Below are 110,788 nucleotides of genomic sequence, written 5' to 3'. Positions count from 1 at the left end.
GCGCGCCATGGGGATGAAGAACAAGCTCTCACTCGGATCCTGGATCAACCCCGGATTCCGGACCCTGCACCGCATGCGCAAGATCCGCGGTACCAAGCTCGATGTGTTCGGCTACCACCACATCCGGAAGATGGAACGCGAGCTGATCACCGAATACCGCGAAACCATCGAGCGACTCCTCCACCTACTCAACCCGCACAGCCTGACCGCCGCGGTGGAGATCGCCGGACTGCCCGACCTCATCCGTGGGTACGAACAGATCAAGGTCGCCAACGTGGAGTCGTACCACCAGGAACTGGACAAGCTCGTCGAGGCATACCCGCTGACCGCCCGAGCCGAGAAGCAGGTCGTGTAGGGCCCGGCCCGAGTCGCAGCCGACCTGATCAGCGGGATCCTTCGACGTACGATGCCAGGTTCGCCAGCGAGGAGGCGATCCCGGCCTCGTGTGCCGCTTGGTCTATGCCGGGTGGCACGTCCGTGGCGGTGACGGTCACCTCGGTCCCGTCACCGGCGGCAGCGAGGTGCCAGGTCATCGTCATGGTGCCCGCGTACGACGGGTCGTCAGCTTCGAACACCGCCAGCTGCACCACGCGTTCCGGTGGCACCAGGTCGGCGAATCCGACATCGACGACATCCGTCGTATCCGAAGTCTTGCCGGGACTGTCGGCAGGGTCGAGGTAGGTGAGGACCATCCGAAATCCACCACCGGGCCGAGGATCCCACCGTTCGACCCGCCCGCGCATGCCGTCCGGCGGCAACCAGGCCTCGAGGGACTCCCGGTCGAGGAGGGCGCCGTAGACAGTCGCCGGTGATGCCGCGATCACCCGGCTGGCGCGGTCGGTTCTGTCCATCGCTCGATTCTAGGGCCGAGGAGCACCAGGAGATCTCTGTTCGCCGAGTGCCACTCGTTCGTTCTCACACGCCACTCGACTTGTGTGCGGCGGTTCACGACATCTGCATCCGATGAAATGCGGAGCACGCTACCGGTAGCCGCTGTAGAACCACGTCGGTAGTCGGACCACCGGGGGAGTGCCTGGCGGGCGGGCCGGCGGGGCAGGCCGAATCGTTCAGGCCGCACTCCCACCTGACGCGGCTGTAGTTCACACCCGTGTAGCCGCCGTCACACAGAGGTCGAGGGTTCCGCGCTCGGATCGGCGGGTCATCCGCGTGCCTCGACCAAGTTAAGTATCTTGAGCTAGGTCACTATATTTACACGAAGGGACAGGCCCACATGACCCGCACCATCGCAGTGGTCAACCATAAAGGTGGTTCCACCAAAACCACGAGCGCGGTCAACCTCGCCCAAGCCCTCGTCGAAGCCGGCTACACCGTCCGCGTCGTCGACCTCGACCCACAATGCAACGCCACCACCTGGCTCGGCGCCACGCCCGAAGCCGTCGACAACGATGTCCTGTCGGTACTCATGCTGGTGGCGAGCATCGAAGATGCCACCACCATCACCGCGTCCGGGATCCACCTCGTTCCCGCCACCAAGGAACTCGATTCCGTCGGGCCCTATTTCCTCAAGAAGCCCGGTGCACACGGCGTCCTGCGCAAAGCCCTCGCCGGCGCCCCCGACGTCGACTTCAACCTCCTCGACTGCCCCGGAGACTTCGACCACCTGACCATCAGCGCACTCGTCGCCTGCACCGAAGTGCTTGCCGCTGTCATGACGGGAGCCATGGAACTCGAAGCGCTCATGCGGATCGAGAACTACATCACCGAGCAGGTCGAGTTGCTCAATCCCACTGCACGGCTCAATCACATTCTGTGCGGCCGCGTCGAACTCGGCCAGGTCATCGACCAGCAGGTCCTCGCCGCGCTCCGCGAGACCTACCCCGATCAGACGATGCACACCATCATCCCGAAGTCCGTCCGCGTCAGCGAAAGTTACAGCGCCGAAGAACCCGTCGTCAGGTGGGCACCGTCCTCCTCCGCAGCGCGCGCCTACCGCGACGCCGCCCAAGAACTCGTCGAAAGGGACCCCCGATGAGCGTGACACGTAAGCCGGGACTCGCCAACAACCCCCTCGCACGCCGCCCCCAGCCCCGCACAGGCGCCCACCAGGACGGGACGTACTCGACAACCGGTCACAAGGACCTCCTGACGAGCGTGACACGTAAACCCGGACTCGCCAACAACCCCCTCGAACGCCGCAAGCCACGACTGCCGAACCTCGTCGAACAGGGCGTGGACGTCGCAGGACTCGCAAGCAACCCCTTCGAACGCCGCAAGCGACGACTGCCGAACCTCGTCGAACAGGGCGTGGACGTCGCACAAGAAGCAGCCACCACAGCCGAACCGGTGGCCCTCGGCGAGGAAAAGAAGACCACCAGACGGGTCCCCGCAGACAAGAAGCAGGAATCCGTCCTCATCAACCGCGCCAAGGTCGAAAACGGCAAGAATGCCGTCGCCGCCATCGGCCACATCGCCGGCGCCCCCAACAGCTGGTCCAGCCTCGTCGACGAAGCCCTCGCCCACTACCTCACCGTCCTCGAACGCGAATACAACAATGGCGAACCCTTCCCGCCGCGCAACGCCGAACGCGTCCGGAGGCCACGCATCAACTAGCCCGCCCCGAAGCTGGTGCGACGCCGGTGCAATGACGGTCCCGGTTAACGACGGAAACCGCCGTCGTACTGGCTATTGAGGTCCGTCCGGAGGCGGTTTACCGTGGAGGGTGCGGGCCGTATCCCGTCGGGTCGAGATCAGGCAGTCCGGGATACGACTCGCCGGGGGGTTTTCAGCCAGAATGCGTGGGCCTTCCCCACACCGTCGGAGGTTCGGGATCGGTGGTGGGCGCGCTCAGTGTCGCAACAACTTTCCAGCACGTCCGATGTCCGCGTCGACCCTCAATCGCGATACGTGGCCGGGGGTGGGCCCGCGATCGGCCCGAGTGGTGTGGCCAGCCACCGGTCGTACACGCGCATCCACGTTCCGTCGGCGCGTATGCGTTCGAGGGTGCCGTTGACGAACCGCACCAGGTCCTCCTTGTACTTGTTGACACCGATCGCCCAGTGCTCTTCTGTCTCCAGCCGTGGCCCCACGATCTGAAAATTCGGGTCCTGGGAGGCGAGCCCGGCGAGGAGCGAGTCGGAGGTGCTGGTCGCGTCGGCCTGCCGTTTCTGCATGGTGACGAGGCAGTCGTCCCAGTTGGGGACCGCGATGATCGTGGCGTCCGGCGCGACTCGTTGGACGGTGCCGAGCGAGGTGGTGTCGAGGAAGGTGCAGACCCGTTTTCCGGCCAGGTCCGCCGGTCCGGCGATGTCGGAACCGCGAGGGACCAGAATACGCTGGAAGGCGCGGACGTACTCGGTGGAGAAACCGACGCGTTGGGCGCGTTCGCACGTGATCGAGAATCCATGTGCGACGACGTCGACGTCGTTGTTCTCGAGTGCGGAGAACCGGCCGGCGGTGGTGAGTAGCCGGAACTCGACTTTCGTCGGATCGCCGAAGATGTCGCGGGCGATCTCCTTCGCCACATCGATCTCGAACCCCTGCAGGGTGCCGGTGGTCGGATCTCGGAAGCTGAACAGATTGGTGTTCTGGTCGACGCCGACGATCAACCGGCCCCGCCCTGCGATCTCGGCAAGTGATCCACCGGGCGGCATCTGCCCGGGCGGGGGTTGCGGGCCGGGGCGCAGGCTCGCGAGCGCCCCACACGACTCGGGGAGCGGTGGCTCCGGCGGCGGACTGTCCGTGGGCGGGATGATCTGCGCACCGTCCGTCATCGGTCGTGCGGTGTACGTGGCCGCGACGGTCGGGGTGAGAGGGTCGGGTGCGGCGCAGCCGGCGAGCACGGCGACGGCGAGTACGCCGACGAGGTGCCGGGCACGCGGTCTCGCCCCCGGTCTCGGAAGCCTCACCTGTGTCATCAGTGGTACTCGTTCAGTCGCGGCCAGATCCCCCCGCCGACGGCGAATCCGCAGGACACGCCAATAATCATGCTACCGACTGCCAGTGCCGACATCGACCGGTAGACGTCCGTCACCGCGTTGGCCTCGTCGTCGCGGAGTCGGTCGATCGCGTTCCGGAGGGACTCGTCCAGGGCGGCGAACTGCGTCGACGACGTGCCCGAGCCGGATCCGGCGGCGATCGCCGCGGCGGTCGGGTAGTCACCGCGCTCGAGGGCGATCTCGATGTCCCGGTGCGCGGCCAGCCAGCCGTCGCGGGCCGTCACGGCGTCGCGAAGGTGTTGCTCGGCGGCGCGACCATGCGAGCTCTCCAGCTGCCGGGTGAGTTCGTCGGACAAGGCCTGGGAGTGCCGCGCGTAGTCGACTTCCGACTGGGTGTCGGAACCGCGTTGCAGGATGGCGAGGGTTTCGTCGGCGCGGGCCTGCTGCGCCAGGATGCGAGCGCGGGCAACCGCGTTGATCGGTTGTGTTCCTTCGGTTCTCGCGTGTTCGCTCGCCGACGTCGACACCAGGCTTCCGCCGATCAGCCACAGCAGAAGCACGGCCATGAGCAGGGTGGCGACAGCGAGGCCGGGGTTGAACCGGCGCTTGCTCTTCCGGACGAGGTACAGCTGGGCGAGGACGAGGGCGACGAGGGCGGCCGCGGTCACCGTGAAGGCGGTCGCGGGCAGCTGGGCGGTGTGCGTCTGGATCTCGGCGACCGCCTCGGCCTGATGGACGTAGAGTCGCTCCGCCAACGGGAGGATGGTGGCCTGCATGAGCGCGGACGCATCGGCCAGATACGCCACCCCGACCGGGTTACCGGCCCGGTCGTTCGCCTGAGCCGTGGCGACGAGGTTGAAGTACTCGGCGAGGTCGCGCACCACGTCCGACAGCAGTGCCAGCGATTCGGCGTCCTGCGACGACACCCCATTGGTCGCCGTGACCAGCGCGTTCGACGCGTCCCCGATCGCCTGGGTGAACTGCTCCGCGCCAGCAGTCGACTCGGCACCACCCCCACCCGAGACGAACGACGTGGTCGCGGCGGCGTCGGCGATCGACAGCGAGCTGTAGAGCGCCTGGGCCGCGTTTGCGAGGGGCTCGGTGTGGGTGCGCAGTGTCTCGACTCGCTGTTGGCGCGCGCCGACCGCCCCCGAGGTGATGGCGCCCGCGGCGATGACCGCGGCGATGAGCGCGATCCCCAGCACGGTCAGCCGCCCGGGCGTCGACGTGAAGAATTCGACCCACGGGCGGCGGCGGACCACGGGCTCGACGAGCAGGTCCTCGTCGAGCGTGTGGGCTTCGGTGACGGCGTGCTCGCCGCGGTGGAACATCCGGTCCTCCTGCACCGCCACCGCGGTTCCGGTAAGAGCACCGATCCGGGCCGCGGGGCTGAGTTCAGTGTGCACCGACGGTGCCGAGCGGCGCACCGACTCGGGAAACAGGCACCGCGCGGACCCGGCACAGTTCTGCGTAGGGGTGGCGACCAGCCGCGACGCGTGGCGATGAACCGGACACTGCTCCGAGGACCGCGCTGAAAGTCAGGCCCGCCGCGAGAAACGGCAGTCCGCGCGGCCTTCGCAGAAGGAACAGATCTTCTTCGCATCGCGCTCCCGGCGGGCCCGTTCGCCACCGGTCTCGTCGTCCGGAGCGAAGAAAGTTGTCGCTCCCAACCTCCGGCAGCGTGCATGGAGCTGCCACTCCCAGTAATCGGTATGTGCGGCAAGGCGATCGTGCTGCGCGGAACGGAAGGTGTGGGCCGGCATAGGCCTCTCTCCTACGTGGTGCGCCGCTCATCGCCGCGGTCATCGCCCTGTGCGCGATAGCCAACATGGTCGCCTGGCAGGGGCTGAACGTCTGGGCCACGCAGGCCATGGTCGATCTCGGGTACTCGTTGGGAACAGCGTTGCTGTTCACGTTCACCCTGACCGGAGCAGCAGTAGCAGGCTCGTTCCTCAGCGCCTGGGCAGCCGACCGGCGCGGCTGTGCCCTCGTCGCCGTCCTCACGGCGGCCTGCACCCTCGCCGGATTACTCGGAATGCTCGCGCTTCCCCCGTCGATCGTGACAACGGCATCGTGCATCGCACTTATGGGAATCGGCGGGCACTCCACCATGAACCTCATCCACACCACCACAGCCGACATCTACCCACTCCCGGTCCGCGCCACCGCCCTCGGATGGTCGAACGGCACCGCGTTCATCGGTGCCTTCCTCGGCCCCGTGATCGGCGGTGCGGCGGTGGCCTCCGGGGGAGCGCAGGGTCTGTTCACCGCGTTCGACGCGGCGGCCGCAATCTGCCTGGTGGCGGTGTTCGTCCTCTACCTCACCGATCGCGCGTCGAACTCGAAGGCGGCCGACGCCATCTCCGATGGCACCCCGGCCGGCGAGCCTTCGGCCGGAGTGAAAGCGTCTGCCTGAGGCGGACCGGCGCACTACCCGGTCACCTAGCACACATGCTCTACGGGACAGGGAAGGTGCCGAGCCCCGGGTGGACCAGAATCTGGTACCCGTCGACCGGGGGGTGTGCGCCTACGTCGGCGACCGCGGCGATCGTGCCGCTGCCGGTGACGACCGTCGCGGGGGCGTATCGGCACCGATCCTCCGGTGCGGTGGGCCGACTGTGGTCGGGCTCCACGAGTCGGAGGGCGGTAGAGCCGGCGACGCCGGTTGTCAGGTTCCGCCAGTTCACCGACACGTCGACGCAGTATCTCGCGGTCGTCGCTGAACGCTCCGCCGCAAAGGTCACCACGCCGGATGCACCCGTCGTTGCTGACGGTGTCACGGTCGACAGCGGCGGCGGGTAGTCACAGGCCAACGTGGTCAGCAACAGGCATCCTGCGACGAACCGCACCGGGACCTGGAACGCCGTGGTCGTCGCTGCCGGGACCGGCGGCGGGTCCGCCATCGCGGTGGCGGACGAAAAGAGCGGGATCGCGAGGACCGCTACGGATCCCGCGGCCCAGGCTACGAACGAACGGCGAATTGCTGCACGACGCACGGCGTCAGCCTCTCGTGTTGGATTTATCCCGACCCTGGTGCAGTGTCAGGCTACTCGCTTGGTGGCAGCGCGGAACTGGCAAATGGCGAGCGGGACAGGCCCCGGGTACCTGCTGCGCGGCGCTCGTCATTTACCCGAGGACTCGCTCTAGTCGCCGCCGGCATCCTCGGAGGCTCGCTGGCTCACCCGGAGTTAACCACGAGCAAGGCTGGGCTGAACAAGTCGGTTGGCCAGCTGCAGACTGTCAATTGCCATGTGCGCCTTCTCCTTGAATCGACGGGTCGGCATCACCACGGCGATTGCCTGGACTGCGCCTGTCGGCCCGGTCATGCCGGTAGCGATGGCACAGATTCCGACGTCGTGCTCTTCGATGTCGACTGCAATATGAGAGCGTCGCACCTCGGCCAGCCGATCGGTCAACGCCTGATGATCGGTGATGGTATTCGCAGTGAACCGCTGCAGGTGTTGCGGCAGGAGTTCAGCCACTCGGTCATCGGGGAGGTGCGCCAGCAGTGCCGCACCGATACAACTCGCGTGCAGCGAGAAGCTCTTCCCGACCTTGGTGACACCTTTCAGGCGCTCCGGCGCAGCGATCTGGTCCACCACGACCGCCTCCCGGCCACTGAATACCGCCACCTCGACGTTCTCGTTGACCGACCGCGCCAGAGACACCAGAGAGCCACGATTGGCGGCCAGCAGCCGCAAGTGCGCGTTCATCCCGAACAACCCCGGCCCCAGAACGTATCCAGGGCGTTCGGGCACTCGAACCACGTACAGCTTTTGCTCGAACGCCTGGATCAATCGATGGACCGTCGACCGCGGAAGCCCCGTCTTCGCCGCAAGTTCCGTAAGCGTCAGCGGCCGGTTGCTCTCGGCGATGGCGTCGAGCCCATGATCAGGCAGAGTCCGAATCGAGGCCGGGAGCATTGGCAGATTTCCGGTGATCGGGCGGCTGAGCCCGGGTGGAACCGGGTACTCGCACGTTATGAAGAGGTGGGCGTGCCGCGCCGCGCTGTCACTGTTGGTGGCCGGGCTCGTCGCGTCCGCGTCCGGAGTGACGGCCCATTCGGCTCCGGCGCCCGACAGGATCGACGAGGTGCCGGGGCGGACGGCGCTGTCGTTCATGCACACCCCGAGCGGAACCCGCGTCGGGACGGCGAATCAGGGGGAAGCCCGGCCGGGTTTGTCGATCGTGAAGCTGTATGTAGCCGACTACATGCTCCGGCACGGCGACGGCTCTCCCGAGGACCTCGCGCTCGGGCAGCGGATGATCCGCGACAGCGACGACTCCGCCGCCTCGCAGGCGTACGCCAAGTACCCGCAGTCGATCGATGCGATCGCCGCCGAGTATGGGCTGACCAGTACCCGTGGCTCCGGATTCTGGGGCGATGCGGTTACCAGCACCGCCGACACCGTGACGTTCCTCGAGGCGAAGAAGACCACCGATCCGGACAGCCGCATTCTGGAGTGGATGGCCACCGCGGCCCCCGTCGCCGCCGACGGAACCCATCAGAACTGGGGTACCGGGCGGCTGCCGTCGGTGACCGGAACCAAGTGGGGGTGGTCGGACCTGGGGCCCAGTGTTGTCGCTTCCGCGTCGTTCGGGCCCGATTTCTCGGTAGCGGCCAACACGTACGGCACTGCCGACCAGCACACCGGTGACGTTCTCGGTGCCTTCGCGGAGGATCCGGCGTCACCACCACCGCCGGTGGCGCAGGATCCCATCCAGGAGTTGATCGACCGGTTCGTGCCCCTGTTGATCACACCGCGATGATCGACATCCCGACGTGCCGGAGGGAACAGCCCTGACCCGGTTGGTGGGGTGACGGCCTGGGTAATCGGGTTCCATGTTGCCCCCAACGGACGAAACACCGAACGCCGGACCGCACCTGCCGGCAGGACAGACGCCGGGCGGTGGGGTGCCTCCTTCCGACCCGCACGCCCATGACGCGGGTTCCGGGATACCGCCGGATGTGGCGAGAGGTAAGGGGATCAAGCACACCCGTACCGGGGCGACGTGGACTGGTCTGGTCATCGGCATTCTCGTTCTGGTCCTGCTTCTCGTGTTCATCCTGCAGAACCTCGACAGCGTCGTCCTGGAACTGTTCGTCTGGGAGTTCACGGTCCCGCTCGGTGTCACTCTGCTGTTCGCCGCCATCGCCGGTGCAGTGGTCATGGCGCTCGTCGGCGGTGTCCGGATCCTTCAGATCCGGCGGGCAGCGAACCGGCAACGGAAACTGACCACCTGACCGTTGCTCATTTTCCGTGTTCGCATCGATCGATGCGTCGACCGGTCAGGCCCTCGGCCGAGAGATTCGAGTAGTCGACTACTCGGTTCAACTGGCGAGGGTCCTCGTACGGTCGGTCCTGTATCGCATCGACGAAAGGACACCGAAATGGCTTGGTCGACAACCCCTCAGGGGCTTTTTCTCGCCGCTGGGCAGGCGAATCAATTCTCCTTCTCGTTTGGAGACATCTGGAAGGGCCCGCAGTTGGCGACTGCGAGACTCGACGCCAGCCAGGGCGGTGGTGGCACGAAGATCCTGATGACGCAGTGGCAGGGCACCGCGAACGCACCGGTATTCGGCGGCCCCAGCAAGCAGTACTACGTGCTCGGCATTCACAACAGCTCCACGTCGGGCGTGTGGTTCCATCTGGAAGGAGGCGTCCTCGCATGACGACACAGGAAACACCACGGGTTTCCCAGATGCAGGTCCTGACGGACGAACAGGGCAGCATTCTCGCCGCTGTCCTGCGGACTGCGGACGTGGCGGCGGGCACGGCATCGGGTGAGGACGTCCCGCCTCAGGTTTCGCTGGTTCCTTCGGAAGGCCAAGCGTTGCATGAACTCTCTGTTCCCGGTGGACCGTCGGGGGACGAGATGTTCGAGTCGCTGGATCAGTGGATGGTTCGGGTCGACGCCGGCGTACCGGCGTTGGTGCGACGCGCGGGCGCGTAGTCGCTGGTGGAGGTGCGCCGGGTCGGCACCTGCTGCGGAAGGGGAACGCTGGTCCGCGCGATCAGCGGTCCCTCCGCGCGATGGCGGTGCGAGGCCCGGAAAAGCCATCAAAATCACCTCGAGAGCCAGTTTGTCAGAACAAATGATTGACTTCGCTCGTGGCGCGCAGCACTGTCGTAGAGACACACGCCGCACCGATCAGTCCCGGAGTCGATCTTGACCAACGTCAACCCCACCGAAATCGCAGTAGCCGTCGCCGGATTCGGCTGGATGGGCCGCGTGCACACGAACGCGTATCTGCGTCAGCGCCACCACTTTCCGGAAGCGCCGTCCATCCGTCTGGGGGCCGTCGCCGACGAGGTACCCGGCCGCGCCGAGGAGGCTGCCGCCCAGTTCGGGTTCGGCGCAGCGCTGACCGACTGGCGCGACGTCGCCGCCGACGAGAACATCGACGCGGTCAGCATCACCGCACCCAACTTCCTGCACCGCGAGATCGGCGTCGCGATGGCGGAGGCGGGCAAGCACATCTGGATCGAGAAGCCGGTCGGGCTGTCGTCCGAGGACGCGAAGGCAGTCGCCGCCGCTGTGGAGAAGGCCGGCGTCCAGTCGACCGTCGGATTCAACTACCGAAACGCACCGGCCGTTGCGATGGCGCACGACCTCATCGCGGCGGGCGAGCTGGGCACCATCACGCACTCACGCTTCCGCTTCCTCAGCGACTACGCCGCGCATCCGGACGGCGCGCTGAGCTGGCGTTACGAGAACGCGCGCGGTGGGTCGGGCGTTCTGGGTGACCTTGCCTCGCACGGTGTCGACCTGGTCCGGTACCTGCTCGGCGACATCGACGCAGTCGTGGCCGACACCGCGATCTTCATCCCCCAGCGCGCCATCCCGACGGGTGCCACCAGCGGGCATGCGCGCGCGACGGGCGGCAAGTTGGGGCCGGTGGAGAACGACGACTTCGTCAGCGCGCTGGTTCGCCTGTCGTCCGGCGGACGGGTCACGCTGGACGCGAGTCGCGTGGCCGTCGGCGAGCAGAACAACTACGGGTTCGAAATCCACGGCACCAAGGGTGCGGTGTACTGGGACTTCCGCCGGATGAACGAACTCGGAACGAGCCTCGGGAGCAAATACCAGGACCAGTCGATCACTACGGTGTGGGTGGGCCCCGACGCCGGAGCGTATGCCCGTTTCCAGCCGGGTTCCGCGTCCTCGATGAGCTACGACGACCTCAAGGTCATCGAGGGAAACAACTTCATCGCCTCGATCGTCGACGGAAAGCCCCGGGGCGCAACGATCGCCGACGCCGTGGCCGCGGCCGAAACTCTCGACGCCATCACGGCATCGGTCGCATCTCGTGCGTGGGTCGACGTGCGCTGATCCGATCCGCAGAGCCAGGCCCCGGAGTTACGCTTTATCGGTTAGCGGGTCAATTCCGGTAGGCGCCTTTCTCCGCGGAGGTTGGTATGAATACCACACCGTTCGGCTCGGGCTTCGCGATTCTCGCGTTGGCGATTTCGGCGGTCGCCTGTTCCTCGGGCAGATCCTCTGACTCCGAAGACAATTGCGTGCGCGCGACCGACAGTGAACTGGATGCGCTCTTCACGGGTTGGAATGACGCACTGGAAAGCGGTGACGCGAGGAGGGTCGCCGCGTTGTACCGGCCGGATGCGGTGCTGCTGCCGGCCCTGTCGGTGCCTATGGCGGACACTCCGGAGGAGATAACGGAGTATTTCGTCAACCTGATCAAGGCCGATCCCATTGCCCGTATGGAAGAAAGTGTCAAGTATTCGGATTGCAACCTCGCCTACAACGTGGGCCGTTGGGTCATCAACGCCAACGGTCTAGATGTGGCGGCCAGGGTGACGTGGGTCTATCGGTACGAAGACGGAAGGTGGCTGATCGCCAACCACCATTCGTCGGTGAACCCCTAGCCGTGACCGCCGGTCGACCGTGAGGTCGTCCGGCGGTCACGGGGAACCACCCGTCTAGGACGCCTTGGCTTTCCGGCCTGCGACGTAGACCTCGGAGATGGACGTGTCGCGTATCCCCATCAGCAACGCGAACAGGGTTTGATCGCGGGCCAGATCGGGATCGGCGGCGCGAACGGCGTTGCGCAGCAGCCCGTCGAGCGCAGGCGTGCCGGACGGGTCGACGACGACGAAGTCGGCTTCCTTCCCGAGATCGAAATTGCCGAACCGGTTCTCCATGTCCAGTGCCCGGGCACCGCCGAGGGTGCCGACGAACAGCATCTCGGCCGGATGCATCGACACCCCGTCGTCACCGGCCTCGGTGATGTGCACCTTGAACGCGTCGCCGAGCACCCGGGGAATCAGCCATTCGTCGCCGCCGCCGAAATCGGTTCCCACCGAGATGTTGACGCCCGAAGCGACGGTGCGCTTCCACGGCATCGTTCCGGATCCCAGGAACAGCTGCGAGATCGGGCAGTGCGAGACGGACGTACCGGTCTCGGCCATCCGTTCGAGCTCGACATCCTGACAGTGCACGCAGTGCGCGAGGATGGTGCGTCGGCCCAGCAGGCTCTTCCCGCCCACTTCCGAACCGGGCAGGAACTTCCCGTCGTAGGTGTCCAGGTATGAATTCACCTGATAGGTCTCTTTGGTCGAGTCGACCTCGCCGGTGCCGGGACGATTGTTCTCGTTGAGGTGCGAGTGCACGTACACCCCGCGGTCGCGGACCTCTTCGTAGAGTTCTCCGAGATTTTTCAGGGTCTCGGGGGTCACCGACAGCGAGAACCGCGGGATGATCGCCACGTGCAGCAACGCCGTGGCGACATCGCCGGTGTCGGCGCCGTGCCACTTCTCGATCTCCTCGCGGGTGAGCCGGATCGCGTCCTCTTCGGAGGTCATCAGCGGCTGAGCGGTTTCGCCGCCGACGGTCTGAATTCCGCGGCCGCTGACGATCCGCAGACCGGCCTTCTGCGTCTCGGTGAACAACGCGTCCTGCGCATGTGGGAACGCCGACCCGAACACCATGGCGGCCGTGGTGCCCGCCGAGATGCGCCGGTTGGTGAACTCGACGGCCGCCTGTTGCGCGAACTCCGGGTCGGCGAACTTCGTCTCCGACGGGAACATGCACAGGGTCAGCCATTCCAGCAGCTGACCGCCGCCGTAGGAGTCGCCGGCGTACGTCTGCGGGAAGTGGATGTGGGTGTCGACGAACCCCGGCAGCAGAAAGCCGGGCCTGTGGTCGTGCACGGTGCCGGACTCGTAATCCGACGGGATCTCGGCTCGGTCACCGCAGAACACGATTCGCCCGCCGTCGTCCAGCACCAGGGCGCCGTCGGGAATCGATACCAGGGCGGCCGCGGCTTCGGTCACTTTCGGTGTGCCGGCGATGTGGAAGATGTGTCCGAGATGGGTGTGCGTGGCCATGCGATGAACTCCCGTCGAGTGGTAACGGATCATGCCTTCTGCAATGAACTTCGGCGGCTGGACGAAGCCCAGCCGAGTAGCACCTGTGCGGCCGTGCCGCACCCACGATGAGATAACAGCCCGTACTAACAATGCCACCGATCCGACCCGGGTCGCGGCCGAACAGGCCAAGCGCCCGCGGCAATCACTGCCGGCTCGGTGCTACTGCGGGGGTGTGGGGTCGTCGACGAATCGACGGATGACCTTGTCCCAGCCCAATGACTCGAGAAGTTCCGCGGCGGTGGCCCGCGACGTGAGCGGCCGGAGCACGTCGATGTCGAGGTCGCCGCTGGTGCCCAGGACGTCGTCGAGGCGCAGGCAATCGACGTACCCGTAATCCGTCCAGGGTTCGACGTGGCCGTCCCAGTCCGCGGTGTCGGCGTACGGCCCGCCGAGACGCAGCTTTCCGCTGCGGTGGATCATCACGTACCGCGGAACCACCTGCATCGTCTCGTTGGCAGTCGCCAGGGTCACCTCGGGGTCGGCGGCGGGATCTGCGCCCGCGAGCCGGCGGTCGTAGGACGCCGTCTTGACCGTTGCGACGTCGACCAGCGCCCGCACGTAGACCCACCGCGCCCGCTCGATCGAGCCCGCCCACGCCGATTCCTCGTCCGCGCAGGAGAAGACGTTCTCGGCCGGTGTTCGTATCAGCAGCCGCGTCCCGACCCGTTCGTGATCGACAACCAGGTCTCCGTCGACGACGAGTTCGCCGTCGTGCTCGCGGACCCCGGTGATCGTCGCCACCGCGAGCACCTCGTCGTCCGGCGCGGTGACGAACAGTTCACGCTCGGACTGGACGCTGTCGGCATCACCGGGAAACGGGCCACGACCTCTTGCGAACGCTTCGGGCTGGGTCAGGTCGGCGCGAAACCCGGTCTCGGTCATCCCCAACGGATGATCGCGCACCTCTCGCGGGTTGCCGAGCCGAACCCTCGACGCCACAGGTCGATCCTCCCCGTTTCATCTCCGGCGCACCGCCGGGTGATCCTATGATCATAGCTGTTGACCTGCGGTGATGCCTCATCAGCGTAGCCATGGCTTCCCCAGTAGGGTCGCAGTATCGATACGACCGACCGAGGGGGACCGGTGACGGGTTCTGCGTCCGAAAAAATCATCTCGCCCGCATCACGGGCGTTCTGGGACCGCAGTTTCGCGGGCCGTCGCGCGATGTTCGAGGAGCTTCGTCAGCGATCGCCGATCGAGTTCCACACGGAAACAGCCGGTCCGGGCTTCTGGTCGGTCGTCGGATACGACGACGTGGTGGCGGTCAGCCGGAACCCGGAGGTCTTCTCCTCGGCCAAGGGCTTCACCATCGACGACGTCCCGGTCGAGATCCTCGAGTTCGCCATGTCGATGATCGCCATGGACGATCCCCGTCACCGGCGTCTGCGGGGCATCGTGCAATCGGCGTTCACCGCGGCGTCGGTGCGGGGCATCGCCGAGCGGGTGCGCGGCTACGCTGCGCAGATCGCCGCGGACCTTCCCCGAGATGCCGAGTTCGACTTCGTCCCCGACGTAGCGACCCGGTTGCCGGTGCAGGTGATCTGCGAGTTGATCGGGATCCCGGAGAGCGACCGGCCGATGATCCTGGCCGCGGCGGCCGACGTCGTTGCCGGAGGTGGTGATCAGGAGTTCGTCACCGCACCCGGCGGCGCGGCCGGCCTGGGCCAGATCTACGGGTACGCCCTCGAGCTGGGTGAGAGACGCAAGACGGATCCCGGCGAGGATCTGACGTCCCGGCTGGTGTCGACGATGGTCGACGGCGAGACCCTCACACCGACCGAGTTCGGTTCGTTCGTCATCCTGCTGATCACGGCGGGTTTCGAGACCACCCGGCAAGCGTTGGCCTGGGCGCTGCATCTGCTCAGCGAGCACCCCGACCAGAAAGAATTGCTGCTCGCCGATTTCGCCGGCCACATCGACAACACGATCGACGAGGTGATCCGCTTCGCCTCCCCGGTGCCCTACATGCGGCGGACCGCGACCGTCGACACCGAGCTCGGCGGCGCCCACATCGCGGCGGGGGACAAGGTCGTCATGTGGTACGTGTCCGCGAACCACGACGAACGCATCTTCGACGGTCCGGGCCGGTTCGACATCACCCGGGCGAACGCCGGTAAGCACCTCGGTTTCGGTGCGAAAGACATCCACCACTGCCTGGGTATGAACCTCGCACGGCTGGAGCTGCGCGTCATGCTCGAAGAACTTTTCATCGCCCACCCCGCACTCCACGCGGTGGGCGAACCGGAACTGCTGCTCTCCGCGTTCATCAGCGGCATCGCCGCACTGCCGGCCCGGAACACGTGACGGACGGTGAGGTTCACGCGGGCCGACGACCGGAAATCATGACGAGTGGCATCTCGGTGATGCGGGAGACGTGCTCGTCGACGAGCTCGAGTCGGCTCGCGAGGTCACGCGCCTCGTCGAGGCTGATGGAGCGACCGGCGATCCAGGTGTGGAAGATCGCGAGATTGATGCTGCCGAGGACGCGCGGCGCCTTGTAGTTCTCGACGAACTTTTCGGCGTCCTCGAAACTCGTGCTGCGGTCCGCATCGGTGATCAGCAGGGGGCCACCCGGTTTGAGGACGCGCACGCACTCGGCGAGTCCGGCCTCGCGCGACGACCAGTGCTTGATGGAGCCGTAGCTGATCACACCGTCGAAGGTCTGGTCGGGGAAGTCGAGCCGCGTGGCGTCGCCGACGTCGAACCGGACCCGGTCGCCGTAGTGACGCATGCGTTTGGTGGCGCGCTTGATCTGGGCTTCCGACAGATCGAGGCCGAGAATGTGCACGTCGGGGCGCTGGTCGGCGATGTAGTTCGTGAACAGTGCCCCGCCCGATCCGACATCCAGAATGCGGGCGTTCGATGCGAGATGCGGCAGAAAGTACTCGTCGATGACGTGGCGTGAGCGGTAGACGGCCGGGGCCACGATGGTCTCGTACATCCAGGCGTGCGCCGGCGTGTAGATCGCGGTGATGGGGTCGAACGGTGCCATCGGCATGGTCGCGCTCCTCTTTGATATCCCGGTTCCCACGGCCTCGAACTCGCGCAGGTCGACTTCCCGTTGTCGATTCGAGATTAACGGGTGTGCGGTCGGTTTTTGCACGATCACCGGGTGCGTGAGGAGGCTGATCAGTGGTGATCACGGGGTCGGTCCCGGTGCAGTCCTCTCCTGCGAGCGTGAATCCGGAAAACGCGTCATTATTTCGGACCTCGAAAATCCAAACATAGACACAGCGTCCATTTATGGATACTGTAGCCAGCATTGGCTCCTGTGATGCGGACCACACGCATCGCAGGGTGACTCGTCGAGAGGACGCAGATGGCACTGGACGTCTCCACCACGCGCACGCTGACGGCCGGCAGGCGGACCCGGGGGAAGAACCTGGGTCTGCTCACGGCCTCGACCGCGATGGACAACGCGGAGAACAGCATCACCACGGTGTTGTTCCCGTTGATGCGGGAGGCGTTGGGGCTCTCGTCGTCGGCGCTCGGCGTCATCGTGGCGGTGTCCAAGGCGGTGGGCATCTTCGCCGCGGTTCCGTGGGTGTTCCTGGCCAAGCGGTTCTCGCGGCGTGCGGTGCTTGCGACGTGCTCGGGCTTCTGGGGTGTGTGGGTGATCCTGGCGGGCCTGTCGAGCAGTTTCACCCAGTTCGTCATCCTGTACGGCATCGCGGCTGCGGGCTTCGCGGGCGCCGGGCCCATCGCTCTCGAGATCATGGGCGACCTCTACGACGACAGACGGCGGGGCCGGGCCACCGGGATGCTGTACGGCGGCGTCGCCATCATCACCGGCGTGAGCGCCCCGCTGTTCGGTCAGCTGTCGGGGTTCGACGACGGCTGGCGGTACGGCTACGTCCTCTCCGGCTGTATGTGCATTCTGATCGGTGTTCTCGTCGTCGTGTTTCTCGACGACACACGCCCCGGCGGGGGCGGGAACAGGGCCGGCGACGCGGTGGTGAAAGCGGAGGAGAAGGCGCAGAACGTCGTCGCCGGTGTGCGGGAGCTGCTGCGCATCAAGACGTTCCGTTACATCCTGGTGCAACGGCTGTTCTCGGGGCAGAACGTGATCATGAGTTTCGGCGTCGTGTTCCTGGTGGAGGAGCGGGGATTCTCGACGGCCACCGCAGCGATCGTCGCTACGCCGTTTGCGATCGGGTACCTGCTCGGAACCGTGGTCGGCGGCCGCCTCAACGACGCCGTGCACCGCCGGTGGCCCGCGAGTGGGCGGGTGATGATGCTGCAGGCCAGTCAGTTGGCCTTCGCGGCAGCGGTATTCGTCGAGCTGCAGATGCCGACGTCGTCGATCGGATTCTTCGTCGCGATCTTCGCGGTGGTCGGGTTCCTGCAAGGGCAGGTACCGGTGGTCAACCGTCCACTGATCATGGCGGTGGTGCGCCCGCAACAACGGGCCCTGGCCTTCGCGGTGTCACTGTCGACGGTGGAGGCGCTCGCGTACGCGGGATATGCCCTGCTGGTCGGCTATCTGGGCGATGCGATCGGGTTGCAGGGAGCGCTCCTGCTCGTGACCGTGGCGCTCACCGTCGTCAACGGGCTGTGTTCCGGTCTGCTGTACCGGCCGTACGCACGAGACAGTGCCGCGGTGCGCGACTCTCAGGTGGTGTCGTCGTCCGACGAGGGTGAGCCGTCGAAGCCGGATGCCCAGTAGCGCCCGCGCAGCGATAGCTCCAGCAACATTTCGGTGACGGCTTCCGGGGTGAGCGGCGGTGGATCGGATTCGAGCCACCACTGCAGCACGGCCACCTGCTCGCCCACCCACGCCCGCGACAGCACTTCCATGTCGATGCGGGGTGTGACCCCGTTGGCGGCGGATCGAGTCGAGAAGATCTGGGCGGCAAGGGCGGTGCGTTCGTCGACGAATCGGCGCAGTGCACGCCCGTCGCCCTCACCGCGCAGTACGACGCGGTAGGCGTCGCGTTCCTCGGCGGCGTGCCGGAACATTTCGAGCACCGGTTTGCCGGTGAACCCCACCGAGGAGTCGGACACGAGGGGCCGCAACCGCTCCTTCAGGTCCTCGCCGAGGTCGGCGACGATCTGGCCGAGCAGTTCGTCCTTGTCCGTGTAGTGCGTGTAGAACGTCGCGCGGCCGACGTCGGCACGTTCGGTGACGTCCTCCACGGTGACTGCGGAATATCCCCGTTCGAGCGCGAGCGAGACGAGTGCGTCGCGCAGCAGTCGCTTGGTGCGGCGCACACGCCGGTCTTCGGTGGCCACGGTGACTTCCGCCCTTCGTCTCACGCCTGCAGTTCCGTCAGCATAGTGCACCCTTGACATCACGCCCGATGCTGGACACTATGTCCAATAACGATCAACACGTCGATCTTGGAGACTGCATGAATCTCGGTACCTACCTCACCCGGAGTGCGAAATTCCGGCCGGACAGCGAGGCCGTGGTGTGCGGCGACAGTCGCCTGACCTACCGGGAACTCGACGACTCGACCAACCGTCTCGCCTCCGCGCTGATGCGCACCGGCCTCGGAATCGGCGACGCGGTGGCCACTTTCGCCGGCAACTGCGGAGAACTCGTCGTGACCGAGATGGCCGTGTGCAAGGCCGGATTCGTGCGCGTGCCCGTCAACGCGCGCCTGGGAGCGGACGAACTCGGCCACGTCCTGCGCGACGCGAACGTCACGACGCTGTTCGTCGACGCCGCACACGCCGACGTCGCGTTGAAGGTCGTCGCGGATCTGGGCCTCGACATCGCCGTTTACGACTACGGGAACAGCGCACCCGGCGCGGACCGATACGCCGATCTCCTCGCCGACGGACTCGGCGATCCCGTCGCCGCCGACCTCCCCGAAGACGCGCCCGCCGTCCTCAACTACACCTCCGGATCCACCGGAAAACTCAAGGCCGCCGTGCAGACCTACGGAAACCGACTCGCCAACATGCGCAAACGCTTGATGAGCCCGACGGGCGCGCCCACCGAGACGGACCGGTACCTGGCCCCGGGACCGATCACGCACGCCTCCGGGATGATGATGCTCGGCGTGCTCGCTCGCGGCGGCGCGGTCGTCGTCCTGCCTGCCTTCGACACCGAGTTGTTCCTCCGCACCATCGAGAAGGAACGCATCACCACCACCTTCGTCGTTCCGACGATGCTCAACATGCTGATGGACCATCCCGCCGCGAACGACGTCGACCTGTCGAGCCTGCGGTGCGTCGGCGTGGGCGGCGCCCCGGTCTCACCGCAACGGCTACGCGACGCCGTCGCGATGTTCGGCCCCGTCATCATGCAGGGATACGGTCTCGGGGAAACCACGAGTGGTATCACCGTGCTCACCTGCGACGACGTCGTGCGAGGGGTCGAATCCGATCCGGAACTGCTGATGTCCTGCGGGCGACCGGTATTCGACACCGAGGTTCGCGTGGTGGACGAGGCGGGCAACGAACTGCCGGCGGGCGGGATCGGCGAGATCGTCGCGCGCGGCCCCGACTGTGTGCGCGAGTACTGGCACGAACCGGATCTGAGCGCGGAGACATTCGTCGACGGCTGGGTGCGCACCGGGGATGTCGGGTACTTCCGCCACGACGGATACCTGTTCATCGTCGACCGCAAGAAGGACATGATCATCTCGGGCGGCTTCAACATCTACTGCAGCGAGGTGGAAGCCGCGCTGTACGAGCACCCGGCCGTGTCCGGTACGTGCGTCGTCGGTGTCCCCGACGAGAAGTGGGGCGAGGCAGTCAAAGCCGTCGTGGTGACACGGGCCCCGGTCACCGAGGACGAGCTGATCGAGCACTGCGCCGAACGCCTCGCGCGAATGAAGAAGCCCCGCTCGATCGACTTCGCCGACAGCCTCCCCGTCAACCGCAACGGCAAGATCGACCGCAAGTCGGTGCGCGAATCCTACTGGGCGCAGGCCGCCCGCCACGTCAACTGAAAGCGGAGCCGTCGATGACCTTCACCCTGAACCCCACCCACGACCACAACCCTCGCCTGCACGACCTCGTCGCCCGGCTGCGTGACTACCTGGACGGCGAACTCGCCGACTACGAACGCGAACTCGGCCTCACCTCCGAGAGCGTGTACACCCGCGAGACGCTCGAGCCGGTGTGGCGACGCAGCCGCGAACTCGGCTTCTACGGTGTCAGCCTGCCCGCGGACCTCGGCGGCGCGGGACTGTCGTTCACCGAACTCGCTGCCCTGAAGGAAGAAGTGGGCGCCTCACCGCGGGTGCTGTCGACCTCGGTGCTCGGCGACATGGGCGGACCGCTGCGGGTGGGCAGCATCTTCCGGTACGCCACCGAGTACCAGATCGAGAAGTACCTGCTCCCCGTCACGCGCGGCGAGCGCGCGTGCTGCTTCTCGCTCACGGAGAACGACGCCGGCTCCGACGTGCGCGGCATGCTCACCACCGCCACCCCGGACGGCGACGGGTGGCGCCTGACCGGCCACAAGGTGTTCTCCACCGCCGGACCGTTCGCGGACTTCTCCATCCTCATCGCCAAGATGGCAGACGACGGCGACGACGGCCCGCGCTACTCCGCGTTCCTCGTCGACCTGGACACCCCGGGCTGCACGGTGCAGCAGGGCGAGACCCCGATGTCGGGCCAGCACATCGAGGCCGACATCGTTCTCGACGACTGCTACGTCGGACCGGAACAGTTGCTCGGAGAGGTGGGGCAGGGGCTGAAGATCGGGCTCGGACGCGTCACGGTCAACCGGCTCCTGCACTGCCCGACGGCGCTGGGCGGTGCACGCCGAGCCCTGGAGTTGTCCCTCGACTACGCCCGCACCAGGCAGGTGCACGGCGCGCCGCTCGGCATGCTGCAGAGCATCCAGCACCGGCTCGCGGACATGGCCACCGACTTCTACGCGGCCCGGTCGATGACCTACGACGCACTCGCCGCGCTCGACCGGGGCGAGCGGCCGCGGACCGAGGCCTTCATGTGCAAGCTGTTCGTTGCGGAGAAGGCGTTCGCGATCGCCGACGCCGCCGTGCAGATCCACGGTAAGTCGGGTGTCGTCCGCGGCCGCGAGGTGGAATCGCTGTTCCAGCGTCTGCGGATGTTCCGGATCCTCACCGGGTCCTCCGAGATCCAGAAGAACGGCATCGCCCGATTCCTTCTGCTCCCGTGAGCGCCGACACGGAGACGGAGCCCGACTACCGATTCACGCTCGCCAACGAGCGGACCTTCCTGGCCTGGATCCGTACCGCGCTCGCTCTTCTGGCGGGCGGGGTCGCGGTCAGCCAGTTCTACCTGCCGCGAGGCGGATCCGCGTTTCACGACACGCTGGGTGCGGTCTGCATCCTGCTGGCCGCGCTCGTTGCGGTCGGTGCGCTGCTGCGGTGGCGGTCCGTGCAGTCCGCGATGCGCCGCGCCGTGCCGCTACCGGCATCGCGCCTGGCCCCGGCCGTGGTCGCGGGTGTGTGTCTCGCTGCCGCGCTCGGCGTCGTCTGGGCGGCGACGTGACCGCGCTGCCACCGGGGCTGCAGGCCGAACGTACGGTGCTGGCGTGGGGCCGCACGTTACCGGCGGTCTGCCTGTGCCTCGCCGCAGTCGTCCGGTCCGCGATCGTCCACCCGCACCTCGCGCACCTCGCGCACCTCGCGCACGTCGTTGCGGTGGCCGGAGCCTGCGGCGCTGCCGCGGCGGTGGGAGCGGGTGCCGTCACGCGGCAGCGCCGATACCGCCGGCGCACCGACGACCCCCGCCCACTCGGCCTCCTGCTTCCCGCCGCCGTCAGCTTCGCCGTTTTCGCGACGGCAGGCGCCGCCCTTGCGGCACCGGCTTGAAACTCGATGTTCCCCAGCACGTATCCCGATCCGACAGAGGAGATCCGCTGTGTCGCAATTGCCACTCGCAGAACTGAAATGGACGCTCGGATTCACCGACCCGGCGCAAGTCCGCCGGCAGACGACGGCCGTCGGCGAGACCGGTCCCACGCGTCGAGTGTGGCGCGGCGACGGTCCGCGCCGGGAACTGCCGGAGCAGTTGCAGGACCTCTCACGGCTCGCCGTCGAGTCCGGAGGCGGGGGAGCGAGCACGCTGTACCAGTTCCTCGTCGACTCGCATTCGGACGGGATGATCGTGCTGCACCGCGGCGCGGTCGTCTACGAGCAGTACCTGCACGGCCTCCGTCGTCAGGACCTGCACCTGACTGCGTCGATGGCCAAGGCGTTCATCGGCCTGCTCGCCGGGATGCTCGAGGACCAGGGCTTGTTCACGCGGGACGATCAGGTCTCCCCATACGTTCCCGAGTTGGCGGGAACAGCGTTCGGTGACGCTACTATTCGTCATCTGCTCGACATGACGACACAGGTGGCCTACGGGGGCCGAAAGTTCCATCGTGAGGTCGAGGCACACCGGTGGTGGGCAGTCGTGGCCCCCGGGATGCGGCCCGACGGATACGACGGCCCGACCACCCTGCTCGACCGATTGAAAACGGCCCGCGCGACCGGCCCGTACGGCGAGGTCTTCCACTACGAGAACGGCAGCTGCGAGGCGATGGGCGCCCTGATCAGCCGCGTCACCGGCGCGACCGTCTCGGACCTGATGAGCGAGTTGATCTGGTCGAAGATCGGAGCCGACGAGGACGCCCGGTACATCCTCGACGCCGCCGGCGTCGAAACCGCCTGCGGAGGCTACGCGGCCACCCTCCGGGACATCGCCAAGGTGGGGGAGATGCTTCGCTGCGGCGGCGCTCTCGGCGACCGGCAGATCGTGCCGGAGTCGGTGGTGCGTGCGATCAGCACCGTCAACGAGGGAGCCACCGCTTCGGTGCGGTTGCCGCGAGCATCGGCGAATTCGCCTGCCACGATGAGCTACCGGGACTACTGGTGGATCCTCAACGACCCGTTCGACTCCTTCATGGCGAGTGGGATCCACGGCCAGCGGTTGTTCGTCTCCCGCGAACTCGACCTCGTCGTCGCACATTTCGGATCGCAGATCATCTCACCGTGCGCGGCGACACCACCGTTCCCGGCGGTGTTCACCCGGATCGGGTCGGAGGTGTCGATGGTGGGTGTCTGACGGCTCTCGGCAATGACGCTAGTGCGGCCCGGTGGTCGGCGCTTCTCGATTCCTGATCGGTTCGGTCACCGGTGACGATGATCAAACCGGGATCGCGACTGCCGCCACTCGACGTCAGCCGACTGTGCTGTGTCCCAGTGCGTCGATGGCCGCGGTCACCTCGGGCACGGCGGCAATCGTGACGTCTTCGAGGTCCGGCACGGATCGGTAGCTCGCGCGTACGGTCTCTCCGGTGCAGTCGTACTCGACGATGCCGAGTTGGTGGAGCGGCCCGGGCAGGGATTCGCCTTCGCCGGCCACGAACCCGGTTGACGGCGCCCAGACCTCGCGCACCCCGTCGCGGACGGTCTGCCGGTAGCAGTGCAGGTGCCCACTGCCGACGGCAGCGAGTGACATCTTCCCGAGAGCTGTGAGCAACCGGGTACGGGATTCCCCGATGTCGACGGCGTGCCCGACCGGCTCGTCCAGCGCACTCCAGATCGGCTTGTGCAGGAATACGATCACCCGCTGCGAGTCGGGCACGTCCGCGGCCACGTCTTCGATCCAGGCCCACTGCGCGGTTTCCCGGTCGAGACCTGAACCGAAGAGCTCGCTGTTCAGTCCGAGCACCGTCCAGTCGTCGACGTCGTGGCGCCAGTGATCGGGACCCCACACCTCCTCGAAAGCGGCGACCCGCTCATCGGTCACGCCGATTCCCTTCCACGGTGCAGAGCCCGGCTCACCGACGTCGTGGTTGCCGGGCACGACGAGCACCGGAGCGGCGAACCGCTGCATCAGTTCGTGGGCGTGCGCACGGTCGTCCGCATCGTCGGGGTGGATGATCACGATGTCGCCGGAGTGCACGATCAGATCTGGACGGACCTGATGGTTCACGTAGTCGACGACGCGTTCGAAGTTCTGCTGTGTGCGCCCGCCGCGGGCGGACAGGTGCGTGTCGCTGATCTGGACGATCTTCATCGGAGGTCCTTCGGGTTGTGTTCGGCTGACGGTCATTTGAGGCCAGAGCGGACGAATGCGTCGCGCACGTAGCGCTGGAGGAACAGGTAGATCAGGAAGATGGGGAGGCAGGCGAGACCGGACGCGGCCATCACAGCGCCCCAGTTGTTACCTTCCGCGCCGAGGAAACCGCGAATTCCGATCTGGACGACCGCATTCGACTGGCGCATGATCAGTGACGGCCACAGGTACTCGTTCCATGCCGAGATGAACAACATGATACCCAGTGCCGCGAGTGCCGGTCTCATGTTGGGCAGCAACACCTTCCACAGGGTTGCCCACGAGTTCTGGCCATCGATCTGGGAGGCATCGAGCAACTCTCGCGGAAACGCCTCCATGTGCTGGCGCATCAGCAGAACACCGAACGCCGAACACAGATTCGGGATCACGATCCCGGCAACGGTATTCAGCAGACCCATCTGTGAGATGAGAAGGTAGTTCGGAATCATGGTGACCTGGAACGGCACCAGCCACGATCCTACGAACAGCAGAAACAACACCTGCTTCCCGAAGAAGGACCACCGCGCGAACGCGTAGGCGGCCAGGATCGCGACCAGAAGCTGGCTGACGGACATCGCCAACGCCATGACGAACGTGTTGACGAGCATCGACGCCATCGGAATGGTCTCCCACACGTAGCGGAAGTTGTCCAGACTGAACGGAGACGGCACGGGGCTGACGGACAGGGAGTCCTCGGGACGGCGGAACGCGGTGGCGAACATCCAGTACACCGGGAAGATACTGAACACAGTGACGGCAGCGAGAACCACGTGCCCGGTCGCCACCCGGCTGCGGGAACGAATGGCGCCCGGGGCGTCGCCGGGATCGCGGGTCGGGGCAGCGGCGGTGGACGATCGGGCCGGCGCATCGACGAGTGCAAATGCCATGGGGTGTCCTAGTTGTCGTAGAAGCTCAGCCGGTCCGACACACGAACGAACACGACTGCGATCAATCCGAAGCCCAGGAAGAACAGGGTTCCCGCAGCAGCCGACAGTCCTGCGTCGAAATTCTGGAATCCGAACTGGTAGAGCAGGTAGTAGATGTTGGTGGAGGCACCGCTCGGACCTCCCTGCGTGACGATGTCGATGATCGGGTACGCCCACTGCGCCCCCAGAAGAATCGTCATGAGGCCGAGGAACACGAGCGTCGGGGACAGCAGCGGCAGGGTGATCTTGCGGGTGATGGTCGCTTGCGACGCGCCGTCGAGGGCCGCCGCCGACGCGTAGTCGGGATTGATTCCGGCCAGTCCGGCGGAGATGACGAGCACACCGAAGCCGAGCATCTGCCACCCGACGATCAGCACGACACCGAGCATCGCGAGGCCGGGTTCTCGAAAGACGTTGCCCAACTCGAACCCCAGGGTTGCGGTCACCCGGGGAATCGTGCCGCCCTCGGGATTGAACAGCCACCGCCAGATCGCGCTGCCGGCCACCGGGGTGATGAGGAACGGGACGAAGATCAGGGCCTGGTAGAGCGTCTTCCACCGTCCGGCGACCCGGTTCGACAGCAGCGCGACGACCATCGGCAGCAGCAACGAGAACACCATGAACGCGAGGACGTACACAATCGTGTTCCGCAGTGCCTGATGGAGTTCGGGCAGTGACAGTACGCGAACGTAGTTGTCCATTCCCACCGGAACCTTCGGGCTGGTGGGCACCATGTTCCACTTGTAGAACGACAGGCCGATGGTCTCCCCGAGCGGTTTGTAGATCCACACGATCAGCAGAACGACGGCGGGCAGGAGATACAGGTACGGCGCGAGACCGCGTCGGACCCGCCCCGCCCGCGACGGAACCGTCGGTGTCTCCGCGTGGCCGGCGGGGGTAGCGGCTGGAACTTCGACGAACATCAGACGCCGGGCGCCGTGAGCTGCTCGATCGACTGCCGAATATCGTCCGCAGTCATTTCGTACACGGTGGGGGACACGTCGAGCGGGACGACCGTGTGCAGGACACGGTCGCGGTAGACGTGCACCATGTTGAAACCCTGCGCGCCGTCCTGACCGCGGATGCTGCCCTCGTCGACGAGCAGATCCTGGGTGTAGCAGGTGGCCGATGCCACCGACACCGGGATGCCCGCGAATGTGCACGTCGTGGAGTAGTGCAGGTGTCCGGCGAGGATTCCGCGGACGTCGGTTCCCGCGAGCACCGTCTCGAGCCGGTGCTGTTCCTTCAGCTCCACCGACTCGATGGCGTCGAGCAGGCCCGGCACCGGCGGATGGTGCAGGGCGAGCAGGGTGCCGTGCGGTGCCGGTTCGGCCAGGACGTCCGTCAGCCAGGCGAGCTGTTCGTCGCTGATCAGGCCGTGGTGGAAACCCGGAACGGTGCTGTCCAGCACGATGATCCGCAATCCGTTGACATCGACGACCGCGTCGACCGAGTCCTGGGTGGGTTCGGTGTCGAGCAGGCCGCTCCGGAAGGCGGGCCGGGCGTCGTGGTTGCCCATCACCCAGATCACCTTCGCGCCGAGGCGCTCCGCGGCGGGCTCGACGATCCGGCGCAGGCGTCCGTACGCCTCGGGCTCGCCCCTGTCGGCGAGGTCGCCGGTGAACACGATGGCCTCGGGTCGCCGGCCGGCCTTCTCGAGCCGCTCGAACAGCCGGGAGAGGTTGGCGTCGCTGTCGACCGAATCGTGGAGCAGGGCGCCGTCGGTGACGAAGTGGGTGTCGCTCACATGCAGGATGTAATGGTCGGGTTCCCCGTACTGGGACATGAGGTCTCTCCTGTGGAAGTGGGTGTCAGGCGACGAGTGCGCCGCGCAGGTCGTCGAGTTCACGTTCGGTCATGCCGTGGCCGAGGAGGTAGTCGCGGACGCCGCCGTGCGCGGCTGCGATGGAGTCGAGGGTCGTGCGCATCAGCACGGCCGGGCTGGCGCCGACCAGGTGATCGACGTCCACGCCGTCGGGAAGGCCGCGGCCGCGCATCTTCTCGGCCATGCCGAGCGCCCAGTCGCCGGCCAGCAGGACCTCGGACATCGCGTAGTCGGCGACGATGTCCCGTTGATCGACACCCACCGCCGCGAGGGTGAGAGCGACGACCAGCCCGGTGCGATCCTTTCCCGCGGTGCAGTGCACGACGGTCGGGTCGTCGCCCGAGGCGGCGATGGCGCGGACGGCGCGGGTCAAACGATGTCCGTAGTTCTCGACCATGTCGCGGTAGACGTCCGCGAGGTCGAAGTTCGCACCGTCGAGGTCGATCTCGCCCTCGTACACCGGCAGGTGTTCCACCCGGTGTCCGACGCCGTCGAGTGCGCTCGGGCTGTCGTCGAGCTCCTGCTGTTCGCGGAGGTCGATGACGAGAGCGAGTCTCCGCTTCCGGAGCAGGTCGCGGGCCGGCTGGTCGAGCTGGTGAAGCGCGTCCGACCGGAACAGTTTGTTCCACTTGGTGGTCCCCGTATCAGTCGGGAAACCGCCCAGGTCGCGGAAGTTATAGGTGCCGGTCAGATTCAGGCGTCGATGATTCGTCGACGCAGGCAGAGTGCTGGTCATTGTGTCGGTGTCTCGTTCTGTCGGAGGTGGTTACTGAATGAGTTCCTGCACGCGCTGCTGCGCCGCCTGCATGGTGGCGGCCGGATCCTTGCCGTAGTAGACCGCGTCCTCCACCGCCTGGCCGAGGATGTCGTCGGCCTGCACATAACTGTTGCCGGGGTAAGATTCCCAGGCCTCGAGCCTGTCGAGCTGACCGAGATTGGGTGCCAGGAGGGGGTTGTCGTCGGCCCAATCCTTCAGCGATGCCGGATCCTCGGTGAGGGACGGGCGCAGGGGAAGGTAGCCGATCTTGCTGGAGATCTCGGTGTACGCATGGTCGCTCGTCATGAACTTGATGAACTCCCACGACGCGCGCTGCTTCGCCGGATCCTGGGAAAACGTGAACAGAGCGGATCCCGAGTTGGTGGGCACCGCGGCGTGACCCTCGAAGGCGGGCATCGGCGCGGCACGCAGGTCCCAGCCGCCAGTCGCCGCCGACTTCATGAACATCCCCTGCAGAGCCGACGTCTGCAGCTGAATCGCCACGTCGCCCTTCGCGAAACTCTCGTACTGGGTGGTCGAGTCGAGGTTGGCGAGGACGCCGTCGTCGTACATCTGCCGCAACGCGGTCACCGCCGACACCGCACCGGGCTCGCCGAATTCGATGGTCTTGCGGTCTTGTGACAGCACATCGCCGCCTGCCGAGCGGAACAGCGCCTGCATGCACCAGTTGCCGCCCTTGACCGAGCACGACACGGACAGCGCCGGCTTGCCCGTCGCCGCGGTCACGGCTTTGGCGGCAGCCGCCACCTTCGGCCACGTCGACAGGTCGGCGTCGGCGGGCAGCCCGGCCTTCGTGAGCGCGGTCGCGTTGTAGAAGAGGGTGGGTGTGGAGAACACGTACGGGATGCCGTACGTTTCGCCGTCCCAGTCGCCGAGGGTCGCGGCCCGCGGGTGGAACGGATGCTCTCCACTGAACGTCGCGTCCACGGCCTCGGCTCCGAACAGTCCGTCGAGCGACTGGGCGCCGAGTTCGTTGACGGCGAAATCGAGGGTGTCGAAGGTCAATTGGGCCACATCGGGGGGCGAGCCGGCGAGCATCTGCGTCTGCACACTACTCGCGGTTCCGGCGCCGGCCGTGCCGCTGCCCTGCGGCGGCTGGGCCTTCACGTGGATGTTCGGGTGCTGCGTCTCGAAGTCGGCGACGAGGCCGTTGATCGTGTCCGACCAGAGCCCGGCCTGCTGGAGGTTGTACGACTCGAAGACGATGTCGACCTGCTGGTCGGGAGACAGTTCCGGGACCGGTGCGCCGGTGCCCGAGGCGCCCGGCGCGGCTCCGCCGGTGGCACAGCCGGTCAGAGCGGCGGCCACGGCCGCCACTACGACGACAGTAAATATCGGTCTACGCATCACGCTGCTCCTGTTGCGGAAAGTGTTTCGGGAGAGTGGTCCACAGCCGTGGGGGCCGCAAAGTCGGAGTCGGTGAGTTCCGGGACGTCGACCCATTCCAGGCGGCGTCCGGTCGCGCGGTCGAAGAGGTGCACGTGGGCGGGATCCGCGGTCAGGGCGGCGGATCGATGGGCGCGCAGTGCAATCGGTCGCGGTGCGCGCACGCAGACCGTGGCACCCCCGACCTCGCAGTACGCGACCTGCTCGCTGCCGAGATTCTCGACGGACGTGACGTCGACCGACAGCCGTACCCCGGGATGATCCACAGGGTCGGCGACACGGAGATGCTCCGGCCGGATGCCCAGGACGACGTCGCGGCCGTCGGTCTGTCCACGCCACAGCGGTGCGGTCACGCCCTCGGCGGACGCGACAACAGTGCCGTCGACGGTGCGGACGCGTGCGTCGAGCAGGTTCATCGCGGGACTGCCGAGGAAACCTGCGACGAACACGGACGCCGGCCGGTCGTAGACGTCCTCGGGTGTTCCGACCTGTTCGAGTGCGCCGTTGTTCAGCAGCGCGATCCGCGTCGCCATCGTCATCGCCTCGACCTGATCGTGGGTGACGTACACGAATGTGGCGCGGAGGCGACGATGGAGGTCGGTGAGCTCGCGCCTCGTCGCGGTCCTGAGCTTCGCATCGAGGTTGGACAGCGGCTCGTCCATCAGGAACGCCTTCGGGTCACGCACGATCGCGCGCCCGACTGCAACGCGCTGCCGCTGGCCACCGGACAGTTCCTTCGGCTTTCGGTCGAGCAGGTGCGCGATGTCGAGTTGCCGGGCGACGGCATCGACGCGCTCCGCTGCCTCCGACTTGCGCATCTTTTTGACACGCAACGGAAACGCGAGGTTCTTCGCGACGCTGAGGTGCGGGTAGAGCGCGTAGCTCTGGAAAACCATCGCGACGTCCCGGCGGCGGGAGGGCGCCGCGGTGATGTCGTCGTCGTCGAGCAGGATCCGTCCGCTGGTCGGCGCGAGCAGCCCCGCGAGCATCCTCAGCAGCGTGGTCTTTCCGCATCCGCTGGGCCCGAGGAGGACCAGGAAGTCGCCGTCCCGGATGTCGAGGTCGATGTTGTCGACGGCGGTGAAATCTGCGAACTTTCGACTCAGATTCTCGATCCGAATCCTGCCCATTGGCCTCTCCCGATGAAATGACGTTACCCAATCTCGACGAGACGGGGAATTTCGTTACATCGGTAGTTAGCCAGGGTCAGGTTAATGGCGGGCAAATGGCGATCCAATCAGCGGTGATGCTTCGCGCAACGGCTGTAGCACGATGCCATCACGGATAGATCAGCGGCACAATCTGTTTGAACGACTCTGCCGCTGCCTCGGCCGAGTCCCCCCGCGCCCGGCAGACAGCGATTTGCAGGCTGATGAGGAACGCGAGCTGCACTACCGTGGCCGATGCGCCCAGTCCACCCCACGGTCCCGTACCGCCGCCGATGACCAGTCCGATGTCGGATTTCTCCACGAGAGTCGAACGGGCGTAGCTGGTGACGCCGATGACCGTGGCCCCCGCTGCCCGCGCGGCCTCGACCGGACGCAGGGTGACCGAGTTCAACCCGCTGTCGCTCACCGCGAGGCACACGTCACGGGAGGTCAGGCGCCCGGCAGTCAATTGCTGGATCACGGCGTCGGACGGCGCCTCGGCGTGGCGGCCGTTGAGAATGAACCGCACGGCCACGGCAGCCGCCGACGGTCCGGACGCTCCGTTGCCGACAACGAGCACCCGCTCCGCCTCCGCGAGCGCCGTCACCGCCCGCTCGAACGAGTCTTCGTCGAGCGGTGCCAGGGCGCCGGCGAGATCCGTCGCCAGCTCGGCGAACACAGCCCGCACCAGTCCGGTGCCGTTCTCTTCGTGGGCGGGTGTTCCCCCCGATCCGGTATCGGCCGACCCCAGATCCCGTAGCAGCAACATCCGTAAGTGCTGGAACCCCTTGAAACCCAGATTCTGGCACGCACGAATCACGGTGGCAGTCGATGTCTCTGCGTGTTCCGCGACATCGGCCGCCGACCACCACGCAACATCCTGCGGACGCTCCACGCACACGTCCGCCACCCGACGCTCGCTCGGAGCCAGCTTGGGTGCGACGGCCCGGATGGCTGAGAGGGTGGCTCCTACGGGCGGATCGATCGACGACGCAGTCATGAGCCTTGAATAACACACAGCGGTGAACGAAGGGCGACAGCAGCCCCGCCGATTGCCGACCGGCGGAGGTGCCGAGCCGAGGGTGTGGCGAAAGATGCTGCCCCTCAGTTGGTATGCAAACTCAGTTGATTGGGACGTTCCAGACGATCGGGACCTGATCGGTGGGCATGTTCTCGGACCGGCGTTCCTGCCGCTGGTCGCGCTGCCGATCGCGGGTCCGATCGTCGTTGCCGCCGGGGATGTCGCGGCCGGTGTCAGGGGCGGCCACTGCGGCGACCGGGTGTTCCGCGGCCGGGGCGACCGCGCCCACGACGCCGACGGGAAGGACGCCGAATGCGGCTGCAGCCACCACCACGGTCACGATCCGCTTCCGCAGCGAGCCGCGGTGGGTGCGTCGGTCGTCTTGGTGCGAATGTGTGGCGTTCATGGTCTGAATTCCTGTCCGAGTGCCGCGAACCCAACGTTCACGGCTACTCGAACGGTGTCTGTGAGGGCGCGAAACGTTACACCCTGCCGGACATTATTTTTGCGGCGAGTTTCCCGCCGTCAACGCCACTTGCGGAACGCGGCGAGCAGGCGGTCCCGCAACGCCGGATCGAGCTCGTCCGGGGGGAGCGCGCCGAGGGTGTGCACCGTCTGCTCGATCTGTTCGAGATAGGTGGCGCATCCCGGGCATTCGCCCAGATGGGTTTCGAATCGGACCCGGGCGTCGGGATCCATGTCATTCTCGAGGTAGGCCGTGACGAGTTCGACGAGGTCCTGGCAGTCCATGTCTTCCATGTCTCACGCTCCCGTTCCAAGATAATCCTCGAGGGCCTGGCGCACGTGCGCGCGACCCCGGTGCAGCAGCACCCGCTGGTTCGCCGGGGTGATCGAGAGCATCGCGGACACTTCCTCGGCGTCGTAGCCGAGGACGTCACGCAGAACGACCACGATCCGCTGGCGGTCGGGTAGGTGCTCGAGTTCGCGGCCGGCGACGTCGAGTACCTCCGCACCGAGGACCGACCCCTCGGGGGTCTCCGGCCAGCTGGTCGGCGGAGTCGCCCAGTGGTGTGGATCCTCCGGGGAGGATGCGGGCAGGAACCGGGACGGGTCCACGGTGGCGCTGCCCGTGTAGGCGGCCAGCGCGGCGTCGAGATCGTGCCGGTCCCGCACTCCCCGTTTCTTGGCGATGTTGACGAGTATCCGGAACAACCAGGTGCGGAGGGTGGAGCGGCCTTCGAATCTGTCGATGCCCTGGAGGACGGCGATCCAGGTTTCCTGGACGACGTCTTCCGCGACCTCGGCGCTGGCCACGTATCCCCGCGCCACGCGCAGCATCATCGGTGTGTGCTGGTCGACCAGTTCGGCGAACGCCGACTCGTCGCGTGCCCGTAGAGAGTCGACGAGGCACTGCTCGTGCGAGGTATCGATCTCGGTCATCCGCTCCTCCTCGGTGATCGAGGCGCTCCGGAAGCGTGGCCGCGTGAGACGGCCGGATGCCATCCAACATTACTGATTTCGGGGGCAGCCGTCGATGGCGCTGCCCGATCTCGTGGTGGTAGGGCCGAACGGCCCTGTCTCGGCTTCGCGGTGCGGGGAAGACTCGGTGCGGAGGGGTGGCGGGCCGCGGCGACGCGGTGACGGTCGCGGCGGCCCGGGTGCCCCAGGCAACGACTGGACCTGGCAATCCAGGGAGGGCGACGCATGGACTTTCGGCGGACTCCGCTGGCGCGGTCGGAGAATTACTGGGAGCAGCTGGGTTCAGTGGAAGCTCGCCACCTGGACGGTGCCGAGCGGGACCGGCTGCCGGCCCCGGACGAACAGGTCTCGCTCGTCGACCACTGCCGAGGCGCAACACCCGACCCGGCGTGAGGAGCGTGAGCGCGGGGCGAGTGACGCTAGGCAACTCCGGTTCGACGTGGCACGATCTCGTTTGTGACGAGCAGTACCGCTGAGAACCAGCGCTTACGCGACCTCGCGCTGCTGCGCCGCGTCCGCGACCGGATCGATCGGGAGCACGCGCAGCCGCTGGACGTCGAGTCGCTCGCCCGTGGCGTGAACATGTCGGCCGGGCACCTCAGCCGTCAGTTCCGGCTAGCGTACGGCGAGTCTCCGTATTCGTACCTGATGACGCGGCGCATCGAGCGGGCGATGGCGCTGCTGCGTCGTGGTGACCTCAGCGTGACCGAGGTGTGTTTCGCGGTCGGCTGCTCGTCGCTGGGCACCTTCAGCACGCGGTTCACCGAGCTGACCGGGGTCCCGCCCAGCACCTACCGGCGCCAGGAGGCGGACGCGACGGCGGGCATTCCGTCGTGCGTGGCGAAACAGGTCACGAGACCGATCAGGAATCGAGAAGCGCAGGTCGCTGATTCGTAATTATCGTGATCCCATGGACATCACAATTCACCAGACCTACCTCCCGCAGGACGACCCGGACGCCGCGTTGGCCTTCTATCGCGACACTCTCGGCTTCGAGGTCCGCAACGACGTCGGATACAACGGGATGCGCTGGATCACGGTCGGCCCGGCCGACCAGCCCGGCACGTCCATCGTTCTGCATCCGCCGGCCGCCGACCCCGGTATCACCGACGACGAGCGCCGCACCATCACCGAGATGATGGCCAAGGGCACTTACGCTGCCATCAACCTGGCCACCAGGAATCTCGACGGCGTCTTCGAGAAGCTGCAGGCCAGCGACTCCGCGGAGGTCGTTCAGGAGCCGACCGAGCAGCCGTACGGAGTCCGTGACTGCGCCTTCCGTGATCCCGCGGGCAACATGGTTCGTATCCAGGAACTGCGCTGATCGACGCCGACGGAGACCGCGAAGGCGGCTCCGCCCCAAGAGAGGGAGACAGGATGGGCACGGGCACGAAGACGGGCACGACGGGGCGAGCGAAGCGACGGGAAAACTCGGAGTCGCCGGATCTGCACCTTGCTGACAGTCACGATCTCATCCGCGTGCACGGCGCGCGCGAGAACAACCTCAAGGACGTCAGTGTCGAGCTTCCGAAGCGCCGGCTGACGGTGTTCACCGGTGTCTCCGGCTCGGGCAAGAGTTCGCTGGTGTTCGCGACGATCGCCGCGGAGTCACAGCGGATGATCAACGAGACCTACAGCGCCTTCGTGCAGGGTTTCATGCCGTCACTGGCGCGACCCGACGTCGACGTACTCGACGGGTTGACGACGGCGATCATCGTCGACCAGGAGCGGATGGGCTCGAACCCCCGCTCCACCGTCGGCACCGCCACCGACGCCAACGCGATGCTCCGCATCCTGTTCAGCCGGCTCGGGAAGCCGCACATCGGCTCGCCGCAGGCGTTCTCCTTCAACGTCGCGTCGATCTCCGGCGCGGGCGCGGTCACCATCGAGCGCGGCGGTCAGGAGACGAAGGAGCGGCGGAGCTTCAGCATCACCGGCGGCATGTGTCCGCGATGCGAGGGCCGGGGCTCGGTCACCGACTTCGACCTGACGGCGCTCTACGACGACAGCAAGTCGCTCAACGAGGGCGCGCTGACGATCCCCGGCTACAGCATGGAGGGCTGGTACGGCCGCATCTTCCGGGGCTGCGGCTACTTCGATCCGGACAAGCCGATCGCGAAGTTCACGAAGAAGCAACTGCAGGACCTGCTCTACAAGCCGCCGACCAAGATCAAGGTCGAGGGCGTCAACGTGACGTACGAGGGTCTGATCCCGAAGATCCAGAAGTCGTTCCTGGCCAAGGACGTCGACGCCATGCAGCCGCACATCCGCGCGTTCGTGGAGCGGGCGATCACGTTCGCCACCTGCCCCGACTGCGACGGCACCCGACTCAGCGAGGGGGCGCGATCGTCGAAGATCAAGGGGAAGAGCATCGCCGACGTCTGCACGATGCAGATCAGCGACCTCGCCGACTGGGTCCGGGACCTGAAGGAACCGTCGGTGGCGCCGCTGCTCACCGGGCTGCAACATCTCCTCGACTCGTTCACCGAGATCGGGTTGGGGTACCTCTCCCTCGACCGGCCGTCGGGCACCCTGTCCGGTGGAGAGGCGCAGCGCACGAAGATGATCCGGCATCTCGGTTCGTCGCTCACCGATGTCACCTACGTCTTCGACGAGCCGACCATCGGCCTGCACCCGCACGACATCCAGAGGATGAACGGCCTGCTGCTGCAGTTGCGCGACAAGGGCAACACGGTGCTGGTGGTGGAGCACAAGCCGGAGGCGATCGCGATCGCCGACCACGTCGTCGACCTCGGACCGCGCGCCGGCACCGAGGGTGGTCAGGTGGTGTTCGAGGGCACCGTCGAGGGTCTGCGTTCCAGTGACACGCTCACCGGGCGGCATCTGGACGACCGGGCGTCGCTGAAGCAGTCGGTGCGCACACCGTCGGGGGCGCTCGAGGTGCGTGGCGCAGACAGCCACAACCTGTGCGGCGTCGACGTCGACATTCCACTCGGCATGCTGGTGGTCGTGACCGGAGTGGCGGGCTCGGGCAAGAGTTCGCTGATCCACGGTTCGGTGTCCGGGCGGGACGGCGTGGTGTCGATCGACCAGGGCGCGATCAAGGGTTCCCGGCGAAGCAACCCGGCGACCTACACCGGGCTGCTCGAGCCGATCCGCAAGGCGTTCGCGAAGGCCAACGGCGTGAAGCCGGCGCTCTTCAGTTCCAACTCCGAGGGCGCGTGCCCCACATGCAACGGCGCCGGTGTCATCTACACCGACCTGGGTGTGATGGCCACCGTCGAATCCCCCTGCGAGGAGTGCGAGGGGAAGCGGTTCCAGGCCGAGGTGCTCGAGTACACGCTGGGCGGCCGGAATATCGCCGAAGTGCTCGCGATGCCGGTGGCCGAGGCCGAGGAGTTCTTCGGTTCCGGCGAGGCACGGATCCCGGCGGCGCACAAGATTCTGCAGAGGCTCGCCGACGTCGGGCTCGGCTACCTCAGCCTCGGACAGCCGCTCACCACGCTGTCCGGCGGCGAACGGCAGCGGCTCAAGCTGGCCACCGCCATGGCCGACAAGGGCGACACCTACGTCCTCGACGAACCGACCACCGGCCTGCACCTCGCCGACGTCGAACAGCTGCTCGGACTGCTCGACCGGCTCGTCGACTCCGGTAAGTCGGTCATCGTCATCGAGCATCACCAGGCGGTCATGGCGCACGCCGACTGGATCATCGACCTCGGCCCGGGCGCCGGCCACGACGGCGGCCGGATCGTGTTCGAGGGCAGGCCGGAGGATCTGGTGTCCGCCCGCTCCACCCTCACCGGCGAGCACCTCGCGGCCTACGTCGGCACCTGACCGTCCCTTACCCATCCGACGGTCAGACCGTCACGTTCGCCGAATCTGACGAGATGCCTTCCGACGACGTCTTCCAGTCGGGGCAGCTCGCCGGATTCGGCGACGAGGTGCAGGTGTAGTTCGCCGTCTCCGGCGGTCACCGTGGCGCGGCCGCCGGCCAGGTCGATCCAGCCGGATCGTGTGTCCGGTGTCCACTCTCCGCCGTTGCGGCGGCCGAGGTGGGACACGAGTTGTTTGCCGTACCGTTCGGGCCGGTCGGTGCGGACGGTCGCGTGCGATTCGCCGCCCGTGATGTCGTCGGTCATGTCGGTCCCTTTCGACGGTGCGTCCCGTGTCTCAGTGGGTGCTCGGAACGGGTGGGGTGCCGTGGGTGTGGAACGTCTCGATGGTCTTCATTCCCCACGCCTGACCCTTCGACCGTTCGGCCTCGGTCCATTCGATGACGTCCCAGTCGGGATCGAGGATCAGCCGCGCTCCGGGGTTGCAGAACTCGATGCGGTTGCCGCCCGGCTCGTAGACGTAGAGGAAGAACGTCTGCTGGATGGCGTGCTTGTGGGGTCCGGTCTCGATGTGGACGCCGTTTTCGAGGAAGACGTCGGCGGCGCGGAGGATGTCCTCGCGGGTGTCGGTGGCGAACGCGATGTGATGCAGACGCCCGTTGCTGCCCGTCCAGTCCTCGGTGTAGACCACGTCGTAACTCTTGTTGGTGAAGGTCAGCCACTGTCCGGCGATTTTGCCGGTGTTCAGCCGGATCTGTTCGGTGGGACGGCCGCCGAGGACGTCCCGGACGAAGGTTCCGTTGGTCTCGACGTCGGCGGCGAGAAAGTTCACGTGGTCGAGGCGGCGGACCGTGGCGGGTGCCCCCGGGTAGCGTTCGGCCTGATTCTTCAGCGCCGGCGCGAACTCCGCCGGAGGAGCGGTCTTCTCGACCTCCCAGTACAGGTCCATCGGGTGACCGTCGGGGTCGGCGAACGTGTAGGTCTTGCCGATTCCGGGATCACCGTCGCGCCACCCGATGCCGCGGCCGGCGGCCTCGATCGCCGAGACACGGCGTTCCAGTGCCGCAGCACTCGACGTCCGGTAGCCCAGCCGCCCGATGCCCGACGTGTCGTGGGCGGTGAGCTTGAGGGAGTGGTGCTGGTAGTCGTCCCACGAACGCAGGTACACGCTGTCGCCGTCGGCGGCGACGTCGCGCAGCCCGAGCAGTTCGGTGAAGAACCACCTGCTCTCGTCGAAGGTCGGGGTGAACAGTTCGACGTAGCCGAGGTGGGCGATGTCGAAGCGGGCGTCGTCGGTGCTCATGAGTTGTCCTCGGTGTGGGGGCCGGCGGGCCGGGGGTAGACGGTGCCGTCGAACAGGGTGCGGGCGGTGCGGATCACGGCGGCGCGGCGGATGTCGACGCCGGCGTCACCGGTGTAGGTCAGGTCGATGTCGACGTCGAAGTACCCGGTGGGGTGTTCGATGCGGACGACGCCGTCGTCGCGGTGACGGCTGAGTCGATCGGCGACCGATCCGGGGATCCGGACCGCGGTGCCGACGGTGAGCGCTCCGAGCACGCCGATGGCGGTGTGGCACCGCACGGGGATGAACGTGCGGGTGTCGAGGGTGCCGTCGCCGAGCGGGGCGGCGACCAAGGTCATCTTGGGGACGGTCGTGGTGGACACATCGCCGAGGCCCATCAATTTGCCTGCCTGCGACCGGATGTGGGCGAGCCGGTCGGCCAGGTCGGTGTCGGCCTCGAGGTCCGCGGGGCTCTCGTGTCCGCTCACCCCGAGATCGGCGGCAGCGATCAGGACCGTCGGCATGCCGTTGTCGATGCAGGTGACGTCCACTCCGTCGATGGTGTCGACGACGCGGCCGGTCGGGAGCAGCGTCCCGCAGGTCGAGCCGGCGGTGCCGGAGAACGCGATGCTGATCGGGGCGGCGGCGCCGGGCACTCCGGCGATCTCGCAGCTGCCGGTGTAATCGACCTGCCCGCCCGGTGTCGGGAACGTTGCCGTGGCGAAGCCGTCCGAATTGACCATCCGGATCCGGACACTCGTGTGCTCGGAATCGGCAGGCACCAGGCCGTGTTCGACGGCGAACGGGCCGACGCCGGCGAGGATGTTGCCGCAGTTCTGCGCCGACGACACGAGGGCCTGATCTACCGCAACCTGCAGGAACAGGTAGTCGACGTCTGCGCGCGGATCATCCGACGGGCCGATCACCGCGACCTTGCTGGTGAGCGGGTGGGCGCCGCCGATCCCGTCGATCTGACGGGGATCGGGGGAGCCCATGACGCGCAGCAGGAGATCGTCCCGCTCGCGGAGGTCGGAGGGGAGATCCGCGGCGAGGAAGAACGCCCCCTTGGACGTACCGCCCCGCATCCACGTGCAGGCGATGCCGCCCATTACAGCGTCTCCTGCTGTTCCAGCCGGTACTGCTTCTGCGACAGGTACCGCACGCCGAGGGAGTCGAGGACCGGACGCAGACCGTACCGGTCCAAGCCCAGCTCGCCGGCGCGGAAGGACTGTCGCGCAGCCTCTTCCTTCTCCAGCCGGGCGCGGGAGGCGGCGACGGTGTCGGCGGCGGTGGCGCGGGGCACGATGACCACACCGTCGTCGTCGGCCACCACGACGTCGCCCGCGTCGACGGACACGAGGCCCAGGGTCACGGGGATGTTCACCGCGCCGGCGGTGGCCTTGACCGTGCCCTGCGCGGACACCGCGGTGGACCACACGGGAAAGCCCATCTCGTTCAGTTCGGCGACGTCGCGGACGCCGGCGTCGATGACGAGTCCGCGGACACCCCGCGCCTGCAGGGCGGTGGCGAACAGTTCGCCGAACATGCCGTCCGTCGAGGGGGAGTTGGTGGTGACCACCAGGATGTCGCCGGCGCTGCACTGTTCGATGGCGGCGTGGATCATCAGGTTGTCGCCGGGCCAGGACAGGACGGTGACGGCGGTGCCGGCGATCCGGGCGCCGGACTGGATGGGCCGGAACTGCGGGCCGGCGAGGCCGGTACGCCCCTGTGCCTCGTGCACCGTCGCGGTGCCGAACTCGGCGAGGGCGTCGACCGTGTCGAGGGGGGTCTTGGCCGGGTCGGTGAGGATCACGGGGTCTTTCACGACAGCACCTCCGCCACCTGCGGGTAGTACCGCACGTACGCCTCACCCATCGTGTCGGTGCTGAAGCCGAGGTTCGGTCCGGCGTTGCGCTTGACCTGGACACCGCGCCGTCGCGCGAGGTCGGTGTAGTAGGTCCACATGTGTTCCTGCGCCACAAGGGATTCCATCGCCTTGCGCTTCTGCGGGAAGACGTCGGTGATGTCGATCAGCACGTTCGGCTTGAAGTCGCACTGTTCGGGCTGGTGCGGCTCGAAGAAGAACACCGGCGGGGCGCCCAGGGGCTCACCCTCGGCGGGGTACCCGATCGCCTGGGCCAGGATGCGGGCGTCGAGCGCCATTCGGGCGGCCGCGGGATGGTCGGCGTTGTACGGGTCGATCAGCGGATGGGTCAGCACGACAGTCGGATTGACGTCGCGGTAGACGTGCACCAAGCGGTCGACCAACTCCGGCGAGGGCAGCAGCGGGTAGTCGCCGGCGTCGAAGAACTCGATCTCCGCTCCCAGTGCCGACGCGGCCGCTTCCGCTTCTCCCCGCCGGATGTCCTTGATCTCCTCGAGCGACTTGCCGTCCCGCCATGCCCGAGCGGATTCACCGCGCTCGCCGTAGCTCAGGCACACGACTTTCGCGCGTTCGCCGCGAGCAGTGGCGGCGGCAATGGCGCCGCCGGCCCGCCAGACGAAGTCGCCCGCGTGGGCGCTGACGACCAGCAGGGCCGGTTCTACCTGATGTGCCATGAGAGATTCCTTTCCTCGCTGTCCGAGATGTGGACGGGGGCACCTCGCCCGGTAGCAAGTAGCGCATATTGCCGACCAAATTGTCAACAATCACGTACTCATTTTTCACGACGAGAAGGTTGTGGAGATCGTGGCGGATCGTATAGGTTATGTGCCGAGTGACCTGAGTCACGCGATCGGATCATCGCTGTGAGGAGTGCCATGCCGGCTGTTTCGTTCGGCGCCGCGGCGCCGCGCCGATTCGGGCGCGAGCGATGCGGTGCCGTCGGTACTCGTTGGCCCGCAGGGATTTCCGGTCAACATGGACACAACGGCCGCACTGCTGACGCATTGTGCAGGATGCCAAGGAGAAAGAAACTATGTCGGATCTGAGTCGACGCGCGTTCCAGGGAAGTACCTCCGCACTACTGGCGGGGACCGGACCTTTCACCAAGACCCCGGGCTGGCTGGACTGGTACCAGAACCCATCCACGCCGCGCTTCGAGGTGCCGGCGGGATCGGTGGACGCCCACTGCCACGTTTTCGGGCCCGGCGCCCAGTTCCCCTTCGCGACCGAACGCAAGTACACCCCGTGCGATGCGAGCAAGGATCAACTCTTCGCGCTGCGTGATCACCTGGGGATGAGTCGCAACGTCATCGTTCAGGCGACCTGCCACGGATCGGACAACAGCGCGATGGTCGACGCCGTTCGGGCGGCCGGCGGCCGGGCACGCGGCATCGCCACGGTCCGCCCCGACATCACCGACGCCGAGTTGCGCCGACTCGACGAGGCGGGCGTGCGAGGAGTGCGGTTCAACTTTCTTCCGCGACTGGTCGAGGGCACCCCGAAGGACGACTTGACCACCATCGCGCGGAAGATCGCCCCCCTGGGTTGGCATATCGTCATCTATTTCGAGGGCCCCGACCTGGAAGGCCTGGAGGGTTTCTTCGACACGTTGCCCACCCCGCTGGTGGTGGACCACATGGGACGACCGGACGTCACTCGACCTGTCGACGGGCCGGAGTTCAGCCGATTCCTGAGCTTCGTCGCGCGTAACGAGGCGTGGGTGAAGGTCAGCTGCCCGGAACGGCTCACCGTCACCGGCCCGCCGGCGCTGAACGGCGAACAGAACGCCTACACCGACGTCGTGCCCTTCAGTCAACGAGTAGTCGAGGAGTTCCCGGATTCGGTGCTCTGGGGCAGCGACTGGCCCCACCCCAATCTCACCGACCACATGCCCGACGACGGGCTCCTCGTCGACCACATTCCCCACGTGGCCACCACGCCGGAACTGCAGCACAAGCTCCTCGTGGCCAACCCGATGCGCCTGTACTGGCCGGGCGAGGACTACTGAGCCCTCCCTCCACTGCAACATTTCCCGAGAAGGATTGTCCCGTGCAGCATTCCAACGCAGCGAATCGGCTGGACCGCCTGCCGATTTCGCGGTTCCACAAGATCACCCTGGTGGCCGTCTCGTTCGCCTACTTCTTCGAGTTCGCGGACATCAACACGTTCGCCACCACCGTCCCCAAACTCGTCAAGCTGTGGGGGGTCACCGTCAACCAGGTCGCCTACGTGACCTCCCTGTCCTTCGTCGGCATGTTCTTCGGCTCCCTCATCGGTGGCTGGATCGCCGACCGCTGGGGCCGTAAGAACGCGTTGGCCATCACCACCCTGTGGTTCGCCGTCTTCTCGTTCGCGTCGGTGTTCTCCTGGGACATCGTGTCCCTCGGCGTACTGCGGGTTCTCACCTCGGCGGGGCTGTCGGCGATGACCGTGGTGGCGGTCATCTACGTCAACGAGATCTACCCCGCCGCCGTTCGCGGGAAGTACCAGGCCTACGCCATCGTCATCGGCATCTGCGGCACGCCGGTCACCAACCTCGTTGCCGCCGCGGTCGTTCCGCTCACCGACTGGTCGTGGCGGCTGGTCTACCTGTGGGGCAGTCTCGGCATCCTCTTCCTCCTCTTCACCCGGCACCTGAAGGAATCGCCCCGCTGGTACGAGAGCAAGGGGCAGTACGAGAAGGCCGACGCCGTTCTGAGCGAGATCGAATCCCGCGTCGCCGCGGAGAAGGGCCCGCTGCCCGATCCTGCCGCCCCGATCGCGGTGGCGACCAAGCAGACCAAGGCTCCGCTGCGGCTGCTCCTGCAGAAGAGGTACCTGGTTCCCACGGTCCTGCTCTCGGTCATGTGGGTGACCCAGACCGTCGGCTTCTTCGGCTACTCCAGTTGGGCGCCCACCCTGTTGGCGCAGGAGGGCCTCAGCGTGGAGAAGTCGATCTTCTACGTCGCGCTGACGACGGTCGGTGCGCCGCTGGGCTGCTTCCTCGCCGCACAGGTCACCGACCGCGTCGAACGCAAGTGGTGCCTCGTCGCATTCGGTGTGGTGATCGCGATCTGCGGCCTCTTCTACGGGCTGACGTTCAACCCGATCATGATCGTGGTGTTCGGCTTCCTCGTGAACTTCTTCGAGCGCGGGTACACCGCAGTGGCCTACGCCTACTCCCCGGAACTGTTCGACACTCGGACCCGGTCGTTGGGCACTGGTGTCTCCTACGGGCTCGGACGTCTGTCGAACGCCGTCGGTCCGCTCGTCATCGCCGCGCTGTACACCGGCACCGGGTATCAAAGCGTCTTCTACTTCATCGCCGGAAGCTGGCTGGTCGGTGCGCTCGCTCTGGCCGTCTTCGGACCCAGGACCCGGCAGGCCCGGCTCACCGATCCGCCCGTGGAGGTACCGACAGCACCCACCACGGCATGACCAGGGCTGAAGCCCCACAATCATCTGGAGTGCCCATGACCATCGACCACACCGGGTCCGAGCACGCCCGGACCCGCCTCGCTCTCACGGTGCTGGCCCTGTGTTGGTTCGCCATCCTGTGCGACGGGCTCGACACCTTCGTCTACGGTGCGGTGTTGCCGCGCATGCTCGCCGACCCGACCCTCGGAATGAGCCCCGGAGCCGCCGGCGCCGTGGGCAGCGTCGCGACCCTCGGCATGCTGATCGGCGCGCTGGCTGCCGGACCGATCGCCGACCGGCTCGGCCGGCGCACCGCGATCGTCGCGGGCGTCGCGTTGTTCTCGATCGCGTCACTTGCCTGCGCGGTCGCCCCCTCTGTCGAGGTCTTCGCAGCGGCGCGGGGTGTGGCCGGCCTCGGCCTCGGCGGGCTCATCCCCACCGCCATCTCGATGGTCATGGAGTACGCCCCGCGCGGCAGGGCGAACCTGATGGTCGCGTCGCTGATGACCGCCCATCAGGCCGGTGGCATCCTCGCTCCGGGACTGAGCATGCTTTTCCTGGAGAGCCGCGGATGGCGCTTCCTGTTCCTGCTCGGTGGCCTACCGCTGATACTCGCCGTGCCGCTCATGCTGAAGTTCCTCCCCGAATCGATGGGGTACCTGCTCGCTCGCGGCCGCGTCGCCGATGCCGAAGCGCTCGCTCGCAGTCGAGGTGTGGCGGTCGCGGACTTCGTGACGGCCCCGACCGGCACGGGCGGGGCGTCGTCGACGACTGCGCACCGGATCCGCCTGCTCTTCGCCGGATCCCGTGCGATCACCACCCCGGCGTTGTGGACGGCGTCGTTCGCCGGGCTGCTGCTGGTGTACGGGGTGGCCACCTGGCTGCCGGTCATGATGCGGTCGACCGGGTACGAACTCGGCTCGGCGTTGAGCTTCCTGCTGGTGATCAATCTCGGTGGCATCGCGGGCATGCTGATCGCCGGGCAGGTGGCCGACCGGGTCGGACCGATCCCGACCGCGCTCGTGTGGTTCGCGTTGACCGCGATCGGTATCGCGGCGCTGTCGGTGCAGATGCCGCTCGCCGCGACCTACGCCGTGGTCTTCGCGACCGGTGTGTGGTTGTTCAGCGCCCAGACCATGGTCTACGCCGGCGCCGCCGCGCACAGCGAGGCCGACTTCCGGGCCACCGCCGTCGGGCTCACGTCGGGGATCGGCCGGTTCGGCGCTGTCTTCGGCCCCTGGCTGGGCGGCGTGCTCGTCGCTTCCGGGACTCCACGGTGGGGGTTCGGGGCCTTCGCGGTTGCCGCCCTGCTCGCGGTGGCAGCGCTGGTGGTGGTCTTCGTGACGGACCGCGTCGGGTCGCGTGCGACGACGAGTTCAGTGCGCGAACGGGTCTCCTTGTGAATGCCCGCGTGCGGTCATCCCTGCCGGGCTTCGGCGACGTCCTCGAGCGCGGTGGTCACGCTCGCCAGGTGGTGCCGCATGGCTGCCTCCGCCCGCTCCGGGTCGCGCGCGCAGACCGCGTCGATGATCGCGACGTGCTCGGGCAGCGAGACCGACATCCGGCCGGGGTGCATCGACAGCTTGAACTGGTGTCGCACCAGCTGGCCACGCAGGCGCTCGAGGATCTCGTCGGCCGAGTGCTGCGCACTGATCTCCCGAACGCGTTTGTGCAACAACTGGTTCGCCCGCGAATACCCGAACACGTCTCCGGCCGAGACCGACGTCGTCAATTCCTCGCGCAGGGCGGTGAGTTCCTCGATCTCCGCGTCGGTGATCTTCTGGGCCGCCTTCGCCGCGCACAGTCCTTCGACGACCATCCGTACCTCGGTGATCTCGACCGCCTCGTCCAGCGACACCGACCGCACGCGGGCGCCGCGGTTCTGGATCCGCTCGACGAGGCCCTGGGCGGTGAGTTCGTGCAGGGCCGCCCGGACCGCGCTGCGACTGGCGTCGTACTGCGCACACAGGTCTGCCTCGACCATGCGCTGGTTGGGCGCGAAATCCCCGTCGAGGATCGCTGTGCGTATCAGGTCGGTGACCGCAGCCTGATCCGTGCTGTGCTCGCGAGCTTCCTTCACCGGCATCGGGCTATCTCCGCTCAGATCATCACCAAAATTGTTACCGATATTGTACCGACCCGTCGTCGCCGGGATCGCACATGGCACCAGATCCACCCAGGAAAGAGGAACCGATGACCCAGCAGACGACGATCGCCGTCCTCGGACTCGGCGAGGCAGGCGGTGCATTCGCGCGCGATCTGATCGCCGCCGGCGCCACCGTTCGTGCCTTCGACCCCGCAGTCGCCGCACCGGACGGTGCCGTCGCGTGCCGGTCCGAGGCCGAGGCCGTCGACACCGCCGACCTCGTCCTCAGCGTGAACAACGCGCGCGCCGCAAAGGCCGCACTCGAACGGGGAAGCCCCGCAATGAGTGCCGATGCCGTCTGGGTGGACATGAACACCGCCGCGCCCGACCTCAAACGCACCCTCGATGCTCACGCCGCGCGACGCGGACTCGGTTTCGTCGACGTGGCGATCATCGCTCCGGTCCCCGGCCGCGGACTCCGCACCCCGCTGATGGCGAGCGGTCGCGACGCACACCGGGCCGCGGAAATCCTCACCCGTCACGGGGCATCCGTCGACATCCTCGACGCACCGGCGGGTGCGGCCGCGGAACGAAAACTGCTGCGCAGCATCTTCTACAAGGGCATGTCCGCGGCCATCGTCGAAGCCCTCACCGCGGGTCGCGCGCTCGGCCTCGAAGAATGGCTCACCACCAATATCGCCGACGAATTGACCCGGGCCGACGCCGCCACGATTGCCCGCGTCGTCGACGGAACGCGTCGCCACGCCAGGCGCCGCGCCGACGAAATGGACGCCGCGGCAGCCATGCTCCGCGCCCTCGGTATCGACCCCGACATCGCCCAGGCCACCCACGAACTGCTGACCAAGATCCCGGCGCCATCAGCAGGTGCCGAACCGAGACGTGCCGTGCCGAACTGAGACGTCGCCACCCTCCGCCCGGTCATAGCGTCACGTTCCATCAGTGACCACAGACACGACAGGAGAGTGGGATGTCCGATCTCAACGCCGCGCTCGGCAAGGTTCTCGACAGCGTGACCGAGGAAGGTGCGCCGAGGGTGCCCGGAGTGGTGGCGATGGTGACCGATCGCGACCGCACGGTGTTCGAGGGTGCCGCCGGGGTGCGGTCCCTGGCCGACGGCGAGCCGATGACCGCCGACACCGTATTCGCGATCTTCTCCACCACCAAGGCGATCACCGGGACCACCGTGCTGCAGTGCGTCGAAGAGGGTCTGCTCGACCTCGACGCGCCCGCCCGCGAATACGTTCCGGAACTCCGTGACATTCAGGTCATCGAGGGATTCGACGCCCACGGCGATCCGGTGCTGAGAGCACCGAAGCGGGACATCACCACCCGGATGCTGTTGTTGCACACCGCCGGGTTCGGATACGACTTCTTCGACGAGACCTACAACCGGTTGGGGGTGGAGCACGATCAACCCGGCGTGATCACCGCGACCCGGGCGTCGCTGACCACGCCGTTGCTCTTCGATCCGGGCGAGAAGTGGCAGTACGGGACGAACATCGACTGGGCCGGCCAGGTGGTCGAGGCGATCCGCGGCAAGCGGCTCGGCGAGGTGATGGCCGACCGGGTGTTCGCGCCCCTCGGCATGCACGACACAGCTTTCACGCTGACCGGATCGATGGCTGCCCGGCGCGCGACCATCCACCAGCGCGAGGAGGACGGCCGGCTCACTCCCTTGGATCTGGTGCTGCCGCAGGCCCCCGAGATCGACATGGGCGGGCACGGCCTCTACTCCACGGTGGGCGACTACCTGAAGTTCCTGCGGATGTGGCTGAACGACGGAGACGCCCCAGGTGGCCGAGTGCTGCGGGCCGACACGGTGCAGGCCGCCGTGTGCAACGGCCTCGAGGGACAAGAGGTCGGGATGCTGCCTGCCGTAATACCGGCCCTCACCAACGACGCCGAATTCTTTCCCGGACAGCGTAAGTCGTGGGCGTACACGTTCATGGTGAACGAAGAGGACGCGCCCACCGGCCGGCCCCGGGGGTCGCTCGGGTGGGCCGGGCTCGCCAACTCGTACTACTGGATCGATCGCCGCAACGGAATCGCCGGGTACTGGGCCACCCAGGTCCTGCCGTTCGCCGACCCCGTGTCGTTCGGCGGCTACCTGGACTTCGAGACGACGACGTACCGTCACGCCACTGTCGGCTCACCCGTCTAGGTCGGTCTCGAATCCAGTTTTTTCACTGGATGGCCGGCAGCACTGCCCGGTACGATCGCGGGATTGTCTTCACCGCTGGGAGCCCATGAGGTTCGTGTGTGGGCTCCCGGCAGTTCCCGGGCTGAGAGCAGGTTTCGTCATGGCATGTCGTATCAGTGAACTCGTGCTCGGTTGCCGCGACCCTGAGCTGCTGGCGCGGTTCTGGTGCGAGGTCCTGGACTTCGTCGTGCTCGATCGCGAGGACGACGGCTCGGTGGAGATCGGGCCGCGCGAAGGGTTCGGCGGTCCGCAGCCGACGATCATCCTCAGCCGCAGGGATGAGCCGGAGCAGGGGAAATCCCGGCTGCACATCGACGTCAACGCCACCGACCGCGATCAGGACGCCGAGCTCGACCGCCTTCTGAAGCTCGGTGCGCGCCGGGCCGACATCGGCCAGACAGGGCAGGAGCAGTGGCATGTCCTGGCCGACCCCGAAGGCAATGAGTTCTGCCTGCTGAAGGCTCGCCTGGACGCACTCTGATCGCTCACCGGTCGGGGTCAGCGCAGGTCGGCGAGCTTACGTCCCAGCACCGTCCGCTCGCGCTCGTTGCCGCACAACCGCACGGCCGCCTCGAATTCGGTGCGCGCCTCGTCGGTGCGTCCCAGGCGGGTGAGCAGTTCGCCGCGAACGCTCGGCAGCAGGTGCGAGTTCGACAGCGCCCGGGCGGCCATTAGCTCGTCCACGATCGGCAGCGCTGCGGCCGGTCCCTGGGCCATGGACACCGCCACCGCCCGGTTGAGGTCGACCACCGGTGACGGTGCGAGCCGGCCGAGTGCCTCGTAGATGAGGACGATCCGCTCCCAGTTCGTCGCGTCGACGGACGGCGCGACGGCATGGCATTCGGCGATCGCCGCCTGCAGGCCGTAGGCGCCCAGCCCGCGGCCGACCTGTTCCGCGCGGGCGAGGGCGGCGCGTCCCCGGCGGATCGCGGTGCGGTCCCAGCGGCGACGGTCCTGGTCCTCGAGCAGCACCGGTTCGCCGTCCGCCCCCGTGCGGGCCGGGAACCGTGCCGCGGTCAGTTCGAGCAGCGCCAGCAGACCGTGCACCTCGGGCTCGTCGGGCACCAGCCGGGTCAGCACCCGAGCGAGGCGCTGCGCTTCGCTCGCGAGGTCGAGGCGGATCAGGTCGTCACCGGAGCTGGCCGAGGACCCTTCGGTGAAGATCAGGTAGATCACGCTGAGCACCGAGCCGAGTCGCCCGGTCCGCTCTGCGGCGGGCGGCACTTCGAACGGCACCCGGGCCGCCCCGAGGGTCTTCTTCGCCCGGGTGATCCGGGCCTGCACGGTCGCGGTCGGGACGAGGAACACCTTCGCGATCTCGTCGCTCGTCAGACCGCCGACCACCCGCAGGGTGAGCGCGACCCTCGCCTCCCGCGACAGCACGGGGTGGCAGGAGATGAACATCAACGCCAGCATGTCGTCGTCGATCTGGTCCGGATCCCACAGCACGTCCCCGGTGCCCCGGGCCGGATCGGCGGGACCGCTGCCCGAGACGGCGCCGCCCTCGCCCAGGTCGTGAGCGAGGACGGCGTACCTCTCGTCGAGGGCGGAGCGCCGACGGAACGCGTCGATCGCGCGGCGGCGGCCGACGGTGAGCAACCATCCCGCGGGGTTGTGGGGGATCCCGTCGCGTGGCCAGCTCACGAGTGCCTCGGCCAGCGCCTCCTGGGCGAGGTCCTCGGCCAGCGCGAAATCGCCGGTGTACCGCGCGAGCGCACCGACGATCCGTGCCGACTCGATCCGCCAGACGGCGGCGACGGCCTCACGCCCGGTGTGGCCGTCCGCCGTCGACCCGCTCAGAGCTGACCGGTCGCTTCGCGCCACGCCCGCTCCTTCTGGATCCACACGTTGTCCTGCGGGAACTCGTCGATCGTCGCGACCCGGCGGATCTCCGCCTTGGAACCGGGACCAGCCATCGGGGCGCGCTTGGCCCACTCGACGGCCTCCTCCTTCGACGCGACGTTGAGCATCCAGAAGCCGCCGAACAACTCCTTCGTCTCGCCATAGGGGCCGTCGGTCACCACAGGTGTCTCCGAGGAGTAGTCGACCACCACACCCGATTCGGGGTCGGGGTCCAGACCCTCGGCCGCGAGCAGCACGCCGGCGCGGATCATCTCGTCGTTGAACTTGCCCATCGCCTCCATGATCTCGGTGAAGTCAACGTCCTGGAACGCCGCGAAGGTCTCGTCGGTGGCGCGCATGATCAGCATGTACTTCATGGTTCCGTCTCCTTGGATGTCGAGGTCCCTCTTGGACCTTCTCATCCTCAGGTCGAACGGGGAGTGACATGAATCGACACACTCGCCGGAATCTTTTTCGAACCTATCGCGCCCGGCCGGCTCGGCGCCGGTCAGTTTCCGTGGTGCCTCCCCAGATTCCGTGGGTCTCGCGGTGTTCGGTTGCGTGTGCGCGGCATTGCCGGGTGACGACGCACCCGTCGCAGATCTGTTTGGCGCGTCGTTCGCGCCTGATCCGGGCGCCGCGTCGTTCGCCGTCCGGTGCGAAGAAGGCGGAGGGTTCGGTGGTGCGGCAGTGGGCGCGGTATCGCCATCCCCAGCGTTCGGCGGCGGTTGGGGGTAGGTCGTCGTGAAGTGTCGTGTGGTCGATCATCGGGTGTCCCGGGGGATTCGGGCGGTGGACGGTGGGTACCGTCCACCGCTGTGGCTGCACCGACTCAGTGCAGGTGGCTGCCGCCGTTGATGTCGACGGTGGTGCCGGTGAGGTACGCGGCGTCCTGCGAGGACAGGAAGGTGATGACGGCGGCGACCTCGGTGGTGGTCGCGACCCGGCCGAGGGGGATGTCGCGGCAGAGTGCGGCTTCCTGTTCGGCGGTGCTGCCCACGCGGATGCTGGTGTCGACCGCACCGGGGGTGACGGCGTTGACGGTGACTCCGCTGTCGCCGAGTTCTCGTGCGAGTGACTTGGTGAAACCGAGGACCGCGGCCTTGGCGGACGAGTAGGGCACCTTCCCGAAGACGCCGCCACCCCGCTGGGCGGAGACGGAGGACATGTTCACCACACGCCCCCAGCCGTTGTCGATCATGGCCGGCAGGAATGCGCGGGTGACGAGGTAGGTGCCGGTGGCGTTGACCGCCATCACCTTGTTCCACAGTTCCAGCGTGGTCTCGAGGAAGGGCACCGGCGAGGTGATGCCGGCGATGTTCGCGAGCGCACCCACGGCGGGGAGGTTGCCGCCGGCGACTTCGGCGGCGACGGCGTCGTGTGCCCGCTGGACCGAGTTCTCGTCGGCGACGTCGATGTCGTGACCGAAGGCCGGGACACCGAACTCGTTCCCGATCTCGGCGGCGACCTTCGCGGACTTCTCTCCGTCGAGGTCGAGAACGACGATCGCCCAGCCCTCTTCGGCGTAGCGGCGGGCGGTGGCGAGACCGATCCCGCGCTCGGAGGTGGCGCCGGTGATGACGGCGGTGCGCTGAATGGACGACATGATCGCTCCTCGTGTTGCTGGAATCGCGCGTCCCGTCCGATGCGGTGGAGAGCAGGGAGGTCGACGACGCGGTAGGTGACTGCCACCACAGTAAGCCGATCGACTGTTAACAGTCAACCGTCGGCGGGTAACGGTTGACATATGGACGTGGCTCGGATCACACTGTTGGAACCGCACTGTTGACAGTCAACAAATCGGCGGCAATCGTAGAAACCGGCAGCCCGAAGAGGAGTCCCCATGAGTACCGAAACACTCAGGATGCGAGGTCCCGTCCATGGCACGAAGGACGCCAAGCGCGTAGCAATCGGCTCCTCGGTGGGGGCCGTGATCGAGACGTACGACTTCATCGGCTTCGGCACGGCCGCCGCGCTGTACTTCGGTACCGCCTTCTTCCCGGGCGCCGACCCGGTCACCGGAACACTCGCCGCGTTCGCGACGCTGGGTGTCGGCTTTGCTGCGCGCCCGCTCGGCGGGGTGCTCGGCGGACATCTCGGGGACAAGCTGGGCCGCAAGCCCGTGCTGGTGGCATCACTGATCGCGATGGGTCTCGCGACCTTCGCGATCGGCCTGCTGCCCACCTATTCACAGGTGGGGCTCATCGCGCCGGTGCTGCTGGTCCTCGTCCGCGTCGTCCAGGGCCTCGCGTTCGGAGCCGAGTGGGGCGGTGCGATCCTGATGAGCTACGAGCACGCCCCCTGGAAGTCCAAGGGCAAGTTCACCGGCATCGTGCAGGCCGGCTTCCCCGTCGGGCTGCTGCTGGCGAATCTGGTGTTCCTGTTCAGCGTGCACCTCGGCGGCGACTGGGCCTGGCGGGTACCGTTCCTCGCCAGCATCGTCCTGGTGATGGTCGGCCTGGTCATCAGGTCGAAGGTGCCCGAGTCCCCGGTCTTCGAGGACGTCAAGAACGAGGGCGACATCGTCAAATCCCCGGTACTCGAATCCATCAAGTACGACTGGCGAAACATTCTGCGCGGCATCGGTCTTCGAGTCGCCGAGACGGCCGGTTACGCGGTGTCGATCACCTACATGATCTCCTACCTGCACAACCAGGGTCTCGCCGGGAAGTCCGAAACCCTTGTCGCCCTGTGCATCGCGTCCGCAATCGGCGTCTTCGCCACCGTCGCCTGGGCCCGCCTCACCGACCGTATCGGACGACGACCCGTCTACATCGCGTCCTGCGCCTTCGCGGCACTGTTCGGAATCCCGATGTTCCTTCTGGTCAACACCGGTCTGTTCATCCTGGTCATCGCCACCATCGTGATCGCCTACGCGGTCTGCCAGAACTCGATGGCGGGAGCGCAGGGAGCGTGGTTCCCCGAACTGTTCGACGCCTCGCGCCGAGCCTCGGGAGCGTCCCTCGCCTACCAGATCTCGGCGATGGTCTCCGGCTTCACCCCCTTCGTCACCACGCTGCTGTTCGTCTCCTTCGGCTGGTGGGGTCCGGCGCTGCTGTTCAGCACGTACGCCCTGATCGGACTGTGGGCGGCGTTGATCACCAGGGAGACCTGGGGACCCACCGAACGGCGCCTCGCCGCCGAGGCTGCGGCGCGCACCGATTCCAAAAGCACCGACGCGCCGACGTCCACCGGCACCACGCCCACGATCCGCAAGGAAAAGGAACTCCTGTGACCACCACAACCGCAACCACCGCGGCCGAAGACACGACCAGTGACGCGTCGCGCATCGCGAACGTCGAACAGTTCGCCTACCGCATGCGGCACAACGTCATCGACATGGGTGAGGAACAGGGCCAGGGATATGTCGGGCAGGCGCTCGGAGCCGCCGACATCTTCGCCACCGTCTACGCCGACCAACTGCGCTACCGCGCCGACGATCCCGCATGGGAGGGCCGGGACCGGTTCCTGCTGTCCACCGGCCACTACGCCATCGGCCTCTACGCCGCACTCGCCGAGGCCGGAATCATCGACCGCAGCGAACTGGAAACCTACGGCTCCGACGACTCCCGCCTCCCGATGTCGGCAATGTCCACGTACACCCCCGGCATGGAAATCTCCGGCGGCTCCCTCGGCCACGGCCTGACCATCGCGGTCGGGATGGCCCTCGGGCTGCGTCACCAGCACTCCACCGCCCGCGTCTTCAACTTCCTGTCCGACGGCGAACTCGACGAGGGTTCGACGTGGGAGGCGGCGATGGGCGCCCACCACCACCAGCTCGGCAATCTCACCGCGATGGTCGACATCAACGCCCTCCAAGCCGACGGTGCGACCTCCACGGTCCTGAGCACCGAACCCGTGCACGACAAGTGGGCGGCCTGCGGGTGGCACGTCGAACGCGTCGACGGCAACGACGTCACCGCACTGGTGCGCGCGTTCGACAACGCCGCCGCCGAATCCGACGGCAAACCGTCGATTATCCTCTGCGACACCCGCGTCGGGAAGGGTGTGCCCCTGCTCGAGTCCCGGGAGAAGGCGCACTTCATGCGCATCGACGAACACGAGTGGCAGATCTGCCGCGACCAACTCACCGCCGGCTTCGACCACAAGGACGCCTGACATGACCACCGCCAGCAAGCCGAAGCTCAAGACCTCGGCCATGATCGCCTCGTTCGTCGACGACGGCCAGAAGACCACGTCCGCACCGTTCGGGCACGCGCTGGTGAAGGCTGCCCGGGAGAACGACAAGATCGTCGGCCTGTCCGCCGACCTCGCCAAGTACACCGACATGCACATCTTCGCTCAGGAGTTCCCCGACCGGTTCTTCCAGATGGGGATGGCCGAACAGCTCCTGCTCGGAGCCGCCGCCGGGATGGCCGAGACCGGTCTGGTGCCGTTCGCATCCACGTATTCGGTGTTTGCCGCGCGCCGCGCCTACGACTTCCTGTGCCTCGACATCGCCGAACCGAACCTCAACGTCAACATCATCGGTGGCCTCCCAGGACTGACCACCGGCTACGGGCCCAGCCATCAGGCCACCGAGGACATGGCCATCTTCCGGGGCATCCCCAACCTCACCATCGTCGACCCGTGCGACTCGATCGACATCGAACAGGCCGTCCCGCAGCTCGCCGCCTCCGACGGTCCCACCTATCTGCGGCTGCTGCGGGGGAAGGTCGCGACCGTGCTCGACGAGTACGACTACACGTTCGAACTCGGCAAGGCCAAGGTGCTCCGTGGCGGCAACGACGTCGTGTTCGTCACCAGTGGGCTGATGACGATGCGCGCGCTGCAGGCCGCCGACCGACTCGCCGAGCACAACGTCGACGTCGCGGTCGTACACACGCCGACGATCAAACCGTTCGACGCAGAGACCGTCCTCGCGGAGGTGAACACCGACCGCCTCGTGGTCACCCTGGAGAACCACACCGTGATCGGCGGCCTGTTCGAGACCGTGGCCGCCGCCGTCGTCACGGCCGGGCTCGGCAAGCGGATCGTGCCGATCGCTCTCCCGGACCAGTTCCTCGACGCCGGTGCCCTGCCCACCCTGCACGAGAAGTACGGCCTGAGCACCGACCGGATCGTCGCCAAGGTTCTGGGCGAACTGGCATGACCAGCGCGTACGGCCCACGCCGCAGGCCGGGCGGCGCGGGCCGTACGATGGCTGTCAACAGGTTGCTGTCAACAGGTTGCTGTCGACAGTTGATCGCTGACCCCACGGAGGCACCCATGGCCGGACAACCCGCCGCACTGCTCGGGCTGGAGAAGACCAGTCTCCGTCAGCAAGCCGTCGCCGCCCTGAGGGTCGCGATCACCAGCGGGGAACTCGCGCCGAGCAGCCCGCTCGTGGAGACCGAACTGTCCGAGATGCTGCAAATCAGCCGCGGCACGCTCCGCGAGGCGATGCGGCAACTCCAGCAGGAGGGATTGATCTCCGCAGGCGCGCGGGGCCGGCTGTACGTCCGGCATCTCGATTCCAAGGAGATCCGCGACATCTTCGCCGTCCGCGCCGCACTCGAGGCGCTGGCCGTCCGGGAACTCGCCGGCCTGGCCGACCGCACCACCGTCATCGCGGAACTGCGCGCCGCCCTCGACGTCATGGACACCGCCGTCCTCGAAGCCCGCATCGAGGCCGACCTGAACTTTCACCGCACCATGTGCACCCTCACCGGCAACGACACACTCCTGCACTCGTGGATCTCCCTCGAAGGATCGATCCGGATGTCGATCATGTTCGCCGGCCTCGACCGCGCCGTCGGCAATATGGACGTCGGCCGCCACAGCGCGATCGTCGACGCCATCGAAACCGGCGACGCCGACGAAGCGGCCACAGCGATTCAGACGCACATGGACTGGGCCTCGGCGAATCTGGTGTCCTGACCCCAGGTGAGTGGGAAAGAGTGCGGGCACACGCTTTGCCGCTCACGTACCCGGGACAGGCCGCCGCGTCACCCGCCGACGACGTACGCAGGCTCGGTGGCGTCGAGTGTGGTCCACGACCGTCGGCGGGCGTCGATCGGTGTGCCGGCGAGGACGCGGGCACGGCGGTGCTCGGGTTCGAGCAGCACCGTCGCGAGGGTGGCCCAGCGCTGACCGAAGACGGCGTCCGGGGCGGGGACGCAGCACAGCTGGGGCTGCCCCGGATCGGAGTACAGGTACTCGACGAGGTGATCGGCGACGGCCGGCTCGGCGTACCGCTGCTGCCGGGAGGCGATCAGACCGTAGCGGTCCTGCGAGTCCGGCTCGTACAGACCGGTCTTCTCGCGGGCGGCGTTGGCCGGGTCGAGGAAGTGATTGGTGTGCGTCAGGAATCCGTCGCTCGGGCGGAGCGTCGCGACGCCGACGGGGCTGACCTCGGCACACGCGACGGTGTCGGCGTCGATCAGGGTCAGTGCGCCCGAGGTGGCGATCGGTGCCGAGCGCAGCAACTCGAGGGCTTCGTCCACGGTTCCGGCTTCACCGAGGACCGCCGCCGACAGGACGTGCACGGGCACCCCGGCCGGTGCGTCGTCGCGGTGGCCGAGGATGTTGAAGAAGACTCCGAGACCCGCGCTGTTCATCCCGATCTTGCCGAGGATGCCGTGCTCGGTCAGCCCCACGTAACTGTGGCGGGTTCCGCGCACCTGATGGGTGTGCCAGTACGGGTCCAGTTCCTCGTGCCAGTCCCAGGTTTGGACGCCGAACGGCGCCGACGGACGATCCGCGGGTGCGTAGGCGATGGTGGAGCACTCGCCCGGGCGAGCGGCGGTCGCCTGCGACAGGATCTCCGTCCGGCCGTTCAATGCCATCACGTGCCAGGGCTCGAGCCCGGCGCCGGCAGCGATGCCCTCGATCTCGTCGAGGTACCGGGGTCCCCACGCCGCCAGGACATCCGCGAGGCGGTGCGCGCTGTCGCGGGTGCGGGACTCTATTACGCCGACCGTGTTGAACAGGCGCAGATACAGTTCCACGGACGCGGGTAGGTCGGTGCGCAGCTGCGTGCCGCGGGCGATGCCGCGTTCGCGCGGCCGGGTGTCGTCCACGCTGACGTGGGAGTGGTCGGTACTGGTCTCGGTCATCGTCGTCCTCGTTGTGTTGCTGGTGTGAATAGTGCTGTGTGCCGGTCGATCACAGTCGATCAGCGGGTTCGGTACGAACGCATCAGCACGACGTACAGTGCTGCGGACACGATCAACCCGACCGGCAGCGACAGGTCCACGCCGCCGACCGCGTTCGCGATCGGACCGGTGTAGACCGGGGCGGCGACGCAGAGCGCGGCCGCGGCGATGCCGGTGAAGACGGCGACCGTTCCCGCCCAGTTGATCCCACCGCTGTACCAGTAGGGGCTGCTGCTGGTTTCGTTGCCGAGCTCGAGGCCGTCGTAGCGGTTGCGTCGCCACAGGACGTCGGCGACGTACACGGCCATGACGGGACCCATCACGGTCACGACGAGCTGCATCATGTTGCTGACGGTGTCGAGGAAGTTGGAGACGAGCAGGGCGTACAGCGTCATGGCCACACCCATCGAGCCGTCGAGGAGGACGCTGCGCGAGCGGCGCAGGCGCAGGCCGACCGATTGCAGGGCGAGCCCGGAGCTGTAGGCGGTCATCGCGTTGTTGGCGATGGTGCCGACGATGACGGCGAGCAGGAAGATCGGCGTGAACCACGCCGGGAGGATGGTCTCGAGCGCGATCTGCGGGTCTGCCATGTCGAGTCCGGTACCGGCGAGTGCGCCGAGCGCGGTGAACAGCACGCTGGGGACGAACGCGCCCAGCGCCGTCCACACGGCGACGGAGACCGGGGAGGTGGTCGCCGGCAGGTAGCGGGCGAAGTCCGCGCTGTTGGTGTAGGACAGCGGAGCCGACGCCACGATCGACACACCCGCGGCCACCGTCGCCCACAGGCCGATTCCGTGGAGTGCCTCCGCCGGCTGGTAGCCCCAGTCGGCGTTACCGAGGACGTACCCGGCCATCACCACGAAGATCGACGTCAGCACCAGGGCCAGCGGCTGGTAGAGCCGCACGATCGTGGCGTGCCCGTACACGCCGATGGCCAGCGTGACGGCGGCGATCGCCAGGATGACGACGACCTTGACGGGGGTGGTCGCGTCGATCCCGAACCGTTCGACGAGCCGGAAGGCCGTGTACGACGCGGCCGCCCAGTTCAGCGCCAGGTAGCAGACGCTGATGAACCAGCTGGTGACGAGAATGTTCACCCGGTTGCCGCGGATGCCGAAGATCGCCCGCGTGATCACCTCGCTGGGCGTTCCCGACGCGGGTCCGCTGGCGGCGACGATCCCGGTGAGGATCGAGAACAGGTTGCCGACCACGATCACCGCCAGCGCCTGCCAGAAGGACAGGCCCATCAGGATCAGTGCGCCGCCGACGACCAGGGCCAGGTAGCTCACATTGGGCGCCGCCCACACCGCGAACAGGTCCCGGGCGCGGCCGTGCCGTTCGCTGTCGGGGATGAAGTCGATGCCGTGTGTCTCCACCCGCCCGGCGCGATCGGCCGGCGGTGTTTCGCTGGGCGTCACCGCGCGCGGGTCTGCTTTTGTCGATGCCATGGGGTCCTCCGGATAGATGAGCTCGGATGTGCGGCTGGTGGGCGCAATCGCCGATCTGGCGTGACCCCGGTCACCGTACGGAACCAAATCGATTTGGACAAGACTCGCGAAAGCGAATTTACAAATCGATTTGGTGCAGGTTGGGCTGTTGGTAGCCTGAGTGCGTGACGGAGAAGCGATCGAGGCCGACCATCGCCGACGTGGCTCGGCACGCGGGGGTGTCGACCACGACGGTGTCGCACACGTTCAGCGGGAAGGGCGTCGTCGCCACCGCGACGCGCGAGCGTGTCCGCTCGGTCGCAAAATCCCTCGGCTACCGGCCGGACGTGGTGGCGAGGAGCCTGCGAAGCAACCGTCTCGGCGTGCTCGCCCTCGTGCTCCGGCCACTCGAGACATTGGATTCGTCTCTCCCCGAGGGCGTCGACTACTTCTTGCGATTCGCGGGTTCGGCGGCTCTGGCCGCGATGGATTTCGGATACGGGCTCATGCTGGTGTCCGATCCGACCCGCGACGAGTCGCCGGCCGCCGCCCTCGCCTGCGACGGGTTCCTGATCACGGAACCCGTCACGAACGACCCCCTCATCGAGATGCTCCTCGGGGAGGGTGTGCCGTTCCTGTCCGTCGGCAAGGATCCGGCGAGGGCTGCGTACGACGCCTGGCTCGACACCGACACCGAACTTATGACCGGCCGAGTGCTGCGGCACCTCGAGGACGCGGGGGCGACGCGAGTGGCTCTCGTTGCCGGAACCGATCCCAATTCGTGGAACCTGGGCGCCGAGGCCGCCTACCGCGCGTGGGCAGCGCCGCGCGGTCAGGACGCTCTGGTCGCCATCCGGCCCGAGACCACCGGTGAGGCCGGCGGACGCGCCGCCGCGGACGAACTGTTCGACCGGAGCGACCCACCCGACGCGGTGTACTGCCTCACCGGCCGGCACGCGGCCGGGGTGCTCGCGCGGGTCAGGGAACGAGGACTCGACGTTCCCGGCGACGTGCAGATCGTCGGCGGCTCCGACTCGGAACACACCCGATCCGCCGTTCCCCCCATCACCTCGGTGGACCTGCAGCCCGAACACCTTGCCCGCGTAGCCGTCACACTGCTGGTCAACCGCCTCGACAACTCTGACCGGCCGGTCCCCCCGGGGCACCTCCACGGACGACTCGTCGCGCGGGGCTCCACCCGGTAGTCCTGTCGAGGACGGGGTACCTTCGCTGTGCTGCTCGACGATATCCTCGGGAGGACGCCTTCGAGAGGTGAGTCCACGGTTGTATTTGCGCTGGTCGTGCCGTCGGGACCAGTGCGCGGCACCATGAGCCGACGGAGTGAGTAGACCGTCCGATGGGTGAAGGTGATCCGCTCGACACTCAGCGGTACCCGCCGTCCCCGGCCGCCGAACTCGGTGGAGCTGGTTTCGCTGATGTTCAGGAGATCGGCCGTGGCGGTTTCGGCGTGGTCTACCGCTGCACGCAGGCGGAACTGGATCGCACGGTGGCGGTGAAGGTGCTCACCGTCGAACTCGACGAGGAGAACCGGGCCCGATTCTTCCGGGAGCAACGGGCGATGGGGCGGCTGACCGGGCATCCCAACATCGTCAACATTCTGCAGGTCGGTGCCACCGACAGCGGCCGTCCCTACACCGTCATGCCGTACCACCCGCAAGATTCGCTCGACGTGCGGATCCGCCGACACGGTCCGCTGCCGTTGGGCCAGGCGTTGCGGCTCGGGGTGAAGATCGCAGGTGCTCTGGAGTCGGCGCACCGACTGGGTGTCTTGCATCGCGACGTCAAACCCGCGAACATCCTGCTCACCGATTACGGCGAGCCGGAGTTGGCCGATTTCGGTATCGCGCACATCTCCGGTGGTTTCGAGACGGCGACCGGTGCCGTAACCGGGTCTCCGGCGTATACCGCGCCGGAGGTTCTCGGCGGTGAACCGCCCAGTCCGGCAGCTGATGTCTACGGCCTGGGCGCCACCCTGTTCAGTGCCCTCACCGGCCATGCCGCGTTCGAACGTCGCAGCGGCGAACAGGTCGTCGCCCAGTTCCTGCGGATCACCACACAGGAGGTGCCCGACCTGCGCGAGCGGGGGCTCCCGGACGACGTGTCCGCGGTGATCGCCCGCGCGATGTCCCGCGTGCCCGACCAGCGACCGGCTACCGCCGCCGACTTCGGAGAGGAACTGCGAACCCTGCAACGTGCCCACGACCTTCTGGTCGACGAGATGCCCCTTCGGGCCGAACCCGATACACAGGGCAACGACCGGCGACCGGGTTCCGAAGTGCGACCGAGCCGCGCAGGTGCCTCCGCCCCATCACGACGGGGAACCTTCCCCTGGAACTGACCAGTTTCGTCGGCCGCCGACACGAGCTCACCGAGGCGAAGAACCTGCTGACCGGGTCTCGGCTGGTGACGTTGACCGGGATCGGGGGTGTCGGCAAGACCCGGCTGGCGATGCGGGTCGCGTCGGCGGTGCAGCGCGAGTACGCCGACGGTGTGCGCCTGGTCGAGTTGGGTGAACTGCGCGACGCGGTTTCACTGGTCGACTCCATCGCAGGCGCACTGGGAGTCCGGGACCACTCGGCGAGGCCGCTGCGGGAGGTCCTGATCGAGTTCCTCGCCCCGCGAGAGGTGTTGTTGGTCCTCGACAACTGCGAGCACATGGTGGACGCGGTCGCCGAACTCGCCGGACCCCTGCTGCGGGTGTGCCCGCGGTTGCGGATGCTGGCCACCAGCCGCGAACCCCTGGGAATCGGCGGGGAAGCGGTGCTGCGGGTCCCCCCGCTGGCCGTCCCCGATCCCGAACGGAAGCCCTCCTTGCGCGGGTTACCCAAATACGATGCGGTGACGTTGTTTACCGAACGCGCCAATGCTGCCGTTCCGGGGTTCGCGCTCACCGACGACAATGCGGTGGAGGTGGCGGGGATCTGTCACCGGCTCGACGGGTTGCCGCTGCCGATCGAGTTGGCGGCGGCCCGGTTGCGGGCGATGTCGCCCGAGCAGATCCTAGGGCGCCTCACCGACCGCTATGCCCTGTTGACCCGCGGCAGCCGGGGTGCGCCGACGCGGCAGCAGACGTTGCGGTTGTGTATCGACTGGAGTTTCGAGTTGTGCAACGCCGGTGAACAACTGGTGTGCGGACGGGTGGCGGTGTTCGCGGGAAGCTTCGAACTCGACGCGGCGGAGCGGGTGTGCGGCGCCGACCTCGACCCGGGCGAGTTGCTGGACACGCTGACGTCGTTGGTGGAGAAATCGATTCTGATCCGGGAGGAGCGCGGGTCGGTGGTGCGCTTTCGGATGCTCGAGACTCTCCGCGAATACGGCTACGAGAAACTCGAGCAGACCGGTGAGGCTGTGGCGTTGCGTCGCCGGCACCGGGACTGGTACGAGGCGTTGGCGCTGGATGCGGAGGCCGAGTGGATCAGTGCCCGCCAGCTCGAGTGGATCGCCCGTCTGAAGCGGGAACAGCCGAATCTGCGGGAGGCCCTCGAATTCGGCATCGACGATGATCCCGCCGCCGGCCTGCGCACCGCCGCCGCACTCCGCTGGTTCTGGACGTCGCAGGGCCTCTACAACGAGGGTCGACGCTGGCTGAACCACCTGTTGGCTCGTTACCCCGTCGAACCGACCGTCGACCGGATCAAGGCGCTCTACTGCGCCAGCGTGATGGCCGACGTACAAGGGGATCTCGAGTCCGGGGCCGCACTCGTGGCGGAGGCGCGGACCCTCACCGCGGGCACGAGCGACCCGATGATGCGCGCTCTCGTCGCCGACGCCGACGGCACGCTGGCGCTCTACAACGGTGATCTCGAACGGGCCCGCTCTCGCCTCGGCACCGCGCTCGCAGAGTTCCGCGAACGTGGAGAACGCACACTCGAAACCAGTGCCCTCTACCTGTTGGGGACGACCTATGGACTGTCCGGCTCGACGGAGCAGGCGGTCGAAAGCCTCGAGCGTGTTCTCGCGATCACAGAGATGCACGGCGAGAAGGTGTATCGATCGCATTCGCTGTGGGCCCTGGGAATTGCGGTGTGGCAGCAGGGTGACGTCGATCGCGCGGTCCGGCTTCTCGACCAGTCGCTGGAGCTGACCCGGCAAGTGCACAGCCCCCGCTTCGCCGCAGCCTGCCTCGGAGCGCTGGCCTGGATCGCGTGCGAGCGACGCGACGCTGCCCGGGCCGCAGTGCTGATGGGAGCCGCGGAGGGATTGGCGCGATCGGTGGGCAGTGCCGTGGTCATACATTCCAATCTTCTCGTGTACCAAAAGAACTGCGACCTACAAGCTCGGAAGCGGCTCGGAGGCGCAGTATTCGAGGAGGCCCACCGCAAGGGCCGAAGCCTGAACTTCGATGCGGCAATCGCCTACGCCCTCCTCGAGCGACAGCCCGGCACCTCCACACCCGCCGGCGATGGGTCGCCACGACTGACCAAGCGGGAACGGCAAGTCGCAGGCCTGATCGCCGAAGGCCTGACCAATCAGGCCATTGCCGACCGCCTGGTGATCTCACCCCGCACCGCGCAAGGGCACGTGGAGCACATTCTGGCCAAACTCGGTTTCACCTCCCGGACACAGGTCGCGGCCTGGGTCGTGGAGCAGGCGCACGACTAGGTAGCGGAGTAGGCGAGTTTCGGGTCATATTTGTCGTGTTCGGGTTGTGTTTGACTGCTTGATTTTTCATGCTGCTGCGCTGTCGGGCTGGACGAAGCGATGGTCGCTCGACGAGGCCGACTGTTCAAAGACCGTAGTGGCCACGACCGCATACCGATGCTGACGTGGCGCGTTGTCGGTAGAGGCCCTTCGGGGTGATTCCCAGGTAGTATCCAGGTCCTTGCCAGAATCGCATCCTAGTGTTCGCGGCATGAAGAAGATGATCCTGATCGCCGCTCCAACCGTGGCGTTGTCTCTACTGCTGGCGGGATGTTCGAGCGACACGGCGGAGTCTTCGGGCGCAACTAACTCAGACACGTCGTCCGCGTCGTCGACATCGGCCGCGAGTACCGGCATCGTCTCGGCGTCCGATGCCGCTGTGGTCGATGCTGCGGTGACTGCGGCGAACGCGTTCCTCGACTCGCTCGAAAGCACCCAGCGTGAGAGTGCGGTCTTTTCCTACGACGATCTGAGCGCGAAGGAAGGCAGTTGGTCGAACTTTCCGTCGGGAGCGTTCCAGGGTCGGCAGGGCGTGATGCTCGGAGATCTCGACGCCACTCAGCGGGCGGCGGCTCTGGCCGTGGTCGACAGCGTCCTGTCGGATCAAGGCATGGAACAGATTCGCGAGATCATGACGGCGGATGATTGGCTCGGCGACAACTCCGCCACCACCAGCGGAGGTGGAGGCGGCGGGGGAGTGAGCTTCGGCTCCGACAACTATTACCTCGCCCTCTATGGTGACCCGTCGTCGGACTCGCCCTGGACGGTGCAGTTCGGGGGTCACCACATGGTCGTTCACGTGACCGTCGGTGGTGGTGTGGTGAGTGCGTCCCCGATGTTCACCGGCGTGGAGCCGACGACCTTCACCCTCGACGGCGTCGAGTACTCCCCGATGGTCGAGGAGGCCGATGCCGTGTTCGGTCTGCTCGGTTCGTTGTCGGAACAGCAACGGGCCGCGGCGACGCTGTCCGGCACCTTCGACGATCTCGTGATGGGGCCCGGTGCCGACATCGCTTATCCACCCACCGAAGGCATCCCGTACACCGAGCTCACCCCGCAACAGCAGGAAACCGTACGTACGATCATCGGACTCTGGGTTGAGGACGCCGACCCCACCGTCCCCGGGCCACTGATGGACAAGTATCTGTCCCAGCTCGATTCGACGGTGATCGGATGGTCCGGTTCCACCGACCCGGCGGCGGTGGGATCGTATCTTCGGGTCGACGGCCCGTCGTTCTGGCTCGAGTACCTCAACGCCAAGAGCCAAAGCACGGCTGACGCTCATTACCACACCGTCTACCGCGACAAGGATGTCGACTACGGCACCGGCGCCGCGGCCTAGTCTACGAAATCATCACGCATGAAATCTATTATGTGGACCCGCGCGGTCGCCGCCCTGTGGCTGGCGGCGATCGCGCTCCTCTCACTCCCCGCCGGCGCCCAGGCCCACGAACCCAGCGCGACCCTCGTGACAATCGACGCCACCGACGCCGACCACGTCCTTCTGGACATCGATGTCCCCCTGGACCGGCTCGAGATCGCACAGGGCACCGAACTCACCGACGACGCCGACACTGTCGTCGCCGCGCGCGCCGACGAATTCCGCCGCATGTTCGCCGACGGCATCACGGTCGCGACCCCCGATGGGACCGCATATGCAACGACGATCGGGTCCATCGACATCTCTGACATGGAGGGCGTCGCGAATCTGCATACCGTGGTGACCGCGACCCCGCCCACAAGCGGGGACGTCTCTTCGTTCACAGTCTCCGACAGCATCGTCACCGACCAGATCTATTCGCACAAGGTGTATGTGGCCGACAAGAACGCCGACGGCACTCTCGACCTACTGGGGTTGATCACCCACTATCAGCCTGATCTGACCGTAGCCGCCAACGGCGGGGCGGATTCGGTGTCACTCGGTTCGATGATCACGGTTGGCTTCACACACTTCAGGGAGGGCACCGACCATTTGCTGTTCCTCACCTTGGTCGTGCTCACCGTCTTTGCTCGCCGACTCCGGCCGTTCGACGCCGCCCGCCGGATCGGGGCGTTGACGGTCGCCTTCACCGCCGGCCATTCCCTCAGTTTGCTGTTGTCGACGCTGGGATGGGTGACGCTGCCGAGCCGGCTGGTCGAGACGGGCATCGCGGTCACGATCGTCGCCGCGGCCGTTCATGCCACCAGGCCGTTGGTCGCGCCCCGCCTGGAGTTGCTGATCACTCTGGTTTTCGGTCTCGTTCACGGCTTCGGGTTCGCCGGCACCCTCGGTGATCTGTCGCTCGATGGGGCTCGTATCGTGTTGCCGACGCTGGGGTTCAACATCGGTCTCGAACTCGCGCAACTCGCCGCCTTGGCTCTGTTGGCCGTGCCGATCTGGGCGCTGACCCGGCGAGAAGGCGCCTCGCGGTTACTCACCTGCCTGATCGGTGTTCTCGCATGCGGATGGATCGTCGAACGCGCGACCGGCATGCCCAATCCTGTCGAGCCCGTCGCGACAGCGATCGCAGCCACGCCCGAGCGATGGGCTCTCATCCTGCTCGTCGGCGGCGCCGCGGTCCTGGGCTCCCTGCGACGGGGGCGGCGGGGAGAACGCCAGAAAGTTTGTGACAAAAATATTGCGGTGTCGCGGTTGACTGGCCCCATGCGGCGGTGACCTCGGCAAGAGTGCGCGGGAATGTTGATGGTTGGTCGCCAGATGATGACGCGCATGCGTGTCCGGGCGTGGCCGACGGCTACCACGGACGCCCCTGCCACGCTGCGTTGTATCAGGAGTGTGATCTACTCGGACAGGGATTAGCTAGGAGCATCAGCCCAGATGCACCGCCGTCCCGCATGATCCCGGACGCTGGCACCACCTCGGCCGCGACCGGCGGGCGGCCGCTGATCAGCTCGGAGAGCAACTCGTCGGGGTGAACTATGCCGATCCGTGGGCTCGGCTGCCGCCGTCTCTGAGACGCGGTGCTGCGATGGCTGCGGCGATGAGGCAGGCGATGGCCCCGAGGAGTAGTCCTGCGCGGCCACCCCATTGCTGACATACCCATCCGACGATGGGCCCGCCTACGGCTGTGGATCCGATGAATGCCATGGAGAACAGGGCCATCACCCGTCCGCGTGTGGTCGCTTCGGCGGCGAGTTGCAGCGTGCTGTTGGTCGTGGAGGTGAAGGCGACGCTGCATGCTCCCACGCAGGCCATGACTACCAGCATGACCCACAGATTGGGGGCGAGGGCAGCGGCGAGGAGGAGGGTGCCGAAGGCGGTTGCTGTGAGTACGAGTGGGCGGGTTCCGGTGCGGCCCCAGGCTGCGACGGCGAGTCCGCTCACCACCGATCCCGCGCCCATCGCGGCGGTGATGAAGCCGTATGCGCCCGGTCCGGCATCGAAGGTCTGGTCGGCGATCACGGGCAGGATCACCGGGAACTCGAGGGCGAAGCAGCCGATCAGGGCCATCATGGTCAACGGTACGGACAGCTGAGGGGAGCGTCGGACGTACGCGAGTCCTTCGCGGAGCTGACCGCGGGCCCTGGCGGTCGGTGGTGACGGGTTCAGCTGTGCGACGTCGAGGGCGAGTAGGGAGGCCACGACCGCTACGAAACTTGCAGCGTTGAGGAGGAAACACAGACCGACACCGCCGGCGGCGATGACGAGTCCGGCGGCGGCGGGCCCGATCATCCGGGCCGTGGAGTTGAGCACCGATTGCAGGCTGACGGCGTTGCGAAGGTGATCGGGCTCGACCATCTCGAGCAGGAACGATTGGCGTGTCGGGTTTTCGAAGCACTGGTTCAGGCCGAGGACGAGCGCGAGAACGTAGACGTGCCAGAGGTGGACTGTTCCGGTGACGGTGAGAATTCCCAGGATCAGTGCTTGCACACCCATCAGTGTGTGCAGGGCAATCATCAAGCGCCGCTTGTCGAGTCGATCGGCAACGACGCCTCCATACGGCGCGACGAGGAGCATGGGCGCGGTCTGCAACGCCATCACCACGCCGATCGCGGTGGCGGACTCGGAGAGCTCGAGGACGAGCCACGATTGGGCGATGGTTTGCATCCACTTGCCGGCTTGGGAGATTGCCTGACCGGTGATGTAGCGGCGAAAGTTGTTGCTGCGGAGGGACGCGAAGGTTTGCCCGCGGAGGCCGGAGAGCATGGTCATCGGCCCATCCCGGGGTAGGGTTCCGGTTCGTCGTTGCTCGTGGTGATCACCTCTGCTGAGAAAGTAGCGTGGAAATGCGTGCCGTCCGCCGGATTTCGGCGGACATCGGCAGCGGACGGCACGCACGTGGGGGCACGACCTAGCTCAGCTCGATCACCGTGCCGAGATCGTGCAGATTCTCGTCCGACGAATACTCCTCCGCCTCGAGACTGCCGCACGCAATGCGGGACATCGCCATACCCTCGGCCAGCGCGAAGGCGACCGGCGCAGCTGCGGCGGCGGAGACGAGGGCAACGCAGGAATCGAACACACGGCGTGCGATACCGAGTGTGCTATCGGATCTTTGCCGAATATCCATCCTCCCAGTCCCTATGCGGCCAGGCTGGGATACAGCCGTCGCGCCGTGCCCGCGAAGATTTCCCGGCGCTCGGGCTCGGGCACGCCGGCCAGCACCTCCTGGGCGAGGGCGACGAGTTCGGGCAGCGACTGTTCCGCGGCGGGCAGGTTGGAGCCCCACGCGATCCGGTTCGCTCCGAATGCTGCGAGCACCGGGTCGAGGAAACCTGAGGCCTTTGCGCCGGCGTCGTGGAGGCGTTCGAGGTTGCGGTGGGTCAGCTTGAGGTGCAGGCCAGGATGAATGGCCAGGTCCGCCACCTGTTCGCCGGCGTCGGTGGGCGAGGCCGCGATGTCGGGGTAACCCATGTGGTCGAGTAACACGCGGACCGAGGGGAACCGGCGCAGCAGTTGGTGCACTTGCTCTGTCGCAGGCCCGAGCCGCATCTGCAGGCACACCGTGACTCCGAGTTCGGTGGCCCTGTCCCAGAAGGGATACGTCTCCGGCGCGGCGAACCACTCGCCCTGGGTGGGCACGGTGCTGCCGCTGGTGAACAGCCGCACCCCGGCGAGTCCGCCGTTGCCGGCCACCGCCGCGAGGTTGTCGGCCGCGTCGGGACGCAACGGGTCCACTGTGCCGACCGCGATGAACCGGTCCGGTCGCTGCGCCCGGCTGTCGAGTACATAGGAGTTGTCGTAGCCGTAGGCGGTCGTGGCCTGCACCAGCACGGCCTGACCGATCCCGGCTTCGTCCATGCGCTCGATCATGCCGTCTGCGGTGACCGGCCGGGTGGTGGCCCAGCCGGACTGCGTCCCGCCGATCGGGGCCCGGGGGTAGCGGGTCACGTCGTCGGTGATGATGTGGCAGTGGGTATCGACGATGTCCATGGTCTGGACCTTTCTCGGTTGGTGGGCCGGCTCAGGCGTCCGGGTAGTCGCCCTTGGCGAACAGCAGGGCGGGATCGGTGGAGAAGTCCGGATCGAGCAGGCCCTGGTCCTGTGAGAACTTCACGAGCGCTCGCACGCTGGCGTCGTTGGCGTGCAGGCCGTAGGGGATCGGGTCGGTCCGGATCTGGTTGGCCTGCTTGCCCAGTCGGGGCATCGCGGACCACTGCGGATCGGCCTCGATCTGACTGCGTTTGCTCTCGGCGAACGCGGCGTAGAGTGCGGTGGGCAACCCGGGATCGCGGTCGACGAGGTCGCGGCGGAGTGCGATCACCGAGTGCAGCGGATAGATCCCGGTGCGCAGGTACCAGTCGGTGGCGAGCACCTCGTGGTCGGGAAACAGTGGGTATGGCCCGTCGTCGCCCGCGGGTTGCTCGGCCGTCGCGGACCATCCCGCCCGCGGCGCCCCCGCCCGTCCGGTGCCGGCGTTGCCGCTGAACGCGGCGTCGATCTCGTCGGCGCGCAGCAACTCGCCGAGTGATCGGCCGTCGGTGACGCGCTCGACATTAGCCGGGGCGCGGCCTTCGATGTGGTCGTCGTCGTCCACGACCCACGTGACCGTGTCGATGTCGAGGTCGTACTCGTCGCGCAGGATGCCGCGCATCCACACCCCGGTGGTCACCGTGTAGGCGCGGACGCCGATCCGCTTGCCCTTCAGGTCGGCGGGGAAGCGAATCCCGGATGCCGAACCGCACTGCACGTCGGCGTGGTGGAAACGGCGGTTGAGGAAGACGGGGATCCCGGTGAGCGGAACCCCGGCCTGCAGTGCCATCAGGTAGGAGGTCGGCGCGAGTTCGCACACGTCGAACTCGAGGTCGCGGATCATCCGCCGGTAGGCGCCGATGATCGGGCTGACCTCGACGGGTTCGACTGTGTAGCCGTCCACCGCGACGTCGCCGCCCAGCAGGGCCTGCACGTGCGGGTAGTCCCCGAGTGCGACCGAAAGCGTATTCATGTTCAGCCTTTCGTATTCAGAAGGAGCGAATGGGTCAGCCGCCGAGGCGCGAGGCGGTGACCCCGAGCGCGGCGCAGGTGCGGTCGACGAGTTCGTCGAACTCGACCCGGCGCGGCAGCAGCCCCTGCTCGTATGCGTAGCGGGAAGCGTCGGTGACGGGCCCGCGCAGACCGTCGAACCCGACGGGGCTCAGATCCACCGAACCCGCCGTCGGGCCGGCGGCCGCAGTGGCCGCGACCAATTCGTCGTAGACCGCGAGCACGGCCTTCGGGTCCTCGTTCGCCGCCGCCGCGCTGAACCCGACCACGTGGTTGATGGGAGCGAATCCCTTGCGCGCGGACCATTCGGACGCGACCGCGAGCGCGTGGGGAATGGCGGTGCGGATCCGGTCGTCGGAGGGCAGCTCGTTGCCCATGATCCCGTAGTCGAGCCGGCCTTCGAGGAAGTCGGCCTGCAATGTGGCGCCTTCGGGTGCGCGCGTGACCCATGCCGGGTCGGTGGCGCCGTCGACGTGTCCGCCTTCGTATGTCTGCCAGTTGATGTCGGTCAGGTCGATGCCGTACTGCTCGCTGAGGAATCCGCGCAGCCATACCCCGGTGGTCTGGCTCCACGAGCGCACGCCGATGCTTCTGCCACGCACGTCGTCGACGCTCAGTTCGCCCATGGTCACCAGGGTTTGGTGCTGGTAGCGGCCGAGCATGGTGACCGGCAGGAGCGCCACCGGTTTGTCGTGGGCGGCGGCCTGCAGCAGTGTCACCACGGCCAGCTCGCAGACGTCCGCCGCTGCGTCGTTCACGAAACCGCGTGATGCCTTGTGCACGGGCCGGATGTCGACACGTTCGGGTGTGGCTCCGGCGGCCGCGGCCCCCTCGACGGCCGCGGTCGCGAGGTCGTCCCTGCCCAGTACGATCTTCATTTACGACTCCTCTTGTCGTTGGTCGTCAGCAACGTCCGGCTCACACGTCGTCGCCGTATTGGATGCGCCGGTAGGGCACGCTGAGCACGTCGCGGGTGATGCGGACGTCGATGATGGTCGGCCGCGGGTTGCGGACGTATTCGGCCAGCGCGGCGCGCAATTCGTCGGTTGTGCGGACTGTCGCGCCGCCGCCGCCGAGGGCCTGGCCCACCGTGCCCAATTCGGGGGTGGGGATCACGGCGAGTTCAGGGTCGAGGCCCTTGGCCTTCGCCTTGTGGTACTCGGCGCCGAGGGCTTGGTCGTTCATGACGACGACGAGCACCGGCAGCCCGTAGCGGCAGGCGGTCTCGAACTCCGACAGATGCATCAGGAAACTCGCGTCGCCTTCGACCACGAAGGTCGGCTTGCCGCCGTTGGCGACGACGGTGCCGATGGTCAGCAGCGGGGCCTGACCGATGGCGCCGAACATGCCGTAGTTCGAGGTGATCTCGCGGGAGCGCTGGAAGAGCATCGTGCCGAAGTCCGTCTGGTGCCCGCTGCCGAGCACCAGCCCGATCTCGCCGGGAAGTTCGGCGTCGAGCACCGAGATCGCCTCGCGCGGGTCGAGCAGGCCAGGCTCACTGCGGAACTCGGCCGGATCGATCAGCGGGGCCGTGAGCCGGCTGTGCACCTCGGGGGTGTGGAAGCCTTCCGCCTCGATACCGCGAACCCCCAGCGCGCCTGTCAGGGCGTCGAGGGCGGTGACCGCGTCGGCCTGCATGTAGCAGTCGGCGACCTGACCGTTGCCCATCACCAGATGCGGCGCGGTGTCGATCTGGATGAACTTCGCTTCCGGGAACAGGTATCCGCTCTCGATGGTGTAGTGGTTGAGGCTCGCGCCCACCGAAACCACGCAGTCGGCCTCCTGCAGCAGCTCCATCGCGAGCCTGCTGCCGAACAGTCCCGCGATCCCCACGTGGTACTCGGTTTCGGCGCTCAGCCAGTTCTTGGCCTGCAGCGTGGTGGCGAGTAGAGCGCCGGTGCGACGCTGGAGCGCGAGGACCTGCTCGCCCGCGTCCGCGTTGCGGGCGCCTCGTCCGGCGACGATCACGACTCGTTTGCTCGCCCCGATGATTTCGCACGCCTGCTGGATCCGGTCCGGGTGGGGCAGCAGCTTGGGGGCGCGGAGCAGCTCGGTGGACGGGACGTACGGCATGTCGTCCTCGAACTCCTGCAGCTGCACGTCGAAGGGTGCGCTGATCATCACCGGCCGGGATTGGGTGCGGGCCAGGTAGAAAGCGCGCTGCACCACTTCTGCGGCCGACTCGGCCTTGGTCACCTGGAGGAATTCGCACTCGATCGCGGCGGCGAACCGTTGCTGGTCGAGGTACTGGACGGCGCTGGTGTCACCCAGCGGCGTCTCCCCGCAGAACGCGACCAGCGGGATGCGTGCCCGGCTGGCCACGATCATCGACGTGGCCAGCTGCGCGGTACCGGGGCCGCTGGTCGTCGTCACGACGCCGGGCCGGCCGGATGCGCGGGCGTACCCGTGCGCCATGCTCAGTCCCGCACCCTCGTGGCGCACCTCGTACAGGCGCGTTCCGCGACTGGCCAGCGCGTTCATCCAGTGCATGTTGGCGTCGCCCATCATGCCGAACACATCCGTGGTGCCCTCGGCGGCGAACGCTGCTGCGAGCGCTTCGTAGACCTTCACCGCGCGATCTCCTTCTGCTTGTCGTGGTTGGCGATGCGGCTCGCCAGGCGTGGGAACACCTTCAGCGCATTGCCGCCGTAGATCGCCTGCCGGTCGTCGTCGCTGATGGAGTCGATGGAGTCCAGCAGCGCCTTGGTGTCGTCGAAGCGGTGCCCGGTTTCCGGGTCGACCCCGCGGACGGCGCCGATCATCTCGGAGGCGAAGAGCACGTTCTCGGCGGGGATGATGTCGGTGAGCAGTTCGAGGCCCCGTTTGTGGTAGACGCAGGTGTCGAAGAAAACGTTGTGCAGCAACGATTCCTGCAGGGGTGGCCGGCCCTGGTCCTGCATCATCCCGCGGTAGCGGCCCCAGTGGTAGGGGACCGCGCCGCCGCCGTGCGGCAGGATCAGCCGCAGCGTCGGGAAGTCGGTGAACAGGTCCGACTGGCACAGCTGCATGAAGGCCACGGTGTCGCCGTTGAGGTAGTGCGCGCAGGTGCCCTGGACGGCGGGATTACGCGACATCGCGACGTGGACCATCGCGGGCACATCCAGCTCCACCATCTTCTCGTAGAGCGGGTAGTAGATCCGGTCGGTCAGCGGCGGCGCCTGCCAGTACCCGTCGGACGGGTCCGGGTTGAGCAGGCAGCCGACGAATCCGAGTTCCTCGACGCAGCGCTCGAGTTCTTCGGACGACAGGCGGATGGAGGAGGCCAGCGCGTCACCGGGCGACTGCGGAAGCTGGCACACCGCGGCGAAACGGTCCGGGAACAGGCCGCACACCCGGGCGATGAGGTCGTTGCTGACCTGCGACCAGACCAGGCTGGTCTGCTCGTCGCCGTAGTGGTGGGCCATCTTTCCCGCGCCGGGGGAAAAGAGTGTGAGATCGGTGCCGCGTTCGAGCTGGAGCTTGAGCTGGCCCTGTTCGATCGCGGCCTTGATCTCGTCGTCGCCGATGTGCAACTCGTCGGGGGAAACTCGCGCGCCCGAATCCTCGAACGCCTTGATCTGGCGCTCGCGCCACTGTCCGAGCGCGGGTGGCGCGGTTGTGAAGTGACCGTGACAGTCGATGATCATGAAGGTTTTTCTCCAGGTGAGGTGTTCGGGGTCAGGAGCGACCGGTGAGTTTGCGGCCCAGTTCCAGGCCGGGATAGCTGCGCACCGGCGCGGACATGAGGAAGCGGTAGCCCTCGTCGAGCACCTGCTCGACGTTGCTCGTGGTCACGTGCGGGTGGCCGACCACGACTCCGTGTTCGTGACAGATCTTCACGATCCGGCGCCTGGCCTCGACCATCAATGGGTGGTCCAGCTGGCGGGGCACGCCCAGTTCCTGGCTGAGATCGCCCTCACCGATGAGGATGAGACCGATGCCGGGCACCTCGTCGAGGATCGCCGGGAGGTTCTCGATCCCGAACTGATCCTCGATCTGGATCACGACGAGGATCTCGCCGTCCGGGGCGAGCGGCCACACATCGGCCTTGGCGTAATACTCGTCGTTCGACAGACCCCAGTAACGGGCGGCGGCCGTCGGCGCGTCGCCCCGCACACCCGCCGGCTCGAACCGGTCCGCGCCGGGCAGCCGCGGGTAGCGGCACGCCGCGACCGCGTTGCGCGCCTCCTCGACCCGGCTGATGTGCGGCCACACGATTCCGTACGCTCCGAGGTCGAGCGCCTGCTTCGCGTGCCACTGCCCCTGTTCGGCTCCGTTGACGGGCACGCGGACGAGGGGCGTGGGCGACGGGGCGAGCGTACCGGCTTCGAATATGCGTCGCCGGTTGAGCAGATACTGCAAGCTGTCCCGTAATGTCGTTGCGTCCCAAGGCTTGTGCTCGGCCTCGAACACCAGGCCGTCGTAGTCGGACGTCGCGAAGTCGAGCGCCGCGGCCGGTTCGGGTGAAGCAAACGCCGCGAAGGCGTGCTGCCCCGATTCCAGGGCACCGATCACGCTATTGAGTCTTGCCACTTGCCACTCCGATCTGCTCGCTCTGTCGCTTGTGAATGGTCCTGTGCCACCAGGCGCGTACACGTGCCCACAGGGTGGGCCGGCCGGGCGCCGGCGTGACCACGGTGTCGCCGGCGCACCGGCGTACCAGCTCGTCCGTGAACTCCTGGGTCATCCGGGAAACCACAGCCCCGGCGCCCGCCTCGATCAGCGACGCGAGCTTGCCCGCGAGGCTCACCTCACCGGCCACATGCACTCGGGCTCCGCCGGCCGCGTGGTCTTCGGTGATCCGGAAGGTGGCGTGCGCGGTGAACCGGGTCGCGCCCTGCCCGTCCCGTCCGCGGGCGGACAGTCGTCCCTCCCGTGCGGGTTCATCGAGGTCGAGCGACATCCGGGCACCGAACCGCACCCGGATCGCGCTGAACTTCACGACCAGCGTGCCGTCGAAGGAGCCGTCGTCGTGGAACTGGCCGAGTTCGGCGCCGTTGATGCACGACACCACCTCCGTGGGGTCGGAAATGACCTCCCACACCCGTTCCGGTGGTGCGGGTACGGCGATCTCTTCGTCGATCTTTATCACAACTGTGTCCTCGCTTGGCGATCTGGAACAGCCTCCACAAATCGTTGTGGAGCTTGGGAACTCGCGAGACTCGATCAGCGAGCTGATGTCACGGGCGCCCCGCTGGTGGCGGAGTGCAGGCCGGCCGCCCAGGTGCGTTGGCGTTATCCGAGTCTCTTGGCGACGCGGCCTCAGATTGTTTAACAACTTTCTCTCGCACAGAGTAGCAGCGCGGCGTAGTTGTGGGCAACAACATGTATAAATCTCTAGTTTCGCCGCTGCGCCCGGTGCGGCCAGAGAATCTTGTACAACAATCTGCGTGAACGTGTGGCGCGGCGGACCATGGGAGCGGCGCGCCCGGTGGACGCCGCGGTCGCGGAGTAAGTCGTCGCTGCTTCTCGGATGCTGCATCGGGCAGAATTGTTAGACGATCCACGCCGCAGGGCCTTGTGTTGGGCCCGTCACACGCGTAAATTGGGCGAAACCGTAAGACAATATTGGTGGTCCGCCCGTCGGTTGAGGATCAGCATCAGTGCATCGGCACCGTGCACCCACTCCCTCCCCCGGGCTCGGACGCAACAGAGGAGTCATTTCATGCCCCGAACCTTGTCCATCGCGGCGAAGTCCTACCCGCACACCGCGTTCCTCACCGACCCCGGCTTCACCGTCGCAGGGCGCGCCGTCGAGCTCGCGGCGGCGGATCCGATCTACAAGGCATTCGCCCCCATGGTGCGCGAACTCCGCTACGACGTCAGCGAATTGGCCATCGCCACCTTCCTGCAGGCCCGCGAAGCCGGTGCCCCGATCGCACTCCTGCCGGTGGTACTGAGCGGCGACTTCCACCACCACTCGCTCACCCGCTGGCCCGGTTCGGCCGAAATCGACCCGGCAGATCTGGCAGGCCAGCGGGTCGGCGTCCGGGCGTACAGCCAGACCACCGGGCTGTGGGTCCGCGGCATCCTGCACGAGGAGTTCGGCGTCGACGCCAAGGAGGTCACCTGGGTCACCACCGAAGAGCCGCACGTCGCCGGCTACGTCGAGCCGCCGAACGTCGAACGCACGACCGGCAAGGTGCTGGAGGTGCTCGAGCGCGGCGATGTCGTGGCCGCCGTTCTCGGTCCGCCTGCGCTCGACGGGGCCCAGGGACCCCTGGTGCCGATCATCCCGAATTGGCGGGAGGCCGAGGAGGCGTGGGGCGCCCGGCACCAGACCGTGCCGATCAACCACATGCTCACCGTCCGGAGGGACCTCCTCGAAGCCGAGCCGCAGACGGTTTCAGCGCTCTACCAGGCTTTCGGCGCCGAGATCGAGGCGCGCAAGGCAGCCGATACCGCGCCCGGGCCCCGTGTACGCGCCCTACGGTTCGGGGTGACCGACGAGCTCGTCGCCGGTCTGCAGATCGCGATCGACTACGCCTTGCAGCAGAACGTCATCCGCACGCCGGTGACAGTGTCCGAGCTCCTCGACGATTTCACCCGGCACCTCGGCGATCGTGCATGAGCGCACCCCGCCCGCACGCCCACCCCGCCACCCACCAGCCATGAGGTACTGATGTTCACCGTCGACACACACACCCACATCATCTCGCCCGACACCGATTCCTACCCCGCAGACCCTCTCGGCGGCCACCGCTCCACCTGGTCCCAGGAACGGCCCACCGACATCGACGGTCTCCTGCGGGCGGCTGATGCCGCCGCCGTCGACCATCTCGTCGTCGTCCAGGCCTCCACGGTCTACGGATTCGACAACAGCTACGTCGCCGACCAGCTCACCCGGCACGCCGACCGCATCAGTGGGGTCTGCTCGGTGGACTTCCTCTCCCCGAAGGTGGTCGACGACCTCCACCACTGGATCGACGAGCGGGGCTTCTCGGGAGTCCGCATCCGCGCCGCCGACGGGACGACCGCAGTCCCGACGCCCGGCCGCGGCCTCGACGACGAGCGCATGGCGCCGGTCTGGCAGTTCCTGTCCGACCGCCGGGTGCCGGTCTGCATCCAGATGCACGCCCAGCACGCTCCCATCCTCGCCGGGCTCCTCCAGCAGTACCCGGGACTCACCGCGATCCTCGACCACGCGGGCCGGCCCCAGCTGGACGACGCCGCGCCGTACCCGGGCTCCGCCGGAGTTCCCCAGCTCGAGAAGACCGGCCGGGTCTTCATCAAGCTCACGCCGCCGGCCGTCCTGCGCGCACAGCGCGAGAGCGGATCCGCGGCACCGGTGGTCCGTACGCTGATCGAGAAGTTCGGCGCAGCCAACGTCATGTGGGGTTCGAACTTCCCCGCCTCGGCCGGATCGTTGTCCGAACTTCACGATCTCATCAAGACGCAACTGCCCTCGCTCGACGACACGCAGCTGGAACTGATCGCCGGCGGCACCGCCGGCCGGCTGTACGGGCTCACCCCTGCCGGCGCCGCTACCCCCAGCGCGAAGGAATGTTGATTGCCATGACACGAATCGGGCGCAAGTTCTGTCTGACCGCCTCGGTCATGGCGGTTGCCGTCGCCTTGTCCGCCTGCGGCGGTCCCCCCGCCGTTCCGGACACCAAGAACCTCGATGAGCTGTACCAGGCGGCCAAGGCCGAAGGGGAGGTCGTCTGGTACGCGCCGAAACCGGAGGCGCAGATGAAGCCGGCCATCGAGGCCTTCGAGAAGAAGTACCCCGGGATCGAAGTCAGGTACACGAACAAGAAGGCTCCGGACCTCGTCACCCAGCTCAATGTGGAGCAGGCCGCCGAGCGCGTGACCTTCGATGTCTCCAACGCCGGTGGGCTCACCGTGCTGCCGTCGCAGTCCCTGGCAGCGAAGGTCGACTGGGCGTCCTACGAGGTGCCCGGCGATCAGATCTTCGCCGATGACTTCGTCTACGTCTGGGCCGTCCCGAAAGTCTGGGCATACAACACCGATGCCCTGGCCGCCGGCGATGCGCCCGCGAGCTGGGACGACCTGCTCGATCCCCGGTGGGATGGAGGAAAGCTCAGCGTCGAGGCGCGCGGGTCCTTCATGACCGTGTGGGCTCAGGACCCGGCCCTCGGCACCGACGCCGGTCTCGACTACAGCTCCCGACTGGCCCAGCAGCAGCCCCACTACACCGAGAACACCACGCAGGCCCACACACTCGTCGTCTCCGGCCAGACCCCGGTCGGTACCGATCTGATCAACCTCGTGCTGGACGACCAGGCCAAGGGCGCGCCGGTCGCCGTCGCGCCGGTGGGCCCCACCAACGCCAACAAGTCCTACCTGTTCGTGGCCGAGGGCGCCCCGCATCCGGCCGCAGGTCGCCTGCTGACCGCCTTCCTCGCCTCGGAAGAGGGCCAGTCCGCCCTGGTCGACACATACAACTCGGCCATCCCCACCAACACGGACTGCACGGACGCCGCAACCAACCGTGTCATCGGCGCCCTGTGCGCCGCCGGCGTCGAGTGGTTCGGCGAAACCAACCTCGAGCAGTACGAGCAGTTCTCGGATTACTTCCCCGAGGTCGAAGAGGCCTTGGGCACCGACGTCAACTGACGGCCCCCACCGTCGCACCGCTGCCCGACGGGCAGCAGAAGACTTTATCCCCTCACCTTTGGAGACTTCAGCGATGCAGTCCGGCACCCCGCTCTCCACCGGCGGACGCCCGCCCACCGGCACGCGCCCACCCACCGGCGCACGCCCTCAGCAACCCGGCGTCCGCCCTGAGCCCACCGACGCACACCCGCACCGGCGAGACCGTGTCCTGATCGGCGTCAACATCGCCATCGGCGCGATCATCGCCTATCTCATGCTCTTTCCCCTGGGCATGCTGTTGTTCAGCAGTCTCAAGGACAGCGAGACGAAGCTGCCCTTCCAGGTCCCCGGGTTCACGCTTGCCAACTTCACCGCGATCTTCTCCTCGAAACGCCTGGTCGAAGTCGCGCTCAACTCGTTGATCTTCGTGGTCGGCACCGTGGGCCTGGCTCTCGTGATCAGCGTCAGCCTGGCCTACCTGTTCGAACGCACCGACATCCCCGGACGCCGATTCCTCGCGCCGAGCACGCTGGCCCCCATGGCCGTGCCGGCCACGGTCATGGCGGTGGCCTGGGTGCTGGCGGCCAACCCCACCAACGGCCCGATCGCCATCGTCATCGAGCGGATCTTCGGGTTCACCATCGACATCTACTCGCTGCCGGGCATGATCCTGGTCGCCGGAATCTTCGGCGTCCCAGGCATGTACATCATGCTCGCGCCGACGTTCGCCCGGCTCAACCTCGAGTTCGAGGAGGCGGCGGCCACAGCGGGCGCCGGATGGTGGACACGAACCCGCAAAGTGGTTCTGCCCCTCACGATGCCGGGAATCACCGCGGCCAGCATGCTGCTCGTCGTCATCGCGCTCGAGGAATTCGCGATCCCGGCCATCCTCGGAATGCCGGACCAGATCTACGTGTTCAGCAGCCTCATCCAGGCCTCACTGCAGCCGCCGTCGGGACTCGCCAACTACGGCCAGGCCAGCGCCTACGGCATCATGCTGGTCCTGCTGTCCCTGGTGATGATCGCCGTCTACCGGCGCCAGACCCGCGAGTCGCACCGGTTCCAGGTGGTGGGGGGCAAGGGATACCGGTCCACGCCGGTGCGGCTGGGACGCTGGCGCATCCCGATCTTCACGATCGTCTTTCTCTACGTACTCGTCGCGATCATCGTGCCCATCCTGACCCTGGTCTGGACGAGCCTGACCCCGTACCTCCAGCCGATCAGCCTGGACAATCTGGGTGCGCTCAGCCTCGCCAACTACACCGCAATCTTCACCAACCCGAGCTTGAGCCAAGCGGTCCTCAACACCCTGGTGATCAGCCTGATCACGGCGACGCTGACCGCCGGATTCGCCCTGTGGCTGGCGCTGGCCGCAAGCCGCGGCGGACGCATCGGCAGGATTCTGTTCGATATTTCGTTCCTGGTCTTCGCCATCCCCGCCGTGGTACTGGGAATGGCGGTGCTGTTCCTGTACCTGTACATGCCCTTCCCGATCTACGGGACGATCTGGATCATCATCATCGCGTTCACCACCCGGTACGTCCCGCGCGGGTCACGCATGATTCAGACGGCACTGCTCCAGCTCGACAAAGGACTCGAAGAGGTGGGACGTGTCTCCGGTGCGTCGAAAGGTGTTGTGCTGCGCCGGGTGATCTTCCCCCTCGTCGCCCCCGCGGTGTCGAGCACGTGGCTGTGGGTGTTCGCCCACTCCCTGGGCGAACTCCCCATCGCTCTGCTGCTGTCCAGCTCCGACAACCGCACCGTCGTGGTGCTGCTGTGGGACATGATCGGCGAGAGCGCGAACTATCCCGAGGCCAGTGCCCTCGCAGTTCTCCTGCTCGCCCTCTCCGCCGTCTCCGTCTGGTGGGTCAACCGCCGTGGCGTCCAAAAACACATCTGAGGTGTCGTGAACATGCAGAAACTCGTTGCTACCGACCATTCCGTACAGATCTCCGGTCTGCAGAAACAATTCACCCGTCACGACAGCGGCGAAGTGAACCGCGTCATCGACGATGTCAGCTTCGCCGTGCCGAAGAACAGCTTCTTCACCTTGCTCGGACCCAGCGGCTGTGGAAAAACGACCACGCTGCGCTGCCTCGCCGGACTCGAGACCGCTGACGGCGGCGAGATCTGGATGAACGGGAAGGCCGTATTCTCCGCCGCCGCGGGTCGCGACGTCCCTCCCGACTCCCGGCCGATCGCAATGGTGCCGCAGTCCTACGGGATCTGGCCCCACATGAAGGTGTTCGACAACGCCGCATTCCCGCTCCGATACGGCCGAAAGATCTACCCCCGCCCCGAGACGCAGCGCCGTGTCCTCGCAATGCTCGAACAGGTGGGGCTGTCGGAGTACGCCGACCGATGGTCCACCCAACTCAGCGGCGGCCAGCAGCAGCGGCTCGCGCTGGCCCGCGCGCTGCTGTGCGAGCCGGAGGTCCTGCTGCTCGACGAACCGCTGTCCAACCTGGACGCCAAGCTACGCTCACAACTGCGCGCCGAGCTGCGGTCGTTCCAGCAGAAGTTCGGCGTCACCACCATCTACGTCACGCACGACCAGGGCGAAGCCCTCGCCATGTCCGACACGATCGTCGTCATGAACCGTGGCCGAATCGAGCAGATCGGCTCGCCGAGCGAGATCTACGACTCCCCGGCGACACGGTTCGTGGCCGACTTCGTCGGCAGCGCCAACCTCATCCCCGGAGTGCTCGACCGGCCGGCAGGCCCCCGTGACCGTGTGGTCGACGCCAAAACGACCCTCGGGGTGGTGCGGTGCGAGCGATTCACCACCCCACCCGCACCGCCCACCGCCGGCCAGGAAATGTCCGTGTGCATCCGGCCCGAGAATATCCGCGTCGTCACTGCGTCACGGGAGCCCGAGGGCCCCAACCGGTTTCCGGCGCACATCATGACCGCCGAGTACCTCGGCGATCGCCAGGAGATGGTCGTCGCCGTCGGGGATGTCACACTTCGCGCGCACGCCGATGCGCACTTCGGTGCTCGCCCGGGCGACGACGTGACCGTTGTCCTGGACCCAGCGTGGACCGTTGCCCTGTGGTCGTAGTTGCCGTGGCTCGTAACAGTTCTGTCTGTGTGTTGTCCTGAGTGGATGAGGGCTAGTCGGCCGGTGGGGTGAACTTCAGCAGAAGTGCCCGCCGGGCCGACGACAGATGATGCCGCATCGCCGCCGCTGCGGCCTCCGGATTGTGAGTGACGATCGCGGCGAGGATGGCCTCGTGCTCCCTGACGGAGTCGGTCCGCGGCTTCTCGCGGTCCGCGTCGCGGTATTGCTGCATGACGAGCGGATACAGCAGGCTGTCGACGAACCTGGTGAGCGTGGATTGCCGCGCCGCCTGCTTGACCTGTTCGTGGAATCTGCGGTTGAGGTTCCAGTACTCCTCGCGCCCGCCTGGTACCTGCCAGTCCCACATGCGCTTACAGGTTTCGGTCATCGCGGCGATGTCGGTATCGGTGGCGCGTTCGGCGGCCTTCGCCGCCAGCGCAGACTCCAGCACCGCGCGAGTCTCCAGTATCTCGACCGCCTCGTCCACCGAGAACGAGCGGGTGCGAGCGCTGCGGTTCGCCTCGGCGGTGACATAGCCCTCCTGCGCGAGGCGCGCGAGCACCGAACGGATCGTCCCGCGTGAGACCTGGAGCTGCGTGGTGAGCTCCGATTCGGTGAGGCGTGAGTCCGGTTCGTAGTGACCGGAGAGGATCAATGCGCGCAGATCGTGGTAAGCCTGCGACGTCCGGTTGGCCCCCGAATCGGGGCCGCCGTCGTTGCCCGGGCCCGCGCCCGTAGCTAGCACCATGGTGTGTCACCTCGAGAAGTCGTGGATCTGAGGGGCGACGCGTCACGTACAACCTCCCACGTGATGTTGTATAACAACATCACGCGTTGCGTATCGAGCGCTTGATGTGAACGCGGTCAGGCGGGAGCAAACCTTCCCCTCCTGGGTCAATCCAGTCTGTACTGACGTTCACATTGTTGCACAATTTGATCCCCCCGGCCGACGAGAAACCGATCGTGAAATACGCGTGCTCGCCGGCGCACCGTCGGTGATGCGCCGGCGAGCACGTTCGGCCGGATCAGAACAACCAGGGGACTTCGTCGTGACCGAAGTCGTGGAAGTCGCCGAACCGCCCCGAGTAGAACACCAGGCCGGTGCCCTCCCGGCAGCGCATGTCGGTGACTTCGCCGTAGAAGACGCGGTGGTCCCCGATGTCGTGGGCGCTGTGGACCCTGCATTCGAGCTGGGCCAGAGCATCTTTGATCAGCGGCAGACCCGAGCGGCTGCGATCGCAGGGCAGGTCGTCGAATCGGGCGCCGCCCCGCGTGGCGAAGCGGCGGGCGAGGGCTTCCTGACGGGAGCCGAGGACGGACACGGCGAACGACCCCGCGGCTTCCACGGCCTCGGTGGTGCGGGAGCCGTGGGTGAGCGAGACGAGCAGGATCGCCGGGTCCAGGCTGATCGAGGTCAGGGAGCTGATCGTCATGGCACTGGGGTTGCCGTCGCCGTCGTCGGCGCTGACGACGGCGACACCGGTGGTGAACCGGCCCATGCTTCGTCGCATGTCCGTCGGGGTGGGGGCGTGGAATGCCGGAAGGGTCATCGTGGGCCTACTTACTGTGGTACCGGACTTCGAAGGTGACGACGCCCTCGTCCGTGCTCCAGGGGCCGTGCGGCATGCCGGGCGGCCGGCAGGCGTACATTCCCGCGGTGAACGTCTCGCCGAGGGTCAGGTCGGTGAACGACCCCTCGAGGATGTAGACCTCCTCCCAGAAGTCGTGTTTCTGCACGCCCATCGGTGTCGAGTCGGCGCCGGGTTCGTAGCGCAGGATCCGGGTGGCGACGTTGCCTTCCGGGTCCTTGGCGAGGATGCGTTCGGTGATCTTCGGATCGTCACCCGGACATACCGTCCACTCGACGTCGGTGACCGGGAAGAATTCGAATTCGGGCTTGGCCATGATGGTTTACTCGCTTTCCGCTTTGTAGCCGTCGGTGAACTGCTGCACTGCCGCGACGGCGCTGTCGTAGTCGTAGTTGCGGTACGTGTATGCACCCTTCACCACGAAAGGGGCACCGGCGTAGAACATCTCGTACTGCTGGTGTCGTCCGGCGAATTCGGATCCGATGATGTCCCAGGCCAGCTTGAAGAGCTTGACGCGCTCCTCGGACGGCACACCGGGGGACTGGACGTAGTGCTCGATGTCCCGGGACGTCAGCGGACTGGTGAGATCCTTGACGCTCGACGGGAGTTGCAGCACACCGCCGCCGACGAGGTCGCGCAGGATCGCGATCACCCGCGGGTAGATCTCCGACTGCAGGCCCATCGACCCGTACAGCGCCTGCCTGCCCGGCAGCCACATCCCGGCCGAATCCGGCTCGGCGGTGTACTCGGCGGCCAGCACCGCGGAACGGACGCCGCTGACGAGTGCGGCGAGTTCGCCGAGCTTCTCCTGAACGCTGGGGATCTTGTCCACCCCGTTGACCTGGGTGACCCGACGCGCAACGCCGGCAATGAATTCCAGCTTCGTCGCAAAGCGGATCTGCGCCTGCCAGTTGCCGAGAACGTGGGCGCCGGTCTCGAAGAACTGTCGGCGGACGCCGGTGGTGTCGCGGTCGACGAACACTCGATCCCACGGCACGAGGACGTCGTCGAAGACGAGGAGCGAGTCGGGCTCGTCGTAGCGGCAGGTCAGTGGGTAGTCGAACGAGCTCGTCGCGGCCGGGATGTACGGGCGGCGGACGTACTGCTTGAGGCCGGGGGCGTTGGTCGGGACCACGAACCCGACGGCGAAGTCCTTGTCGTCCGGGCCGAGCGGCTTGATGCACGAGACGAAGATTTCGTCGGCGATCGCCCCGCCGGTAGCGAGCATCTGCGAACCACGGATGACCAGACCCTCCGTGGTTTCCTCGACCACGCCGGCCTGCAGGTACTCGCCCTCCCAGCCCGACGCGGTCGTCGCGCGTGAGACCTGCGGCGGGATGATCGCGTACGAGACGTAGAGGTTCTCGTCGAGCAGGCGCCGGTACAACTCGGACACGTTCGCCCCGAAGTCGTGCCCACCCTCGGCCGCGAACACCTCGGGATGCGCGGCGAACGCGGCAAGGAACGTCCCCACATGATCGGGGCTACGACCGATCCAGCCGTGCGTGTGCTTCGCCCACCGCTCGATCGCCTCCCGCCGCTGCGCGAGCTCCTCCCGCGACCGTGGAATCGAGAACACCCGGTTGGCCGCGTTCCCGGTTTCGGGTGCGACGTACTGCATGCCGTTGGCCTCGTCCGCGGCCAGATCGAACATCTCGGCAATCGTCCGGGTCACGGGAGCGAAAGCCGGATGGGTGGTGACGTCGTCGATCTTCTCCCCGTCGACGAGCACTACGCGCCCGTCGTTCAGGGAGGCCAGATAGTCGGCTCCGGTGCGCATGTCAGTGTCCTTCGGTGGTGTAGGAGTGGGTCAGGGTTCGGCCGTCGGGCAGGGTGAGTTCGAGGTCCCACCGGTGACCGGGGGTGAACTTGCCGTCGAGCAGCGGCAGGGTGCCTGCGAAGCAGAGCAGGTCTTCGCCGGTGTCGCCGATCCGGTCGGCGAAGATCTGCAGAAGGTTGTGCGGTGTACGGAGGTTGGCCAGGGTGCCGTCCTGATACAGGACCCCGTCGACCCACGATCGGGCCCGGCACGCGTCCCAGTCGAACGACGCCCAGTCCGCGATCTCGACGACGGCCGGGCCTACCGGCTTCGGGCACGCCCGCTTCGAATCACCGATGTCGACGGTCTCGAGTTGGCGGTCGGTGTGATCGGAGCCGACACCGAGGTAGTACCGCCCGCGGTGCCTCAGGATCACCGGCTCGACCTCGCCGGAGGTGTGCGCGCCGGTGACGGGGGCCTGCGTCGCGGTCGTGATCGTCGCGATCTCGACGGGGTAGAACATCGGCACCTGTGCCGGCGGTGCGACTCCGATGGCGGCGAGCTCGTCGATGTGATGTTGCACCGCTGCTTCGTCGCGGCCGGTGTACCCGGCGACCAGGGTGCGGCCGTCGCCGAATTGCAGGATCTCGGAGGAATCGAGGGTTTCGAAGGTGAGCACCTCCGTGGTGGCGCCGGTCATGAAAGGACCTTTCTGCGGTTGAGGAAGCTGTAGTCGTCGAGCCGGTCCCTCAGGACCGGGAACTCGGCGCGGGTGCGGTCGACCACGGTGGGGTCGATCTCGGCGATGGTGATGCCCTCGGACGAATCCGCCTCGGCGATCACCGTTCCCCACGGGTCGACGATCCGGCTGTGGCCGCCGAGTTCGACCGAATTGTGGGTGCCGGTGGCGTTGCAGGCGATCACGAAGACCTGGTTGTCGACGGCGCGGGCCGAGGTCAGCAGCCGCCAGTGCTCCTTGCGGGCCTTCGGCCAGGCCGCGGGCACGATGACGAGTTGCGCTCCGGCGGCGACCAATTCGGTCCACAATCCGGGGAACCGCAGGTCGTAGCAGGTGGTGGCCGCGATCGGGCCGAACGGGGTGTCGGTGGTGTGGATCTGCGTCCCCGGCTGCAGGAGCTGCGCTTCGAGGGAGTCGTATCCGAACACGTGAACTTTGCTGTAGTGGTGGTGGATCTGTCCGTCCGGGCCGATCAGGACCGCGGTGTTGCGCAGTCTGCCCTCTTCGCCCTGTTCGACAATGCTGCCGGCGTGGATGTAGCACTGCCGTTCGACGGCGACGGCTGCCAGAACCTGGACGGTACCGCCGTCGAGGGTTTCCGCGGCTGTGGAGTAGTCGTCGAAGTGGTTGTATCCGACGCGCCACAGCTCGGGCAGAACGATCAGGTCGACTCGCTCGTCGAGTCCGGTCAGGAGGTTGCGTACGCGCTCGAGTCGATGCGCGGGGGTCTCGGAATCGGGGCTGGCCAGTTGAGCCAGGGCTATCTTCATGGGTTTCCTTCGTGCCGTTAGATGTTCGGCCGTTTCATTGACTGCAGGGTGGTGTCGAGGTGTTCCCGCACCGCCTGTACCGCGGCGTGGGGATCGCCTGCCGCGATCGCGTCGGCGATGGCGCGGTGCTCGACGAGGACCTGCTTCTTGCGGGTTTCGTCGGCCATCACGATGCGGATACCCATCCGCATCTGACGGTCTCGCAGTGAGCTGTAGAAGTTGTTCATCAGGGGGTTGCCGGCCGCACGGATGATGGCCGTGTGGAATTCGAGGTCGTGCGCGATGAAGTCGACCGGGTCGGTGTCGTTCTCCTGGAGGTCCAGGAGAATGCGGAGCCGGTCCGGCACCAGGCCCGGTTGGGGCGCCACTTCGGTGACCGACCATTCCTCGACCACCCGGCGGGCCTGCATGATGGCTTCGACGTCGCTGTCGGACAACGCCGGGATGAAGGCTCCCTTGTGGGGCACTCGCCGGATGAAACCTTCGGCTTCGAGGCGTAACAGCGCCTCGCGCACGGGGGTTCGGGAAATTCCGGAGGACGCGGCGACCTGCGCCTCGGACAGAAACATCTCCTCGTCGCGGGGCAGGGTGATGATGGTGTTCTTCAGCCACTCGTAGGCCAGCTCCGGTGCCGTTGCCCCGGTGGTCTTCGATGTCGTCATGGCTTGCCCCTTCGAGGAGAGTCAGTTGTGGACGGACGCCGGTGTTTCCGGTGTCCGGGAGATGGCCTCGTCGCCCACGGCCGCGAGATCCACGGACTGCGTTTCCCGCGCGAGGAGTGAGGCGATCAGGGAGATGACTCCCATGGCGGCAAGATAGGCACCGATGGCGTATCCGGTGCCGAACCGGGTGTAGAGCGCGATCGCGATGATCGGGGCCAGCGAGCCGGCCAGGACGGACGCGAGGTTGTAGGCCAGCGACACCCCGGAGTACCGGACCTCGGTGGGAAACAGTTCGGAGAAGAACGCGCCGATCACTGCGCTGTAGGCCGCGAAGATCAGCAACCCCACCGACACCGCGAGGGTGATCGCCGCCGGATTCTTCGTGTCCAGCAGCGCGAAGAACACGAACGCCCACACGATGGTGGCGGCGGACGCGGCGATGTAGATCGGTCGCCGGCCGATCCGGTCGGCGAGCACGGCGAACATCGGGATCGTCACCAGGGCGACGACCATGCCGATCATGACGGCGTTCAACCCGGTGCTGCGCTCGAGTTCGAGGATCTGGGTGATGTAGGTGATGACGAACAGCGAGAAGATGTAGAAGCCGGCGTTCTCGCCGAAGCGGGTGAAGGCCGCGAGGAGGATCTGGCGCCAGTGTCCCCGGACGGCCGCGGCGAGCGGCATGCCCTTCTTCTCGGCGGTCGCGGTGTCCCGGGACTGCTCGAACAGCGGGGTCTCCGCGACGTACAGCCGCAGCACCAGACCGATGATCACCAGCAGGGCCGACAGCCCGAAGGCGATCCGCCAACCCCAGGACAGGAACGCGTCCTCCGACAGCGTGGACCCGAGGACTGCGAGCACCCCGGCCGCCAGCAGGTTGCCCAGCGGCGGACCGAGATTCGGCCAGGCGGACCAGAACGCCCGTCTCTTCGAATCGCCGTGTTCGGAGACCAGCAGGACTGCGCCACCCCATTCGCCACCGAGGGCGAAGCCCTGCACCAGCCGCAGAAGCACCAGGATCAACGGTGCGGCGACGCCGATGGACGCGTACGTGGGCAGGAAGGCGATGAGGAAGGTCGACACTCCCATCAGCATCAGGCTGGCGATCAGGGTGGCCCGCCGGCCTTTGACGTCCCCGTAGTGCCCGAGCACCGCGGCACCGAGGGGACGCGCCACGAAGCCGACCGCGTAGGTGGCGAACGCGAGCATGGTTCCCACCAGGGGATCCTCGGTGGGGAAGAACAGCTTGTTGAACACCAGCGCCGCCGCTGTTCCGTACAGGAAGAAGTCGTACCACTCGACTGCGGTACCGGCGAGGCTCGAACCTGCAATGACGGGCAGGCTGGTGTGGGGTCTGCGATTGATAGATTTGTTGTTGGCGGTTGCCATAGTCGACTCCTAGGTCGAATCGTCGCTACGTGACGAGCTGCACGTCCTTGCGCCTACCTCCAAGTAGGCGACTCGAACGGTCGCGCAGATGGTGCTGCCGGGGCTCGGTGGCTGCTCCAACAGCTGCCGAGCCCGCTTTTTTTCTTGCCTCATCCGACTGTGAAGCCGATCACGAAAAGGCCGTACGCCAGTTGTATACGACCGGTCTACGATTCGCAAGAGGGCGGATGAACTCTCCGTTTCCGCCCCGCGACCGGGCAACTCTTGACGCAGGCCCGAGCACGACCTAGCTTAATCGAATCATATTCGATTAATTTGAGGAGGTGCCGTGGACGCCGAACTGCTCGTCGTTGGAGGCACGGTGCGCACCGGTGATCCCGACCGGCCGGTCACCGACGCGCTTGCCGTGGCCGGCGGCCGCGTGGTCGCGCTGGGGGAGCGGGCTCGTGCCCTGCAGTCGAGCCGCACCGAACTGATCGACCTGCGTGGGGGCGCGTTGTTGCCGTCGTTCGGCGACGGGCACGTCCACCCGCTGATGGGCGGGCTCGGATTGCGCGGTGCCTCGATCCGCGACTGCGGAACCGTCGACGAGGTCCTGCGCGAGGTGCGCCGATGGGCGGACGAGAATCTCGGAGCCGCTTGCGTATTCGGGGACGGTGTCTCTCCGACGCTCGCCGAGGGCGGGCGCTTCGAGGCCCGGTGGCTCGACAGTGTGGTGCCGGACCGGCCGGTGGTCCTGCGCACGATGGACCATCACACCGCGTGGGTCAACAGTGCGGCGCTGCGGTGTGCCGGACTGACTCGGGACACCCCGGACCCGGCAGGCGGGGAGATCGTCCGAACCGCCGACGGTGAGCTGCTCGGCACTCTGCGTGAATGGGGTGCGATCAATCCGGTTCTCGCACTGGTGCCGGAGGTGACCCTCGACGACCGGGTCGATGCGCTGGCGACGGTGTCGAAGATGCTTGCCGCCGCGGGCATCACGTGGGTGCAGGATGCGTGGACCGAACTCGACGACGTCGAGGTCTGGCTGACCGCCGCGGACCGCGGGAGGCTGTCGACCCGTGCCAACCTCGCGTTTCGTGCCACCCCGGAGAGCTGGGAGGCCGACCGGGAGGCCTTCGTCCTGGCGCGGCGGAAGGTCGAGGAACGCGGCGGCGACGCGGTCAGGGCGGGAACGGTCAAGTTCTTCGCCGACGGGGTGATCGAGGCCGGTACGGCGGCGCTTCTCGCGCCCTACACGGACTGTCCGCACTCCCACGGCATCAGCAACTGGACGACGGACGAACTGTCTCGGGCTGCGGCCGAAGTGGACCGGCTCGGGTTCCAGATCCACATCCATGCCATCGGCGACGCCGGGGTGCGCATGGCGCTCGATGCGATCGAGCACGTCGACCGCAGCAACGGTCCGCGTGATCGGCGCGCCACGATCGCACATCTGCAGTTGGTCGACGGTGACGACCTCGACCGGTTCACGTCCCTCGGGGCGGTCGCCAACTTCCAGCCGCTGTGGGCCCAACTCGACGCCCTGATGACGGAATTGACGATTCCGCGGATCGGGGCCGAACGAAGCGCGCAGCAGTATCGCATCGGAACCCTCACCGAACGAGGTGCACGGGTGGCCTTCGGCAGTGACTGGCCCATCACCGCCTACGAGCCGATCAAGGGAATTGCCACCGCGATTCACCGCCAGACCCCGTCCGGCGTACCGACGGAAGGATGGCTGCCGCGCGAACGCGTCGGCCTCGAACGAGCCCTCGCCGCGTATTCGGCCGGCGTCGCCTATCAGGGATTCGAGGAGAACCTGTGGGGCTGCCTCCGGCCGGGAATGCGGGCCGACATGATCCAGCTGCCGGTCGACCCCTACGACCTGTCGTCCACGCAGGCGCTCAGTGAGCTTGCCGTGACCCGAACCTGGTTAGGCGGCACGCAGGTTCACTGAGGTTCGGCGCTACCGCTGCACCGCGCCGCATTCCTGCAGGAGGTTGTGAAAGCCCGCCAGCAGGGCCGCCAGGCCGAGTTCGAACGCCTGCTCGGCCCTCGCCGGGCCGCGGGGTGCGGCGGCAAGGGCCCGCGTCAGGGCGTCGTCGGTCGTCGTCGAATCCGCTTCGATCATGACCTCCGGCGCGGCCGCGTCCAGGGCGGCCCCGAGGAGAAAATTCTCCGCGGCGGTGATGACGGCCATGATGTGGTCGTCCGGGAAGCCGGCGTCGCGCAGTCCGGCCGCCGCCGAGTGGTACACCGAGAGCGAGCCGGGATCGCGCACCGTCTCGGTGGCCAGGAGGCGGATGGCGGTGGGGTGCCTGCTGAACGCTGCCCGATAGGACCGGGCCCATTCCGAGAAGGCCTCGTCCCAGGGCAGGCGCTCGAAGGCCGATCCGTCGATTTCCCGGACGACGCGGTGGCGAACCAGTTCGACGACGGCCGCGCGGCCTTTGGCATGGTGATAGATCGACGACACCTGCACATTCAGGTGCCGGGCCAGATCCGGCATCCTGAAGTCGCCGTCACGATCGACCAGTTCGAGCGCCGCCTCCGCGATGCGTTCGCGGTCCAGGCGTGCGACGCGAGGTCTGCCCATCGGTGCACCCACCTCTCCAATCGAAATTCATTCGATTATGCCCTTGTGGCGCCGGTCACAACGTTCTAGTCTAATCGAAACACATTCGATTAGAACCTCGTCGCGTATCCGCGCCCCCGGGTTTCCCCGCCGCCGCGCCCTTGCCCTGACTGGAGACGTCCCTCATGAAGAAATCCGCACCCGGACCCGCCTCCGGCACGCAGCTGGAAGGCGGCGCCCTCGGCACCTCCGGCATCGTGTTCTTCGTCGTGGCGGCCGCCGCGCCGCTGCTGGTGATGGCGGGGGTGGCTCCCCTGGCCCTGAACGTCGCGGGCATCGGGGCGCCCGGCGGGTACATCCTGGCCGGACTCGCGCTGGGCGTGTTCGCGATCGGCTTCACCGCGATGAGCAAGTACATCCACAACGCGGGGGCGTTCTACTCGTACATCTCGATCGGACTCGGCCCCCGCTGGGGCCTCGCGGCCGCGGTACTCGCCCTCGTCTCCTACAATGCCCTCGAGATCGGGATCTTCGGCGCCCTCGGGTATTTCACCCAGTCCACCATGGCGGATCTGGTCGGACTGAATCTTCCGTGGGGACTGTGGTCGCTGATCGGCGTCGGGCTCGTCTGGTTCCTGGGGTCGCGATCGGTCGCGATCGGTCCATGTCGGCGCCCGGTTCCTGATCCTGCTGCTCTCCGCTGAGACGGGGATCCTCGTCCTGCTCGCGGCCGCCGTCCTTCTCCGGGGCGGCGCCGAGGGGCTCGGCGTCGAGTCGTTCGCTCCCGCCCACGTCTTCAGTCCCGGCCTGGGTGGGGTGCTGACCCTGGCGTTCGCCGCGTTCATCGGGTTCGAAGCGACCGCCCTGTATCGGGAGGAAGCGAAAGATCCCTCCCGGACGATCCCCCGGGCGACCTACCTGGCGGTTGCATTCCTCGGCCTCTTCTACGCCTTCATGGTGTGGATCATCATCCAGGCCTACGGCCCGGATCAGGCGCTCGCGCTCGCAGCCTCCGATCCCGCCGCAATGTACTTCGACGCCATCGAGAACTACGTCGGCGGCTGGGCGAGCACGCTCATGGAACTGCTGATCATCACGAGCATCCTCGCCAGCCTGCTTGCGTTCCACAACGCGATCACCCGCTACGCCTTCGCGCTGTCGCGCGAGCACGTACTGCCGCGGGTCCTCGGCACACTGCACCCGGTCTACAAGTCGCCGTACGTGGCGAGCGCCGTGCAGAGTCTGCTTGCGATGGTCGTGATCGTCGGATTCGCGCTCGCCGGCGCCGACCCCTACCTTCAGCTCCTGCTCTGGGTGAATTCGCCCGGCGTCGTCGGCATCGTCGTACTCCAGGCCATGGCCGCCGCCGCCGTTCTCGCATTCTTCTGGCGGGATCGCCGCGGGCATTCGGTGTGGAGGGTGCGGGTAGCCCCCGCAGCCGCCCTCGCCATGTTGACCTACGCGACGTGGTTGATCGTGGCGAAGATGGACTTGCTCACTGCAGCAGGACCCGCCGTGAACGCGGTCCTCGTCGCCGTGACACCGGTAAGCCTGGCGATCGGGCTGGCGCTCGGTGCGCGGCTCGCGCGACGCCACCCGGATCTCTATGCCCGGCTGGGAACCACCGACGTGGACGCCGAACCCTCGGTCCCACCCGGAGAAGTGAGCACCAGTCCCATCCCGCGCGGCAAGGCCACCTAGAAGTGCCTTCGCAGCAATCCGATCAGTTCGAGGTGGACGTCCGGCGCTACCGCCGGTGGCGCGACCGACGACGAGAAGCCGAACGACACCGCGCCCGACAGCCGAGACCGGGCAAAGAGGTCGACGACATCCTCGACTTCGCCCGAACCTGGGCGCCATTCGGCGGTCCCCCGGAGGGGGAGACCCTCGTCAACTTCGGGATGTGCCCAACTCGATTCACGGAACGACTCTGGGAAGTCATCGGCGAATTCGGCTGCGGGCGAGCCGACGAGACGCAATTGAAACGGGCCTATCCGCAACACGAATAGCGAGGGTGCTGGCCCTTCGGGATCGTGATCGATAATGGTCGCATGCGGTCGCGGAGGAAGATCTTGGACGCCACGCTCGACTTGGTCGCGAGTGACGGTTTCGAGGGGGTCACCATCGCGGCGGCGGCGCAGGGTGCGGGCGTCACGCGGCAGACCGTGTACTCCAACTTCGGGTCGCGCGAAGAACTGGTGTCGCAGGCGATCGCCGGTCTCGCCGTCGAGGTGCTGGGCGGGATCCACTCCCGCTCGAACGCGACCGACACAACGTGCGAGTACGTCGTCGAACTCATCGTCGCGGGCCGGGCCGCGGTGCGCGCGCATCCGGTGCTGGCTACCCTGCTGCAGGCGGAACGGGGAAACCCTGTTTTCGACACGGGCATGATGTCCCGCGCGAAACCCGTAGCGCGCGAACTGCTCGAGCCCCTCGTCGAGCGCGATCCCGGCGTGGAGTCGAGCCTGGACGATATCGTCGAGATCGCACTTCGGCTGGCGCTGTCGGTCGTCCTCTTCGACGACGACGCCGTTCACACCGACGACGACCTTCGCCGGTTTCTCACCCGCTGGCTGTCGCCGGCGATGCCGTCCAGCTCGTAACGGCAGTCACAGTTACTTCTTGACACATCTCGCTCAGAGTGTCTAGTTTGAGCTCGCCTAAGAGAAATGCTCCACGCTGATCTTTCGACATCTCGCCGAGTGAGTCCGTCTGTGATCTGGGGGAAATCTGTGTCTGCACTCAATCGCCGCTCCTTTCTGGCCGGGGCCGCTGCCGCGGGCGTCGCGTTGGCGAGTCCGCGCATCGCGCAGGCCGGGACCGGAGGCCGCCGGACTACCGTGCCGCTCACCCGCGAAGATCACCGGGTCATCGTCGTCGGGTCGGGGTTCGGCGGCGGCGTCGCGGCGCTCCGGCTCGCGGAGGCGGGCGTGCCCGTTCTGGTGCTCGAGCGTGGAATACGCTGGCCCACAGGGCCGGACGCGGACACCTTTCCCCGTGCGACCGCCCCGGACAAGCGCATCCTCTGGTACCGGTCCAGTCCGCAACTGTTCGGTGAGCCGGTGGCGCTGGAGCCGTACACCGGTCTGCTCGAGGCGGTGCCCGGCGACAACATGACCGCACTGTGTGCCGCCGGCGTCGGCGGTGGTTCCCTCGTCTACCAGGGGATGACGTTGCAACCGGCCGAGGCCGTCTTCAACACGCACCTGCCCGAAGCGCTCGACTGGGCCACGATGGACCGGGTTCACTACCCGCGGGTCGCGCGGATGTTGCGGCTCGCCGTCGCCCCCGACGAGTTGATCGACAGCCCGAATTACCAGGCCGCGAGGGTGTTTGCACAGAACGTGCAGCGAGCGGGACTGCCCGTGTCGAAGATCCCGATGCCGATCGACTGGAACTTCGCGCTCGACGAACTCCGCGGCCGCATGAAACCCTCGTACACCAACGGCGACGGCGCCCTCGGGGTCAACAACGGCGGCAAGCACTCGGTCGACGTCACCTACATCGCTGCGGCGGAAGCGACCGGCCGGGTGACGGTGGAAACCCTGCACCAGGTCACCGACGTCGAACGCGCCCCGGACGGTTGCTGGACCGTGTACGTCGACCGGATCGATACGTCCGGCAACGTGCTCGAGAACAAGATCCTCACCACGAATGCCCTGGTGATGGCCGCCGGCAGCCTGGGCACCACCAAGTTGCTGGTGCGCGCGGCGGCGACGGGTCGGATCCCGGATCTGCCGGACGGACTCGGAACCGGTTGGGGAACCAACGCCGACCGAATCTATGTCTGGACGAGCCTCGACGAAGAATTCGGCGCTCCGCAGGGCGGCCCGGTCGTCTACGGCAGTTTGAACTGGGACGACCCCGCCACCGCCGTCACGGTCATCCAGGCGTCGATGCCACCACTGTCCCTCGACGCACGCAGCACCATGCTCGTCGGATACGGCGTCAGCGAAGGCCGTGGGAGTTTCGTGTACGACTCGGCCACCGACGACGCGGTACTGCGCTGGCCGAAGGAAGGCGACGCCGTCATCCAGAACGGCCGCATCGATCCGATGGTGCGGAAGATCGCCGGGCCGGGAAGCCTACTCACGGACACCAACGCGCTGTTCCCCTCCACCTGGCATCCGCTCGGTGGGGCGTCGATGGGCTCAGTGTGCGATCTCGAAGGCCGGGTGCTCGGCCAGCGCGGTCTGTATGTGCTCGACGGTGCTCTGATGCCCGGCAACACCGCGGCCTGCAACCCGTCGATGACCATCGCCGCGGTCGCCGAACGCGCCCTGGACCACCTGGTCGCCCGCGACGTCGGAACGGTGATCTGACCACCGTCGATCCTGAGTGCACCTAGCATTCCGTGACGTTGACAGCCAATCCGCCCAGCGACGTCTCCTTGTACTTCGACAGCATGTCCACGCCGGTCTGGCGCATGGTTTCGATGGCCTGGTCGAGGGTCACTCGGTGCGTCCCGTCGCCGTGCAGCGCGATCTTTGCGGCGTTGACCGCCTTCACGGCGGCGACCGCGTTCCGTTCGATGCACGGAATCTGAACGAGTCCACCGACCGGGTCGCAGGTGAGGCCGAGGTTGTGTTCGATCGCGATCTCGGCGGCGTTCTCGACCTGTGCCGGTGTGCCGCCGAGCATGTCGGTGAGGGCGGCGGCAGCCATGGAACAGGCAGACCCGACCTCGCCTTGGCAGCCCATCTCGGCGCCCGAGATCGACGCCCGGCCCTTGATGAGTGATGCGATGGCGCCGGATGTGAGCAGGAAACGGACGATTGCGTTGTCGCGTTCATCGCCTGTGCCGACCGTGGCGACGAACCGCAGTGCCCAGTTGAGCACGGCCGGTATCACGCCGGCGGCGCCGTTGGTGGGTGCGGTGACGACGCGTCCGCCGCCGGCATTCTCCTCGTTGACGGCCATTGCGGCCGCGTTGAGCCAGTCCATCGACACCGAGTGGTCGGTGCCGATCAGCCGTATCCGCTCGTACAGGCCGGGTGCGCGGCGCTCGACTCCCAGCCCACCGGGCAGGCGGCCGCGGGTGTGGAAGCCGTGACGGATGGACTCGCTCATCACGTTCCAGACTTCGAGCAGATGTCTCCGCACGTGGTCGGGGGAGCGGGTCGCGCACTCGTTCTGCCACATCACGTCACTGATCGCGAGGCGCTCGCGAACGCAGATGTCGAGTAGTTCGCCTGCCGTGGCGAACGGCCAGGGGACCGAGGGAGTTTGGACGAGGGGTGCGCCGTCGCGCTCGACGAATCCTCCGCCGACCGAGTAGTACGTCGCCGTGTGGCCGGGTTGTGCCGTGTCGCCGTGCGGGATGTCCGAGTGGGCCGTGAATCGCAGGGTGTTCGGATGTCGTTTGCCGGCGTCGTGCAGGTGTAGCGCGATATCGGAAGTGGTGAAGCGTAATTCGCAGTCCGGGCTCAACCGCAGTGGAGAGCCGGCCTCGATCTCGGCGACCCGCGACCGTGCGTATGTGGGGTCGATGGTGTCGGGTGCATTCCCCTCGAGGCCGAGGAGCACCGCCCCGAGGGTCCCGTGCCCACGGCCGGTCGCGGCGAGCGAGCCGTACAGGTCGACTTCGAGTCGGGAGACCGTGCCGAGGCCGGAGTTCTTCACCTCGTCGACGAACATCGAGCCTGCCTTCATCGGGCCGACGGTGTGCGAGCTCGACGGACCGATTCCGACCGAGAACAGATCGAAGACGCTGGTCACCACACCTCTACTCCGCGAGATGGGCGGCGGCCCGGGCGTCGTCGTCGTGGTCGACCATCGTGGCGCCCGCGGGACGTTCGGCGGCGCGGCGCAGCAGGTGTTCGCGCGTGCCCGGATCCGACGCGACGTCGACGATCGTCCACGCGAGTGCGGTCGCCCCCGTGATGGCGCAGTCGTCGCCCGCGTCGGAACCGGCCGCTCGTTCGAACTCCACGGTGTGCGGCGGACCTGCTGCACCATCGAGCTTGATCATCGGGTGAATGCTGGGAACGACCCGGGAGACGTTGCCCATGTCCGTCGAACCGCCCGACCCGTCGTGCCTGTCCGCCACGGGAAGTCCGGACAGTTCGATGTTCGCGTCCCACGCCTGCGCGAGGAGCGGATCTTGGCGGATGCTGAGGTATCGGGGTTCGGTGCGCCCGTGCTCCCAGGAGCAGCCCGTTGCGATGGCGGCGCCTTCGAGGCAGGCCAGCACCCGCTGTTTGGCGTCGATCATCTCCTCCAGGTTCTGCGACCGGACTTCGATGTCGAGGCGCGCGTACCCGGGGACGATGTTCGTCACCGTGCCGGCTTCGGACGTGATCGATGCGACGCGGATCCCGTCACGCAACTGCTGGCGCAGTAGACCGATGGCGACCTGTGCGAGAGTCGCGGCGGCGCCGGCATTGACGGCCTCGTGCGGTGCTGCTGCGGCATGGGCGGCCCGGCCGGTGAACTCCACGACGAAACGGTCGACACACTGCATGACGATCTGCGACGTGCGCACCTGGGTGTCGCTGTTCGACGGATGGACCATCGCCGACATCACGGCCGATTCGAATGCTCCCGCGCGCATCAACGCGATCTTCCCGCCACCGTGCTCCTCGGCGGGGGTACCCAGGACCACGAGTTGCACGCCGAGATCGTCTGCAATCGGCCTCAGGGCGAGGGCCGCGCCCACGGAGATGGCGGCGATGATGTTGTGGCCGCAGGCATGTCCGATCCCCGGCAGCGCGTCGTACTCCGCGCACAATACGACGCGGAAGTCGCCGCTGCCGTACACCGCCTCGAACGAGGTCTCGACGTCGTACGCGCCCGTGGTGACGTCGAATCCTGCCGACTCGAGCTCCGTGGAGATGCGTTCGCACGCGTAGTGTTCGGCGAAGGCGAGCTCGGGTTGTGCGTGAATGTCGCGGCTGAGCGTGATGATTCGCCCACGCTCCTCGGTGATGGTGTGCGCGGCCGTTTTCTTCAGGAGCCGGTTCGTTTCGGATGCGGTGGTGATGTCGTCGACTCGCGTCATCGGTGATCGACCTTCCAGTCGTCGGGGGTGTACTGCTGTGTCATCGCGTTCGCGAAGGGGGTTCGGCGTGCGAGTCACCGCCAGAATCCGAGCGCGAACTCGGCGATGAGGGTCGACAGCACGAAGGAGGCGAAGATCGCGGCGAATCCGACGGGAACGATCTTCCACCCGATCATCCGGAGCGCGGGGAGGTTCTTTCCCACAGCCAATCCGGCGAATCCCAGCACCACCGCGCACATCGACATGAAATCGATCGATTCGGTGTTGTGGACGATCCACGCCGATCCGGGAAACCAGGGACCCGATACGGACACGCCGAGCACGCTGGCCCAGATGACCGCGGTGATCTTGCCGCGGGTCAGATGCGACAGTGCGGTCGCGACCAGCATGAGTCCGACGATGAGGGTGAAACCGATCGGAATGCTGGTGGTCAGCTCGCCGGCGGCGATCGTTGCGGCGGCGACGCAGATCGCGGCGACGATCGGGACGCTCAGGTAGAGCGGAACGGTGACCTTCACGTCGTCGTCGCCGAAGGGTGCAGCGTGCGTCTCGGCGGGGTCGGTCGCGTCGACGTCCGGTGAGGATTCGGTGCGCTCGCCCGATACGGCGACGGGGCGGGACGCAGAACGGGTGAGCAACCGGTAGAGGCGATCTGCCAGCGGAAGGGCGATCCAGACACCGACGTAGACGCCGAGGATCATGGTGATGAGATTCGAGGTGGCCGCCAGCGCCAGGACCTGTTCGCCCACCTCCGGGTGAGCCGCGGAGATGGCCGCGGCACCGGCCGCCATCATCGATCCCGAACCGACGCCGGCGCCCATCGCCAGCGCCAGCGGGTCGAAGATGCCCAACGACGAGGTCAACGAGGCGATCAACGCAACGATGACGGCGCCGAACATCGTCCCGAAGACGTACATCGACAGCACACCGCGATATTCGTCCGATTTCACCCCGAACCGATCGCCCACGATGGCGAAGGATGCTTCCCGATCGATCGAGAACGTGGCTCCGACCGTCGCGCGCCCCATCCGCAGCGCCACCGCGAGGGGAAGGGCGATGGCGACGGTCCCGACGAGGTGGCCTACCTCCTGCAACAGCAGAGCGGGGCCGGCGTCGAACAGCACGTCGATGTTGGGACCGAGCGTGAGGCTCAACCGGGCGACCAGGAGTGAGACACCCACCGCCATGAGTGACTCGGCGACGGCCCACATCCGCGGCGTGAGAGGCCACCGCCGCTGCGCCGAGACGAACCCGCCGGCGAGGAGCGCCCACACCATCGGGTACACGGCGATCGCGGCCGGGCCGAGGTTGATCTTCCAGACGCCGACGGCCTGGAACGCCGACACGATCACGAGTGCGAGGACGGCCGGTAGCCACACTTCCCGTCGAAGCGGACCCGATGCTGTCCGACGGACCGCGGGCGCAGGAATGACCTTCATGATTGTTGCCCCTACGAGGTGTAGTGCCGATATAGGCACGCAGGATTCATGCATACGAGCTGCGGGAATGATGGCGCATGAGGGTCAGCGCACCATCCGAGTCGCCGGATACCGGCACAGAACGGAAAGTTTGTGCAGAATGCAGGATCTACGCGCCTAATATTGCAGGAGTAATGCCCTTCCGGGGCGGACGACCGGCAGGACCCGGCAGCGGGAGGATTCGCAGGACATGATCGACGCGAGAGACACGATCCTGTCGGAGGAGGACCGGCGTCTGATCCATGCGCTCCAAATCGCGCCGCGGGCCCCGTGGACCGCGCTGGCGCCCGTCCTCGGAGTGGACGCCGTCACGATCGCCCGTCGGTGGTCCCGGCTGCAGTCCGAGGGGCTGGCCTGGGTCACCGCATACCCGGCCACCGCGGAACGCGTGCTTGCCCTCATCGAGCTGAAATGCCCGCCCGGCCGCACCCGCGCGGTGGCGGACGAGATCGGGCGCGACCGCGAAGCCATCACCATCGACCTGACGACCGGCGGCCGCGACCTGCTCGTCACCACCGCATTCGAGGACCACGAGCAGCTGAGCGACTATCTCCTCGAACGCATGGGATCGCTCGACGGCATCTCGGACATGACCACACACGTGCTCACCGGCATCCACACCGACGCCCGCAGCTGGAGACTCCGTGCGCTGGACTCCACGGAAGCTGCCGCCGTGCAACAACTCGCCGGCAGCGCCCCGGCGCCTCGGCGACTGCGGGCTCATCCGAGGGACGAAGCCGAGATCCTCCGCGAACTCGCCACCGACGGCCGCCTGCCCGCGACCGAGATCGCGTCGCGACTGTCGCTGAGCGTCGACAGCACGCGTGCATCGATGAACAGCCTGCTCGCCTCGGGTCGCGCCGTGATTCGCACGGAAGTCGCACGGCGGCACTCCGGGCGGCCGGCATACGCCTGGTACTTCCTGAAGTCGCCGGCGCGATCGATGGATCAGGTACTCGACCGGCTGGCGACTCTCAGCGACGTCCGGCTCCTCGCCCCCACCATCGGTCCGTACAGCATCATCATGGCGATGTGGCTCCGAAATCTCGACGAGGTCCGCAAGCTGGAAACGGTCATCGAACAGCACTGCCCCGACGTGATCATCGAAGACAGATCGCTCGTGCTGCGCACACCCAAACATCTCGGTAGGCGACTGACCGCCACAGGCCAGACTTCGCACGGGTAATCAGCTGTCGGCACACGTCCGGACGTCATCCACCGATCGCCCAATGTCACAGCGGTCCAATCCGACTGACCCGCTGTGACATCGGGCGCCGCGTGCGTGCGCCGCGGAGTGTCCGGACTACGGTCTTCCTATGGACGACGGTCGACTCGACGGACTCGTTGCGCGCGCCCGGGCGCTCGCCGAGCCGGGCACGCGCCGGATTCTCGGTATCGCCGGACCGCCCGGCTCGGGCAAGAGCACCGTTGCCGCGGCAGTGCTCGCGGCGCTGGGACCGTCCGCGGTGGTGGTGCCGATGGATGGATTCCACCTGGCGGGTGCGGAACTGGTCCGCCTCGGCCGGGCCGGCCGCAAGGGCGCACCCGACACGTTCGACGCCGCCGGCTACGTGGCGCTGCTGCGCCGGCTGCGTGAACCCGGCGGCGAGACGGTGTACGCCCCGGAGTTCCACCGCGACGTCGAGGAGTCCTTCGCCGGGTCGATCGCCGTCCCGCCGGACGTGCCGCTGGTGATCACCGAGGGCAACTACCTGCTCCTCGACGAGCAGCCGTGGGCGAGGGTGCGCGACCTGCTCGACGAGGCATGGTTCCTCGCGCCGGACGACGAGGAGCGCGTCACCCGGCTCGTCGAGCGGCACATCCGGTTCGGCAAGTCGCCCGACGATGCGCGAGAGTGGGTGCGGCGCAGCGACGAACGCAACACCGCGTTGGTCGCGCCCGGCCGCGCCCGCGCCGACGTCGTCGTGCTCGGTGACCCGGTGTGACCGGGTTCAGGCCGGGTACTCGATCGGTTCCATCCGGCCGCTGGTGAGTGAGCGCGTCGCGGCTTCGGCGATCGCCTGCGCCTTCAGCGCCTCCGCCAGGGTCGGGCCGATGGCGGCACCGTTTTCCAGCGCGTCGACGAAGTGGTCGAGCGCGGTGCGGTAGCTGCCTCTGATCCGTTCGAACCATCCCGCGTGCAAGCCGTCGTCGATCACGCGGCCGGCGCTGTAACGGGAAACGGATCCGGCGCGCTGCCGTCGCGCCTCGACCATGCCGGTCGAACCGAGCACCTCGATGCGTTCGTCGTAGCCGTAGCCGATCCGCCGGGTGCAGTCGATCTGGACGAGCGCGCCGCCGGGCAGACGCAGGATGACTGCCGACGTGTCGACGTCGCCGTACTCGGCGAGGCGGGGTTCGGCGAGCGTGGAACCGGTCGCGAAGACGGACTCGGGGTCGAGCCCGGAGATCCACCGGGCCAGGTCGAAGAAGTGGACGGTCTGGTCACGCATCTGCCCACCCGAGACCGCGACGTACTCGAGCGGCGGCATCGCCGGACCGCGGCTGGTCATCTGGATCAGCTCGACCGAACCGATCTCACCGGACGTGACCACCCGCTGCAGTTCGGCGTAGTCGCGGTCGAAGCGGCGGTTGAAATCGACCATCGCCGGCAGCGATCGGGTCTCGGCGAAGCGCACGATGTCGACGGCGCGCGCGAGATCGAGGTCGATCGGTTTCTCGCACAGGGCCGGGATCCCCGCCGTCGCCGAGGTGCGAAGGTGCTCGGCGTGGGTGTCGGTGGACGACGCGATGAAGACGGCGTCGATTGCCGTGGGGTCGAAGACCTCCGCGAGATCGGTCGTCGCACGGCTGCCGTGCCGCTTGGCGAGGTCCGTCGCGCGAGCGAGGTCGATGTCGAAGACGAAAGCCAGGTCGACGTCGGGGTGCGCGGCGAGGTTCGCGCCGTGCACACCGCCGATGAATCCGGCTCCGATGAGGGCGAAACGCTGCATGTCAGATACCGACCTTGTCGTGTGCGAAAGCGGGAACCACCCAGGCGGAGTCGGCGGCATGCGAGGCGGCCGTCGCCTCGACGAACTGCACGCCGATCAGCCCGTCGCGTCCGGTGGGGAAGGACAGATCGCGGACGGTGGTGGGGGTGTCGTCGCGGCGGGCGCGGAGTTCGTCCGCGAGATCACGGTAGAAGTTCGCGAACGCCTCGAGGAAGCCTTCGGGGTGTCCCAGGCCGGGACGGGTGAGCCGGCCGGCGTCCTCGGACAGCGTGCGCATCCCCTGCGCGAGGATCGTCGTGCCACCGTCGAGGTCGCGCACCGTCAGGTGCTGGGGGTCCTCGTGCCGCCATTCGATGCTCGCGGTGTCGCCGAACACCCGGATGCGCAGGCCGTGCTCGTTGCCGGTGGCGGCCATGCTCGCCCACAGTGTCGCGGGTGCCCCGTTGGAGAGGGTGAGGCGAACGGTGGCGTTGTCGAACACCCGCCGCCCGGGAACGAGGGTGTCCAGTTCGGCCGACACCCTGGTGGCTTCGAGTCCGGTGATGTACCGCAGGAGGTGGAAGGCGTGGGTGCCGAGATCGCCGACGACGCTGGGGAATCCCGCGACGCCGGGATCGGTGCGCCAGCGTGCCTGCCGGTGCTCGCCGAGTTCGACGGGTGCCGCGGCCCAACCGGACGCGTGCTCGACCGCGGCGAATCGGATCCGGCCGAGGTCGCCGTCGCGCACCATCCGGGCCGCCTGCCGGATCATCGCGTACGCCGAATAGCAGTGCGGGACGGCGAGAATCGCGCCGGAGGACTCGGCGATCGCGACGAGTTCCGCAGCCGATGCCGAGTCGCGCGTGAGGGGCTTTTCGCACACCACCGAGATGCCCGCCTCCAGGAACGTGCGCGCGATGTCGAAGTGGCTGTCGTTCGGCGTGGTCACGGCGACCACGTCGACGCCGTCCTCGCGTGCGGATTCCCGTTCCGCCATCTCCCGGTAGTCGCGATAGGTGCGATCTGCCGGAACACCGAGGCTCTCGGCGATCCGCACCGACGATGCGCCGTCTCGCCCGAAGACCCCCGCCTGCAGGTCGTACCGGTCGTCGAGGCGCATCGCGTAACGGTGGGTCTTGCCGATGTCGGCGCCCTGCCCGCCGCCGACCATGCCCGCGACCAGGCGCAGGCTCTCTTGCTTGCTCAACTCGGCTCCTACTGAGGGGTTTTGACCGCGAGGACGGGGATCGGGGACTGCAGGATGAGGCGCTGGCTCACGCTGCCGAGCAGCGCCTTGCCGACCGCGCTGCGGCGTTTGACGCCGATCACGAGGCGTTCGATGTCGGGTCGTTCGTCGAGCAGGTCGAGCACGGCGGTCGCGGGATCGCGGTCTCCACGGCCGATCCGGTCGAGGACGGTCACGCCGTCGTCGGCGAGAGTGTGCACCTCTTCGGGTTCGGTGAGGGAGAGGTTCACCACCAGGAGGTCGGCACCCAGCATCGCGGCTTCCTTCTTGCCGGCCAGGAGAGCGTGCGATCCTTCGGAGGAGTCGGTTACGGCTACGAGCACTGTCATGGGATCAACCTTTCAGGGGACACGGTGCGGCGACTGTCACGAGTAGTCGCGCCGGAACTGGTCTTCGAGTTCCTCGAGGGAGCGGCCACGGGTTTCCGGAACCTGGGTTTTGATGAAGACGAGTGCCAACACGCCGAGGCCGGCGAAGATGAAGAACGTCGCACCGATTCCCAGTGCGGCCACGACGGGCGGGAAGAGCAGCGCGACAACCGCATTGGCGATCCACAGCGCGAAGATGCAGACACCGATGGCGAAGCTGCGGATCTTCAGCGGGAAGATCTCCGACAGCATCAGCCACACCAGGGGGCCGATCGTGGCCTGCATCGAGAAGACGAACAGCACCACGAACGTCAGGATCAGGTATGCCTTGAGCGTGCCGTCGGGCAGCAGGAACGCGGACAGGCCGACGAGCACGTGGAACGTGGTGGTGAGGGTGAAGCCGCCGATGAGCATCTTCCGACGGTCGATCCGGTTGATCAGGGCGACGCCGGTGAGGACGCCGAGCACGCTGAACAGACCGTTGAGGGTGTTCGCGACGATGGCGGCGTTGGAGGAGAATCCGGCGTCGCCGAGCAGCTGGGTGCCGTAGTACATCACCGAGTTGATGCCGGTGGCCTGCTGGAACACTCCGAGGCCGACGCCGATGAAGATGAGGCGGCGGATCCACTTCACCGACAGGTCGGCGGCCCCGCCGGTCTGTGAGAGCTTCTCTTCCTCTGCGAGTGCCCGAACTTCCTCCAACTCGGCACGTGCCCGCTCCGGGGACCGAACCTGGAGAAGCACGGCGAGCGCTTCGTCGTGCCGGTCCTGCGACATCAGCCAGCGCGGGCTCTCCGGCATCCGCAGCATTCCGGCGAACAGGAAGATGGCCGGAATGACGGCGACCAGAAGCATGAAGCGCCAGACGTTCTCGTGCTCGCCCCAGATGTTGAAGATGATGGCGTTGATCACGAATGCGGCGAACTGTCCGACGACGATCATGACCTCGTTGCGGGAGACCACGCTGCCGCGTCGTTCGGTGGGGGAGATCTCGGAGAGGTAGACGGGCACGGTCGCGGATGCGCCGCCGACGGCGAGGCCGAGGATGAAGCGGAACAGTGCGAGCACCTCCCACGTCGGGGACAGCACGCAGCCGATCGTCCCGATCATGAAGATGATCGCGAGCACCAGGATGTTGTGCCGGCGTCCGAACCGGTCGGACATCCGTCCGCCGATGAGAGCGCCGATCGCGGCACCGAAGATCAGGATGCTCACCACCAGGCCCTCGGTGAACGAGGTGAGCTGGAGGTCTTCCTTCAGCGGTGCGAGTGCGCCGTTGATGACTCCGGTGTCGTATCCGAAGAGCAGGCCGCCGAAGGTGGCGACGACGGCGATGATGCCGAGTCTGTGCGAGTGCCGCCCAGGGGCGTCGGCAGGCAGGGACGGGGCGGTAGTTCGGGTGAGATCGCTGGCCATGAACATCTCCTCGACGTATTCCATGTACAGAACACGTAATGTGTTTATGTCCGAACAAAGCTAACCCATTGTGACTCGGGGCACAACGGCAAGCCAATCATCGGGCGGTTCCCGCGGCCCGATCGGTCGCTACCTACCCACGAGTAATAGAACGCATGATCTGTTATCGTTCGCGGTATGCCCAGGCCACGAGTCCACGACCTCGACGCCGCGCTCGATGCCGCCGAACGGCTGGCCGTCGATGGCGGACCCAGTGCGGTGACCCTGCGTGCGGTCGCCGCGGCCACGGAGATGTCCAACGGCGCCATCTACCACGCATTCGGCTCGCGGGGAGGGCTGGTCGGGCGCGCCTGGTTGCGGGCGGCGCACCGATTTCTCGACCTGCAACAGGAATCGGTCGAGGAGGCTCTGGGGCACGGTCCCGTGGACGCCGTCGTCGCGGCCGCCGACACCCCGGCCGTCTTCGCCGAGCGATTCCCGCAGTCGTCGCGGCTCCTTCTCACCGTGCGCCGCGACGAACTGCTCGGCTCCGAGGTCCCCGAGGACGTCGCCGCCGAATTGTCGCGCCTCGACTCCGTCCTCGTCGAACTGTTCGTCCGATTGGCGCTGGCGTTGTGGGGGCGCAAGGACGGTCGCGCGGTCGAAGTGATCGAAGCGTGCGTCGTCGGGCTCCCCACCGGACTCCTGCTGCACGCCCGGCGAAAACCGGACGATGCCATGCGCTTGCGCCTGGAGGCGGCGGTCCGCGCCGTCCTCACTCTCGACCCCCCGCCCCCGGGGAAACGTCACGACAGCAACACGAAAGGTTCCCGATGACCGCCACCTTGACCTACCAGGACACGATCGCCGTCCTCGACCTCGGCGACGACGAGAATCGTTTCTCCCCCGAGTGGCTCGACACCGTCGACCGGCTCCTCGACGACGCCCACGACCACGGCGCGCAGGCCCTGGTCACCACGGCCACCGGGAAGTTCTACTCCAACGGCCTCGACCTGGACTGGCTGATGGCCAACGGTGACCGCGCAGACTGGTACGTCGGGCGCGTGCAGGCCCTGTTCAGCCGGATTCTGACGCTCCCGTTGCCGACGGTGGCCGCGGTCAATGGGCACGCGTTCGGCGCCGGTGCCATGCTCGGAATCGCACACGACTACCGGGTGATGCGGTCCGACCGTGGGTACTACTGCTTTCCCGAGGTCGACATCCACATTCCGTTCACCCCGGGGATGGCCGCGCTGATCCAGGCCAAGCTGACACCGCAGACCGCGATCACCGCCATGACCACCGGCCGCCGCTACGGCGGCCCCGACGCGCAGACGAGTGGGCTGGTCGACGGGACCGCCCCCGAAGGGGCGGTCCTCGGCGCCGCTGTCGACCTGATCGCGCCGCTCGCGGGGAAGGACACCGGCACGCTCGGTGCCATCAAGTCCACCATGTTCGCGCCGGCCGTCGCCGCGCTCGCATCGGGCCGATCATGACCCGGTGGTGACGCGAAACCTACTGTGCGTGAATGGTGATCACTCGCCCGGGACGTGGAGAAGCAGGGCGTCGCCCTGTCCGCCGCCGCCGCAGAGAGCAGCGGCGCCGGTTCCACCACCGCGTCGCTTCAGCTCGAGCGCGAGGTGCAGCACGACCCGTGCCCCCGACATGCCGAGCGGATGCCCGATGGCGATGGCGCCGCCGTTCACATTGACCTTCGACGGGTCGACTCCGAGTTGCCGGGTCGACACGATGCCGACGGCGGCGAAGGCCTCGTTGATCTCGACGAGATCGAGCGCCGAGGGGTCGAGTCCCTCACGGGTGCACGCCTTGTCGATGGCATTGGCGGGCTGCTGCTGGAGCGTCGAATCCGGTCCGGCGACGACGCCGTGGGCGCCGATCTCGGCGAGCCATTCGAGTCCCAGCTCCTCGGCCTTGGCCTTGCTCATCACCACGACGGCGGCCGCGCCGTCGGAGATCTGCGACGCGGAACCCGCGGTGACGGTGCCGTTCTTGCTGAAGGCGGGCCGCAGCTTCGACAGCGACTCGGCCGTGGTGTCGGCGCGGACGCCCTCGTCCTCGGTGACGACGAGCGGCTCGCCCCGGCGCTGCGGGATGGTGACGGGTACGACCTCGTCGTCGAAGAGTCCGTTCTTCCACGCGGCGGCGGCGCGCTGATGTGAGGCGGCGGCGAAGGCGTCCTGCTCTTCGCGACCGATCTTGTCGGTGTTCGCGTTCCGGTCCTCGGTGAGCGCACCCATCGCCTGCTCGGTGAAGATGTCGTACAGGCCGTCATAGGCGAGGTGGTCGACGAGGGTGGTGTCGCCGTACTTGAAACCGCTCCGCGAGTTCGGGAGAAGGTGCGGCGCCTGGGACATCGACTCCTGCCCACCGGCGACGACGACATCGAATTCGCCGGCGCGGATCAGCTGGTCGGCGAGCGCGATGGCGTCGAGACCCGACAGGCACACCTTGTTGACGGTCAAGGCAGGCACCGACATCGGGATGCCCGCGTTGACCGCGGCCTGCCGGGCCGGGATCTGACCGGCACCGGCAGTGAGGACCTGCCCCATGATCACGTACTCCACCAGTTCCGGTGCCACCCCGGCCTTGTCGAGGGCGCCCTTGATGGCGATGCCACCGAGATCGGATCCGGAGAGTGACGCGAGCGAACCCGTCAGCCGGCCGACGGGGGTCCGGGCTCCGGCGACGATGACGGACCTGGCGGAAGAAGTCATGGGATTGTCCTTGGTGTCGTGACGAATGTTGCTCAGACGAGTGCGGATTCGCGGATCTCGAGGGGGGTTCCGGTGGCGGCGACGACCTCGTCGACGGTGACGCCGGGAGCGACCTCACGGAGAGCGAGGGTGCCGTCGCCGACCACGTCGATGACGGCGAGGTTGGTGATGATGCGGTTGACGACGCCCTGGCCGGTCAGCGGCAGGGTGCAGGCGTCGATGATCTTGGGGTTGCCGTCCCGGTCGGTGTGTTCCATGAGGACGATGACGCGGCTCGCGCCGTGCACGAGGTCCATCGCGCCACCCATGCCCTTGACCATCTTTCCGGGGACCATCCAGTTGGCGAGGTCGCCGGTGCGGGAGACCTGCATGCCGCCGAGGACGGCGGTGTCGATGTGGCCGCCGCGGATCATGCCGAACGACAGCGCGGAGTCGAAGAATGCGGCACCGGCATTGACGGTGACCGTTTCCTTGCCGGCGTTGATCAGGTCGGGGTCGACGTTCTCGTCGGTGGGGTAGGGGCCGGTGCCGAGGATCCCGTTCTCCGAATGCAGGGTCACGGTGACGTCGGTGCCGAGGTATCCGGGAATGAGCGTCGGCAGTCCGATGCCGAGGTTGACGTATTCGCCGTCGACCATCTCCGCGGCCGCGCGAGCGGCCATCTGCTCACGTGTCCATCCGTTGGTGCCGGTCATCGAGTGGCTCCTTCCGTGCTGCTGACTGTCCGCTTCTCGATCCGCTTGTTCTGGGGGCCGGTCTCGACGATGCGTTGAACGAAGACTCCGGGCAGATGCACCTGGGCGGGATCGATGGTGCCTGCGGGGACGAGTTCCTCGACCTGCGCGATGGTCACCTTCCCGGCCATCGCCGCGAGGGGGTTGAAGTTCAGGGCCGACTTGTCGAATACCAGGTTGCCGACGGTGTCGCCCCGCAGTGCGTGGACCAGGGCGAAGTCGGCGGTGATGCCGAGTTCGAGAACGTAGCGCTTGTCGCCGAACACGCGGGTCTCCTTCGGGGGCGACGCGAGCGCGACGGAACCGTCGGCGGCGTACCGCCACGGCAGTCCGCCGTCGGCGACGGGGCTTCCCACACCGGCGGGGGTGAAGAACGCGGGGATGCCCGCTCCGCCCGCCCGAAGGCGTTCGGCCAGCGTGCCCTGCGGGGTCAGTTCCACCTCGAGCTCACCGGAGAGGTACTGACGGGCGAATTCCTTGTTCTCGCCGACGTACGACGCGGTGACACGCCGAATCTGGCGGGCGCCCAGCAGAATTCCGAGTCCGTGGTCGTCCACACCGCAGTTGTTGGAGAAGACCTCGAGATTCCCGACACCGGAGTCGGCGAGCGCGCGGATCAGCGAGTCGGGGATTCCGCACAGGCCGAACCCGCCCACGGCGATCGACGCGCCGTCGGACACGTCCGCGACTGCTTCTTCCGGGGTGTCGAACACTCTCGATCCCATGTGCATCCTTTCTCCTGGCCGCCGTACCGGCGATACCGTCTTCCGCATCACATCGTCCACCTGGTGAACATCTCCGTGCGACGAGCTTTGCTCCACTAAAAGGGGTCGCTTCATGCATTTCAAGGGTTTCGGAGAGAGTGCTCGCGGTTTGAACGTAGTGCCGGAGAGCGTTCACTGAGTGAACGTATACTGCGGTCATGGACGACGCGCAGCGGCCGCAGGTCATTCGGCGGGTGGGCGCCCTCTTCCGGGCCATCGCCGCCCTCGAATCGTCGGGATCCTCGACGTCCGCCCTGGCACGGGAGACGGGTCTCGCCCGCCCCACCGTGCACCGTCTCCTCGTTTCGCTGGCCGAGGAGGGGCTGGTGGACCGCGACCAGAAGTCGGGGAAATGGTCGCTGGGACCCGAGCTGTACCTGCTCGGCTCGCTCGCGGCCAGCCGGTACGACATCACGGACCGATCCCGCGACGTCCTGCGCGATCTGGCCCGCGAGACCGGCGAGAGTGTCTTCCTGTCCGCCCGCCGCGGCGACGAAACGGTCTGCATCGCGAGCGAGGAGGGCAGCTTCCCGCTGCGCTCCCACGTGCTGTACGTCGGCATCCGCCTACCGCTCGGGGTGGCGTCGGCGGGTCTGGTCATCCTGTCCCACCTGCCGGACCGCGACATCGACGACTACCTGTCGCGCGCCGACGTCACCGGCGAGTGGGGAACGCAGCACAGGCGGGACGAGATCGCCGAGCGCATCGCGGAGACACGACTGAACGGGTACGCCGTCAACCCCGGGCTGCTCGTCGAGGGCAGCTGGGGGATGGGCGCCGCCGTCTTCGACGCCCAGGGATCACCGGCCTGGGCGCTGAGCATCACCGGTGTGGAGAGCCGGTTCCGTGAGGAGCGTCGCCGAGAATTGGGAGAACTCCTCCTCCGCCAGGCGCACCGGCTCACCCAACTGCTCGCCGACAGGCCGCGGAGCCGGGGGTGAGCACGATTCGGTCCGGCGCCTACGCGGCTTTCCGTCGCCGCTGAGGTCGCCCGTGGCGGGTGTCGATACTCCACAGGTGGGTGCAGTCGGGGCACTGCAGATGGACGTGGGTGCCCTGATTGCTCAGCAGGTACTGCCAATGCCGGTCGCAGTTGCGGCCGGACCCGCAGTCGCCGCAGTCCGAGCCGTGGTCGCAGCCCGGGCAGGGCAACCAGGCGCGACGGGAGAAGTCCGCGGTCGGATCAATCGGTAACACGGCCCACCGTCCGATCCGGGAGCACACCCGCCTGGACCAGCTCGTCGTAGATGCGCTGCTGCTCGGGGTCGAGACCGGAGTACAGCATGTCGTACGCCCGCTCCTCCTCCGCGAGCACGGCGACGGGATCCCAGTCCTCGCCGATCGCCTCGAGAACAGCGGTGCGCCGCCGCGCCTCGTCCAGCGTGAGGTCGAGCGCGAACGAGAGTTCGGAGTCGCTACCCATGTGGTCACCTTCGTTTCGCAGTCGCCGTTATCGAAGGGGCCAGGGTCACTCGAGCCCGCGCAAGATCACAATGACCTGGATCACGTCGATCGAAAGTGTTGCGTCGTATTAACGACGAAACGCCCCGCCATCCGGGTGGATGACGGGGCGCGTGATGCGGGTGGGGTCAGGCCTGCAGGCCGGCCTCGATCTCGAGGGTGATGGTGATCTTGTCTCCGACGACGGCTCCGCCGCCTTCGAGGGGCATGTCGATGGTGATGCCGAAGTCCTTGCGGTTGAGGACGGTGGTGGCTTCGAAGCCGGCGACCGGGCCGTTGCCCATGCCGGGGTTGACGCCGTTGAACTCGAGGGCGAGCTCGACGGGGCGGGTGACGCCGTGGAGGGTGAATTCGCCTTCGACCACGTAGTCGTCGCCCTTGGCGCGGACCGCGGTGGAGGTGAAGGTGGCGGTGGGGTACTGCTCGGCGTCGAAGAAGTCGGCGGACTTGATGTGGGCGTCGCGGTCGGTGTTCTTGGTGTCGATGGACGCGACCTGGATTTCGGCGGTGACGGCGGCGGTGCCGTCCTCGGCGACGGTGATCGCGCCGGTGAAGTCGTTGAAGGTGCCGCGGACCTTGCTGACCATGAGGTGGCGGACGGAGAAGCCGACGGTGGAGTGGACGGTGTCGATGGCCCAGGTTCCGGCGGTGAGGTTGGGCAGGGTGGCGGTGGCGGTGGTCATG

113 protein-coding genes and 1 pseudogene (1 of these 114 cut by a window edge) are annotated in these 110,788 nt (G+C 67.2%); 51 read left to right on the top strand and 63 right to left on the bottom strand.

What is annotated here, in order from left to right; all coding sequences use genetic code 11:
- Window positions 1–355: the final stretch of an indolepyruvate ferredoxin oxidoreductase family protein gene (locus tag ACNJ7E_RS17295; protein ID WP_418340520.1), read on the top strand. Its footprint begins 3,155 nt before the window's first position; only the last 355 of its 3,510 coding nucleotides appear in the window; the start codon falls outside the window, past its left edge; the stop codon is at window positions 353–355.
- 28 nt (window positions 356–383) lie between these two features.
- Here the strand turns inward: ACNJ7E_RS17295 and ACNJ7E_RS17290 are convergent, their stop codons facing one another.
- The gene (locus ACNJ7E_RS17290) at window positions 384–851 is read right to left on the bottom strand and encodes an SRPBCC family protein (protein ID WP_283353066.1); all 468 of its coding nucleotides are present in this window, start codon (window positions 849–851) and stop codon (window positions 384–386) included.
- A gap of 380 nt (window positions 852–1,231) precedes the next feature.
- Here ACNJ7E_RS17290 and ACNJ7E_RS17285 point away from each other — a divergent pair, with 380 nt between their 5' ends.
- Entirely contained in the window at window positions 1,232–1,993 is a 762-nt protein-coding gene (locus ACNJ7E_RS17285; RefSeq protein WP_280782816.1) for a ParA family protein, read from the top strand.
- Complete coding sequence (locus tag ACNJ7E_RS17280; RefSeq protein ID WP_280782815.1) at window positions 1,990–2,571, top strand: hypothetical protein; 582 nt, start codon at window positions 1,990–1,992, stop codon at window positions 2,569–2,571. The genes ACNJ7E_RS17285 and ACNJ7E_RS17280 overlap by 4 nt, the downstream gene beginning before the upstream one ends.
- Window positions 2,572–2,852: 281 nt before the next feature.
- Here ACNJ7E_RS17280 and ACNJ7E_RS17275 read toward each other — a convergent pair whose 3' ends face one another.
- From ACNJ7E_RS17275 to ACNJ7E_RS17265, 3 genes are all read right to left on the bottom strand, one after another.
- A complete protein-coding gene (locus ACNJ7E_RS17275; protein ID WP_280782814.1) occupies window positions 2,853–3,875 on the bottom strand; it encodes a glutamate ABC transporter substrate-binding protein in 1,023 nt (340 codons plus the stop codon).
- Window positions 3,875–5,323 (bottom strand): hypothetical protein, encoded by a 1,449-nt coding sequence (locus ACNJ7E_RS17270; RefSeq protein WP_280782813.1) that lies wholly within the window; start codon window positions 5,321–5,323, stop codon window positions 3,875–3,877. The genes ACNJ7E_RS17275 and ACNJ7E_RS17270 overlap by 1 nt, the downstream gene beginning before the upstream one ends.
- Before the next feature lie 111 nt (window positions 5,324–5,434).
- Entirely contained in the window at window positions 5,435–5,659 is a 225-nt protein-coding gene (locus tag ACNJ7E_RS17265; RefSeq protein ID WP_280782812.1) for a WhiB family transcriptional regulator, read from the bottom strand.
- A gap of 29 nt (window positions 5,660–5,688) precedes the next feature.
- Here ACNJ7E_RS17265 and ACNJ7E_RS17260 point away from each other — a divergent pair, with 29 nt between their 5' ends.
- Window positions 5,689–6,312, top strand: a complete 624-nt coding sequence (locus ACNJ7E_RS17260) for an MFS transporter (RefSeq protein ID WP_348539650.1) — start codon at window positions 5,689–5,691, stop codon at window positions 6,310–6,312.
- A gap of 40 nt (window positions 6,313–6,352) precedes the next feature.
- Here ACNJ7E_RS17260 and ACNJ7E_RS17255 read toward each other — a convergent pair whose 3' ends face one another.
- Together ACNJ7E_RS17255 and ACNJ7E_RS17250 are read right to left on the bottom strand one after the other, a co-directional pair.
- On the bottom strand, window positions 6,353–6,892 hold the full coding sequence (locus ACNJ7E_RS17255; protein WP_280782811.1) for a hypothetical protein: 540 nt from the start codon (window positions 6,890–6,892) through the stop codon (window positions 6,353–6,355).
- Between the two features lie 192 nt (window positions 6,893–7,084).
- Window positions 7,085–7,819: an IclR family transcriptional regulator gene (locus ACNJ7E_RS17250; protein ID WP_280782810.1), complete on the bottom strand. Its 735-nt coding sequence runs from the start codon at window positions 7,817–7,819 to the stop codon at window positions 7,085–7,087.
- Window positions 7,820–7,877: 58 nt separating this feature from the next.
- On the opposite strand from ACNJ7E_RS17250, the gene ACNJ7E_RS17245 reads away from it, so the two are divergent.
- The 6 genes from ACNJ7E_RS17245 (at window position 7,878) to ACNJ7E_RS17220 (ending at window position 11,785) form a co-directional block, all read left to right on the top strand.
- Window positions 7,878–8,666, top strand: a complete 789-nt coding sequence (locus tag ACNJ7E_RS17245) for a hypothetical protein (RefSeq protein WP_280782808.1) — start codon at window positions 7,878–7,880, stop codon at window positions 8,664–8,666.
- A 73-nt stretch (window positions 8,667–8,739) separates the two neighbouring features.
- On the top strand, window positions 8,740–9,141 hold the full coding sequence (locus ACNJ7E_RS17240; protein WP_280782807.1) for a LapA family protein: 402 nt from the start codon (window positions 8,740–8,742) through the stop codon (window positions 9,139–9,141).
- Between the two features lie 147 nt (window positions 9,142–9,288).
- A complete protein-coding gene (locus tag ACNJ7E_RS17235) occupies window positions 9,289–9,570 on the top strand; it encodes a hypothetical protein (RefSeq protein ID WP_009476898.1) in 282 nt (93 codons plus the stop codon).
- Complete coding sequence (locus ACNJ7E_RS17230; RefSeq protein ID WP_418340519.1) at window positions 9,567–9,851, top strand: hypothetical protein; 285 nt, start codon at window positions 9,567–9,569, stop codon at window positions 9,849–9,851. The genes ACNJ7E_RS17235 and ACNJ7E_RS17230 overlap by 4 nt, the downstream gene beginning before the upstream one ends.
- 216 nt (window positions 9,852–10,067) lie before the next feature.
- Entirely contained in the window at window positions 10,068–11,231 is a 1,164-nt protein-coding gene (locus ACNJ7E_RS17225; protein WP_418340518.1) for a Gfo/Idh/MocA family protein, read from the top strand.
- 86 nt (window positions 11,232–11,317) lie between these two features.
- Entirely contained in the window at window positions 11,318–11,785 is a 468-nt protein-coding gene (locus tag ACNJ7E_RS17220) for an SgcJ/EcaC family oxidoreductase (RefSeq protein WP_280782804.1), read from the top strand.
- 54 nt (window positions 11,786–11,839) lie between these two features.
- Here the strand turns inward: ACNJ7E_RS17220 and ACNJ7E_RS17215 are convergent, their stop codons facing one another.
- Window positions 11,840–13,246: a guanine deaminase gene (locus ACNJ7E_RS17215; protein ID WP_280782803.1), complete on the bottom strand. Its 1,407-nt coding sequence runs from the start codon at window positions 13,244–13,246 to the stop codon at window positions 11,840–11,842.
- Window positions 13,247–13,447: 201 nt separating this feature from the next.
- Window positions 13,448–14,227, bottom strand: a complete 780-nt coding sequence (locus tag ACNJ7E_RS17210; protein WP_418340517.1) for a hypothetical protein — start codon at window positions 14,225–14,227, stop codon at window positions 13,448–13,450.
- A 144-nt stretch (window positions 14,228–14,371) separates the two neighbouring features.
- Here ACNJ7E_RS17210 and ACNJ7E_RS17205 point away from each other — a divergent pair, with 144 nt between their 5' ends.
- A complete protein-coding gene (locus tag ACNJ7E_RS17205; protein ID WP_418340516.1) occupies window positions 14,372–15,592 on the top strand; it encodes a cytochrome P450 in 1,221 nt (406 codons plus the stop codon).
- Between the two features lie 13 nt (window positions 15,593–15,605).
- On the opposite strand, the gene ACNJ7E_RS17200 is transcribed toward ACNJ7E_RS17205, so the two are convergent.
- On the bottom strand, window positions 15,606–16,286 hold the full coding sequence (locus ACNJ7E_RS17200; protein ID WP_280782800.1) for a class I SAM-dependent methyltransferase: 681 nt from the start codon (window positions 16,284–16,286) through the stop codon (window positions 15,606–15,608).
- A gap of 321 nt (window positions 16,287–16,607) precedes the next feature.
- Between ACNJ7E_RS17200 and ACNJ7E_RS17195 the strand changes: the two genes are divergently transcribed.
- Window positions 16,608–17,954, top strand: coding sequence for an MFS transporter (locus ACNJ7E_RS17195; RefSeq protein WP_418340515.1), 1,347 nt, complete (start codon window positions 16,608–16,610; stop codon window positions 17,952–17,954).
- Here ACNJ7E_RS17195 and ACNJ7E_RS17190 read toward each other — a convergent pair.
- Window positions 17,900–18,520 carry a TetR/AcrR family transcriptional regulator gene (locus ACNJ7E_RS17190; RefSeq protein WP_283353056.1) on the bottom strand — a complete coding sequence of 207 codons (621 nt, stop codon included), beginning with the start codon at window positions 18,518–18,520 and terminating at the stop codon, window positions 17,900–17,902. The two genes, ACNJ7E_RS17195 and ACNJ7E_RS17190, sit on opposite strands and share 55 nt — an antisense overlap.
- Window positions 18,521–18,639: 119 nt before the next feature.
- On the opposite strand from ACNJ7E_RS17190, the gene ACNJ7E_RS17185 reads away from it, so the two are divergent.
- From ACNJ7E_RS17185 to ACNJ7E_RS17165, 5 genes are read left to right on the top strand one after another with little or no spacing between them, the layout of a single operon-like run.
- Window positions 18,640–20,190, top strand: a complete 1,551-nt coding sequence (locus ACNJ7E_RS17185; RefSeq protein WP_418340514.1) for an acyl-CoA synthetase — start codon at window positions 18,640–18,642, stop codon at window positions 20,188–20,190.
- 14 nt (window positions 20,191–20,204) lie between these two features.
- Window positions 20,205–21,389: an acyl-CoA dehydrogenase family protein gene (locus tag ACNJ7E_RS17180; RefSeq protein WP_418340513.1), complete on the top strand. Its 1,185-nt coding sequence runs from the start codon at window positions 20,205–20,207 to the stop codon at window positions 21,387–21,389.
- Complete coding sequence (locus tag ACNJ7E_RS17175) at window positions 21,386–21,724, top strand: YidH family protein (protein ID WP_164061178.1); 339 nt, start codon at window positions 21,386–21,388, stop codon at window positions 21,722–21,724. The genes ACNJ7E_RS17180 and ACNJ7E_RS17175 overlap by 4 nt, the downstream gene beginning before the upstream one ends.
- The gene (locus tag ACNJ7E_RS17170) at window positions 21,721–22,047 is read left to right on the top strand and encodes a DUF202 domain-containing protein (RefSeq protein ID WP_418340512.1); all 327 of its coding nucleotides are present in this window, start codon (window positions 21,721–21,723) and stop codon (window positions 22,045–22,047) included. Before ACNJ7E_RS17175 ends, ACNJ7E_RS17170 begins: the two co-directional genes overlap by 4 nt.
- A 49-nt stretch (window positions 22,048–22,096) precedes the next feature.
- Complete coding sequence (locus ACNJ7E_RS17165) at window positions 22,097–23,284, top strand: serine hydrolase domain-containing protein (RefSeq protein ID WP_418340511.1); 1,188 nt, start codon at window positions 22,097–22,099, stop codon at window positions 23,282–23,284.
- Window positions 23,285–23,398: 114 nt separating this feature from the next.
- Here ACNJ7E_RS17165 and ACNJ7E_RS17160 read toward each other — a convergent pair whose 3' ends face one another.
- The 11 genes from ACNJ7E_RS17160 to ACNJ7E_RS17110 form a co-directional block, all read right to left on the bottom strand.
- Window positions 23,399–24,241: a metallophosphoesterase family protein gene (locus tag ACNJ7E_RS17160; protein WP_418340510.1), complete on the bottom strand. Its 843-nt coding sequence runs from the start codon at window positions 24,239–24,241 to the stop codon at window positions 23,399–23,401.
- Window positions 24,242–24,273: 32 nt separating this feature from the next.
- The gene (locus ACNJ7E_RS17155) at window positions 24,274–25,167 is read right to left on the bottom strand and encodes a carbohydrate ABC transporter permease (protein WP_418340509.1); all 894 of its coding nucleotides are present in this window, start codon (window positions 25,165–25,167) and stop codon (window positions 24,274–24,276) included.
- Window positions 25,168–25,175: 8 nt separating this feature from the next.
- On the bottom strand, window positions 25,176–26,129 hold the full coding sequence (locus ACNJ7E_RS17150) for a carbohydrate ABC transporter permease (protein ID WP_418340508.1): 954 nt from the start codon (window positions 26,127–26,129) through the stop codon (window positions 25,176–25,178).
- Window positions 26,129–26,992, bottom strand: coding sequence for a phosphodiesterase (locus tag ACNJ7E_RS17145; RefSeq protein ID WP_418340507.1), 864 nt, complete (start codon window positions 26,990–26,992; stop codon window positions 26,129–26,131). The genes ACNJ7E_RS17150 and ACNJ7E_RS17145 overlap by 1 nt, the downstream gene beginning before the upstream one ends.
- A gap of 25 nt (window positions 26,993–27,017) precedes the next feature.
- Entirely contained in the window at window positions 27,018–27,767 is a 750-nt protein-coding gene (locus tag ACNJ7E_RS17140) for a tyrosine-protein phosphatase (RefSeq protein WP_418340506.1), read from the bottom strand.
- A gap of 30 nt (window positions 27,768–27,797) precedes the next feature.
- Complete coding sequence (locus ACNJ7E_RS17135; RefSeq protein WP_418340505.1) at window positions 27,798–29,156, bottom strand: extracellular solute-binding protein; 1,359 nt, start codon at window positions 29,154–29,156, stop codon at window positions 27,798–27,800.
- Window positions 29,156–30,325: an ABC transporter ATP-binding protein gene (locus ACNJ7E_RS17130; RefSeq protein WP_418340504.1), complete on the bottom strand. Its 1,170-nt coding sequence runs from the start codon at window positions 30,323–30,325 to the stop codon at window positions 29,156–29,158. The genes ACNJ7E_RS17135 and ACNJ7E_RS17130 overlap by 1 nt, the downstream gene beginning before the upstream one ends.
- Window positions 30,326–30,473: 148 nt before the next feature.
- The gene (locus ACNJ7E_RS17125; protein WP_418340503.1) at window positions 30,474–31,343 is read right to left on the bottom strand and encodes a MurR/RpiR family transcriptional regulator; all 870 of its coding nucleotides are present in this window, start codon (window positions 31,341–31,343) and stop codon (window positions 30,474–30,476) included.
- Between the two features lie 121 nt (window positions 31,344–31,464).
- A complete protein-coding gene (locus ACNJ7E_RS17120) occupies window positions 31,465–31,770 on the bottom strand; it encodes a hypothetical protein (RefSeq protein ID WP_418340502.1) in 306 nt (101 codons plus the stop codon).
- Between the two features lie 119 nt (window positions 31,771–31,889).
- Window positions 31,890–32,114, bottom strand: coding sequence for an anti-sigma factor family protein (locus tag ACNJ7E_RS17115; protein WP_280782878.1), 225 nt, complete (start codon window positions 32,112–32,114; stop codon window positions 31,890–31,892).
- A 12-nt stretch (window positions 32,115–32,126) separates the two neighbouring features.
- Window positions 32,127–32,828 (bottom strand): RNA polymerase sigma factor, encoded by a 702-nt coding sequence (locus ACNJ7E_RS17110; protein ID WP_418340501.1) that lies wholly within the window; start codon window positions 32,826–32,828, stop codon window positions 32,127–32,129.
- A 201-nt stretch (window positions 32,829–33,029) separates the two neighbouring features.
- Here ACNJ7E_RS17110 and ACNJ7E_RS17105 point away from each other — a divergent pair, with 201 nt between their 5' ends.
- The 4 genes from ACNJ7E_RS17105 (at window position 33,030) to ACNJ7E_RS17090 (ending at window position 36,602) form a co-directional block, all read left to right on the top strand.
- On the top strand, window positions 33,030–33,197 hold the full coding sequence (locus ACNJ7E_RS17105) for a hypothetical protein (RefSeq protein ID WP_009476923.1): 168 nt from the start codon (window positions 33,030–33,032) through the stop codon (window positions 33,195–33,197).
- A 63-nt stretch (window positions 33,198–33,260) separates the two neighbouring features.
- A complete protein-coding gene (locus ACNJ7E_RS17100) occupies window positions 33,261–33,701 on the top strand; it encodes a helix-turn-helix transcriptional regulator (protein WP_005260757.1) in 441 nt (146 codons plus the stop codon).
- A 13-nt stretch (window positions 33,702–33,714) separates the two neighbouring features.
- A complete protein-coding gene (locus ACNJ7E_RS17095; RefSeq protein ID WP_005260756.1) occupies window positions 33,715–34,128 on the top strand; it encodes a VOC family protein in 414 nt (137 codons plus the stop codon).
- Between the two features lie 53 nt (window positions 34,129–34,181).
- Window positions 34,182–36,602: an ATP-binding cassette domain-containing protein gene (locus tag ACNJ7E_RS17090; protein WP_418340500.1), complete on the top strand. Its 2,421-nt coding sequence runs from the start codon at window positions 34,182–34,184 to the stop codon at window positions 36,600–36,602.
- Here the strand turns inward: ACNJ7E_RS17090 and ACNJ7E_RS17085 are convergent.
- The 5 genes from ACNJ7E_RS17085 to ACNJ7E_RS17065 are packed head-to-tail and all read right to left on the bottom strand — an operon-like array spanning window position 36,587 to window position 40,442.
- On the bottom strand, window positions 36,587–36,907 hold the full coding sequence (locus tag ACNJ7E_RS17085) for a DUF2218 domain-containing protein (RefSeq protein ID WP_418340499.1): 321 nt from the start codon (window positions 36,905–36,907) through the stop codon (window positions 36,587–36,589). The two genes, ACNJ7E_RS17090 and ACNJ7E_RS17085, sit on opposite strands and share 16 nt — an antisense overlap.
- A gap of 31 nt (window positions 36,908–36,938) precedes the next feature.
- On the bottom strand, window positions 36,939–37,904 hold the full coding sequence (locus ACNJ7E_RS17080; protein WP_418340498.1) for a VOC family protein: 966 nt from the start codon (window positions 37,902–37,904) through the stop codon (window positions 36,939–36,941).
- Entirely contained in the window at window positions 37,901–38,992 is a 1,092-nt protein-coding gene (locus ACNJ7E_RS17075) for a 4-oxalomesaconate tautomerase (protein ID WP_418340497.1), read from the bottom strand. Before ACNJ7E_RS17075 ends, ACNJ7E_RS17080 begins: the two co-directional genes overlap by 4 nt.
- Window positions 38,992–39,708: a 4-carboxy-4-hydroxy-2-oxoadipate aldolase/oxaloacetate decarboxylase gene (locus ACNJ7E_RS17070; RefSeq protein ID WP_418340496.1), complete on the bottom strand. Its 717-nt coding sequence runs from the start codon at window positions 39,706–39,708 to the stop codon at window positions 38,992–38,994. The genes ACNJ7E_RS17075 and ACNJ7E_RS17070 overlap by 1 nt, the downstream gene beginning before the upstream one ends.
- Window positions 39,705–40,442 (bottom strand): PIG-L deacetylase family protein, encoded by a 738-nt coding sequence (locus ACNJ7E_RS17065; protein WP_280782785.1) that lies wholly within the window; start codon window positions 40,440–40,442, stop codon window positions 39,705–39,707. The genes ACNJ7E_RS17070 and ACNJ7E_RS17065 overlap by 4 nt, the downstream gene beginning before the upstream one ends.
- Window positions 40,443–40,801: 359 nt before the next feature.
- Here ACNJ7E_RS17065 and ACNJ7E_RS17060 point away from each other — a divergent pair, with 359 nt between their 5' ends.
- The 3 genes from ACNJ7E_RS17060 to ACNJ7E_RS17050 are packed head-to-tail and all read left to right on the top strand — an operon-like array spanning window position 40,802 to window position 44,567.
- Window positions 40,802–41,776: an amidohydrolase family protein gene (locus ACNJ7E_RS17060; protein WP_418340495.1), complete on the top strand. Its 975-nt coding sequence runs from the start codon at window positions 40,802–40,804 to the stop codon at window positions 41,774–41,776.
- A 41-nt stretch (window positions 41,777–41,817) separates the two neighbouring features.
- Window positions 41,818–43,185, top strand: coding sequence for an MFS transporter (locus ACNJ7E_RS17055; RefSeq protein WP_280782783.1), 1,368 nt, complete (start codon window positions 41,818–41,820; stop codon window positions 43,183–43,185).
- A 35-nt stretch (window positions 43,186–43,220) separates the two neighbouring features.
- Window positions 43,221–44,567: an MFS transporter gene (locus ACNJ7E_RS17050; RefSeq protein WP_418340494.1), complete on the top strand. Its 1,347-nt coding sequence runs from the start codon at window positions 43,221–43,223 to the stop codon at window positions 44,565–44,567.
- Between the two features lie 14 nt (window positions 44,568–44,581).
- Here ACNJ7E_RS17050 and ACNJ7E_RS17045 read toward each other — a convergent pair whose 3' ends face one another.
- Window positions 44,582–45,250 carry a GntR family transcriptional regulator gene (locus ACNJ7E_RS17045; RefSeq protein WP_280782781.1) on the bottom strand — a complete coding sequence of 223 codons (669 nt, stop codon included), beginning with the start codon at window positions 45,248–45,250 and terminating at the stop codon, window positions 44,582–44,584.
- A 107-nt stretch (window positions 45,251–45,357) separates the two neighbouring features.
- Between ACNJ7E_RS17045 and ACNJ7E_RS17040 the strand changes: the two genes are divergently transcribed.
- The 3 genes from ACNJ7E_RS17040 to ACNJ7E_RS17030 all read left to right on the top strand — a co-directional run bounded on the left by ACNJ7E_RS17040 (window position 45,358) and on the right by ACNJ7E_RS17030 (window position 47,952).
- Window positions 45,358–46,167 (top strand): DUF1932 domain-containing protein, encoded by an 810-nt coding sequence (locus ACNJ7E_RS17040; protein WP_418340493.1) that lies wholly within the window; start codon window positions 45,358–45,360, stop codon window positions 46,165–46,167.
- Between the two features lie 71 nt (window positions 46,168–46,238).
- On the top strand, window positions 46,239–47,432 hold the full coding sequence (gene acmB, locus ACNJ7E_RS17035) for a methyl acetate hydrolase AcmB (protein WP_418340492.1): 1,194 nt from the start codon (window positions 46,239–46,241) through the stop codon (window positions 47,430–47,432).
- A 139-nt stretch (window positions 47,433–47,571) separates the two neighbouring features.
- Complete coding sequence (locus tag ACNJ7E_RS17030; RefSeq protein ID WP_418340491.1) at window positions 47,572–47,952, top strand: VOC family protein; 381 nt, start codon at window positions 47,572–47,574, stop codon at window positions 47,950–47,952.
- 17 nt (window positions 47,953–47,969) lie between these two features.
- On the opposite strand, the gene ACNJ7E_RS17025 is transcribed toward ACNJ7E_RS17030, so the two are convergent.
- From ACNJ7E_RS17025 to ACNJ7E_RS17010, 4 genes are all read right to left on the bottom strand, one after another.
- The gene (locus ACNJ7E_RS17025) at window positions 47,970–49,295 is read right to left on the bottom strand and encodes an RNA polymerase sigma factor (protein WP_418340490.1); all 1,326 of its coding nucleotides are present in this window, start codon (window positions 49,293–49,295) and stop codon (window positions 47,970–47,972) included.
- On the bottom strand, window positions 49,268–49,690 hold the full coding sequence (locus ACNJ7E_RS17020; RefSeq protein WP_037236036.1) for a YciI family protein: 423 nt from the start codon (window positions 49,688–49,690) through the stop codon (window positions 49,268–49,270). Before ACNJ7E_RS17020 ends, ACNJ7E_RS17025 begins: the two co-directional genes overlap by 28 nt.
- A gap of 103 nt (window positions 49,691–49,793) precedes the next feature.
- Complete coding sequence (locus ACNJ7E_RS17015; protein WP_280782776.1) at window positions 49,794–50,081, bottom strand: WhiB family transcriptional regulator; 288 nt, start codon at window positions 50,079–50,081, stop codon at window positions 49,794–49,796.
- 64 nt (window positions 50,082–50,145) lie between these two features.
- Window positions 50,146–50,919 carry an SDR family NAD(P)-dependent oxidoreductase gene (locus tag ACNJ7E_RS17010; protein WP_280782775.1) on the bottom strand — a complete coding sequence of 258 codons (774 nt, stop codon included), beginning with the start codon at window positions 50,917–50,919 and terminating at the stop codon, window positions 50,146–50,148.
- A 237-nt stretch (window positions 50,920–51,156) separates the two neighbouring features.
- Between ACNJ7E_RS17010 and ACNJ7E_RS17005 the strand changes: the two genes are divergently transcribed.
- The 4 genes from ACNJ7E_RS17005 (at window position 51,157) to ACNJ7E_RS16990 (ending at window position 55,193) form a co-directional block, all read left to right on the top strand.
- Window positions 51,157–52,548 (top strand): MFS transporter, encoded by a 1,392-nt coding sequence (locus ACNJ7E_RS17005; protein WP_280782774.1) that lies wholly within the window; start codon window positions 51,157–51,159, stop codon window positions 52,546–52,548.
- Complete coding sequence (locus tag ACNJ7E_RS17000) at window positions 52,545–53,432, top strand: transketolase (RefSeq protein WP_280782773.1); 888 nt, start codon at window positions 52,545–52,547, stop codon at window positions 53,430–53,432. Before ACNJ7E_RS17005 ends, ACNJ7E_RS17000 begins: the two co-directional genes overlap by 4 nt.
- A gap of 1 nt (window position 53,433) precedes the next feature.
- Window positions 53,434–54,426, top strand: a complete 993-nt coding sequence (locus ACNJ7E_RS16995) for a transketolase family protein (RefSeq protein WP_280782772.1) — start codon at window positions 53,434–53,436, stop codon at window positions 54,424–54,426.
- A 116-nt stretch (window positions 54,427–54,542) separates the two neighbouring features.
- Window positions 54,543–55,193: a GntR family transcriptional regulator gene (locus tag ACNJ7E_RS16990; protein WP_280782771.1), complete on the top strand. Its 651-nt coding sequence runs from the start codon at window positions 54,543–54,545 to the stop codon at window positions 55,191–55,193.
- 68 nt (window positions 55,194–55,261) lie between these two features.
- On the opposite strand, the gene ACNJ7E_RS16985 is transcribed toward ACNJ7E_RS16990, so the two are convergent.
- Together ACNJ7E_RS16985 and ACNJ7E_RS16980 are read right to left on the bottom strand one after the other, a co-directional pair.
- Window positions 55,262–56,371: a C45 family autoproteolytic acyltransferase/hydrolase gene (locus ACNJ7E_RS16985; RefSeq protein ID WP_418340489.1), complete on the bottom strand. Its 1,110-nt coding sequence runs from the start codon at window positions 56,369–56,371 to the stop codon at window positions 55,262–55,264.
- A gap of 59 nt (window positions 56,372–56,430) precedes the next feature.
- Window positions 56,431–57,858 (bottom strand): purine-cytosine permease family protein, encoded by a 1,428-nt coding sequence (locus tag ACNJ7E_RS16980; RefSeq protein WP_280782769.1) that lies wholly within the window; start codon window positions 57,856–57,858, stop codon window positions 56,431–56,433.
- Window positions 57,859–58,022: 164 nt separating this feature from the next.
- Between ACNJ7E_RS16980 and ACNJ7E_RS16975 the strand changes: the two genes are divergently transcribed.
- From ACNJ7E_RS16975 to ACNJ7E_RS16960, 4 genes and pseudogenes are all read left to right on the top strand, one after another.
- A complete protein-coding gene (locus tag ACNJ7E_RS16975) occupies window positions 58,023–59,042 on the top strand; it encodes a LacI family DNA-binding transcriptional regulator (protein WP_280782768.1) in 1,020 nt (339 codons plus the stop codon).
- A gap of 152 nt (window positions 59,043–59,194) precedes the next feature.
- Window positions 59,195–62,460, top strand: a pseudogene (locus tag ACNJ7E_RS16970) (protein kinase domain-containing protein).
- 250 nt (window positions 62,461–62,710) lie between these two features.
- Window positions 62,711–63,841 (top strand): DUF3500 domain-containing protein, encoded by a 1,131-nt coding sequence (locus tag ACNJ7E_RS16965; RefSeq protein WP_418340488.1) that lies wholly within the window; start codon window positions 62,711–62,713, stop codon window positions 63,839–63,841.
- A gap of 18 nt (window positions 63,842–63,859) precedes the next feature.
- Window positions 63,860–65,155, top strand: a complete 1,296-nt coding sequence (locus tag ACNJ7E_RS16960; protein WP_418340487.1) for a HupE/UreJ family protein — start codon at window positions 63,860–63,862, stop codon at window positions 65,153–65,155.
- A gap of 261 nt (window positions 65,156–65,416) precedes the next feature.
- Here the strand turns inward: ACNJ7E_RS16960 and ACNJ7E_RS16955 are convergent, their stop codons facing one another.
- The 9 genes from ACNJ7E_RS16955 to ACNJ7E_RS16915 form a co-directional block, all read right to left on the bottom strand.
- The gene (locus tag ACNJ7E_RS16955; RefSeq protein WP_280782764.1) at window positions 65,417–66,652 is read right to left on the bottom strand and encodes an MFS transporter; all 1,236 of its coding nucleotides are present in this window, start codon (window positions 66,650–66,652) and stop codon (window positions 65,417–65,419) included.
- Between the two features lie 139 nt (window positions 66,653–66,791).
- Complete coding sequence (locus ACNJ7E_RS16950; RefSeq protein WP_280782763.1) at window positions 66,792–66,962, bottom strand: hypothetical protein; 171 nt, start codon at window positions 66,960–66,962, stop codon at window positions 66,792–66,794.
- Between the two features lie 59 nt (window positions 66,963–67,021).
- The gene (locus tag ACNJ7E_RS16945) at window positions 67,022–67,873 is read right to left on the bottom strand and encodes an amidohydrolase family protein (RefSeq protein WP_280782762.1); all 852 of its coding nucleotides are present in this window, start codon (window positions 67,871–67,873) and stop codon (window positions 67,022–67,024) included.
- Window positions 67,874–67,904: 31 nt separating this feature from the next.
- A complete protein-coding gene (locus ACNJ7E_RS16940; RefSeq protein WP_280782761.1) occupies window positions 67,905–68,885 on the bottom strand; it encodes a substrate-binding domain-containing protein in 981 nt (326 codons plus the stop codon).
- 34 nt (window positions 68,886–68,919) lie between these two features.
- Window positions 68,920–69,801, bottom strand: a complete 882-nt coding sequence (locus ACNJ7E_RS16935; protein ID WP_280782760.1) for a hypothetical protein — start codon at window positions 69,799–69,801, stop codon at window positions 68,920–68,922.
- A gap of 40 nt (window positions 69,802–69,841) precedes the next feature.
- Window positions 69,842–71,494, bottom strand: coding sequence for a thiamine pyrophosphate-binding protein (locus tag ACNJ7E_RS16930; protein ID WP_280782759.1), 1,653 nt, complete (start codon window positions 71,492–71,494; stop codon window positions 69,842–69,844).
- Window positions 71,491–72,549 (bottom strand): amidohydrolase family protein, encoded by a 1,059-nt coding sequence (locus ACNJ7E_RS16925; RefSeq protein ID WP_280782758.1) that lies wholly within the window; start codon window positions 72,547–72,549, stop codon window positions 71,491–71,493. The genes ACNJ7E_RS16930 and ACNJ7E_RS16925 overlap by 4 nt, the downstream gene beginning before the upstream one ends.
- Before the next feature lie 31 nt (window positions 72,550–72,580).
- Window positions 72,581–73,435, bottom strand: a complete 855-nt coding sequence (locus ACNJ7E_RS16920; protein WP_418340486.1) for an HpcH/HpaI aldolase family protein — start codon at window positions 73,433–73,435, stop codon at window positions 72,581–72,583.
- Complete coding sequence (locus ACNJ7E_RS16915; protein ID WP_280782756.1) at window positions 73,419–73,994, bottom strand: SRPBCC family protein; 576 nt, start codon at window positions 73,992–73,994, stop codon at window positions 73,419–73,421. The genes ACNJ7E_RS16920 and ACNJ7E_RS16915 overlap by 17 nt, the downstream gene beginning before the upstream one ends.
- A 573-nt stretch (window positions 73,995–74,567) precedes the next feature.
- Between ACNJ7E_RS16915 and ACNJ7E_RS16910 the strand changes: the two genes are divergently transcribed.
- The 5 genes from ACNJ7E_RS16910 to ACNJ7E_RS16890 all read left to right on the top strand — a co-directional run bounded on the left by ACNJ7E_RS16910 (window position 74,568) and on the right by ACNJ7E_RS16890 (window position 80,522).
- The gene (locus tag ACNJ7E_RS16910; protein WP_280782755.1) at window positions 74,568–75,473 is read left to right on the top strand and encodes a substrate-binding domain-containing protein; all 906 of its coding nucleotides are present in this window, start codon (window positions 74,568–74,570) and stop codon (window positions 75,471–75,473) included.
- 51 nt (window positions 75,474–75,524) lie between these two features.
- Window positions 75,525–76,412: an amidohydrolase family protein gene (locus ACNJ7E_RS16905; protein ID WP_280782754.1), complete on the top strand. Its 888-nt coding sequence runs from the start codon at window positions 75,525–75,527 to the stop codon at window positions 76,410–76,412.
- A gap of 5 nt (window positions 76,413–76,417) precedes the next feature.
- Window positions 76,418–77,482: an extracellular solute-binding protein gene (locus tag ACNJ7E_RS16900; protein WP_280782753.1), complete on the top strand. Its 1,065-nt coding sequence runs from the start codon at window positions 76,418–76,420 to the stop codon at window positions 77,480–77,482.
- Between the two features lie 73 nt (window positions 77,483–77,555).
- Window positions 77,556–79,361 (top strand): ABC transporter permease, encoded by a 1,806-nt coding sequence (locus ACNJ7E_RS16895; RefSeq protein ID WP_280782752.1) that lies wholly within the window; start codon window positions 77,556–77,558, stop codon window positions 79,359–79,361.
- Between the two features lie 12 nt (window positions 79,362–79,373).
- Window positions 79,374–80,522, top strand: a complete 1,149-nt coding sequence (locus tag ACNJ7E_RS16890) for an ABC transporter ATP-binding protein (protein WP_418340485.1) — start codon at window positions 79,374–79,376, stop codon at window positions 80,520–80,522.
- Window positions 80,523–80,574: 52 nt separating this feature from the next.
- On the opposite strand, the gene ACNJ7E_RS16885 is transcribed toward ACNJ7E_RS16890, so the two are convergent.
- The 8 genes from ACNJ7E_RS16885 to ACNJ7E_RS16850 form a co-directional block, all read right to left on the bottom strand.
- A complete protein-coding gene (locus ACNJ7E_RS16885; RefSeq protein WP_280782750.1) occupies window positions 80,575–81,270 on the bottom strand; it encodes a GntR family transcriptional regulator in 696 nt (231 codons plus the stop codon).
- A gap of 277 nt (window positions 81,271–81,547) precedes the next feature.
- Window positions 81,548–82,072: a flavin reductase family protein gene (locus tag ACNJ7E_RS16880; protein WP_005237834.1), complete on the bottom strand. Its 525-nt coding sequence runs from the start codon at window positions 82,070–82,072 to the stop codon at window positions 81,548–81,550.
- A gap of 7 nt (window positions 82,073–82,079) precedes the next feature.
- Window positions 82,080–82,427 carry a cupin domain-containing protein gene (locus ACNJ7E_RS16875; protein WP_016884597.1) on the bottom strand — a complete coding sequence of 116 codons (348 nt, stop codon included), beginning with the start codon at window positions 82,425–82,427 and terminating at the stop codon, window positions 82,080–82,082.
- A gap of 6 nt (window positions 82,428–82,433) precedes the next feature.
- Window positions 82,434–83,891, bottom strand: a complete 1,458-nt coding sequence (locus ACNJ7E_RS16870) for a pyrrole-2-carboxylate monooxygenase subunit (protein ID WP_011596400.1) — start codon at window positions 83,889–83,891, stop codon at window positions 82,434–82,436.
- 1 nt (window position 83,892) lies between these two features.
- Complete coding sequence (locus ACNJ7E_RS16865; protein ID WP_280782749.1) at window positions 83,893–84,570, bottom strand: DUF2848 domain-containing protein; 678 nt, start codon at window positions 84,568–84,570, stop codon at window positions 83,893–83,895.
- On the bottom strand, window positions 84,567–85,379 hold the full coding sequence (locus ACNJ7E_RS16860) for a carbon-nitrogen family hydrolase (RefSeq protein ID WP_280782748.1): 813 nt from the start codon (window positions 85,377–85,379) through the stop codon (window positions 84,567–84,569). The genes ACNJ7E_RS16865 and ACNJ7E_RS16860 overlap by 4 nt, the downstream gene beginning before the upstream one ends.
- A 17-nt stretch (window positions 85,380–85,396) precedes the next feature.
- Window positions 85,397–86,041: a GntR family transcriptional regulator gene (locus ACNJ7E_RS16855; RefSeq protein WP_280782747.1), complete on the bottom strand. Its 645-nt coding sequence runs from the start codon at window positions 86,039–86,041 to the stop codon at window positions 85,397–85,399.
- Window positions 86,042–86,062: 21 nt separating this feature from the next.
- Window positions 86,063–87,430: an MFS transporter gene (locus tag ACNJ7E_RS16850; RefSeq protein ID WP_280782746.1), complete on the bottom strand. Its 1,368-nt coding sequence runs from the start codon at window positions 87,428–87,430 to the stop codon at window positions 86,063–86,065.
- Between the two features lie 328 nt (window positions 87,431–87,758).
- Here ACNJ7E_RS16850 and ACNJ7E_RS16845 point away from each other — a divergent pair, with 328 nt between their 5' ends.
- Window positions 87,759–89,372 carry an amidohydrolase gene (locus ACNJ7E_RS16845; RefSeq protein ID WP_418340484.1) on the top strand — a complete coding sequence of 538 codons (1,614 nt, stop codon included), beginning with the start codon at window positions 87,759–87,761 and terminating at the stop codon, window positions 89,370–89,372.
- Window positions 89,373–89,381: 9 nt separating this feature from the next.
- Here the strand turns inward: ACNJ7E_RS16845 and ACNJ7E_RS16840 are convergent, their stop codons facing one another.
- Entirely contained in the window at window positions 89,382–90,011 is a 630-nt protein-coding gene (locus tag ACNJ7E_RS16840; RefSeq protein ID WP_418340483.1) for a TetR/AcrR family transcriptional regulator, read from the bottom strand.
- A gap of 164 nt (window positions 90,012–90,175) precedes the next feature.
- On the opposite strand from ACNJ7E_RS16840, the gene ACNJ7E_RS16835 reads away from it, so the two are divergent.
- From ACNJ7E_RS16835 to ACNJ7E_RS16815, 5 genes are all read left to right on the top strand, one after another.
- A complete protein-coding gene (locus ACNJ7E_RS16835; RefSeq protein ID WP_418340482.1) occupies window positions 90,176–90,694 on the top strand; it encodes an APC family permease in 519 nt (172 codons plus the stop codon).
- Window positions 90,672–91,691 (top strand): APC family permease, encoded by a 1,020-nt coding sequence (locus tag ACNJ7E_RS16830; RefSeq protein ID WP_418340558.1) that lies wholly within the window; start codon window positions 90,672–90,674, stop codon window positions 91,689–91,691. The genes ACNJ7E_RS16835 and ACNJ7E_RS16830 overlap by 23 nt, the downstream gene beginning before the upstream one ends.
- A gap of 2 nt (window positions 91,692–91,693) precedes the next feature.
- Window positions 91,694–91,999, top strand: coding sequence for a hypothetical protein (locus ACNJ7E_RS16825; RefSeq protein WP_280782742.1), 306 nt, complete (start codon window positions 91,694–91,696; stop codon window positions 91,997–91,999).
- A 42-nt stretch (window positions 92,000–92,041) separates the two neighbouring features.
- Entirely contained in the window at window positions 92,042–92,593 is a 552-nt protein-coding gene (locus ACNJ7E_RS16820) for a TetR/AcrR family transcriptional regulator (RefSeq protein ID WP_418340481.1), read from the top strand.
- Between the two features lie 129 nt (window positions 92,594–92,722).
- On the top strand, window positions 92,723–94,312 hold the full coding sequence (locus tag ACNJ7E_RS16815) for a GMC oxidoreductase (protein ID WP_418340480.1): 1,590 nt from the start codon (window positions 92,723–92,725) through the stop codon (window positions 94,310–94,312).
- Window positions 94,313–94,334: 22 nt separating this feature from the next.
- On the opposite strand, the gene ACNJ7E_RS16810 is transcribed toward ACNJ7E_RS16815, so the two are convergent.
- The 3 genes from ACNJ7E_RS16810 to ACNJ7E_RS16800 form a co-directional block, all read right to left on the bottom strand.
- The gene (locus ACNJ7E_RS16810; RefSeq protein WP_418340479.1) at window positions 94,335–95,711 is read right to left on the bottom strand and encodes an L-serine ammonia-lyase; all 1,377 of its coding nucleotides are present in this window, start codon (window positions 95,709–95,711) and stop codon (window positions 94,335–94,337) included.
- A 4-nt stretch (window positions 95,712–95,715) separates the two neighbouring features.
- The gene (locus ACNJ7E_RS16805; RefSeq protein ID WP_418340478.1) at window positions 95,716–96,990 is read right to left on the bottom strand and encodes an amidohydrolase; all 1,275 of its coding nucleotides are present in this window, start codon (window positions 96,988–96,990) and stop codon (window positions 95,716–95,718) included.
- A gap of 74 nt (window positions 96,991–97,064) precedes the next feature.
- On the bottom strand, window positions 97,065–98,429 hold the full coding sequence (locus tag ACNJ7E_RS16800; RefSeq protein WP_280782737.1) for a DUF3100 domain-containing protein: 1,365 nt from the start codon (window positions 98,427–98,429) through the stop codon (window positions 97,065–97,067).
- 229 nt (window positions 98,430–98,658) lie between these two features.
- Here ACNJ7E_RS16800 and ACNJ7E_RS16795 point away from each other — a divergent pair, with 229 nt between their 5' ends.
- Together ACNJ7E_RS16795 and ACNJ7E_RS16790 are read left to right on the top strand one after the other, a co-directional pair.
- Window positions 98,659–99,654, top strand: coding sequence for an Lrp/AsnC family transcriptional regulator (locus ACNJ7E_RS16795; RefSeq protein WP_418340477.1), 996 nt, complete (start codon window positions 98,659–98,661; stop codon window positions 99,652–99,654).
- A 130-nt stretch (window positions 99,655–99,784) separates the two neighbouring features.
- Window positions 99,785–100,414, top strand: a complete 630-nt coding sequence (locus ACNJ7E_RS16790; RefSeq protein WP_418340476.1) for a nucleoside/nucleotide kinase family protein — start codon at window positions 99,785–99,787, stop codon at window positions 100,412–100,414.
- Window positions 100,415–100,420: 6 nt separating this feature from the next.
- Here the strand turns inward: ACNJ7E_RS16790 and ACNJ7E_RS16785 are convergent, their stop codons facing one another.
- From ACNJ7E_RS16785 to ACNJ7E_RS16770, 4 genes are read right to left on the bottom strand one after another with little or no spacing between them, the layout of a single operon-like run.
- Window positions 100,421–101,422 (bottom strand): Gfo/Idh/MocA family protein, encoded by a 1,002-nt coding sequence (locus tag ACNJ7E_RS16785; protein WP_418340475.1) that lies wholly within the window; start codon window positions 101,420–101,422, stop codon window positions 100,421–100,423.
- A 1-nt stretch (window position 101,423) separates the two neighbouring features.
- Entirely contained in the window at window positions 101,424–102,608 is a 1,185-nt protein-coding gene (locus ACNJ7E_RS16780; RefSeq protein ID WP_418340474.1) for a Gfo/Idh/MocA family protein, read from the bottom strand.
- A gap of 8 nt (window positions 102,609–102,616) precedes the next feature.
- A complete protein-coding gene (locus ACNJ7E_RS16775; RefSeq protein ID WP_009476970.1) occupies window positions 102,617–102,976 on the bottom strand; it encodes a universal stress protein in 360 nt (119 codons plus the stop codon).
- Window positions 102,977–103,012: 36 nt separating this feature from the next.
- Window positions 103,013–104,455: a sugar porter family MFS transporter gene (locus ACNJ7E_RS16770; RefSeq protein WP_280782732.1), complete on the bottom strand. Its 1,443-nt coding sequence runs from the start codon at window positions 104,453–104,455 to the stop codon at window positions 103,013–103,015.
- Between the two features lie 153 nt (window positions 104,456–104,608).
- Here ACNJ7E_RS16770 and ACNJ7E_RS16765 point away from each other — a divergent pair, with 153 nt between their 5' ends.
- Both ACNJ7E_RS16765 and ACNJ7E_RS16760 read left to right on the top strand, forming a co-directional pair.
- Window positions 104,609–105,247 carry a TetR family transcriptional regulator gene (locus ACNJ7E_RS16765; RefSeq protein ID WP_009476972.1) on the top strand — a complete coding sequence of 213 codons (639 nt, stop codon included), beginning with the start codon at window positions 104,609–104,611 and terminating at the stop codon, window positions 105,245–105,247.
- Complete coding sequence (locus tag ACNJ7E_RS16760; protein WP_009476973.1) at window positions 105,244–105,906, top strand: enoyl-CoA hydratase/isomerase family protein; 663 nt, start codon at window positions 105,244–105,246, stop codon at window positions 105,904–105,906. The genes ACNJ7E_RS16765 and ACNJ7E_RS16760 overlap by 4 nt, the downstream gene beginning before the upstream one ends.
- Window positions 105,907–105,945: 39 nt before the next feature.
- On the opposite strand, the gene ACNJ7E_RS16755 is transcribed toward ACNJ7E_RS16760, so the two are convergent.
- Genes ACNJ7E_RS16755 through ACNJ7E_RS16745 form a run of 3 tightly spaced genes read right to left on the bottom strand, consistent with a single transcriptional unit; the run spans window position 105,946 to window position 108,604 of the window.
- Window positions 105,946–107,145, bottom strand: a complete 1,200-nt coding sequence (locus ACNJ7E_RS16755) for an acetyl-CoA C-acetyltransferase (protein WP_105414646.1) — start codon at window positions 107,143–107,145, stop codon at window positions 105,946–105,948.
- A gap of 32 nt (window positions 107,146–107,177) precedes the next feature.
- Window positions 107,178–107,840 (bottom strand): 3-oxoacid CoA-transferase subunit B, encoded by a 663-nt coding sequence (locus tag ACNJ7E_RS16750; RefSeq protein WP_005260718.1) that lies wholly within the window; start codon window positions 107,838–107,840, stop codon window positions 107,178–107,180.
- A complete protein-coding gene (locus ACNJ7E_RS16745) occupies window positions 107,837–108,604 on the bottom strand; it encodes a CoA transferase subunit A (protein WP_009476975.1) in 768 nt (255 codons plus the stop codon). The genes ACNJ7E_RS16750 and ACNJ7E_RS16745 overlap by 4 nt, the downstream gene beginning before the upstream one ends.
- A gap of 197 nt (window positions 108,605–108,801) precedes the next feature.
- On the opposite strand from ACNJ7E_RS16745, the gene ACNJ7E_RS16740 reads away from it, so the two are divergent.
- Window positions 108,802–109,584 carry an IclR family transcriptional regulator gene (locus tag ACNJ7E_RS16740; protein WP_009476976.1) on the top strand — a complete coding sequence of 261 codons (783 nt, stop codon included), beginning with the start codon at window positions 108,802–108,804 and terminating at the stop codon, window positions 109,582–109,584.
- 242 nt (window positions 109,585–109,826) lie between these two features.
- Here the strand turns inward: ACNJ7E_RS16740 and ACNJ7E_RS16735 are convergent, their stop codons facing one another.
- Complete coding sequence (locus ACNJ7E_RS16735; protein WP_005237803.1) at window positions 109,827–110,066, bottom strand: DUF6400 family protein; 240 nt, start codon at window positions 110,064–110,066, stop codon at window positions 109,827–109,829.
- A 166-nt stretch (window positions 110,067–110,232) separates the two neighbouring features.
- Window positions 110,233–110,787 carry a YceI family protein gene (locus tag ACNJ7E_RS16730; protein ID WP_009476977.1) on the bottom strand — a complete coding sequence of 185 codons (555 nt, stop codon included), beginning with the start codon at window positions 110,785–110,787 and terminating at the stop codon, window positions 110,233–110,235.
- Window position 110,788 lies beyond the last annotated feature (1 nt).

The organism is Rhodococcus mengyinensis, from assembly GCF_048381435.1.
GTDB classification, from domain to species: Bacteria; Actinomycetota; Actinomycetes; order Mycobacteriales; family Mycobacteriaceae; genus Rhodococcus_F; species Rhodococcus_F opacus_D.
The sequence above is the reverse complement of the archived record's forward strand: the minus strand, read 5'-3'. Positions and strand labels throughout refer to the sequence as shown.

What these genes read in the sequence shown, in the direction of transcription:
- ACNJ7E_RS16910 (WP_280782755.1), top strand. Translation starts at nt 74,568, where the DNA reads ATGCCCCGAACCTTGTCCATCGCGGCGAAGTCCTACCCGCACACCGCG.
- ACNJ7E_RS16785 (WP_418340475.1), bottom strand. Translation starts at nt 101,422, where the DNA reads ATGCAGCGTTTCGCCCTCATCGGAGCCGGATTCATCGGCGGTGTGCAC.
- ACNJ7E_RS17185 (WP_418340514.1), top strand. Translation starts at nt 18,640, where the DNA reads ATGAATCTCGGTACCTACCTCACCCGGAGTGCGAAATTCCGGCCGGAC.
- ACNJ7E_RS16765 (WP_009476972.1), top strand. Translation starts at nt 104,609, where the DNA reads ATGCCCAGGCCACGAGTCCACGACCTCGACGCCGCGCTCGATGCCGCC.
- ACNJ7E_RS17075 (WP_418340497.1), bottom strand. Translation starts at nt 38,992, where the DNA reads ATGGGCGGCATCGCCTGCACGTGGATGCGGGGCGGTACGTCCAAGGGG.
- ACNJ7E_RS17095 (WP_005260756.1), top strand. Translation starts at nt 33,715, where the DNA reads ATGGACATCACAATTCACCAGACCTACCTCCCGCAGGACGACCCGGAC.
- ACNJ7E_RS17015 (WP_280782776.1), bottom strand. Translation starts at nt 50,081, where the DNA reads ATGATCGACCACACGACACTTCACGACGACCTACCCCCAACCGCCGCC.
- ACNJ7E_RS16755 (WP_105414646.1), bottom strand. Translation starts at nt 107,145, where the DNA reads ATGACTTCTTCCGCCAGGTCCGTCATCGTCGCCGGAGCCCGGACCCCC.
- ACNJ7E_RS16945 (WP_280782762.1), bottom strand. Translation starts at nt 67,873, where the DNA reads ATGGACATCGTCGATACCCACTGCCACATCATCACCGACGACGTGACC.
- ACNJ7E_RS17180 (WP_418340513.1), top strand. Translation starts at nt 20,205, where the DNA reads ATGACCTTCACCCTGAACCCCACCCACGACCACAACCCTCGCCTGCAC.
- ACNJ7E_RS16905 (WP_280782754.1), top strand. Translation starts at nt 75,525, where the DNA reads ATGTTCACCGTCGACACACACACCCACATCATCTCGCCCGACACCGAT.
- ACNJ7E_RS16900 (WP_280782753.1), top strand. Translation starts at nt 76,418, where the DNA reads ATGACACGAATCGGGCGCAAGTTCTGTCTGACCGCCTCGGTCATGGCG.
- ACNJ7E_RS17290 (WP_283353066.1), bottom strand. Translation starts at nt 851, where the DNA reads ATGGACAGAACCGACCGCGCCAGCCGGGTGATCGCGGCATCACCGGCG.
- ACNJ7E_RS16730 (WP_009476977.1), bottom strand. Translation starts at nt 110,787, where the DNA reads ATGACCACCGCCACCGCCACCCTGCCCAACCTCACCGCCGGAACCTGG.
- ACNJ7E_RS16985 (WP_418340489.1), bottom strand. Translation starts at nt 56,371, where the DNA reads ATGACCGAGACCAGTACCGACCACTCCCACGTCAGCGTGGACGACACC.
- ACNJ7E_RS16935 (WP_280782760.1), bottom strand. Translation starts at nt 69,801, where the DNA reads ATGAAGATCGTACTGGGCAGGGACGACCTCGCGACCGCGGCCGTCGAG.
- ACNJ7E_RS16860 (WP_280782748.1), bottom strand. Translation starts at nt 85,379, where the DNA reads ATGAAGATAGCCCTGGCTCAACTGGCCAGCCCCGATTCCGAGACCCCC.
- ACNJ7E_RS16940 (WP_280782761.1), bottom strand. Translation starts at nt 68,885, where the DNA reads ATGAATACGCTTTCGGTCGCACTCGGGGACTACCCGCACGTGCAGGCC.
- ACNJ7E_RS17150 (WP_418340508.1), bottom strand. Translation starts at nt 26,129, where the DNA reads ATGTTCGTCGAAGTTCCAGCCGCTACCCCCGCCGGCCACGCGGAGACA.
- ACNJ7E_RS16955 (WP_280782764.1), bottom strand. Translation starts at nt 66,652, where the DNA reads ATGACCATGCTCTCCGGCCTCCGCGGGCAAACCTTCGCGTCCCTCCGC.
- ACNJ7E_RS17010 (WP_280782775.1), bottom strand. Translation starts at nt 50,919, where the DNA reads ATGTCGTCCATTCAGCGCACCGCCGTCATCACCGGCGCCACCTCCGAG.
- ACNJ7E_RS16775 (WP_009476970.1), bottom strand. Translation starts at nt 102,976, where the DNA reads ATGACAGTGCTCGTAGCCGTAACCGACTCCTCCGAAGGATCGCACGCT.
- ACNJ7E_RS17105 (WP_009476923.1), top strand. Translation starts at nt 33,030, where the DNA reads ATGGACTTTCGGCGGACTCCGCTGGCGCGGTCGGAGAATTACTGGGAG.
- ACNJ7E_RS17030 (WP_418340491.1), top strand. Translation starts at nt 47,572, where the DNA reads ATGGCATGTCGTATCAGTGAACTCGTGCTCGGTTGCCGCGACCCTGAG.
- ACNJ7E_RS17090 (WP_418340500.1), top strand. Translation starts at nt 34,182, where the DNA reads ATGGGCACGGGCACGAAGACGGGCACGACGGGGCGAGCGAAGCGACGG.
- ACNJ7E_RS17230 (WP_418340519.1), top strand. Translation starts at nt 9,567, where the DNA reads ATGACGACACAGGAAACACCACGGGTTTCCCAGATGCAGGTCCTGACG.
- ACNJ7E_RS16805 (WP_418340478.1), bottom strand. Translation starts at nt 96,990, where the DNA reads ATGACGCGAGTCGACGACATCACCACCGCATCCGAAACGAACCGGCTC.
- ACNJ7E_RS17145 (WP_418340507.1), bottom strand. Translation starts at nt 26,992, where the DNA reads ATGTCCCAGTACGGGGAACCCGACCATTACATCCTGCATGTGAGCGAC.
- ACNJ7E_RS16750 (WP_005260718.1), bottom strand. Translation starts at nt 107,840, where the DNA reads ATGACCGGCACCAACGGATGGACACGTGAGCAGATGGCCGCTCGCGCG.
- ACNJ7E_RS17235 (WP_009476898.1), top strand. Translation starts at nt 9,289, where the DNA reads ATGGCTTGGTCGACAACCCCTCAGGGGCTTTTTCTCGCCGCTGGGCAG.
- ACNJ7E_RS16770 (WP_280782732.1), bottom strand. Translation starts at nt 104,455, where the DNA reads ATGGAATACGTCGAGGAGATGTTCATGGCCAGCGATCTCACCCGAACT.
- ACNJ7E_RS16890 (WP_418340485.1), top strand. Translation starts at nt 79,374, where the DNA reads ATGCAGAAACTCGTTGCTACCGACCATTCCGTACAGATCTCCGGTCTG.
- ACNJ7E_RS17060 (WP_418340495.1), top strand. Translation starts at nt 40,802, where the DNA reads ATGTCGGATCTGAGTCGACGCGCGTTCCAGGGAAGTACCTCCGCACTA.
- ACNJ7E_RS17245 (WP_280782808.1), top strand. Translation starts at nt 7,878, where the DNA reads ATGAAGAGGTGGGCGTGCCGCGCCGCGCTGTCACTGTTGGTGGCCGGG.
- ACNJ7E_RS16840 (WP_418340483.1), bottom strand. Translation starts at nt 90,011, where the DNA reads ATGGGCAGACCTCGCGTCGCACGCCTGGACCGCGAACGCATCGCGGAG.
- ACNJ7E_RS16885 (WP_280782750.1), bottom strand. Translation starts at nt 81,270, where the DNA reads ATGGTGCTAGCTACGGGCGCGGGCCCGGGCAACGACGGCGGCCCCGAT.
- ACNJ7E_RS16870 (WP_011596400.1), bottom strand. Translation starts at nt 83,891, where the DNA reads ATGCGCACCGGAGCCGACTATCTGGCCTCCCTGAACGACGGGCGCGTA.
- ACNJ7E_RS17085 (WP_418340499.1), bottom strand. Translation starts at nt 36,907, where the DNA reads ATGACCGACGACATCACGGGCGGCGAATCGCACGCGACCGTCCGCACC.
- ACNJ7E_RS16925 (WP_280782758.1), bottom strand. Translation starts at nt 72,549, where the DNA reads ATGATCATCGACTGTCACGGTCACTTCACAACCGCGCCACCCGCGCTC.
- ACNJ7E_RS17200 (WP_280782800.1), bottom strand. Translation starts at nt 16,286, where the DNA reads ATGCCGATGGCACCGTTCGACCCCATCACCGCGATCTACACGCCGGCG.
- ACNJ7E_RS17135 (WP_418340505.1), bottom strand. Translation starts at nt 29,156, where the DNA reads ATGCGTAGACCGATATTTACTGTCGTCGTAGTGGCGGCCGTGGCCGCC.
- ACNJ7E_RS17240 (WP_280782807.1), top strand. Translation starts at nt 8,740, where the DNA reads ATGTTGCCCCCAACGGACGAAACACCGAACGCCGGACCGCACCTGCCG.
- ACNJ7E_RS17045 (WP_280782781.1), bottom strand. Translation starts at nt 45,250, where the DNA reads ATGCCGGTGAAGGAAGCTCGCGAGCACAGCACGGATCAGGCTGCGGTC.
- ACNJ7E_RS17160 (WP_418340510.1), bottom strand. Translation starts at nt 24,241, where the DNA reads ATGAAGATCGTCCAGATCAGCGACACGCACCTGTCCGCCCGCGGCGGG.
- ACNJ7E_RS17280 (WP_280782815.1), top strand. Translation starts at nt 1,990, where the DNA reads ATGAGCGTGACACGTAAGCCGGGACTCGCCAACAACCCCCTCGCACGC.
- ACNJ7E_RS17275 (WP_280782814.1), bottom strand. Translation starts at nt 3,875, where the DNA reads ATGACACAGGTGAGGCTTCCGAGACCGGGGGCGAGACCGCGTGCCCGG.
- ACNJ7E_RS16875 (WP_016884597.1), bottom strand. Translation starts at nt 82,427, where the DNA reads ATGGCCAAGCCCGAATTCGAATTCTTCCCGGTCACCGACGTCGAGTGG.
- ACNJ7E_RS16740 (WP_009476976.1), top strand. Translation starts at nt 108,802, where the DNA reads ATGGACGACGCGCAGCGGCCGCAGGTCATTCGGCGGGTGGGCGCCCTC.
- ACNJ7E_RS17125 (WP_418340503.1), bottom strand. Translation starts at nt 31,343, where the DNA reads ATGACTGCGTCGTCGATCGATCCGCCCGTAGGAGCCACCCTCTCAGCC.
- ACNJ7E_RS16790 (WP_418340476.1), top strand. Translation starts at nt 99,785, where the DNA reads ATGGACGACGGTCGACTCGACGGACTCGTTGCGCGCGCCCGGGCGCTC.
- ACNJ7E_RS17155 (WP_418340509.1), bottom strand. Translation starts at nt 25,167, where the DNA reads ATGGCATTTGCACTCGTCGATGCGCCGGCCCGATCGTCCACCGCCGCT.
- ACNJ7E_RS17130 (WP_418340504.1), bottom strand. Translation starts at nt 30,325, where the DNA reads ATGGGCAGGATTCGGATCGAGAATCTGAGTCGAAAGTTCGCAGATTTC.
- ACNJ7E_RS16735 (WP_005237803.1), bottom strand. Translation starts at nt 110,066, where the DNA reads ATGGGTAGCGACTCCGAACTCTCGTTCGCGCTCGACCTCACGCTGGAC.
- ACNJ7E_RS17120 (WP_418340502.1), bottom strand. Translation starts at nt 31,770, where the DNA reads ATGAACGCCACACATTCGCACCAAGACGACCGACGCACCCACCGCGGC.
- ACNJ7E_RS16835 (WP_418340482.1), top strand. Translation starts at nt 90,176, where the DNA reads ATGAAGAAATCCGCACCCGGACCCGCCTCCGGCACGCAGCTGGAAGGC.
- ACNJ7E_RS17080 (WP_418340498.1), bottom strand. Translation starts at nt 37,904, where the DNA reads ATGAGCACCGACGACGCCCGCTTCGACATCGCCCACCTCGGCTACGTC.
- ACNJ7E_RS16995 (WP_280782772.1), top strand. Translation starts at nt 53,434, where the DNA reads ATGACCACCGCCAGCAAGCCGAAGCTCAAGACCTCGGCCATGATCGCC.
- ACNJ7E_RS16855 (WP_280782747.1), bottom strand. Translation starts at nt 86,041, where the DNA reads ATGACGACATCGAAGACCACCGGGGCAACGGCACCGGAGCTGGCCTAC.
- ACNJ7E_RS16895 (WP_280782752.1), top strand. Translation starts at nt 77,556, where the DNA reads ATGCAGTCCGGCACCCCGCTCTCCACCGGCGGACGCCCGCCCACCGGC.
- ACNJ7E_RS16965 (WP_418340488.1), top strand. Translation starts at nt 62,711, where the DNA reads ATGAAGAAGATGATCCTGATCGCCGCTCCAACCGTGGCGTTGTCTCTA.
- ACNJ7E_RS16865 (WP_280782749.1), bottom strand. Translation starts at nt 84,570, where the DNA reads ATGACCGGCGCCACCACGGAGGTGCTCACCTTCGAAACCCTCGATTCC.
- ACNJ7E_RS17140 (WP_418340506.1), bottom strand. Translation starts at nt 27,767, where the DNA reads ATGACCAGCACTCTGCCTGCGTCGACGAATCATCGACGCCTGAATCTG.
- ACNJ7E_RS16795 (WP_418340477.1), top strand. Translation starts at nt 98,659, where the DNA reads ATGATCGACGCGAGAGACACGATCCTGTCGGAGGAGGACCGGCGTCTG.
- ACNJ7E_RS17195 (WP_418340515.1), top strand. Translation starts at nt 16,608, where the DNA reads ATGGCACTGGACGTCTCCACCACGCGCACGCTGACGGCCGGCAGGCGG.
- ACNJ7E_RS17215 (WP_280782803.1), bottom strand. Translation starts at nt 13,246, where the DNA reads ATGGCCACGCACACCCATCTCGGACACATCTTCCACATCGCCGGCACA.
- ACNJ7E_RS17040 (WP_418340493.1), top strand. Translation starts at nt 45,358, where the DNA reads ATGACCCAGCAGACGACGATCGCCGTCCTCGGACTCGGCGAGGCAGGC.
- acmB (WP_418340492.1), top strand. Translation starts at nt 46,239, where the DNA reads ATGTCCGATCTCAACGCCGCGCTCGGCAAGGTTCTCGACAGCGTGACC.
- ACNJ7E_RS16850 (WP_280782746.1), bottom strand. Translation starts at nt 87,430, where the DNA reads ATGGCAACCGCCAACAACAAATCTATCAATCGCAGACCCCACACCAGC.
- ACNJ7E_RS17285 (WP_280782816.1), top strand. Translation starts at nt 1,232, where the DNA reads ATGACCCGCACCATCGCAGTGGTCAACCATAAAGGTGGTTCCACCAAA.
- ACNJ7E_RS16800 (WP_280782737.1), bottom strand. Translation starts at nt 98,429, where the DNA reads ATGAAGGTCATTCCTGCGCCCGCGGTCCGTCGGACAGCATCGGGTCCG.
- ACNJ7E_RS17220 (WP_280782804.1), top strand. Translation starts at nt 11,318, where the DNA reads ATGAATACCACACCGTTCGGCTCGGGCTTCGCGATTCTCGCGTTGGCG.
- ACNJ7E_RS17110 (WP_418340501.1), bottom strand. Translation starts at nt 32,828, where the DNA reads ATGGCATCCGGCCGTCTCACGCGGCCACGCTTCCGGAGCGCCTCGATC.
- ACNJ7E_RS17250 (WP_280782810.1), bottom strand. Translation starts at nt 7,819, where the DNA reads ATGCTCCCGGCCTCGATTCGGACTCTGCCTGATCATGGGCTCGACGCC.
- ACNJ7E_RS17020 (WP_037236036.1), bottom strand. Translation starts at nt 49,690, where the DNA reads ATGAAGTACATGCTGATCATGCGCGCCACCGACGAGACCTTCGCGGCG.
- ACNJ7E_RS17005 (WP_280782774.1), top strand. Translation starts at nt 51,157, where the DNA reads ATGAGTACCGAAACACTCAGGATGCGAGGTCCCGTCCATGGCACGAAG.
- ACNJ7E_RS17115 (WP_280782878.1), bottom strand. Translation starts at nt 32,114, where the DNA reads ATGGACTGCCAGGACCTCGTCGAACTCGTCACGGCCTACCTCGAGAAT.
- ACNJ7E_RS17050 (WP_418340494.1), top strand. Translation starts at nt 43,221, where the DNA reads ATGACCATCGACCACACCGGGTCCGAGCACGCCCGGACCCGCCTCGCT.
- ACNJ7E_RS16960 (WP_418340487.1), top strand. Translation starts at nt 63,860, where the DNA reads ATGAAATCTATTATGTGGACCCGCGCGGTCGCCGCCCTGTGGCTGGCG.
- ACNJ7E_RS17065 (WP_280782785.1), bottom strand. Translation starts at nt 40,442, where the DNA reads ATGGCACATCAGGTAGAACCGGCCCTGCTGGTCGTCAGCGCCCACGCG.
- ACNJ7E_RS17265 (WP_280782812.1), bottom strand. Translation starts at nt 5,659, where the DNA reads ATGCCGGCCCACACCTTCCGTTCCGCGCAGCACGATCGCCTTGCCGCA.
- ACNJ7E_RS16880 (WP_005237834.1), bottom strand. Translation starts at nt 82,072, where the DNA reads ATGACCCTTCCGGCATTCCACGCCCCCACCCCGACGGACATGCGACGA.
- ACNJ7E_RS16820 (WP_418340481.1), top strand. Translation starts at nt 92,042, where the DNA reads ATGCGGTCGCGGAGGAAGATCTTGGACGCCACGCTCGACTTGGTCGCG.
- ACNJ7E_RS16990 (WP_280782771.1), top strand. Translation starts at nt 54,543, where the DNA reads ATGGCCGGACAACCCGCCGCACTGCTCGGGCTGGAGAAGACCAGTCTC.
- ACNJ7E_RS16760 (WP_009476973.1), top strand. Translation starts at nt 105,244, where the DNA reads ATGACCGCCACCTTGACCTACCAGGACACGATCGCCGTCCTCGACCTC.
- ACNJ7E_RS16745 (WP_009476975.1), bottom strand. Translation starts at nt 108,604, where the DNA reads ATGGGATCGAGAGTGTTCGACACCCCGGAAGAAGCAGTCGCGGACGTG.
- ACNJ7E_RS16980 (WP_280782769.1), bottom strand. Translation starts at nt 57,858, where the DNA reads ATGGCATCGACAAAAGCAGACCCGCGCGCGGTGACGCCCAGCGAAACA.